General features: G+C 73.1%; 90 protein-coding genes (1 of these 90 only partly in view). 69 read left to right on the top strand and 21 right to left on the bottom strand.

Features of this window, described 5'->3' with window-relative positions; all coding sequences use genetic code 11:
• Window positions 1-551: the 5' portion of a phage tail tube protein gene (locus RND61_RS06455; RefSeq protein ID WP_315876809.1), read on the bottom strand. 34 nt of this gene lie to the left of the window's left edge; 551 of the gene's 585 nt are visible here — the first part of the coding sequence; the start codon lies at window positions 549-551; the stop codon falls past the left edge of the window.
• Between the two features lie 127 nt (window positions 552-678).
• Window positions 679-1,080 (bottom strand): hypothetical protein, encoded by a 402-nt coding sequence (locus tag RND61_RS06460; RefSeq protein WP_315876810.1) that lies wholly within the window; start codon window positions 1,078-1,080, stop codon window positions 679-681.
• A 332-nt stretch (window positions 1,081-1,412) separates the two neighbouring features.
• Here RND61_RS06460 and RND61_RS06465 point away from each other — a divergent pair, with 332 nt between their 5' ends.
• The gene (locus tag RND61_RS06465; protein WP_315876811.1) at window positions 1,413-1,694 is read left to right on the top strand and encodes a hypothetical protein; all 282 of its coding nucleotides are present in this window, start codon (window positions 1,413-1,415) and stop codon (window positions 1,692-1,694) included.
• A gap of 284 nt (window positions 1,695-1,978) precedes the next feature.
• Here RND61_RS06465 and RND61_RS06470 read toward each other — a convergent pair whose 3' ends face one another.
• Genes RND61_RS06470 through RND61_RS06480 form a run of 3 tightly spaced genes read right to left on the bottom strand, consistent with a single transcriptional unit; the run spans window position 1,979 to window position 3,353 of the window.
• A complete protein-coding gene (locus tag RND61_RS06470; RefSeq protein WP_315876812.1) occupies window positions 1,979-2,179 on the bottom strand; it encodes a hypothetical protein in 201 nt (66 codons plus the stop codon).
• Window positions 2,176-3,000, bottom strand: coding sequence for a hypothetical protein (locus RND61_RS06475; protein ID WP_391652959.1), 825 nt, complete (start codon window positions 2,998-3,000; stop codon window positions 2,176-2,178). Before RND61_RS06475 ends, RND61_RS06470 begins: the two co-directional genes overlap by 4 nt.
• 35 nt (window positions 3,001-3,035) lie before the next feature.
• A complete protein-coding gene (locus RND61_RS06480; RefSeq protein ID WP_315876813.1) occupies window positions 3,036-3,353 on the bottom strand; it encodes a WhiB family transcriptional regulator in 318 nt (105 codons plus the stop codon).
• A 211-nt stretch (window positions 3,354-3,564) separates the two neighbouring features.
• On the opposite strand from RND61_RS06480, the gene RND61_RS06485 reads away from it, so the two are divergent.
• The 6 genes from RND61_RS06485 to tuf all read left to right on the top strand — a co-directional run bounded on the left by RND61_RS06485 (window position 3,565) and on the right by tuf (window position 9,825).
• Window positions 3,565-4,041, top strand: coding sequence for a helix-turn-helix transcriptional regulator (locus tag RND61_RS06485; RefSeq protein ID WP_315876814.1), 477 nt, complete (start codon window positions 3,565-3,567; stop codon window positions 4,039-4,041).
• A gap of 115 nt (window positions 4,042-4,156) precedes the next feature.
• The gene (locus tag RND61_RS06490; RefSeq protein WP_315876815.1) at window positions 4,157-5,161 is read left to right on the top strand and encodes a hypothetical protein; all 1,005 of its coding nucleotides are present in this window, start codon (window positions 4,157-4,159) and stop codon (window positions 5,159-5,161) included.
• 299 nt (window positions 5,162-5,460) lie between these two features.
• Complete coding sequence (rpsL, locus tag RND61_RS06495; protein ID WP_003948652.1) at window positions 5,461-5,832, top strand: 30S ribosomal protein S12; 372 nt, start codon at window positions 5,461-5,463, stop codon at window positions 5,830-5,832.
• A 2-nt stretch (window positions 5,833-5,834) separates the two neighbouring features.
• Window positions 5,835-6,305 carry a 30S ribosomal protein S7 gene (gene rpsG, locus RND61_RS06500; RefSeq protein ID WP_023587042.1) on the top strand — a complete coding sequence of 157 codons (471 nt, stop codon included), beginning with the start codon at window positions 5,835-5,837 and terminating at the stop codon, window positions 6,303-6,305.
• A gap of 38 nt (window positions 6,306-6,343) precedes the next feature.
• Window positions 6,344-8,470 carry an elongation factor G gene (gene fusA / locus RND61_RS06505; RefSeq protein WP_315876816.1) on the top strand — a complete coding sequence of 709 codons (2,127 nt, stop codon included), beginning with the start codon at window positions 6,344-6,346 and terminating at the stop codon, window positions 8,468-8,470.
• A gap of 161 nt (window positions 8,471-8,631) precedes the next feature.
• Window positions 8,632-9,825: an elongation factor Tu gene (gene tuf, locus RND61_RS06510; RefSeq protein WP_010474158.1), complete on the top strand. Its 1,194-nt coding sequence runs from the start codon at window positions 8,632-8,634 to the stop codon at window positions 9,823-9,825.
• A 222-nt stretch (window positions 9,826-10,047) separates the two neighbouring features.
• On the opposite strand, the gene RND61_RS06515 is transcribed toward tuf, so the two are convergent.
• Entirely contained in the window at window positions 10,048-12,195 is a 2,148-nt protein-coding gene (locus tag RND61_RS06515; protein ID WP_315876817.1) for a PIG-L family deacetylase, read from the bottom strand.
• 182 nt (window positions 12,196-12,377) lie between these two features.
• Here RND61_RS06515 and RND61_RS06520 point away from each other — a divergent pair, with 182 nt between their 5' ends.
• Complete coding sequence (locus tag RND61_RS06520) at window positions 12,378-12,866, top strand: MarR family transcriptional regulator (RefSeq protein WP_315876818.1); 489 nt, start codon at window positions 12,378-12,380, stop codon at window positions 12,864-12,866.
• Between the two features lie 3 nt (window positions 12,867-12,869).
• Here the strand turns inward: RND61_RS06520 and RND61_RS06525 are convergent, their stop codons facing one another.
• The 5 genes from RND61_RS06525 to RND61_RS06545 form a co-directional block, all read right to left on the bottom strand.
• Window positions 12,870-15,920, bottom strand: coding sequence for a poly(A) polymerase (locus RND61_RS06525; protein WP_315876819.1), 3,051 nt, complete (start codon window positions 15,918-15,920; stop codon window positions 12,870-12,872).
• Complete coding sequence (locus RND61_RS06530) at window positions 15,921-17,591, bottom strand: RNA ligase family protein (RefSeq protein ID WP_315876821.1); 1,671 nt, start codon at window positions 17,589-17,591, stop codon at window positions 15,921-15,923.
• Between the two features lie 479 nt (window positions 17,592-18,070).
• Window positions 18,071-18,988 (bottom strand): YncE family protein, encoded by a 918-nt coding sequence (locus RND61_RS06535; protein WP_315876822.1) that lies wholly within the window; start codon window positions 18,986-18,988, stop codon window positions 18,071-18,073.
• 767 nt (window positions 18,989-19,755) lie between these two features.
• Window positions 19,756-20,616: a hypothetical protein gene (locus RND61_RS06540; RefSeq protein ID WP_315876823.1), complete on the bottom strand. Its 861-nt coding sequence runs from the start codon at window positions 20,614-20,616 to the stop codon at window positions 19,756-19,758.
• Window positions 20,597-21,499 carry a helix-turn-helix domain-containing protein gene (locus RND61_RS06545; RefSeq protein WP_315876885.1) on the bottom strand — a complete coding sequence of 301 codons (903 nt, stop codon included), beginning with the start codon at window positions 21,497-21,499 and terminating at the stop codon, window positions 20,597-20,599. Before RND61_RS06545 ends, RND61_RS06540 begins: the two co-directional genes overlap by 20 nt.
• An 886-nt stretch (window positions 21,500-22,385) precedes the next feature.
• On the opposite strand from RND61_RS06545, the gene rpsJ reads away from it, so the two are divergent.
• From rpsJ to truA, 31 genes are all read left to right on the top strand, one after another.
• Window positions 22,386-22,694 (top strand): 30S ribosomal protein S10, encoded by a 309-nt coding sequence (rpsJ, locus tag RND61_RS06550; RefSeq protein WP_003948644.1) that lies wholly within the window; start codon window positions 22,386-22,388, stop codon window positions 22,692-22,694.
• A 13-nt stretch (window positions 22,695-22,707) separates the two neighbouring features.
• On the top strand, window positions 22,708-23,352 hold the full coding sequence (gene rplC / locus RND61_RS06555) for a 50S ribosomal protein L3 (protein WP_315876824.1): 645 nt from the start codon (window positions 22,708-22,710) through the stop codon (window positions 23,350-23,352).
• 8 nt (window positions 23,353-23,360) lie between these two features.
• On the top strand, window positions 23,361-24,011 hold the full coding sequence (gene rplD / locus RND61_RS06560; protein WP_315876825.1) for a 50S ribosomal protein L4: 651 nt from the start codon (window positions 23,361-23,363) through the stop codon (window positions 24,009-24,011).
• Complete coding sequence (gene rplW / locus RND61_RS06565; RefSeq protein ID WP_315876826.1) at window positions 24,011-24,334, top strand: 50S ribosomal protein L23; 324 nt, start codon at window positions 24,011-24,013, stop codon at window positions 24,332-24,334. The genes rplD and rplW overlap by 1 nt, the downstream gene beginning before the upstream one ends.
• A 41-nt stretch (window positions 24,335-24,375) precedes the next feature.
• A complete protein-coding gene (rplB, locus tag RND61_RS06570; RefSeq protein WP_010473951.1) occupies window positions 24,376-25,212 on the top strand; it encodes a 50S ribosomal protein L2 in 837 nt (278 codons plus the stop codon).
• A 12-nt stretch (window positions 25,213-25,224) separates the two neighbouring features.
• Window positions 25,225-25,506, top strand: coding sequence for a 30S ribosomal protein S19 (rpsS, locus tag RND61_RS06575; protein WP_004984529.1), 282 nt, complete (start codon window positions 25,225-25,227; stop codon window positions 25,504-25,506).
• 51 nt (window positions 25,507-25,557) lie between these two features.
• Window positions 25,558-25,905 (top strand): 50S ribosomal protein L22, encoded by a 348-nt coding sequence (rplV, locus tag RND61_RS06580; RefSeq protein ID WP_028963907.1) that lies wholly within the window; start codon window positions 25,558-25,560, stop codon window positions 25,903-25,905.
• Window positions 25,905-26,732, top strand: coding sequence for a 30S ribosomal protein S3 (rpsC, locus tag RND61_RS06585; RefSeq protein ID WP_023587025.1), 828 nt, complete (start codon window positions 25,905-25,907; stop codon window positions 26,730-26,732). The genes rplV and rpsC overlap by 1 nt, the downstream gene beginning before the upstream one ends.
• 5 nt (window positions 26,733-26,737) lie before the next feature.
• Window positions 26,738-27,157 carry a 50S ribosomal protein L16 gene (gene rplP, locus RND61_RS06590; RefSeq protein WP_017949658.1) on the top strand — a complete coding sequence of 140 codons (420 nt, stop codon included), beginning with the start codon at window positions 26,738-26,740 and terminating at the stop codon, window positions 27,155-27,157.
• A complete protein-coding gene (gene rpmC, locus RND61_RS06595) occupies window positions 27,157-27,381 on the top strand; it encodes a 50S ribosomal protein L29 (protein WP_010473947.1) in 225 nt (74 codons plus the stop codon). The genes rplP and rpmC overlap by 1 nt, the downstream gene beginning before the upstream one ends.
• Entirely contained in the window at window positions 27,381-27,665 is a 285-nt protein-coding gene (gene rpsQ, locus RND61_RS06600) for a 30S ribosomal protein S17 (protein WP_031129706.1), read from the top strand. Before rpmC ends, rpsQ begins: the two co-directional genes overlap by 1 nt.
• A 100-nt stretch (window positions 27,666-27,765) precedes the next feature.
• Window positions 27,766-28,134 (top strand): 50S ribosomal protein L14, encoded by a 369-nt coding sequence (gene rplN / locus RND61_RS06605; protein ID WP_003956455.1) that lies wholly within the window; start codon window positions 27,766-27,768, stop codon window positions 28,132-28,134.
• Window positions 28,135-28,136: 2 nt separating this feature from the next.
• Window positions 28,137-28,460, top strand: a complete 324-nt coding sequence (rplX, locus tag RND61_RS06610) for a 50S ribosomal protein L24 (protein WP_023587023.1) — start codon at window positions 28,137-28,139, stop codon at window positions 28,458-28,460.
• Entirely contained in the window at window positions 28,460-29,017 is a 558-nt protein-coding gene (gene rplE / locus RND61_RS06615; RefSeq protein WP_010473944.1) for a 50S ribosomal protein L5, read from the top strand. The genes rplX and rplE overlap by 1 nt, the downstream gene beginning before the upstream one ends.
• A 2-nt stretch (window positions 29,018-29,019) precedes the next feature.
• Window positions 29,020-29,205, top strand: a complete 186-nt coding sequence (locus tag RND61_RS06620; RefSeq protein WP_003956452.1) for a type Z 30S ribosomal protein S14 — start codon at window positions 29,020-29,022, stop codon at window positions 29,203-29,205.
• 209 nt (window positions 29,206-29,414) lie between these two features.
• On the top strand, window positions 29,415-29,813 hold the full coding sequence (rpsH, locus tag RND61_RS06625; protein WP_010473942.1) for a 30S ribosomal protein S8: 399 nt from the start codon (window positions 29,415-29,417) through the stop codon (window positions 29,811-29,813).
• Between the two features lie 21 nt (window positions 29,814-29,834).
• On the top strand, window positions 29,835-30,374 hold the full coding sequence (gene rplF / locus RND61_RS06630) for a 50S ribosomal protein L6 (RefSeq protein ID WP_315876829.1): 540 nt from the start codon (window positions 29,835-29,837) through the stop codon (window positions 30,372-30,374).
• A 3-nt stretch (window positions 30,375-30,377) separates the two neighbouring features.
• On the top strand, window positions 30,378-30,761 hold the full coding sequence (gene rplR, locus RND61_RS06635) for a 50S ribosomal protein L18 (protein WP_010473938.1): 384 nt from the start codon (window positions 30,378-30,380) through the stop codon (window positions 30,759-30,761).
• Between the two features lie 43 nt (window positions 30,762-30,804).
• Window positions 30,805-31,410, top strand: coding sequence for a 30S ribosomal protein S5 (gene rpsE / locus RND61_RS06640; protein ID WP_023587021.1), 606 nt, complete (start codon window positions 30,805-30,807; stop codon window positions 31,408-31,410).
• Window positions 31,410-31,592 (top strand): 50S ribosomal protein L30, encoded by a 183-nt coding sequence (gene rpmD / locus RND61_RS06645; RefSeq protein WP_010473936.1) that lies wholly within the window; start codon window positions 31,410-31,412, stop codon window positions 31,590-31,592. The genes rpsE and rpmD overlap by 1 nt, the downstream gene beginning before the upstream one ends.
• Before the next feature lie 2 nt (window positions 31,593-31,594).
• The gene (gene rplO / locus RND61_RS06650) at window positions 31,595-32,050 is read left to right on the top strand and encodes a 50S ribosomal protein L15 (RefSeq protein ID WP_315876830.1); all 456 of its coding nucleotides are present in this window, start codon (window positions 31,595-31,597) and stop codon (window positions 32,048-32,050) included.
• A gap of 456 nt (window positions 32,051-32,506) precedes the next feature.
• The gene (secY, locus tag RND61_RS06655; RefSeq protein WP_315876831.1) at window positions 32,507-33,826 is read left to right on the top strand and encodes a preprotein translocase subunit SecY; all 1,320 of its coding nucleotides are present in this window, start codon (window positions 32,507-32,509) and stop codon (window positions 33,824-33,826) included.
• Entirely contained in the window at window positions 33,826-34,485 is a 660-nt protein-coding gene (locus tag RND61_RS06660) for an adenylate kinase (RefSeq protein WP_315876832.1), read from the top strand. Before secY ends, RND61_RS06660 begins: the two co-directional genes overlap by 1 nt.
• Before the next feature lie 192 nt (window positions 34,486-34,677).
• Complete coding sequence (gene map / locus RND61_RS06665; protein WP_315876833.1) at window positions 34,678-35,514, top strand: type I methionyl aminopeptidase; 837 nt, start codon at window positions 34,678-34,680, stop codon at window positions 35,512-35,514.
• 209 nt (window positions 35,515-35,723) lie between these two features.
• Entirely contained in the window at window positions 35,724-35,945 is a 222-nt protein-coding gene (gene infA, locus RND61_RS06670; RefSeq protein ID WP_003956442.1) for a translation initiation factor IF-1, read from the top strand.
• 58 nt (window positions 35,946-36,003) lie between these two features.
• Complete coding sequence (gene rpmJ, locus RND61_RS06675) at window positions 36,004-36,117, top strand: 50S ribosomal protein L36 (RefSeq protein ID WP_003956441.1); 114 nt, start codon at window positions 36,004-36,006, stop codon at window positions 36,115-36,117.
• A 190-nt stretch (window positions 36,118-36,307) separates the two neighbouring features.
• On the top strand, window positions 36,308-36,688 hold the full coding sequence (gene rpsM, locus RND61_RS06680; protein WP_315876834.1) for a 30S ribosomal protein S13: 381 nt from the start codon (window positions 36,308-36,310) through the stop codon (window positions 36,686-36,688).
• 65 nt (window positions 36,689-36,753) lie between these two features.
• Window positions 36,754-37,158, top strand: coding sequence for a 30S ribosomal protein S11 (gene rpsK / locus RND61_RS06685; protein ID WP_003956432.1), 405 nt, complete (start codon window positions 36,754-36,756; stop codon window positions 37,156-37,158).
• Between the two features lie 131 nt (window positions 37,159-37,289).
• Entirely contained in the window at window positions 37,290-38,312 is a 1,023-nt protein-coding gene (locus RND61_RS06690) for a DNA-directed RNA polymerase subunit alpha (protein ID WP_003956430.1), read from the top strand.
• Between the two features lie 80 nt (window positions 38,313-38,392).
• Window positions 38,393-38,887, top strand: a complete 495-nt coding sequence (rplQ, locus tag RND61_RS06695; RefSeq protein ID WP_315876836.1) for a 50S ribosomal protein L17 — start codon at window positions 38,393-38,395, stop codon at window positions 38,885-38,887.
• 91 nt (window positions 38,888-38,978) lie between these two features.
• Window positions 38,979-39,842, top strand: a complete 864-nt coding sequence (gene truA / locus RND61_RS06700) for a tRNA pseudouridine(38-40) synthase TruA (RefSeq protein WP_315876837.1) — start codon at window positions 38,979-38,981, stop codon at window positions 39,840-39,842.
• Here the strand turns inward: truA and RND61_RS06705 are convergent.
• Window positions 39,807-40,844, bottom strand: a complete 1,038-nt coding sequence (locus RND61_RS06705; RefSeq protein ID WP_315876838.1) for a proline-rich domain-containing protein — start codon at window positions 40,842-40,844, stop codon at window positions 39,807-39,809. The two genes, truA and RND61_RS06705, sit on opposite strands and share 36 nt — an antisense overlap.
• Window positions 40,845-40,900: 56 nt before the next feature.
• Between RND61_RS06705 and RND61_RS06710 the strand changes: the two genes are divergently transcribed.
• The 4 genes from RND61_RS06710 (at window position 40,901) to glmM (ending at window position 45,266) form a co-directional block, all read left to right on the top strand.
• On the top strand, window positions 40,901-42,523 hold the full coding sequence (locus tag RND61_RS06710) for an ABC-F family ATP-binding cassette domain-containing protein (RefSeq protein ID WP_315876839.1): 1,623 nt from the start codon (window positions 40,901-40,903) through the stop codon (window positions 42,521-42,523).
• 273 nt (window positions 42,524-42,796) lie between these two features.
• On the top strand, window positions 42,797-43,240 hold the full coding sequence (rplM, locus tag RND61_RS06715) for a 50S ribosomal protein L13 (RefSeq protein ID WP_315876841.1): 444 nt from the start codon (window positions 42,797-42,799) through the stop codon (window positions 43,238-43,240).
• Window positions 43,241-43,281: 41 nt separating this feature from the next.
• Window positions 43,282-43,800 (top strand): 30S ribosomal protein S9, encoded by a 519-nt coding sequence (gene rpsI, locus RND61_RS06720; RefSeq protein ID WP_175407566.1) that lies wholly within the window; start codon window positions 43,282-43,284, stop codon window positions 43,798-43,800.
• 107 nt (window positions 43,801-43,907) lie between these two features.
• Window positions 43,908-45,266 carry a phosphoglucosamine mutase gene (glmM, locus tag RND61_RS06725; RefSeq protein WP_315876843.1) on the top strand — a complete coding sequence of 453 codons (1,359 nt, stop codon included), beginning with the start codon at window positions 43,908-43,910 and terminating at the stop codon, window positions 45,264-45,266.
• 67 nt (window positions 45,267-45,333) lie between these two features.
• Here the strand turns inward: glmM and coaA are convergent, their stop codons facing one another.
• A complete protein-coding gene (gene coaA, locus RND61_RS06730) occupies window positions 45,334-46,341 on the bottom strand; it encodes a type I pantothenate kinase (protein WP_391652971.1) in 1,008 nt (335 codons plus the stop codon).
• Between the two features lie 184 nt (window positions 46,342-46,525).
• Between coaA and glmS the strand changes: the two genes are divergently transcribed.
• The 8 genes from glmS to RND61_RS06770 all read left to right on the top strand — a co-directional run bounded on the left by glmS (window position 46,526) and on the right by RND61_RS06770 (window position 54,609).
• Complete coding sequence (glmS, locus tag RND61_RS06735; protein ID WP_315876845.1) at window positions 46,526-48,373, top strand: glutamine--fructose-6-phosphate transaminase (isomerizing); 1,848 nt, start codon at window positions 46,526-46,528, stop codon at window positions 48,371-48,373.
• The gene (locus tag RND61_RS06740; protein ID WP_315876846.1) at window positions 48,370-48,738 is read left to right on the top strand and encodes a holo-ACP synthase; all 369 of its coding nucleotides are present in this window, start codon (window positions 48,370-48,372) and stop codon (window positions 48,736-48,738) included. Before glmS ends, RND61_RS06740 begins: the two co-directional genes overlap by 4 nt.
• A 4-nt stretch (window positions 48,739-48,742) precedes the next feature.
• Complete coding sequence (locus RND61_RS06745; RefSeq protein WP_315876847.1) at window positions 48,743-50,182, top strand: NAD(P)H-hydrate dehydratase; 1,440 nt, start codon at window positions 48,743-48,745, stop codon at window positions 50,180-50,182.
• Between the two features lie 97 nt (window positions 50,183-50,279).
• Complete coding sequence (locus tag RND61_RS06750) at window positions 50,280-50,912, top strand: SMI1/KNR4 family protein (RefSeq protein ID WP_315876848.1); 633 nt, start codon at window positions 50,280-50,282, stop codon at window positions 50,910-50,912.
• A gap of 209 nt (window positions 50,913-51,121) precedes the next feature.
• Window positions 51,122-52,309, top strand: a complete 1,188-nt coding sequence (gene alr, locus RND61_RS06755; RefSeq protein ID WP_315876849.1) for an alanine racemase — start codon at window positions 51,122-51,124, stop codon at window positions 52,307-52,309.
• A gap of 184 nt (window positions 52,310-52,493) precedes the next feature.
• Window positions 52,494-53,669, top strand: coding sequence for an alpha/beta fold hydrolase (locus RND61_RS06760; protein WP_391652986.1), 1,176 nt, complete (start codon window positions 52,494-52,496; stop codon window positions 53,667-53,669).
• Between the two features lie 10 nt (window positions 53,670-53,679).
• A complete protein-coding gene (gene tsaE / locus RND61_RS06765) occupies window positions 53,680-54,204 on the top strand; it encodes a tRNA (adenosine(37)-N6)-threonylcarbamoyltransferase complex ATPase subunit type 1 TsaE (RefSeq protein ID WP_315876850.1) in 525 nt (174 codons plus the stop codon).
• A 150-nt stretch (window positions 54,205-54,354) separates the two neighbouring features.
• Window positions 54,355-54,609, top strand: a complete 255-nt coding sequence (locus RND61_RS06770; RefSeq protein WP_315876851.1) for a hypothetical protein — start codon at window positions 54,355-54,357, stop codon at window positions 54,607-54,609.
• A gap of 60 nt (window positions 54,610-54,669) precedes the next feature.
• Here RND61_RS06770 and RND61_RS06775 read toward each other — a convergent pair whose 3' ends face one another.
• Entirely contained in the window at window positions 54,670-55,248 is a 579-nt protein-coding gene (locus RND61_RS06775; protein WP_315876852.1) for a L,D-transpeptidase, read from the bottom strand.
• A 101-nt stretch (window positions 55,249-55,349) separates the two neighbouring features.
• On the opposite strand from RND61_RS06775, the gene tsaB reads away from it, so the two are divergent.
• The 5 genes from tsaB (at window position 55,350) to RND61_RS06800 (ending at window position 59,055) form a co-directional block, all read left to right on the top strand.
• Complete coding sequence (gene tsaB, locus RND61_RS06780; protein ID WP_315876853.1) at window positions 55,350-56,003, top strand: tRNA (adenosine(37)-N6)-threonylcarbamoyltransferase complex dimerization subunit type 1 TsaB; 654 nt, start codon at window positions 55,350-55,352, stop codon at window positions 56,001-56,003.
• A 20-nt stretch (window positions 56,004-56,023) separates the two neighbouring features.
• On the top strand, window positions 56,024-56,668 hold the full coding sequence (gene rimI, locus RND61_RS06785; RefSeq protein WP_315876887.1) for a ribosomal protein S18-alanine N-acetyltransferase: 645 nt from the start codon (window positions 56,024-56,026) through the stop codon (window positions 56,666-56,668).
• Window positions 56,661-57,755 carry a tRNA (adenosine(37)-N6)-threonylcarbamoyltransferase complex transferase subunit TsaD gene (gene tsaD / locus RND61_RS06790; RefSeq protein ID WP_315876854.1) on the top strand — a complete coding sequence of 365 codons (1,095 nt, stop codon included), beginning with the start codon at window positions 56,661-56,663 and terminating at the stop codon, window positions 57,753-57,755. Before rimI ends, tsaD begins: the two co-directional genes overlap by 8 nt.
• Window positions 57,752-58,078, top strand: a complete 327-nt coding sequence (locus RND61_RS06795) for a hypothetical protein (RefSeq protein WP_315876855.1) — start codon at window positions 57,752-57,754, stop codon at window positions 58,076-58,078. The genes tsaD and RND61_RS06795 overlap by 4 nt, the downstream gene beginning before the upstream one ends.
• Window positions 58,079-58,374: 296 nt before the next feature.
• Window positions 58,375-59,055 carry a hypothetical protein gene (locus tag RND61_RS06800; RefSeq protein ID WP_315876856.1) on the top strand — a complete coding sequence of 227 codons (681 nt, stop codon included), beginning with the start codon at window positions 58,375-58,377 and terminating at the stop codon, window positions 59,053-59,055.
• On the opposite strand, the gene RND61_RS06805 is transcribed toward RND61_RS06800, so the two are convergent.
• Window positions 58,985-60,187 (bottom strand): class I SAM-dependent methyltransferase, encoded by a 1,203-nt coding sequence (locus tag RND61_RS06805; protein ID WP_315876858.1) that lies wholly within the window; start codon window positions 60,185-60,187, stop codon window positions 58,985-58,987. The genes RND61_RS06800 and RND61_RS06805 overlap by 71 nt on opposite strands.
• Window positions 60,188-60,328: 141 nt before the next feature.
• Here RND61_RS06805 and RND61_RS06810 point away from each other — a divergent pair, with 141 nt between their 5' ends.
• The 3 genes from RND61_RS06810 to groL all read left to right on the top strand — a co-directional run bounded on the left by RND61_RS06810 (window position 60,329) and on the right by groL (window position 63,594).
• The gene (locus tag RND61_RS06810; RefSeq protein WP_315876859.1) at window positions 60,329-61,285 is read left to right on the top strand and encodes a polysaccharide deacetylase family protein; all 957 of its coding nucleotides are present in this window, start codon (window positions 60,329-60,331) and stop codon (window positions 61,283-61,285) included.
• A 253-nt stretch (window positions 61,286-61,538) separates the two neighbouring features.
• Window positions 61,539-61,847, top strand: a complete 309-nt coding sequence (gene groES / locus RND61_RS06815) for a co-chaperone GroES (RefSeq protein WP_010471835.1) — start codon at window positions 61,539-61,541, stop codon at window positions 61,845-61,847.
• 118 nt (window positions 61,848-61,965) lie between these two features.
• The gene (gene groL / locus RND61_RS06820) at window positions 61,966-63,594 is read left to right on the top strand and encodes a chaperonin GroEL (protein ID WP_315876860.1); all 1,629 of its coding nucleotides are present in this window, start codon (window positions 61,966-61,968) and stop codon (window positions 63,592-63,594) included.
• 255 nt (window positions 63,595-63,849) lie between these two features.
• Here the strand turns inward: groL and RND61_RS06825 are convergent, their stop codons facing one another.
• Entirely contained in the window at window positions 63,850-64,623 is a 774-nt protein-coding gene (locus RND61_RS06825) for an SDR family NAD(P)-dependent oxidoreductase (protein ID WP_315876861.1), read from the bottom strand.
• Window positions 64,624-64,713: 90 nt separating this feature from the next.
• Window positions 64,714-65,394 (bottom strand): MOSC domain-containing protein, encoded by a 681-nt coding sequence (locus tag RND61_RS06830; protein WP_315876888.1) that lies wholly within the window; start codon window positions 65,392-65,394, stop codon window positions 64,714-64,716.
• 99 nt (window positions 65,395-65,493) lie between these two features.
• On the opposite strand from RND61_RS06830, the gene RND61_RS06835 reads away from it, so the two are divergent.
• Window positions 65,494-66,387, top strand: coding sequence for a LysR family transcriptional regulator (locus RND61_RS06835; protein WP_315876862.1), 894 nt, complete (start codon window positions 65,494-65,496; stop codon window positions 66,385-66,387).
• Window positions 66,388-66,513: 126 nt separating this feature from the next.
• On the opposite strand, the gene RND61_RS06840 is transcribed toward RND61_RS06835, so the two are convergent.
• The gene (locus RND61_RS06840; protein WP_315876863.1) at window positions 66,514-66,834 is read right to left on the bottom strand and encodes a WhiB family transcriptional regulator; all 321 of its coding nucleotides are present in this window, start codon (window positions 66,832-66,834) and stop codon (window positions 66,514-66,516) included.
• 368 nt (window positions 66,835-67,202) lie between these two features.
• On the opposite strand from RND61_RS06840, the gene RND61_RS06845 reads away from it, so the two are divergent.
• The 4 genes from RND61_RS06845 (at window position 67,203) to RND61_RS06860 (ending at window position 71,613) form a co-directional block, all read left to right on the top strand.
• Entirely contained in the window at window positions 67,203-67,814 is a 612-nt protein-coding gene (locus RND61_RS06845) for a response regulator transcription factor (protein ID WP_003948568.1), read from the top strand.
• A gap of 248 nt (window positions 67,815-68,062) precedes the next feature.
• Complete coding sequence (locus RND61_RS06850; protein ID WP_315876864.1) at window positions 68,063-68,668, top strand: sigma-70 family RNA polymerase sigma factor; 606 nt, start codon at window positions 68,063-68,065, stop codon at window positions 68,666-68,668.
• Window positions 68,669-68,868: 200 nt separating this feature from the next.
• Window positions 68,869-70,374 (top strand): IMP dehydrogenase, encoded by a 1,506-nt coding sequence (gene guaB, locus RND61_RS06855; protein ID WP_315876865.1) that lies wholly within the window; start codon window positions 68,869-68,871, stop codon window positions 70,372-70,374.
• A gap of 114 nt (window positions 70,375-70,488) precedes the next feature.
• Window positions 70,489-71,613 carry a GuaB3 family IMP dehydrogenase-related protein gene (locus RND61_RS06860; protein ID WP_315876866.1) on the top strand — a complete coding sequence of 375 codons (1,125 nt, stop codon included), beginning with the start codon at window positions 70,489-70,491 and terminating at the stop codon, window positions 71,611-71,613.
• 81 nt (window positions 71,614-71,694) lie between these two features.
• Here RND61_RS06860 and RND61_RS06865 read toward each other — a convergent pair whose 3' ends face one another.
• Complete coding sequence (locus RND61_RS06865) at window positions 71,695-72,204, bottom strand: hypothetical protein (RefSeq protein WP_315876867.1); 510 nt, start codon at window positions 72,202-72,204, stop codon at window positions 71,695-71,697.
• Window positions 72,205-72,416: 212 nt separating this feature from the next.
• Window positions 72,417-73,661, bottom strand: a complete 1,245-nt coding sequence (locus RND61_RS06870) for a nucleotide sugar dehydrogenase (protein ID WP_315876868.1) — start codon at window positions 73,659-73,661, stop codon at window positions 72,417-72,419.
• Window positions 73,662-73,899: 238 nt separating this feature from the next.
• Here RND61_RS06870 and RND61_RS06875 point away from each other — a divergent pair, with 238 nt between their 5' ends.
• Window positions 73,900-75,606 carry a glycerol-3-phosphate dehydrogenase/oxidase gene (locus RND61_RS06875; protein ID WP_315876869.1) on the top strand — a complete coding sequence of 569 codons (1,707 nt, stop codon included), beginning with the start codon at window positions 73,900-73,902 and terminating at the stop codon, window positions 75,604-75,606.
• Here the strand turns inward: RND61_RS06875 and RND61_RS06880 are convergent.
• Window positions 75,543-76,661 carry a serine hydrolase domain-containing protein gene (locus tag RND61_RS06880; RefSeq protein ID WP_315876870.1) on the bottom strand — a complete coding sequence of 373 codons (1,119 nt, stop codon included), beginning with the start codon at window positions 76,659-76,661 and terminating at the stop codon, window positions 75,543-75,545. The two genes, RND61_RS06875 and RND61_RS06880, sit on opposite strands and share 64 nt — an antisense overlap.
• Before the next feature lie 157 nt (window positions 76,662-76,818).
• On the opposite strand from RND61_RS06880, the gene RND61_RS06885 reads away from it, so the two are divergent.
• The 4 genes from RND61_RS06885 to RND61_RS06900 form a co-directional block, all read left to right on the top strand.
• A complete protein-coding gene (locus RND61_RS06885; RefSeq protein WP_315876871.1) occupies window positions 76,819-79,095 on the top strand; it encodes a serine/threonine-protein kinase in 2,277 nt (758 codons plus the stop codon).
• A 147-nt stretch (window positions 79,096-79,242) separates the two neighbouring features.
• A complete protein-coding gene (locus RND61_RS06890; protein ID WP_315876872.1) occupies window positions 79,243-81,954 on the top strand; it encodes a protein kinase in 2,712 nt (903 codons plus the stop codon).
• 163 nt (window positions 81,955-82,117) lie between these two features.
• Window positions 82,118-83,767, top strand: a complete 1,650-nt coding sequence (locus RND61_RS06895; RefSeq protein ID WP_315876873.1) for a serine/threonine-protein kinase — start codon at window positions 82,118-82,120, stop codon at window positions 83,765-83,767.
• 156 nt (window positions 83,768-83,923) lie between these two features.
• Window positions 83,924-85,368 (top strand): protein kinase domain-containing protein (locus RND61_RS06900; protein WP_315876889.1); only part of this gene is annotated, 1,445 nt, incomplete at its 3' end.

An 85,368-nucleotide genomic window follows, 5' to 3' on the forward strand; every position in this document is an offset into this window, starting at 1 on the left:
GCCAGCGTGGAGCTGCCCTCGCCGGCCAGCGCGGTGAACGTGACGCCGAGCTTCAGCGCGCCCGTGCGGGTCAGCGAGATCTCCTCGGTCTCGGTCACCTGGCCGCGCGGGATGATGAAGCGGTACGTGACGTCCGCGCCGTCCTTGAACTCGATGCCCAGCTGGCGCTCGTCCTTCTGCGGCTCGGCGCCCATCGCGTACGTGTACGTGTCGACCGCGCCGGTGGCGGTCACCGCGCCGACCGTGCCGCCGCCCATGAAGAACGGCAGCGTGTCCTTGTTGAACTGCAGGAGCTGGAACTTCACGGTCAGGTCGCGGTCGGAGTAGATGAACCGCGCCGGGCTCACCGACTGCCAGGTGTCGACCGGGTCGATCTTGTCCTTCTTGTTGAACTTGATGCCGTCCGTGCTGGTGTAGCCGAGCTCGGTCCAGCCGGTCGGCCACTCGTCGGCGGTGTGCTTCGGGGCGGCCGGGCCGGTGGCGCCGGCGGTGGCGACGAGGATGCGGCCGGTGCCGGCGACGCGGATCTGGTTGCCGTTGTTGGCGGGCATGGGGACTCCTTCGGAGAGTGGTGAGGGCGTTGCGGGGTGCCGCGGACGCGGCGAAGGCCCCGTCGCGGGTGCGGCGGGGCCTGTTCGGGGGCGCGGGTGAACCGCGCGTGAGGGGTGCGGAGGGGATCTACGCGGGCCGGATCGACAACCGGACCGTGGAGAGGTAGCGGTTGCCGGCGGGCCGGTTGTAGTCGGGCAGCCAGCGCGGTCCGTCCGCCTCGACCACCTCGGTGACGGCGGCGCCGCCGTACACCGTGCCGGCGGCTTCGAGCAGTGCGGCGCGGGCGGCCAGGGCGACCGTGTGGGCGGCCGTCTTGTCCGGCCCGTAGACCTCCAGGTCGAGCAGCGGCCGGTCGAGGTGGAGGTCGTCCACCCAGGCGCCGCCGACGCGGGAGACGAGGACCGCCTTCTGGGTGCCGTCGAAGCCGGCGGGTGGCCGGTTGTCGACCACGACCCCGGTCAGTTCCGGCCGGTTCCTGAGGTGGTCGACCACGAGTCGTTCCACGTCGGGGAAGGCGAGAGGGCTCACATGGACGCTCCCTTCGAGAGGCGTTCGGCTGACGTGCGGAAAACACGAAGCGGCAGGACCGCCGCCCTGGTCGAGGGCGCAGCTCTGCCGCTGCTCCAAGTGTGATCGGGGCGCCCGCCGCCCGCAACCAACTTCGGTGCGCCCCGGCGTCGTCGTACCCGTCCTCGATCGCCCGTCTGCGCTACGCTCCCTAATCCGAACATCTATTCGAATCATCGGGGCGGGTCTTCGAGGCGCGGCGCGGAAGGTACGGACACACCCAACGGGGCGAAGGAGTGGTGGGGCGTGGAGACGAGCACGAGGAGCGGACGGACCGCGGGCGGTGAGGGCCGATGACGATCAGTCCGCAGGAGCGACTGGCCGATGTCGCGGCCGCCGCGGTCGAGGTGGCGGCGGAGAGCGCCGAGGCCGGGACGTACACCGGAGGGGTGGGGCGCGCGCTCAGCGCCGTCATCGCCAAGGTCGGTGCCCGCCTCACCGTCGACGCCGAGTCGCGCGGCTTCTCCATCGGCTGGCAGGAGGCCGTGGCCGCGCTGACCGGGGAGCACCCCGCTCCGGCCCCCGCCCCCGTCCGCCACCTGCCCGTCCGGCCCGACCCGGCGGAGCGCGCCTGACGGACGCACCGACGCGCCGGGGCGGCCACTCCTCGTACGGGAGTGGCCGCCCCGGCGCGTGCGTGCGTCGTGCTGTCGACTTGTCCGGCGGAGCGGTCCGGCCGGGTCGTCCAGTGGAGTCGCCTGGTCGGGTCGCCCGGCCGGGTCGTCCGGTGGAGTCGCCTGGTCGGGTCGCCCGGCCGAGCCGTCCGGCGGAGTCGCCTGGTCGGGTCGCCTGGCGGAGTCGCCTGGCCGGGCCGTTCGGCGGAGCCGTCCTTCGTGGTGGGGCGGCCCGCCTCGCGGCGTCAGCCCCCGCGGCGCGCCGAGCGTTCCGCCGCGAACACGTCCTCCAGCCGGAAGAGCTGGGCGCGGCCCTGCCGCCCCGCCGGTGCCAGCCGTCCGAGCTGCACCCACTTGCGGATGGTGGCGGGCAGGACACCGGCCTCCTGCGCGGCCAGCCGCCCGGTGACGAGCGCCGGGCCCACGGGGACGCGCGCGGGGGTCATCGGGCCCCCTCCTCGTCCTGCCGGACGGACGCGCCCGCCGGCGCCCGCTCCTCCATCCGGACGGCGATCTCCGCCTGCCCCACGCCGACGGACTGTGCCAGCTCCTGCCAGGCGTCCTCCGCCCACAGGTGCCGGAAGGCCGGGTCGGTCGCGCAGTCGCAGCCCGGCACCCCGCAGCGGCAGCCCGGGTTGACGCACACGACGGTCCGGCTCGCCGGGAAGGCCCGCAGCGACACCGAGTCGCAGCACGGGCAGCGCCCGGGCAGCCGCACCATCGTCTCCACTTCGCCCAGCGCCCGCGCGCACCGCCGCGCCATGCGCCGCACCTCGTCCCGTACGTGCCGGGCCAGGGTCGCGTCGGCGGCCACGCGGTCGAGCAGCCCGGTGAGGCGGACCAGCCGCCGGGGCACGTCGGCCCGGCGCGGCCGGCCGAGGCCGAGGCGGTCGTACACCGCCTCCTCCAGCTCGCTCACGCCGTCGGTGATGTCCCGGATCGCGTCGGATACGTGCAGGCGGATGGGGGCGGCGGTGTGACCGGGGACGGACAAGCCGTGTCGCTGTTCGTTGAGCAGCGCCTCCTCGCGCTCGGCGCGCAGGCGGGCCGCGCGCTCGGCGCGCTCCGCCGGGCCCGGGGCGGGGGAGGTCCGGTCGGCGGACCGGGGGGCGGCGCCGGCGGCCGGGGCGAGCTCGGTGAGCAGTTCGGGGAACTGGCGGATCAGCATGGCGGTCCACAGCGCGGCGTCGCGCACGGCCCCGAGGGCGTCGGGGGCGGCGGAGGCGTCGGGGGTGTGGGAGGTGCCGGGGGACTGGGTGGCGGACATGGGGTGCTCCCCTCCGGTGCGGTGTGCGGGACGGTTCAGGCGGCCGGGCGGGACGGGGCTCCGGCCAGGCCCTCGCGGGCCCCGCGGTTCCCGGCGCGGCGCCGCCGGCCCCGGTCGAGGTCGACCGGCCGGCCGTTGCGCCACAGCCGCCCGGCGCTGACGCCGTCGAACCAGGTGTGCGCCGGGTCCACGACCTCCTCGCACCGGCGGATCACGGGGCACCGGGCGCAGGCCCGCAGGGCCGGTGCCGCGTCGGCGGCCCTGCGGGCGAACACGACGTGGGGCGGCAGCCCGGCGCAGGCGGGGGTTCCGGTCGTGGCGGCGGAAGCGGTGTCGGCGGACGGTGCGGTCATGGTGGCCCCCTGGTACGCGTGCGAACGAATGAGCGACACGAGTGTTGCGAGCTCGCACACTTACATGTTGCGAGTGTGCACGCAACTAGAATCGGGGCTGCCTGTGAGCGTTCTGTGGGGCAATCTTCACTGTTTGGGGCCAGGGGAACGGGTAATTCCGTGCGTGCGAGCGCGATAGTCTGGTGCCCGCCTCGGAGGGAGAGTGCTGCCGATGTCCGCCAGCGAGTTGGAACAGTTCACCGCCTGGATCGAGGGGGTGATCCGGCGGCAGGGATACGACATCGACAGCCCCCGCGGCGGGGGGAAGTCCCGGCTCGCCGACGAGGCCGGCGTCCACCGGGCGGCCATCACCCGGCTCCTCCAGGGCCAGAGCACGCCGGACCTGGAGACCATGCGCCGGCTCGCCCACGTGCTCCGCGTCCCGGTGCGGGACATGCTGATCAAGTCCGGCCGGCTGACCGAGGACGACCTGCCGCTGCCCGGCCTGCCGGACGACGTCCCGGCCGCCGAGGAGGCGCCCGCACCCCGGCTCACGCTGGAGGAGGCCGCGGCCGGCCTCGGCATCCCGTCCGACCAGCGGGACATGTTCATCCGCGTCGCCGGGCAGTTCCTCCCCGGGGGACCGCCGGCGCGCGCCGGCCGCGAGGGCGCGGCGGAGACCGAGGCGAAGAGTGCCCGCCGGGGCTGAACTGCTCTTTCTCGTAAGCTGTTGTGGCCTGTTGCCCCCACGCAGGCCGAACGCCCCGCCGATCGTGGTGTCACCGGCGGAAACGACAGCGTCTGGTTGGGAAAGAGAGCGGGTCATGGGAGAGGGCGAGGAGTGCTCCCGGCCGCCACGCGCCCCGCGCGACGACGCGCGGCCACCCCGGGCGCGGGGCCCCGTCCCGGGGCTCCCCGAGCCGGCGGACGGCCTCCCGGACCTCCTCTCCACCCTCGGGCGCTACCTGGAGACCCACCTGCCCGGGGACGTCGTGGTCGTGCTGCGCGAGGAGATGGCGCGCCGCGAGTTCCAGGCGTACGCCAACGGCTGGCGCGACGCCGCCGACCAGTACGAACCCGTGCTGGAGGAGGCCCGCCGCATAGCCCAGACCCGGCGGCTGCGCCTGGTCGGCCGCACGCCGGGCCAGGCCGCGGTCATCCCGTTCCCCCGCGACGACGCCCGCGGCCCGGGCGGCCCCGACGCCGAAGGGGCGGCCACCCGCGACCGTACGCGCCGCCCCGCCCCCCGGCGCCCCCCGGCGGACCGGCCGGCCCCCGCGCGCCGGGTCGAGCCGGGCGGCGCCGACCGCGCCCCCGCCGACCGGGGCCGTGCCGGCGGGGATCCCACCGGCCGGAGCGCTGACGACCGGGGCCCCGCAGACCGGGGCCCGGCCGACCGGGACCCCATGGGTCAGGACCCCGCAGGCCAGGACCCGGCCGACCAGGGCCGCGACGGCCGTACGCGCCGGCAGGGCCGTACCGCGCGGACCGGCGGGGCGGACCGGCACGACCGCGCCGACCCGCGGGACCCCGCCGCCCCGGAGGGCCGCGCCGCCCCGGAGGGCCGCGCCGACCCGCCCCCGCCCGCCGACCGGCCCGCCCCCGCCGCCCCGGAGGGTGGCGACGGGCACCGCGGCGCGAACGGCGACGGCGCCGGAACGGGGAGTGGGGGCGCGCCGCCCGGACTGGTCGCGAAGTCCCGCGGCTCCAGGGTCCCGACCATCCCGCGCCTGACCACCCGCCGCCGGGACCCCGCCGATCGGCCGGCCGACCGATCGGCCGACCGGCCGTCGGAGCCCCCCGGGGACCACCCCGGGGACCGCGGCTGAGGGGGCCGCCGTTCCCGCGCCGCCCGCCCGTTCGGGGACCGGTGCGCCGGCCCGTCCGGGGCGAGGGCATTTGTTTTGACCCAGGTCCGTACGGTAGGTACGCTCAGACCTTGTGCCTGGGGTGTGCCTGGGCTCCTGTGCGTGTCCTCAACCGCACGGCGAGTCGTCGACGGCCACCGCAATCTGCGCCCGTTTCCGCCCCCCGGTGGAAGCGCGCAGTATTCGACACACCCGACCGCGTGGGTCGGGCGGTGTTCCAGGTTAGCTTCACTACACGGCACACAGAAACCGGAGAAGTAGTGCCTACGATCCAGCAGCTGGTCCGGAAGGGCCGGCAGGACAAGGTCGAGAAGAACAAGACGCCCGCACTCGAGGGTTCCCCTCAGCGCCGCGGCGTCTGCACGCGTGTGTTCACGACCACCCCGAAGAAGCCGAACTCGGCCCTCCGCAAGGTCGCGCGTGTGCGTCTGACCTCCGGGATCGAGGTCACGGCTTACATTCCGGGTGAGGGACACAACCTGCAGGAGCACTCCATCGTGCTCGTGCGTGGTGGCCGTGTGAAGGACCTGCCGGGTGTTCGCTACAAGATCATCCGCGGCTCGCTCGACACCCAGGGTGTCAAGAACCGCAAGCAGGCCCGCAGCCGCTACGGCGCCAAGAAGGAGAAGTAAGAATGCCTCGTAAGGGCCCCGCCCCGAAGCGCCCGGTCATCATCGACCCGGTTTACGGTTCTCCTCTGGTGACCTCGCTCATCAACAAGATTCTGCTCAACGGCAAGCGTTCCACCGCCGAGCGCATCGTCTACGGCGCGATGGAGGGTCTTCGCGAGAAGACCGGCCAGGACCCGGTCATCACGCTGAAGCGCGCCCTCGAGAACGTCAAGCCGGCCCTCGAGGTGAAGTCCCGCCGCGTCGGTGGTGCCACCTACCAGGTGCCGATCGAGGTCAAGCCCGGTCGCGCCTCCACCCTCGCTCTCCGCTGGCTCGTGGGCTACTCGCGCGCCCGTCGTGAGAAGACCATGACCGAGCGCCTGATGAACGAGCTGCTGGACGCCTCGAACGGCCTCGGCGCCTCGGTCAAGAAGCGCGAGGACACGCACAAGATGGCCGAGTCCAACAAGGCCTTCGCGCACTACCGCTGGTAGTCGCACCCACATCGAGACCGAGAGAAGACTGAAGCCTTATGGCTACCACTTCGCTTGACCTGGCCAAGGTCCGCAACATCGGGATCATGGCCCACATCGACGCGGGCAAGACGACCACCACCGAGCGCATCCTCTTCTACACCGGTGTTTCGTACAAGATCGGTGAGGTCCACGACGGCGCTGCCACGATGGACTGGATGGAGCAGGAGCAGGAGCGCGGCATCACGATCACGTCCGCCGCGACGACCTGTCACTGGTCGCTCGAGGACGTCGATCACACCATCAACATCATCGACACCCCCGGTCACGTCGACTTCACCGTCGAGGTGGAGCGTTCGCTCCGCGTCCTCGACGGCGCCGTGACCGTGTTCGACGGTGTGGCCGGTGTGGAGCCGCAGTCCGAGACCGTGTGGCGTCAGGCGGACCGCTACGGCGTTCCGCGTATCTGCTTCGTGAACAAGCTCGACCGTACGGGCGCCGAGTTCCACCGCTGCGTGGACATGATCTCGGACCGCCTGGGCGCGCAGCCGCTCGTCATGCAGCTGCCGATCGGTGCCGAGGCGGACTTCAAGGGCGTCGTCGACCTGGTCCGCATGAAGGCCCTGGTCTGGTCCGCCGAGGCGGCCAAGGGCGAGATGTACGACATCGTCGACATCCCGGACACCCACGCCGAGGCTGCCGAGGAGTACCGCAACAAGCTCGTCGAGGCCGTCGCGGAGAACGACGAAGAGATCATGGAGCTGTACCTGGAGGGCCAGGAGCCCACCGAGGAGCAGCTGTACGCCGCGATCCGTCGTATCACCATCGCCTCCGGCAAGGGCACGGGCACCACGGTCACCCCGGTGTTCTGCGGTACCGCGTTCAAGAACAAGGGCGTCCAGCCCCTGCTCGACGCCGTCGTGCGCTACCTGCCGTCGCCGGTCGACATCGAGGCGATCGAGGGCCAGGACCCCAAGGACGCCGAGGCCGTCGTCAAGCGCAAGCCGTCCGACAACGAGCCGCTGTCGGCGCTGGCGTTCAAGATCATGAGCGACCCGCACCTGGGCAAGCTCACCTTCGTCCGGATCTACTCCGGTCGCCTGGAGTCCGGCACCTCGGTGCTGAACTCCGTCAAGGGCAAGAAGGAGCGCATCGGCAAGATCTACCGCATGCACGCGAACAAGCGTGAGGAGATCGAGTCGGTGGGCGCCGGCGACATCATCGCCGTCATGGGTCTGAAGCAGACCACGACCGGTGAGACGCTGTGCGACGAGAAGGCCCCGGTGATCCTGGAGTCCATGGACTTCCCGGCGCCGGTCATCGAGGTCGCCATCGAGCCCAAGTCCAAGGGTGACCAGGAGAAGCTGGGTGTCGCCATCCAGCGTCTCGCGGAGGAGGACCCCTCCTTCCAGGTGCACACCAACGAGGAGACCGGCCAGACCGTCATCGGCGGTATGGGCGAGCTTCACCTCGAGGTGCTCGTCGACCGCATGAAGCGCGAGTTCAAGGTCGAGGCCAACGTCGGCAAGCCGCAGGTCGCGTACCGTGAGACGATCCGCAAGGCCGTCGAGCGCGTGGACTACACCCACAAGAAGCAGACCGGTGGTACCGGTCAGTTCGCCAAGGTGCAGATCGCGATCGAGCCGATCGAGGGCGGCGACGCCTCGTACGAGTTCGTCAACAAGGTCACCGGTGGCCGCATCCCGAAGGAATACATTCCTTCCGTGGACGCCGGCTGCCAGGAGGCCATGCAGTTCGGCATCCTCGCGGGCTACGAGATGACGGGCGTGCGCATCACCCTGCTCGACGGTGCCTACCACGAGGTCGACTCCTCCGAGCTCGCCTTCAAGATCGCCGGCTCGCAGGCCTTCAAGGAGGCCGCGCGCAAGGCGTCCCCCGTGCTCCTCGAGCCGATGATGGCCGTTGAGGTCACCACGCCCGAGGACTACATGGGCGATGTCATCGGTGACATCAACTCCCGCCGTGGCCAGATCCAGGCCATGGAGGAGCGCGCCGGTGCCCGCGTCGTCAAGGGCCTGGTGCCGCTGTCGGAGATGTTCGGCTACGTCGGCGACCTCCGCAGCAAGACCTCGGGTCGCGCAAGCTACTCGATGCAGTTCGACTCCTACGCCGAGGTTCCGCGGAACGTCGCCGAGGAGATCATCGCGAAGGCCAAGGGCGAGTAACTCAACCGAGTTCACGCCTTAGGCTTGTCACCGGATACACGGGGCGTTTCGGCGCAGACCGCGCGAGCGGAGGCACGGAACGCCCCGGGGCCGGCATCCCAGCAAAGATCACCTGGCGCCGATGAGTAAGGCGTACAGAACCACTCCACAGGAGGACCCCAGTGGCGAAGGCGAAGTTCGAGCGGACTAAGCCGCACGTCAACATCGGCACCATCGGTCACATCGACCACGGTAAGACGACCCTCACGGCCGCCATTACCAAGGTGCTGCACGACAAGTACCCGGACCTGAACGAGGCTTCGGCCTTCGACCAGATCGACAAGGCTCCTGAGGAGCGTCAGCGCGGTATCACCATCTCCATCGCGCACGTCGAGTACCAGACGGAGTCGCGTCACTACGCGCACGTCGACTGCCCGGGTCACGCGGACTACATCAAGAACATGATCACGGGTGCGGCGCAGATGGACGGCGCCATCCTCGTGGTCGCCGCCACCGACGGCCCGATGCCGCAGACCAAGGAGCACGTGCTCCTGGCCCGCCAGGTCGGCGTTCCGTACATCGTCGTCGCCCTGAACAAGGCCGACATGGTGGACGACGAGGAGATCCTGGAGCTCGTCGAGCTCGAGGTCCGTGAGCTCCTCTCCGAGTACGAGTTCCCGGGCGACGACGTTCCGGTCGTCAAGGTCTCCGCTCTGAAGGCGCTCGAGGGCGACCCGGAGTGGGCCGAGTCGGTCATGAACCTCATGAACGCCGTCGACGAGGCCATCCCGCAGCCGGAGCGCGACGTCGACAAGCCGTTCCTGATGCCGATCGAGGACGTCTTCACGATCACCGGTCGTGGCACGGTCGTCACCGGTCGTATCGAGCGCGGTGTCCTGAAGGTCAACGAGACCGTCGACATCATCGGCATCAAGACCGAGAAGACCACCACCACGGTCACCGGCATCGAGATGTTCCGCAAGCTGCTCGACGAGGGCCAGGCCGGTGAGAACGTCGGTCTGCTGCTCCGCGGCATCAAGCGCGAGGACGTCGAGCGCGGCCAGGTCATCATCAAGCCGGGCTCGGTCACCCCGCACACCGAGTTCGAGGCGCAGGCCTACATCCTCTCCAAGGACGAGGGTGGCCGCCACACGCCGTTCTTCAACAACTACCGCCCGCAGTTCTACTTCCGTACCACGGACGTGACCGGCGTCGTGACCCTCCCCGAGGGCACCGAGATGGTCATGCCGGGCGACAACACCACCATGTCCGTCCAGCTGATCCAGCCGGTCGCCATGGAGGAGGGCCTGAAGTTCGCCATCCGTGAGGGTGGCCGGACCGTCGGCGCCGGCCAGGTCACCAAGATCGTCAAGTAAGTTCCGCTTCTTGACGGCCTGAACGGCTGACCTGGTTGCTCTCAGGAGCACCTGGAGCAACAGAGGGGCCCCGCACCGAGAGGTGCGGGGCCCTTCGTCGTGTGCGCCCTCCGCGCGGGCGCCTTCGTCGTGCGCGCCGCGCGGAGCCGTCCGCCCGGCGGTCGGGGGGAGGTCCGCCGCCCAGGGCGGTGCGCGCCCCGCGCGGGGACGTCCGCAGGGGCGTCAGGCCGCGTCCGTGTGGGACGCCCACGACCACGGGCACGCGTCCGCGCCGATGCCCACCGCCAGCGCGCCCTGCGGCCCCAGGTGCGGGGTCGCGGGGCCCAGCGCGACCGCGCCCCGGGCGCGCACCGCGCGGCGCCCGCCGACGTGGAGCTGGACGCGCCCGCGCAGGTCGCGGCCGAGGAGGACCGGGCCCTTGGGCGTACCGGCCGCGCTGACCGCGCCGTACCCGTCGAAGGCGGGTGCCGGGAGCCGGGTGCCGTCGATCCGTACCGCCGTCAGCTCCTTCGCGGTCGGCCGTCGGTAGTACAGGGCCAGGCCGCCGTCCGGGGTGGCCGCCACGCCGACGGGCCCGCCGGGCGCCGGCAGCGCGCCGCCCGCGCGGAAGGCGACCGGACCGCCCGGCGCGTCCTGCGCCCAGTGGTGCACGCGCTCCCGCCCCGCGGCGAACAGGTGGACGCGCCCGCGCCCGTCGACCGCCGCCGACAGCCCGTCCTGCACCTCGGCGCCGCCCAGGTCCCGCCAGGGCCCCCAGGTGCCGTCGGCCTCCCGGACGCGCGAGCTGACGCCCTTGTCGGCGTTGCGCGTGAACAGGTGGACGCGGCCGTCCGGGGCGGCCACCGCCACGGGCACGCCGATCCGCCGCCCCCGGTCCTCGTCCCGCTCCGGGTTCCCGAGGCCCGCCCAGGCCAGGAACGGGCCGCCGGGGGAGCGCTGCTCCAGCACCACGATCTCGCGCTCGTTGGCGCCGCCGTGCCCGCCGAGCGCCGCGAACCGCAGGCCGAACAGGAGCTGCCGCCCGTCGAGCAGCGCCGCCGCGCCCAGGCCGGGGGCGAGGGGGCCGCCGCCGAGGTCGTCCGGTTCGGCCCACTGGCCGCTGCCCGCCTCGGTCTCCCGCCAGCGCACCGCGCGCAGGCCCAGCACCCCGTACGCGCAGAGCCGCCCGTCGGGGCCGGTCGTGACGACCGGGCCGGGGCCGGGGTAGCGGTGGTGGGTGGCGCGGACCCAGCCCTTCTTGTTGGTCAGGGGGCGGCTGCCGCCGACCATGTAGTCGCCGCAGCCGGCGCTGTTGCCGCACTGCCAGGACGGGTCGCCGCCGTACGGGACGAGGTGGGCGGCCTTCTCCCGCAGGACCGGCTCGGGGAGGTTCTTGGGCCAGTGGCGGTTGTAGTAGCCGCGGAACGAGGTGGTGACGAAGCCCGGTATCGCACCGCCGTCCGCGGTGGCCTCGGCGACCCAGCGGACCATCGCCGCCCAGCTGAAGGAGGCGACGGCGGTGTGGTCGCCGTGGTCCGAGTAGCCGGGCTGCTCGGAGTCCTTCCTGCGGGTCGCCTCGTCGCTGTGCTGGATGTCCGGGTCGGGGTCGAGGGTGTGGACGACGGTGGGCCGGTAGCGCTCCATCAGCCCCACGAGGACGTCGACCAGCCCGTCGTAGTCGTAGTCCGAGGCGCGGCGGACGGGGGAGTCGGTCGCGACGACGGTCCGCAGGCCGAGCCCGCGGTCCTCCCACAGGCTGGGGAGCGCCGTCCAGCGGCGGGGCGCGTGCATGGCGAGGTTGAGGAAGACCAGCTCGACGCGGCGGTTGCCGTTCGCGAGCGTGTTGATCTCGGCCTGGCGGTCGCCGCGGAGGGTGGCGACGCCCTTCTGCCAGGGGGTGAACTCGTCCAGGCCGATCATCCGCGCGTACGCCTGGCGCAGGCCCTGGTGGCGGGCGGAGGAGTACGCGGCCTTGTCGGCGATCGTCTCGCCGGTCCGGCCCGGGACGTGGTTCTTGCCGGTGTGCTCGCCGGCGGTGACGTACACGCAGACCAGGGGGACACCGGCGTCCACCATGCGCTGGCAGTCCGGGTTCATGAAGTACAGGTCGTCGTCCGGGTGCGCCATGATCTGCATCAACTGCGCGCGGCGCGAGCTGGTGATCGGCATGCCCGGCGCCGGGTCGGCGGTGGGGTCGCCGCGGCGCGGGGCGGGGACGGAGCAGCCGGTGAGACCGGTGAGGCCGGTGGTCCCGGCGAGGGCGAGGGCGGCGGCGAGGGTGCGGCGACGGGTGGGGCGCGGGGCGCCGCGGACGCCGGGGGCCGGGTCCCCGTCGCGTGCTCCGGTGCGGAGAACGGCAGCGCGAGGCCGGCCCCCCGGTATGTCGTTCACTTGTGCCCCCGTACTGGTGCTGCTGCGAGTGGTCCTGCTGACGGCGGCGGAAGCGCTGGTCGGCGCGGTTCCCGCGGTCATCTAGACGGATTATCGACACCTCGGGTTGCCCGGGACGCGGCGGGGTGTTCAAGGACGGACGGCCTTGACCTCAATTCGACTTTAGGTTTTAGCGTCGTGTCATGACGCCACCCCCGCTCGCCCCCGCCCCCGCCGACCCGAACGCCGCCGACGAGGACCTCGCCGCACAGCCCATCGGCTACTGGAGCGGCCTCGTCCACAGGGCCGCCCTCCGGCACCTCCGCGACGCCATGGCGACCGCCGACCTCACCCAGCCCCTGTGGTGGACCCTCAACCGCCTGGTCACCGCCGGGCCGGACGGCGCGACCCGCGAGGCCCTCGCCGTCGCTCTGGCCCCGCTGGCCGACGACGCCGACGAGATCCCGCGCGTACCGGACCGGATGCTGTACCGCGGCTGGGCCGTCGAGGACGGCGCCGGTGTCCTGCGCGTGACCGACGCCGGCCTGGCCGCCCACGCCCGGGTGAGGCACCTGCTCACCGAGGTGCGGACGCGACTGCACGAGGGCGTGCCGGACGAGGAGTACGCGGCGGCGCTGCGCGTGCTGCGACGGATCGCGCGGAACGCCGACGCGGCGGCGACCGCGCGCTGACGCTCACCGCAGCGTCGGTACGTCCCCGCCGTCCGCCCAGGTCAGCGTCGTGCCCGGCAGGCCGCGCAGCCAGGGGCCGGCCACGACCGCGAGGGCGGCGCGGTCCGGTGGCGCGGCGCCGAGGCCGACGGCGTACGACAGCGTGTCCGGCGCCGTCCAAAACGGGCGCGGCCAGGCGTGGGCGTCCGGCGCGCCGGCCTCCGCGAGGGCGGTGAGCAGGGCGCGCATACGGCCCCGGACGCGCCCCTCCGCCGGGCCCCGGGGGACGGTCACGACCGCCCACGCGGCGTGCCGCCGGTGCAGCGGCGGCGGGTCGAGGAGCCGTCCGCCCGCATCCGGGCCCGCCTCCAGGAGCTCCCACGCCCGGTACAGCTCCTGGACCAGCAGGTCCCGGCCGCCCGGGGTGACCTGGCCGGTGCAGGGGCGCCGCGGGTACGTGGGGGTGGTCACCGTCACCGGGAGGGTGCCGGGCGCGTCCGGGTCGGCCGTGCCCGCGCCGGGGGTGTCCGGGTCGGCCGTGCCCGCGCTGGAGGTGTCCGGGTCGGTCGTGCCCGCGCCGGGGGTGTCCGGGTCGGCCGTGTCCGCGTCCACCGGGATCCGCCAGTCCCAGGCGGCCCAGGTCGCGAAGAACCGCACCAGGAGCTGCCGGGGGCGTGCGTCGCCGGTCCCGCGCGCCTCGCGTACGGTACGGGCGGCCAGCAGCGCCCACGCCAGGCCCGGAAGCCCGCCGAGCGGCGCCGCGTCCAGGCCGCGCGCCCGCGCCCACGCCTTCACGCCCCGTGCGAGCCGGGCGAACTCGGCCCGGCGGTCGCCGACGAGAGCCAGTACGGCGTCCGCGTCGGTGACCGCGCTGAGCGCGACGGCGGCCGCCTCGCCCAGTTCGGCACGGCGGGCCACGGCGTCGCCGGGCGGCACCGCGCCGGTCGGGACGACGACCAGGTCGACGCCGAGGCCGTACGCCTCGAACCGCAGGCCCGGCACGCGCGCCCCGGTGACCTCCCGCACCCGCGCCGCCCCGGGCAGCGCGGCGACGACACGGGCCCGTACGTCCGCGAGGTCCGCGTCGCCGGGGACGGCCGCCACGAGGTCCAGGTCGGCGTCGGGCAGCGCGCATCCCATGCGCCTCGACCCGACGACGTGCACCTCGGCGCCGGGGAGCGCCCGGGCAACCTGCCGGACGACGCGTCTGACGGCGACCGCGTCGTCCGGGGCGGCCGGGTCCACAGCGATCGGGTCCGCAGCGGCCGGGTCCGCAGCGGGCGGGTCCGCAGCGGCCGGGGCCTGGGCGGTCGGGTCCGCAGTGGCCGGATCTCCAGCGATCGGGTCCGGAGCGGCCGGGACCTCGGCGGGCGGCGGGCCCTGCGGACCGTCGTACCAGCGGACCTCGCCCGTGCCGAGGTCCACCGCCGCCCGTACGCGCATCGGTTCGCCGCCGCGGCGGGACAGGAGCGTCACCTCGGACACCCGGGCCGTGAGCGGGCCGCCCAGCCGGGCCTCCGCCTCGCGGGCCACGGCCCGCGGGTCCGTCGTCCGCCCGAGGCTCAAGTGCGGGGTGAAGCCGCCGTGGCGGCCCCGGCAGCGGGGGAAGCGCCGCTCCAGGGCGCGCCGCAGCTCCCGCCACGGCGCTTCGCCGCCCGCCGCCGGGTCCAGCCACACCGTCGCGTCGTCGCGGTGACGGAAGTCGTGGACGCCCTGGAGCCGGGCCTCGAACGGGGCGACGCCGCGCACGGCCGCCGCGACCAGTTCCGCGGCCCGCTCGAAACGCGCCTCCGGTACGAACCCGAACAGCAGGTTCACGTGCGGCGGCCACCGGCCGACCTGCGGGTCGTGGTCCCGGCGGACGTCCTGGAGCGGCGGCCACAGCCCGTCGGGCGGCAGCCACGCCACCGCCGTCCTGGCCGTCGGCCGCACGTCGAGCGCGCCCGGCGCGCCCGCCCCGTCGAGGCCCAGGTCCACCAGCACGCCGTAGTGGTCGGAGACGTACAGCCCGTCCGGCGCCGGCTCGCGGCCGGTCAGCTCCGCCGCGTCCACCCGTACCCGCTCGGCGCGCAGCAGCACCCGGTCGAGCCGTGCCGCCCGCCCGGACAGGGACGACATCGCCGCCAGCGGGTTCGCGCCCGGGTCGAAGGTCGGCGTCCGGTCGGCCGGCCCGTGCGCCTCCGTCCAGGCGTCGCGCATGCCCAGGGTGGTCTCCGGCAGGTCGCCGCCGTCGTTGAAGTCGCCGGCCAGCACCACGTCGCCGTCGATCCCGGCGAACCCCTCGGCGAGCCGGGCCAGTTCGGCGCCGCGCCGCCCGGCGCCGTCCCGCGAGTGGTCGCTGCTGAGGTGCGTCGCCGCGATGACCAGGGGCCGCCCCGTCCCGGTCTCCACGGCCACCGCCGCCACCGCCTTGTGCGGCCCCAGCGCGTGCACCGCCGCCTCGCGCACCGGCACCCGGCTGAGCAGCAGCAGCCCGTACTCGGCGACGTCCGGCCCGTCCGGGTCGGTACCGAGCGCGTACGCGTCGCGCACCCAGCGCTCCGCCAGCAGCGTGCGCAGCAGCTCCGGCTCGGCCTCCTGGAGGGCGATCACGTCCGCGTCGGCGTCGCGCAGGGCGTCCAGCAGCAGCGGACGGCGGCGGACCGTGTCGATGCGGTCGCCGTCGTACCGGTCCCACAGCGTGTTCCACGTCAGGACGCGCAGCCCGGCGACCGGAGCCCCGCCGCCCCCGGCCCCGCCGCCCGGCACCCCGCCCGGTGCCCACCGCCCCGCCGCGTCCCACGCGTACGGCCGCCGCGCCGTGAAGAACGGCGCCCGCAGCAGCCTCGGGTCCCGCACCCGCCCGGCGCCGGTCGCGTCGATCCGGTCGACGCCGGACGCCCGGTCCCAGACCACCTCGCCGTCCGCCTCGAAGAACAGCACCCGGTGCCACGGGATGTCCCCGCCCGGCACGAACGCGGGCAGCGGCACCCGCTTCGGCTCCGCCCCGCGCTGCATGACCCCGACCACGAAGCGCGCCGGGTCGAACCGGGAGTCCCACCGGACCCGGTGGTAGATCTCGTCGCTCGTACGCACCTACGCCTCCTCCTCCACGGTGCCACCCGCGCCGATGTACCAGGTGCGGTGCGCCTGGCCCGGGTACGGCGGCACGAACCGGCGCAACTGCGCGCCGAGCACGTCCGCCGGTACGGGGTGTTCGCGCACGGCGTTGCGCCGTACCAGCTCGGCGTCGTCGACCAGCACCACCGCGTGCGTGACCAGCGCGTCACGGCGCCGGGCGACGGCGTGCACGAGGGACCGCTGGTGCGGGTTGAGGGACGTGGCGTCCCAGACGACCGTGCCGCCCGCCGCGAGCGCCGCGTCGAGCCGCTCCAGGCCGGAGCGCAGGACGTCGCCGCCCGCCCGCTGGTCGGCGCGGTCGCCGCGCTCCTCGCGCACGGCGTCCAGGGACACGTACGCGCCGACACCGGGCAGGGCGCGCGCGAAGGTGCTCTTGCCGCTGCCGGAGGGCCCCACCATGTGCACCAGCCGGGGGAAACCGCCGTCGCGCAGCCGCCAGGTGGCGGCGACGGCCTCCTCGGCGGTGGTGATCCGCCCCAGCGCGTACAGCTCGCGGGCCTCGGCGCGGCACCGGGCGGCGGCATCCGCGCCGAGCCCGCCGAACGCCCCGTCGATCGGGCCCGCGCCCCCCGCGCCCTCGGCGTGCAGGGCGGACCACTCCACCTGCTCGCGCGCCTCCGCGTCCGGCGCGGTGGCGGCGGCGACCGCGTGCAGGACGTCCAGGTCGACGGCGTACGACATCCGTACGAGCCCGGTCCTGCGCTCCTCGTCCGGGTACGGGCGGTGCAGCCCGGCGTGCAGCCCCACCAGGTCCGCGACGCGCCGCGCGAGGGGCAGCCCCAGGGCGGGCGCGAGCCGCCCGGCCAGCACGCCGCGGCGCTCCCGGCGCAGCAGCGCGGCCAGCACCCCGGCGAGCCTCCCGTCCCCGAGGCCCCCCAGCCGCCCGGCGACGTCGCGGGCAGCCGCGTGGTCACCGGCCGCCACGCCCACCGCGGCCAGCAGCGCCACCGGGTCGGGCGCCGCCCCGGACCGCACGTCCCAGAGCGCTGCGGCCGGCCCCCGCCCGTTCGGGACGACGGCGGCGTGCATCCAGTGCGTGCCGGTCCGCACGTGCCCGGGGCGCACCCACTTCGCGACGCGCCGCCCGAACTCCCCGGCCGGGAAGCCCTCGGCGGTCCGCACGACGTACCCCTCCTGGCGCCCCGCGTCGACCCGCAGCCGGCGCAGCGCCCGCTCGTCGAACACCCCGCGCCACAGGACGCGCGGGGTGGGGATCCCCAGGTCGCGCAGGAAGGCGACGGTCCGGTCCCAGTCCTGGCACCGTCCGCGTCCGTCCCACACGGAGAAGCCGTAGAAGTAGCTCTCCAGCGCGTCGTACGGGAGGGAGTGCTGGGCGTAGACGTTCTCGCCGCACACCCGCCACCCCTCCGGTACGGCGTGCGCGATCCGGCCCTGCAGCGCCTTGACCCAGGCCCGCGACGGGTGGTGCGCCGAGTCCGGCGACCGGGCGTGCAGCCCGTCCGCGTACAGGGTCGTGTTCTCGCCGTCGAGCTTCTCGGTGACGACGACCTCCCGCCCGGCGAACCCGCCGAGGTCCACCGCCCGCACGTCGTCCCGCCCGACCCCCGGTGACCAGGGCAGGTGCGGGGTGCGCGGATAGTGGGTCCGCGGCTGGTCCGTGCGCATGGTGGATCGGCCCCCCGGTCGAGCGGTGACGTGCCCGGTCACTGTAGGAGCCGGGGGAGGGCCGTTCGACCGATTAACCGGCCGGCCGGCGCGGACCGTCGAGCGGCAGGGCGTCCCCGGCCCGCGCCGCGGACCCCTCCGCCGGGCCGCCGGGTTCTCGGCCGCCCGGGTTTCCGGCCGCCGGGGCCTGGTCGGCCCGGCGAACGGCCGCGCGGGCCCCGCACGCGGCGGGGGCGACCGCGTGGCCCCCGCCCCGCCATCCGCCGGGGACGTGTGCCCCGGCCGGGGCGAGGCCGGTCCCGCGCCCGCGCACGCACCCGGAGGTGGGGCGCGGGACCCCGCGTCGCCCCGGCGGCGCGACCCGGCCCCACGACCAGCGGCCCACGCGGCTCCGCTCCATCGCGTCGCAGAACCGAGCGGGGAACCGGACGAGCGGGCCATCGGGCGGGCCGCCGGACGGGACGGCTCCCCGCCGCCGGTCAACCGCCGGTGGGGGCGATCGCCGATACGGTGCCGTCGCCGCTGTTGGCGACGTAGACGCGACCGCTGTGGGGCTCGAAGGCCAGGCCCTCCGGCCGGGAGCCCACCGGGACGGCGGCGCTGACGCCGTGGGACGCGGCACCGATCACCGCCACCGTGCCGTCGGACCGGGTGACGTAGGCGTCGCCCCGGGAGTCGACCGCCACGTCGACGGGGCCCGCGGCGACATCGGTGTCGGTGACGCCACCGGTGGCGGTGTCGATCACGGACACCGCGGTGGAGCCCGAGTCGGCGACGTGGACCCGGTGCCTCGGGGCGTCGACCGCGATCCCGGTGGGCCGCGGCCCCACCGGGACGGTCGCGATGACCCTGTCGGTCGCGGGGTCGACCACCGACACCGTGTTGAAGCCGGGTTGCGTGACGTAGACGCGGTGACTCGTCGGATCGACCGCCACGTCGAGGGGGTCGGGGACTTCGACGAACTCGTGGGCGAAGGGGGGCAGCGCACCGCTGATGCGGATGATCCACACGCGGTGGCTGCCGCGGTTGGCCACGTAGGCGCGACTCAGGAAGTGATCGACCGCCACCCCCTTCATGCGGGGGGAGGGGGCGAGCGGGACGTCGATGCGGACGGTGGCGACGAGGACGTTGGACTTGTTGATCATCGACACGGTGTTGGCGCCGCTGTTGGCCACGTAGACGCCGAATTGAGGATCGGTCGCCACGCCCTCCGGGTGCGGTCCGACCGTGAGGGTGGTGCTCACCGTGTTGGTCCTGGAATCGATCACCGACACGGTGCCGGCACCGCTGTTGGTGACGAAGACGCGGTCGTGGACGTCCACCGCCACACCGACCGGCCTCGCCCCCACCGGGACGGTGGCTACGACACGCGGCTGCTTGGTGTTGGACACGTTCATCACTGCACGACCTTCGTGATCGAGCGGCGTACGGAGAAGTCGTCGCGGCCGGCTCGTCCGAGGGGGCGCCGCTCCGAAGGACCCGGGGTGGCGCTCGACGGTGCTGCCACCGGCCGGCCGCAGGCCGGGTCCGGCCGCGCCCCGGTGGGCGGTACCGGGAGGAGCGGTGCGCCACCGGGTGCGCCGGATCCCTCGGACCCGGGTGGTGCCGCGGCGTGTTCCGGGAAGGGGCGCCGGGCGTCCGGGGAGGATCCGCCCGCGTCGGTGTCGGCGCCTGCCGGGGTCTCCAAGACCCCGGGACCCCGCCGCGGGCGCGCTCGCCGTGTGTGACAGTGGCTCCGGCATCGCTGGACCTGGCCTTCGGAAGCCCCGCTTCTCCGGCGGACTTCGAGGCCCCCGTGTCGCCGCCGACGGCCTGCCGCGCGGCCTGCTTCCGCCGCGCCACCCCGCTCCCAAGAGCGCGGGGACCCGACCACACCTGCTGCCGGTGGCCGACGTCGGACCCTGGTTCCCAGTATGGGCGCGGGCCTCGCGCCCTGCCAGCCGGACCACCGCGAGGCCCTTGCCCCTGGCCACGGGCCTCGACCCGTCCCCCCTCTTCGACCTGGGCCCCACCGCCCCCCTGGACGGCCCGGCCCTGATGGAGGCGGTACGCGCCTGACCGGCCGCGTGTCCCGCCGTACGTTCCGCTGTACGTACCGCCCGTACGTCCCGCGCCGGGCACGGGCCCCGCGTACGGGCCCGGCCCCGGGGGGCGGTGGCGACGGCTACGCGTCGCCGAAGATCTCCTCGGCGGTGGCGGCGGTGAGGGCGCGGGCGAGCCAGGAACGCATGATCTCCGGGTCCTCGCAGTGGACGGCGCGCTCGCGCTCTTCCTCCGTGACCGGGATACCCCGCTGCTCCAGGATGATCAACAGAGCCTCGGCTCGGCCCTCGTTGCGGATTTCCTCCGAGAGGGGCGACGTGTAGAAGGAGAGATCCACGGCCACCAGGTTCCTCCAGATGCTCGCGGCCGGGCGGTTGCCCAGGCCCTGTGCGGTGAATTCGACGACAGGATTGACGAGGTCTTCGGGCATGTCCCGCAGCGCGGTGGACAGTGCCTTCAGTATCACACCGACCTCCGGGTCGCACGCGTGCGTGATCGCGGACAGCGTGGCGAGAGCGAGGTCCTTCCGCACCTCGACCGGGTCACTGATCACGGGCATGTTGTGCGGTCCGGCCACGAGGGGGCGCAGCGTGAGGGTCGGCCACCCGTTCGGACCGATTCGTACGGGCCGCGAGGCCCACTCGGCCGTCGCCCGGTCCTGGCAGACGACGAGCAGCAGGGGCGGCAGCCCGTACTTCTCGTGCAGGTACGCGCAGTAGTACGCCCAGCTGCCGGGTTTCGCCGGGTCCTTCCTGCCCTGCGCCTCCACGGCGACGAGGAAGCCGCCGTCCGCCGCGGTCTCGAAGCGCAGCAGGGTGTCGACGCGGCGTTCGACGGGCCGGGCCTCGGTGAGGTCGGTGGGCAGGGCTTCTACCGAAGTGGGGTGGGGGAGGTCGACGCCGAGCACCTCGGAGACCCGGGAGAAGAGTTCCGGGTACTCCTGGAAGATGCGGTGCATCGCCTCATGGGGTGAGCTGACCACAGGTCTCCTGTTCGGATGGGGAGGAGGTGCGGCAGCCACCGCACACTCCTGGCTCGGATGCGCGGAACGCGCGGTCGCAGCGGTCGCAGTTCCGGAGCGGGTGCGCCGTACGGACGGGGCCCGCGGCGGGTGGTGGGAGCTCGGCGGTGAGCCGGTGGGCCAGGAGCGCGGCCGGGCGGCGCAGGGGCTCCGGCGGGAGCTGCGCGGTCAGGGCGTGCCGTACGCCCTCGGGGGTGGCGTCCCGTTCCAGCCAGGCGGCGACGCCGGGAGCGAGCCGTTCGGCGTCGCGGGCGGAGAGCAGCAGGCGCGGGTCGTGGCGGTGCAGCCCGGCGAGCAGTTCGGTCGCGGCCCGGAGGAGGGCCGGGGCGGGGTGGGCGGGCTGCGGTACGCGCAGTGGCGCGGGCGGCCGGCGGGGTGGCCGGGTGGGCTTCGTACCGCACTGCGGAGTGGGTGACGGCGGTGCCGGAGCATTGGCTTTCGGGGCGTCGGCCGTCGGCGCCCGGCCGCCGGTGGAAGGCTGGTTGCAGGAGAACGTCCGCGTGGTGATCCGGCCGTCGGGGGTGCGCTCCCGTACGCGCCGCAGGTAGCCGTGGGCCTCCAGTTCGCGCAGCGCGCCCGCGATCCGCTGGGCGCCCTCGGGGAAGCGGGCGGCGAGGGTCTTGATGTCGACGCGGGACCCGGTCGGCAGCGACTGGATGTGCACGGCGAGCCCGATGGCGAGGAGAGATAACTCCTCGTGCTGGGTGAGGTGGTTGCCGATGACGGTGAAGCGGCTGGTGTGCCGGGTGTTGACGTGGACGACCCCGGACGAGTGGTGTGCGGGCCGCTTTCCGGCGATCCGGAGCGGGGCGTGCGGGGACGCGCTAGGGTGCTGGACATCCATCAGGAAGGTCTTCGCTTCCTCGTTGGTCAGGCCCTCGTCCGGGAGTGCGAGTCCCGGCGGGGGCCGACGCATGTGTGCGGTGGTCTCGCGGTGAGCGTAGGACGCACGCCCCTGCTGTTGACCAGCCGGTTTGACCAGGTTCACCCGACGGGGTGAGGCCGCGTACGGGGCGGGTGGGGTGGGGCTGGGAGAGGTCCTTTCCCCTTCGTCCGTTCCTTGGGAAGGACCACCGGCCCCACCGGGGCGAGGCCGCCCGTGCTCCGGTACGGGGTCCGGTTCGGCCCGCGCGGCCCTACGCGGCACCGGCCCCCGCCGACGCCCTCACCGCCCGACCCCGCCGGCCTCGGGCGCAGGTGCTCGGCGCACGCCCGCCGTCCCGCCCCGGCCCTGCCCGCCGGCCTCGGGCGCACGTGCTCGACGTACGGCGCCGTCCCGTCCCGCCCCGGCCGGGTGCACCGGCGGCAGCACCGGGCCCCGCGGGCGCCCGTCCGCGAGCCCCGGTTTGATCGATACGGCCTCCGGGGTATTCTCTTCGGCTCGATTGGCGCGCGCCCCGCCGCGTGTGGCAGACTGTCCGGGTTGCTCGGTTGAGTGCCGATGCTGCGCGCCTCCCGCCGGGAGGACCGGAAGCGAGTCCCACAGTACTCGTCGTCCCTGCGTGGGGCGGAAGTACGGGAATCTTCCGGGAAGCGTCAGCGGGGCGCCGACCAGGCACCCGGTGGGTGTCTTCCCCCGGACCGCGGTCCCAGGCCCGCACCCCCTTGGTTGGGAAATCCTTCGGGAGATCTTCGTAGAGGGAGTGCGACACGCCCGACCGCGTGGGTCGGAGAAGACGTGAGCCCACCAGGTTCCAGAGCGTTACGAGAGACAGGACTACTGAGTAGCCATGGCGGGACAGAAGATCCGCATCCGGCTCAAGGCCTACGACCACGAGGTCATCGACTCCTCGGCGAAGAAGATCGTCGAGACGGTGACCCGCACGGGTGCGTCGGTCGCGGGCCCGGTGCCGCTGCCCACTGAGAAGAACGTGTACTGCGTCATCAAGTCGCCGCACAAGTACAAGGACTCGCGCGAGCACTTCGAGATGCGGACGCACAAGCGCCTCATCGACATCCTCGACCCCACGCCGAAGACGGTTGACTCGCTCATGCGCCTCGACCTGCCGGCCGGCGTCGACATCGAGATCAAGCTCTGAGGTGACGCGCGAGATGGCTAAGAACATTAAGGGCGTCCTGGGCGAGAAGCTCGGCATGACCCAGGTCTGGGACGAGAACAACCGGGTCGTCCCGGTGACCGTCGTCAAGGCCGGTCCCTGCGTCGTCACCCAGGTCCGCACCAACGACACCGACGGCTACGAGTCGGTCCAGATCGCCTTCGGCGAGATCGACCCGCGCAAGGTGAACAAGCCCCTCAAGGGCCACTTCGCCAAGGCCGACGTCACCCCGCGCCGCCACCTGGTGGAGATCCGCACCGCTGACGCCTCCGAGTACACCCTCGGCCAGGAGATCACCGCTGAGGTCTTCGAGGCGGGCGTCAAGGTCGACGTCACCGGCAAGAGCAAGGGCAAGGGCTTCGCCGGTGTCATGAAGCGCCACAACTTCCGTGGTCTGGGCGCCGGTCACGGTACCCAGCGCAAGCACCGCTCGCCCGGTTCCATCGGTGGCTGCGCCACCCCGGGCCGCGTGTTCAAGGGCCTCCGCATGGCGGGCCGCATGGGCAACGAGCGGGTCACCACCCAGAACCTGACCGTCCACGCCGTTGACGCGGAGAAGGGCCTGCTGCTCATCAAGGGCGCGGTTCCTGGTCCGAACGGCGGCCTCGTCCTGGTCCGTACCGCGGCCAAGGGGGCCTGAGGTAACCGATGAGCACCATTGACATCCTTTCGCCGGCAGGCGACAAGGCCGGGACCGTCGAGCTCCCCTCGGAGATCTTCGACGCGAAGACCAGCGTTCCGCTGATCCACCAGGTCGTCGTCGCGCAGCTGGCCGCTGCCCGCCAGGGCACGCACAAGACCAAGTCCCGCGGTGAAGTCCGCGGCGGTGGCAAGAAGCCGTACCGCCAGAAGGGCACCGGCCGCGCCCGTCAGGGTTCGACCCGCGCCCCGCAGTTCGCCGGTGGTGGCGTCGTCCACGGCCCCGTGCCGCGTGACTACTCCCAGCGGACCCCGAAGAAGATGAAGGCCGCCGCCCTGCGCGGTGCCCTCTCCGACCGGGCCCGCCACTCCCGCATCCACGTCGTCACCGGCGTGGTCGAGGGTGAGATCTCCACCAAGGCCGCCAAGACGCTGTTCGGCAAGATCTCGGAGCGCAAGAACCTGCTCCTGGTCGCCGAGCGCTCCGACGAGGCCGCGTGGCTCTCCGCCCGTAACCTGCCCCAGGTGCACATCCTGGAGCCGGGCCAGCTGAACACGTACGACGTGCTCGTCTCCGACGACGTGGTCTTCACCAAGGCCGCCTTCGAGTCCTTCGTGTCTGGCCCCAAGGCCGTTGAGACCGAAGGGAGCGACGCCTGATGACTGAGGCCGTCGTCACCAGCAAGACCTTCACGGACCCGCGCGACATTCTCGTCAAGCCGGTTGTCTCCGAGAAGAGCTACGCGCTGCTGGACGAGAACAAGTACACGTTCGTCGTCGACCCGCGCGCCAACAAGACCCAGATCAAGCAGGCCGTCGAGGCGGTCTTCTCGGTCAAGGTCACCGCGGTCAACACGATCAACCGGCAGGGCAAGCGCAAGCGCACCCGCACCGGTTACGGCAAGCGCGCCAACACGAAGCGCGCCATCGTGACCCTTGCCGAGGGCAACCGTATCGACATCTTCGGCGGTCCGACCGCCTAAGGGCGGTCTGGATCGTCCGAATATCGGACGAGGACTGAGAAATGGGTATCCGCAAGTACAAGCCGACGACTCCGGGCCGTCGTGGCTCCAGCGTCGCCGACTTTGTCGAGATCACGCGGTCCACGCCGGAGAAGTCGCTGGTCCGCCCCCTGCACAGCAAGGGCGGCCGTAACAACACCGGTCGTGTGACCGTCCGCCACCAGGGCGGTGGCCACAAGCGCGCCTACCGAGTGATCGACTTCCGTCGTCACGACAAGGACGGCGTGCCGGCGAAGGTCGCTCACATCGAGTACGACCCGAACCGCACCGCGCGCATCGCGCTCCTGCACTACGCGGACGGCGAGAAGCGCTACATCATCGCCCCCCGTGGCCTGAGCCAGGGCGACCGGATCGAGAACGGTCCCGGCGCCGACATCAAGCCCGGCAACAACCTGGCGCTGCGCAACATCCCGGTCGGTACCACGATCCACGCGATCGAGCTCCGTCCGGGCGGCGGCGCCAAGTTCGCCCGTTCCGCCGGCGCCTCCGTGCAGCTGCTCGCGAAGGAGGGCTCGATGGCCCACCTCCGCATGCCGTCCGGTGAGATCCGCCTGGTCGACGTCCGCTGCCGCGCCACCATTGGCGAGGTCGGCAACGCCGAGCAGTCGAACATCAACTGGGGCAAGGCCGGCCGCAAGCGCTGGCTGGGCGTCCGCCCGACCGTCCGCGGTGTGGCGATGAACCCGGTTGACCACCCGCACGGTGGTGGTGAGGGCAAGACCTCCGGTGGTCGCCACCCGGTCTCCCCGTGGGGTCAGAAGGAAGGTCGTACTCGTTCTCCCAAGAAGGCGAGCAACAAGTACATCGTCCGCCGCCGCAAGACGAACAAGAAGCGCTAGGAGCGGGTTTAGATGCCGCGCAGTCTCAAGAAGGGGCCCTTCGTCGACGACCACCTGATCAAGAAGGTGGACGCCCAGAACGAAGCCGGCACCAAGAACGTCATCAAGACCTGGTCCCGTCGCTCGATGATCGTCCCGGCCATGCTCGGCCACACGATCGCGGTGCACAACGGCAAGACCCACATCCCGGTGTTCGTCACCGAGTCGATGGTCGGCCACAAGCTCGGCGAGTTCTCGCCGACGCGCACCTTCCGGGGTCACGTCAAGGAAGACCGGAAGTCGAAGCGCCGCTAACCAGCGGGGTGAAAGACCATGACGAACGTGTCAGACACTGAAGGGACAACCATGGAAGCCAGGGCCCAGGCGCGGTACATCCGCGTCACGCCCATGAAGGCCCGCCGCGTGGTGGACCTCATCCGTGGCATGGACGCCACGGAGGCTCAGGCGGTCCTGCGTTTCGCCCCGCAGGCCGCGAGCGTGCCGGTCAAGAAGGTGCTGGACAGCGCCATCGCGAACGCCGCGCACAACTACGACCACACGGACGCCTCGTCGCTGTTCATCAGCGAGGCGTACGTGGACGAGGGCCCGACCCTGAAGCGGTTCCGGCCGCGCGCCCAGGGCCGCGCCTACCGGATCCGTAAGCGGACCAGCCACATCACCGTGGTCGTCAGCAGCAAGGAAGGAACCCGGTAATGGGCCAGAAGGTAAACCCGCACGGGTTCCGGCTCGGCATCACCACCGACTTCAAGTCGCGCTGGTACGCCGACAAGCTGTACAAGGACTACGTCAAGGAAGACGTCGCCATCCGTCGGATGATGACGTCCGGCATGGAGCGCGCCGGCATCTCCAAGGTCGAGATCGAGCGCACCCGTGACCGCGTCCGCGTGGACATCCACACCGCGCGCCCGGGCATCGTCATCGGCCGCCGCGGCGCCGAGGCCGACCGCATCCGCGGCGACCTGGAGAAGCTCACCGGCAAGCAGGTCCAGCTGAACATCCTCGAGGTCAAGAACCCCGAGGTCGACGCTCAGCTCGTGGCCCAGGCCGTTGCCGAGCAGCTGTCCTCCCGCGTCTCCTTCCGCCGCGCCATGCGCAAGAGCATGCAGTCGGCGATGAAGGCGGGCGCCAAGGGCATCAAGATCCAGTGTGGTGGCCGTCTCGGCGGCGCCGAGATGTCCCGCTCGGAGTTCTACCGCGAGGGCCGTGTGCCGCTGCACACGCTCCGCGCGAACGTCGAGTACGGCTTCTTCGAGGCCAAGACCACCTTCGGCCGCATCGGCGTGAAGGTCTGGATCTACAAGGGCGACGTCAAGAACATCGCCGAGGTTCGCGCCGAGAACGCCGCTGCCCGCGCCGGCAACCGCCCGGCCCGTGGCGGTGCCGACCGCCCGGCCCGCGGTGGCCGTGGTGGCGAGCGTGGCGGTCGCGGCCGCAAGCCGCAGCAGAACGCCGCTGCCGAGGCCCCCAAGGCCGAGGCCGCTGCCGCTGCTCCGGCTGAGAGCACCGGAACGGAGGCCTGACCGAAATGCTGATCCCCCGTAGGGTCAAGCACCGCAAGCAGCACCACCCGAAGCGCAGCGGTATGTCCAAGGGTGGTACGCAGGTTGCGTTCGGCGAGTACGGCATCCAGGCCCTGACTCCGGCGTACGTGACCAACCGCCAGATCGAGGCGGCTCGTATCGCGATGACCCGCCACATCAAGCGTGGCGGCAAGGTCTGGATCAACATCTACCCGGACCGCCCGCTGACCAAGAAGCCCGCCGAGACCCGCATGGGTTCCGGTAAGGGTTCCCCGGAGTGGTGGGTCGCGAACGTCAAGCCCGGTCGGGTGATGTTCGAGCTGTCCTACCCGAACGAGAAGATTGCGCGTGAGGCGCTTACCCGCGCTGCTCACAAGCTTCCGATGAAGTGCCGGATCGTTCGGCGCGAGGCAGGTGAGGCGTGATGTCGGCCGGTACCAAGGCGTCCGAGCTGCGCGAGCTGAGCAACGAGGAGCTTGTCGGCAAGCTCCGCGAGGCCAAGGAAGAGCTGTTCAACCTCCGCTTCCAGGCGGCGACCGGGCAGCTCGAGAACCACGGCCGGCTGAAGGCCGTCCGCAAGGACATCGCCCGGATCTACACCCTCATGCGTGAGCGTGAGCTCGGCATCGAGACGGTGGAGAGCGCCTGATGAGCGAGAACAACGTGACTGAGAAGACTGAAGCGCGCGGCTTCCGCAAGACCCGCGAGGGTTACGTCGTCAGCGACAAGATGGACAAGACCGTCGTCGTCGCCGTCGAGGACCGCGTCAAGCACGCCCTGTACGGCAAGGTCATCCGCCGTACGAACAAGCTCAAGGCGCACGACGAGCAGAACGCCGCGGGTGTCGGCGACCGCGTCCTCCTCATGGAGACCCGGCCGCTGTCCGCGACGAAGCGCTGGCGCGTCGTCGAGATCCTCGAGAAGGCCAAGTAATCACTTGAAGGGGTAACCCTTCAGGTTCGTTCCGCCAGGCTCGGCGTCCCGTGGGTTCGCCCACGGGCGCCGGGAACCGGCAGACAATCAGGAGATAGACGTGATCCAGCAGGAGTCGCGACTGCGTGTCGCCGACAACACTGGTGCGAAGGAGATCCTTTGCATCCGTGTGCTCGGTGGCTCCGGTCGCCGCTACGCGGGCATCGGTGACGTCATCGTCGCCACCGTCAAGGACGCGATCCCCGGTGGCAACGTGAAGAAGGGTGACGTCGTCAAGGCGGTCATCGTTCGCACCGTCAAGGAGCGCCGCCGCCAGGACGGCTCGTACATCCGCTTCGACGAGAACGCCGCCGTCATTCTGAAGAACGACGGCGACCCTCGCGGCACCCGTATCTTCGGCCCGGTCGGCCGTGAGCTGCGCGAGAAGAAGTTCATGAAGATCATCTCGCTCGCGCCGGAGGTGCTGTAAGCATGAAGATCAAGAAGGGTGACCTGGTCCAGGTCATCACCGGCAAGGACAAGGGCAAGCAGGGCAAGGTCATCGCGGCCTTCCCCCGTGAGGACCGCGTCCTGGTCGAGGGTGTCAACCGGGTCAAGAAGCACACCAAGGCGAACCAGCCGGGCCGCGCCTCGCAGGCCGGCGGCATCGTCACGGTCGAAGCCCCCATCCACGTGAGCAACGTTCAGCTCGTCGTGGAGAAGGACGGCAAGAAGGTCGTGACCCGCGTCGGTTACCGCTTCGACGAGAACGGCAACAAGATCCGCGTTGCCAAGCGGACGGGTGAGGACATCTGATGGCTACCACCACGACCCCGCGTCTCAAGACGAAGTACCGCGAGGAGATCGTCGGCAAGCTGCGTGACGAGTTCAAGTACGAGAACGTCATGCAGGTTCCGGGCCTCGTCAAGATCGTGGTCAACATGGGTGTGGGCGACGCCGCCCGCGACTCCAAGCTGATCGAGGGCGCCATCCGCGACCTCACCACGATCACCGGTCAGAAGCCGGCCGTCACCAAGGCCCGCAAGTCCATCGCGCAGTTCAAGCTGCGCGAGGGCCAGCCGATCGGTGCCCACGTCACGCTCCGTGGCGACCGCATGTGGGAGTTCCTGGACCGCACCCTGTCGCTCGCGCTGCCGCGCATCCGCGACTTCCGCGGTCTGTCCCCGAAGCAGTTCGACGGCCGTGGCAACTACACCTTCGGTCTCACGGAGCAGGTCATGTTCCACGAGATCGACCAGGACAAGATCGACCGGGTCCGGGGCATGGACATCACCGTGGTCACCACGGCGACCAACGACGACGAGGGTCGTGCCCTCCTCCGTCACCTCGGCTTCCCGTTCAAGGAGAACTGACCGTGGCGAAGAAGGCTCTGATCGCTAAGGCCGCCCGCAAGCCGAAGTTCGGTGTGCGCGCGTACACCCGCTGCCAGCGCTGCGGCCGGCCCCACTCCGTCTACCGCAAGTTCGGTCTGTGCCGCGTGTGCCTCCGTGAGATGGCTCACCGTGGCGAGCTGCCGGGCGTGACCAAGAGCTCCTGGTAATCAACCCAGTTGGGTTGATGCCAGGCTCTCGGTAAGCACCTGGTCGGCAGGGGCCCTTCTCCACATGTCGTAGGCTTGTGGGGTTGGGCGCCTGCCGCCCGTACGACTTACTACGCCGTAGGTCCCCGCACCGCACCCGTCCCGCCCATGAGCGGGGAGAGGGATGGCGCATACAGGAAACCCCGGCGAGAGAGGCCGAAGGCCAATTCATGACCATGACTGATCCGATCGCAGACATGCTTACGCGTCTGCGGAACGCGAACTCGGCGTACCACGACACCGTGACGATGCCGCACAGCAAGATCAAGTCTCACATCGCGGAGATCCTCAAGCAGGAGGGCTTCATCACGGGCTGGAAGGTCGAGGACGCCGAGGTCGGCAAGAACCTCGTCCTCGAGCTGAAGTTCGGCCCGAACCGTGAGCGCTCCATCGCGGGCATCAAGCGGATCTCGAAGCCCGGTCTCCGGGTCTACGCGAAGTCCACCAATCTGCCGAAGGTCCTCGGTGGTCTCGGCGTGGCGATCATCTCCACGTCGCACGGCCTCCTGACCGGCCAGCAGGCGCAGAAGAAGGGCGTGGGTGGGGAAGTCCTCGCCTACGTCTGGTAGTCGGGAACGGAGGAAAAGCCAATGTCGCGTATCGGCAAGCTCCCCATCACGGTTCCCGCCGGCGTGGACGTCACCATCGATGGCCGTACGGTCCAGGTGAAGGGCCCCAAGGGCACCCTGACCCACACCGTCGCCGCGCCGATCGAGATCGTCAAGGGTGAGGACGGCGTTCTGAACGTCACCCGCCCCAACGATGAGCGTCAGAACAAGGCCCTGCACGGCCTGTCCCGCACGCTGGTGGCCAACATGATCACCGGTGTGACCCAGGGGTACACGAAGGCGCTCGAGATCAGCGGTGTCGGTTACCGCGTTGCCGCGAAGGGCTCCGACCTGGAGTTCCAGCTCGGCTACAGCCACCCGATCCTCGTCGAGGCGCCCGAGGGCATCTCGTTCAAGGTCGAGTCGCCGACCAAGTTCTCGGTCGAGGGCATCGACAAGCAGAAGGTCGGCGAGGTCGCCGCGAACATCCGCAAGCTGCGCAAGCCCGACCCGTACAAGGCCAAGGGCGTGAAGTACGCGGGCGAGGTCATCCGCCGCAAGGTCGGAAAGGCTGGTAAGTAAGCCATGGCATACGGCGTGAAGATTGCCAAGGGCAAGGCCTACAAGGGCGCTGCTCTGAAGCGTCGCCACATCCGCATCCGCAAGAAGGTCTCGGGTACCGCTGAGCGTCCGCGCCTGGTCGTGACCCGGTCCAACCGTGGGATCACCGCCCAGGTCATCGACGACATCGCGGGTCACACCGTGGCGTCGGCGTCGACCCTGGACGCGTCCATCCGCGGCGGCGAAGGCGACAAGTCGGCCAAGGCCCAGCAGGTCGGCAAGCTCGTCGCCGAGCGCGCCAAGGCCGCCGGTGTCGAGGCTGTCGTGTTCGACCGTGGCGGCAACAGGTACGCCGGGCGCATCGCCGCCCTGGCGGACGCCGCCCGCGAAGCCGGCCTGAAGTTCTGAGCCGGTTCCGTAGCTCAGCGGAAAACGAAGAGAGGTAATTCCAATGGCTGGACCCCAGCGCCGCGGAAGCGGTGCCGGTGGCGGCGAGCGGCGGGACCGGAAGGGCCGTGACGGCGGCGCTGCTGCCGCCGAGAAGACCGCGTACGTTGAGCGCGTCGTCGCGATCAACCGCGTCGCCAAGGTTGTGAAGGGTGGTCGTCGCTTCAGCTTCACCGCGCTGGTCGTGGTGGGCGACGGTGACGGCACCGTGGGTGTCGGTTACGGCAAGGCCAAGGAGGTGCCGGCCGCCATCGCCAAGGGTGTGGAGGAGGCCAAGAAGCACTTCTTCAAGGTCCCCCGCATCCAGGGCACCATCCCGCACCCGATCCAGGGTGAGAAGGCCGCGGGCGTCGTCCTGCTCAAGCCGGCTTCCCCCGGTACCGGCGTCATCGCCGGTGGCCCGGTGCGTGCCGTGCTCGAGTGCGCCGGCGTTCACGACATCCTGTCGAAGTCGCTCGGCTCCGACAACGCGATCAACATCGTGCACGCGACCGTGGAGGCCCTGAAGGGCCTGCAGCGCCCCGAGGAGATCGCGGCCCGCCGCGGTCTGCCGCTCGAGGACGTCGCCCCCGCGGCCCTGCTGCGTGCGCGTGCCGGGGTGGGTGCGTAATGGCTCGCCTCAAGATCACGCAGACGAAGTCGTACATCGGCAGCAAGCAGAACCACCGCGACACCCTGCGTTCCCTTGGCCTCAAGGGCATCAACACGCAGGTCGTCAAGGAGGACCGCCCCGAGTTCCGCGGCATGGTGCACACCGTCCGCCACCTCGTGACGGTCGAGGAGGTCGACTGATCATGGCGGAGCAGAACCCGCTGAAGATCCACAACCTCCGTCCCGCCCCGGGCGCCAAGACCGCCAAGACCCGTGTGGGTCGTGGTGAGGCGTCGAAGGGTAAGACGGCCGGTCGTGGTACCAAGGGCACGAAGGCCCGCTACCAGGTTCCGGAGCGCTTCGAGGGCGGCCAGATGCCGCTCCACATGCGCCTCCCGAAGCTGCGGGGCTTCAAGAACCCGTTCAAGACCGAGTACCAGGTCGTGAACCTGGACAAGCTCGCCGCCCTCTACCCCGAGGGTGGCGAGGTGACGGTCGCCGACCTGGTCGCCAAGGGCGCGGTTCGCAAGAACCAGCTCGTCAAGGTGCTGGGTCAGGGCGAGGTCTCCGTGGCGCTGCAGGTGACGGTCGACGCCGTCTCCGGCTCCGCCAAGGAGAAGATCACCGCCGCTGGCGGGACGGTCACCGAGCTCGTCTGAGCCTCGGACTGACGTCATGGCCTGGTGAGGCGCCGCAGGGCGCTTCACCAGGCCATTCCCATGTTCCGGGCCCGGAGCCCGAGTTGGGGCCCCAGAAGCCCCGTACGGCCCGGTACGGGGGCTTCCGCACCCATACCGGCCCCCGTGCGCCGACCAGGGGCGCGCACGGGGCCGGGAGGCCGTCCGCGGGGCCCGCCGCGGCCGGTTCCGGCCGTCGCGCCGGGGCGGGGGAGCCGTCCCGCTTGCGGGTGAACGTGGGGGTGGGGGCGGAGGGCTGGCCGCCGGGTTCGGGCCGCGGGAGGTCACAGATGTTTCCCGTGTGCCGCATGGCCGGGTAGGGTGGCGCCATTAATCTTCGGGCGGCCTGTGCCAGCACAGTGCCGCCCTGCCAAGTAACCGCTGATTCTTCAAACCCGTCGCCTCTGACGCGCTAGCTCGGGGGTCGCAGGAGGCACCGTGCTCACCGCGTTCGCCCGGGCGTTCAAGACGCCCGACCTGCGTAAGAAGCTGCTCTTCACGTTCGGCATCATCGTGCTCTACCGGCTCGGTGCGCACATCCCCGTTCCCGGTGTGGACTACGAGAACGTCCAGCAATGTGTCAAGCAGGCCCAGCAGGGGAACAACAACCTGCTCGGCCTGATGGACATGTTCAGCGGTGGTGCCCTGCTGCAGATCACCATCTTCGCGCTCGGCATCATGCCGTACATCACGGCGAGCATCATCCTTCAGCTGCTGACCGTGGTCATCCCGCGGCTCGAGGCCCTGAAGAAGGAGGGCCAGTCCGGGCAGACGAAGATCACGCAGTACACGCGTTACCTGACCGTCGCCCTGGCCATCCTGCAGGGCACCGGCCTGGTGGCCACCGCCAAGAGCGGTGCGCTGTTCAGCGGCTGCAGCGTCGCCAGCCAGATCGTCCCCAACCAGTCGATCTTCACCATCGTCGTCATGGTGATCACCATGACCGCCGGCACGGCCCTCGTCATGTGGCTCGGTGAGCTGATCACCGACCGCGGCGTCGGCAACGGCATGTCGATCCTGATGTTCATCTCGATCGCCGCCGGCTTCCCCGGCTCCCTGTGGGCCATCAAGGAGAGCGGCAAGCTCGCCAAGGGCTGGATCGAGTTCGGCACGGTCATCCTGATCGGCTTCGTGATGGTCGCCCTGGTGGTCTTCGTCGAGCAGGCCCAGCGCCGGATCCCGGTCCAGTACGCGAAGCGCATGATCGGTCGCCGCTCGTACGGCGGCACCTCGACGTACATCCCTCTCAAGGTGAACCAGGCGGGTGTGATTCCCGTCATCTTCGCCTCGTCGCTGCTCTACATCCCGATCCTGATCGTCCAGTTCGCCGGCAACAGCACGTCGGGATGGTCTGCGTGGATTCAGCAGCATTTGGTGGACGGCAAGCCCATCCACACGGTGATCTACTTCTTCCTCATCGTGTTCTTCGCCTTCTTCTATGTGGCCATCTCCTTCAACCCCGAGGAAGTGGCCGACAACATGAAGAAGTATGGTGGCTTCATCCCGGGCATCCGGGCTGGTCGACCTACTGCTGAGTACTTGAGCTACGTGCTCAACCGGATCACTTGGCCCGGCTCGCTGTACCTGGGTCTGATCGCTCTTGTGCCGACGATGGCGTTGGCGGGCTTCGGCGGTGCGAACGCCAACTTCCCGTTCGGCGGGACGAGCATCCTCATCATCGTGGGTGTGGGGCTGGAGACCGTGAAGCAGATCGAGAGCCAGCTCCAGCAGCGCAATTACGAAGGGTTCCTCCGCTGATGCGAATCGTCCTCGTCGGACCACCCGGAGCCGGCAAGGGTACGCAGGCCGCGTTCCTTGCCAGGAATCTCTCGATTCCGCACATCTCCACGGGTGACCTGTTCCGGGCAAACATCAGTCAGGGCACGGAGCTGGGCAAGCAGGCCAAGGCGTACATGGACGCCGGCAACCTGGTGCCCGACGAGGTCACGATCGGGATGGCCAAGGACCGCATGGAGCAGCCGGACGCCGAGAGCGGCTTCCTGCTCGACGGCTTCCCGCGCAACGTCGCCCAGGCCAAGGCGCTCGACGCGACGCTCGAGGCCGCGGACATGAAGCTGGACGCCGTCCTGGACCTGGAGGTCCCCGAGGACGAGGTCGTGAAGCGGATCGCCGGCCGCCGCATCTGCCGCAACGACAGCGCGCACGTCTTCCACGTGACGTACTCCCCGCCGAAGCAGGAGGGCGTCTGCGACGTCTGCGGCGGCGAGCTGTACCAGCGCGACGACGACTCGGAGGAGACGGTCCGCACGCGGCTGGAGGTCTACCACACGCAGACCGAGCCGATCATCGACCACTACCGGGCCCAGGGCCTGGTGGTCACGATCTCCGCGCTCGGCAAGGTCGACGAGGTGACCGACCGGGCCATGGCGGCGCTGCGCGGCGAGCACGCCGCGTAGGCCCCGCCGGCCTGCGGTACGTCCCCGAGGTTCCGGCTCCGCCCGGACGGGGCACCCGCGCACGTTCCGCGCTTCGGCCGCGGTGCCCTCCCCGGGTGCCGCGGCCGAAGCCGTTGGCGCGGGCCCGCCCGTATCGTGGTACCGAGAGCTTCCGCTCGACCGTCGAGAAGTCCGAGAAAGGCGTTTGCCGTCATGGTGCAGATCAAGACCCCGGAGCAGATCGCGAAGATGCGCGAGGCGGGGCTGGTCGTCGCGGCCATCCACGCGGCGACGCGCGAGGTGGCCGTGCCCGGCGCCACCACCAGGGACCTGGACGAGGCGGCGCGGAAGGTCCTCGCCGAGCACGGGGCGAAGTCGAACTTCCTGGGGTACGGCGGGTTCCCGGCGACGATCTGCACCTCGGTGAACGAGGTCGTGGTCCACGGCATCCCGAGCGAGGACGTCGTCCTGAAGGACGGCGACATCATCTCGATCGACGCGGGCGCCATCGTCGACGGCTGGCACGGCGACGCGGCGTACACGGCGTTCGTCGGGTCCGGGCACGCGCCGGAGCTGCTGGAGCTGTCGAGGGTGACCGAGGCGTCGATGTGGGCCGGCATCGCCGCGATGAAGAACGGCAACCGGCTGGTGGACATCTCCCGCGCCATCGAGACGTACATCCGCCGGCAGCCGAGGCCGGGCGGCGGCAAGTACGGGATCATCGAGGACTACGGCGGCCACGGCATCGGCAGCGAGATGCACATGGACCCGCACCTGCTGAACTACGTGTCGCGCAAGCGCGGCAAGGGCCCGAAGCTGGTGCCCGGCTTCTGCCTGGCGATCGAGCCGATGGTGTCCCTCGGCACGCCGCGCACGGAGGTCCTGGAGGACGACTGGACCGTCATCACGACGGACGGCACGTGGTCCTCCCACTGGGAGCACTCGGTGGCCCTGACGGAGGACGGCCCCCTGGTGCTCACGGCCCCGGACGGCGGCAGGGCGAAGCTCGCGGAGCTGGGCGTCACGGCCGCCCCGGACCCCCTGGCCTGACGGCCTCCGGCCCGCCCGGTCCGTCCCCGCCCGAGCCGTCCCGGGACCGCCCGGGCGGGGTCGGGCTTAGCGATCTCGGAAGCTGGGGAGGCTGGGGGATTCGTCTTTTCGTAGGGGCTCGCGTAGACTGATGCGTCGGCTCTCGTATACCAGCGTGCCCGCACGCGGCAGCGAAAGTCGATCAAGGTAGCCGATTCGAAGGGCGAAGCGTGGCCAAGAAGCAAGGTGCCATCGAGATTGAGGGCACCGTGATCGAGTCCCTGCCGAACGCCATGTTCAAGGTGGAGCTCCAGAACGGTCACAAGGTCCTCGCGCACATCAGCGGCAAGATGCGGATGCACTACATCCGTATCCTCCCGGATGACCGGGTCGTCGTGGAGCTGTCTCCGTACGACCTGACGCGTGGCCGGATCGTCTACCGCTACAAGTAGATCTTGTCCGCGCCCCTCCCACGGGGTGCTGGCACTGACCCGGAGAACCTCACATCCCATGAAGGTCAAGCCGAGCGTCAAGAAGATCTGCGACAAGTGCAAGGTGATCCGCCGCCACGGCCGGGTCATGGTCATCTGCGACAACCTGCGCCACAAGCAGCGCCAGGGCTGACGCACGCCGACCTACACCTACCTGCACCTCGCAGCTCACGCGCGACGCAAGTAACCCGTACATACGCAGTGCCCGCCGGGCCATTCCGGCTGGCGACACCTCCGGCGGGGGCCGGGGACCTGGTCCGTACCTCGTACGGCGGCCAGAGAACGGCATTGCGGAAGACCCCCGAACACACAGGAGCCAGTGAATGGCACGCGTTTCCGGTGTTGACATCCCGCGCGACAAGCGCGTGGAGGTCGCACTCACCTACGTCTTCGGCATCGGCCGCACCCTGGCGAAGGAGACCCTCGCCGCCACCGGTGTGAACCCGAACACCCGCGTTCGTGACCTGTCCGAGGAGGACCTGGTCAAGATCCGCGAGTACGTGGACAACAACATCAAGACCGAGGGTGACCTCCGTCGCGAGGTCCAGGCCGACATCCGCCGCAAGGTCGAGATCGGCACGTACCAGGGTCTGCGCCACCGCCGTGGTCTGCCGGTCCGCGGTCAGCGCACCAGCACGAACGCCCGTACCCGCAAGGGCCCGCGTCGCGCCATCGCCGGCAAGAAGAAGCCGGGCAAGAAGTAGTCCGCAGCGGACGACTGTCCACGGTCTTCGCTGTAGGACCGACCACCTCCCGTAGGAGTTAAGAGATGCCCCCCAAGGGACGTCAGGGCGCTGCCAAGAAGGTGCGCCGCAAGGAAAAGAAGAACGTCGCTCACGGCCACGCGCACATCAAGAGCACGTTCAACAACACGATCGTTTCGATCACGGACCCGTCCGGCAACGTGATCTCCTGGGCCTCCGCCGGCCACGTCGGCTTCAAGGGCTCCCGCAAGTCGACTCCGTTCGCCGCGCAGATGGCCGCCGAGTCGGCCGCCCGCCGCGCGCAGGAGCACGGCATGCGCAAGGTCGACGTCTTCGTCAAGGGCCCGGGCTCCGGTCGTGAGACCGCGATCCGCTCCCTGCAGGCGACCGGCCTGGAGGTCGGCTCCATCCAGGACGTCACGCCGACCCCGCACAACGGCTGCCGCCCCCCGAAGCGGAGGCGCGTCTGACCCCAGGTGCGTCACGCACCTGCGGCTGATGTGAGGTTCGGGCGGAAAGACCCTTCCGGGACTTTCCGCCCGTACCCTTGCTGTATCCGAGGACGTCAAATAGCGGGCGTCCACGACTGAAGGAAAAGACCATGCTGATCGCTCAGCGTCCCTCGCTGACCGAAGAGGTTGTCGACGAGTACCGCTCGCGGTTCGTCATCGAGCCGCTGGAGCCGGGCTTCGGCTACACGCTCGGCAACAGCCTCCGCCGTACGCTCCTCTCCTCGATCCCGGGTGCGGCCGTCACGTCCATCCGCATCGACGGCGTCCTGCACGAGTTCACCACCGTGCCGGGTGTCAAGGAGGACGTCACCGACCTCATCCTCAACATCAAGCAGCTGGTCGTGTCCAGCGAGCACGACGAGCCCGTCGTCATGTACCTGCGCAAGCAGGGCCCGGGCCTCGTGACCGCCGCCGACATCGCCCCGCCGGCCGGTGTCGAGGTCCACAACCCCGACCTGGTGCTCGCCACGCTCAACGGCAAGGGCAAGCTGGAGATGGAGCTGACCGTCGAGCGCGGTCGCGGCTACGTCTCCGCCGTGCAGAACAAGCAGGTCGGCCAGGAGATCGGCCGCATCCCGGTCGACTCCATCTACTCGCCGGTCCTCAAGGTCACCTACAAGGTCGAGGCGACCCGAGTCGAGCAGCGCACCGACTTCGACAAGCTCATCGTCGACGTCGAGACCAAGCAGGCCATGCGCCCGCGCGACGCCATGGCGTCCGCCGGCAAGACCCTGGTCGAGCTGTTCGGTCTCGCCCGCGAGCTGAACATCGACGCCGAGGGCATCGACATGGGCCCGTCCCCGACGGACGCCGCCCTCGCCGCCGACCTCGCGCTGCCGATCGAGGAGCTGGAGCTCACGGTCCGCTCCTACAACTGCCTCAAGCGCGAGGGCATCCACTCCGTGGGTGAGCTCGTCGCCCGCTCCGAGGCCGACCTGCTCGACATCCGCAACTTCGGTGCGAAGTCGATCGACGAGGTCAAGGCGAAGCTGGCCGGCATGGGCCTGGCCCTGAAGGACAGCCCGCCCGGATTCGACCCGACCGCCGCCGCCGACGCCTTCGGCGCCGACGACGACGCGGACGCGGGCTTCGTCGAGACCGAGCAGTACTGATACCTGCCCGCGGGCGTCCGCCCGCGGGGCCCTGACACCGGTACCTGATACGGCCGGTGCAGATCACAAGGAGAAACACCATGCCGAAGCCCGCCAAGGGTGCCCGTCTGGGCGGCAGCGCCGCGCACGAGAAGCTGCTCCTCGCGAACCTCGCGAAGTCGCTCTTCGAGCACGGCCGCATCACCACGACCGAGGCCAAGGCCCGCCGCCTGCGTCCGGTCGCCGAGCGCCTGATCACCAAGGCGAAGAAGGGCGACATCCACAACCGTCGCCTGGTGCTGCAGACGATCACGGACAAGGGCATCGTCCACACGCTCTTCACCGAGATCGCCCCGCGCTACGCCGAGCGCCCGGGTGGCTACACCCGTATCACCAAGATCGGCAACCGTCGTGGCGACAACGCCCCGATGGCGGTCATCGAGCTGGTCGAGGGCGAGATCGCCAAGAAGGCGACCGTCGCCGAGGCCGAGGCCGCGACCAAGCGCGCGGTGAAGGAGGCCGAGGAGACCAAGGTCGAGGAGACCAAGGCCGACGACGCCGCCGAGGCCCCGGCCGAGGAGTCGAAGGACGCCTGAGCGTTCTGACGGCCACGGCTGACGGACGGGTCCGTCCCCTTGCGGGGGCGGGCCCGTCCCGTGTTGTTCCAGGTTTGAGAGGATCCTTCGCGTGAGCGATGAGGTGGAGCCCGGGTTCGTACGGGTGCGGTTGGACCTGTCGTACGACGGCAAGGACTTCCACGGGTGGGCCAAGCAGGCCGGCGGGCGGCGCACCGTGCAGGGCGAGATCGAGGACGCCCTGCGCACCGTCACGCGGTCCACGCGCACGTACGAGCTGACCGTCGCCGGCCGCACCGACGCCGGGGTGCACGCCCGCGGCCAGGTCGCCCACGTCGACCTGCCCGGGGAGGTGTGGGCCGAGCACCGGGACAAGCTGCTGCGGCGGCTGGCCGGGCGGCTCGCGCACGACGTGCGGATCTGGCGCGTCGAGGAGGCGCCGCCCGGTTTCAACGCGCGGTTCTCCGCGATCTGGCGCCGCTACGCGTACCGCGTCACCGACAACCCCGGCGGAGTCGACCCGCTGCTGCGCGGACACGTCCTGTGGCACGACTGGCCGCTGGACCTGGACGCCATGAACGCGGCCGCCGAGCGGCTGCTGGGCGAGCACGACTTCGCCGCGTACTGCAAGAAGCGCGACGGGGCCACCACCATCCGCACCCTCCAGGAGCTGCGCTGGGAGCGGCTGCCCGGCGGCGTGCTGGAGGCGACCGTGCGGGCCGACGCGTTCTGCCACAACATGGTGCGCTCGCTCGTCGGCGCGATGCTGTTCGTCGGCGACGGGCACCGGCCCGTGGACTGGCCGGCGAAGGTGCTGGCCGCCGGGGTGCGGGACTCGGCCGTGCACGTCGTACGGCCCCACGGGCTCACCCTGGAGGAGGTCGGCTACCCGGCGGACGAGCTGCTGGCCGCCCGCAACCGGGAGGCCCGCAACAGGCGGTCACTGCCCCCCGGCGGGCGCGGTGGCTGCTGCTGACGCCTGGGCACGACCGCGGGCGTAGATCTGGTTGAAGGTGAAACGGGCCAGGTCGTCGCTGGTCTTGAAGACGGCCGTGTCGGACGTGGTGACCTTCCGGCCGCTGGTGAAGCCGGCCTGGGTGAAGTACGCGTAGCGGCCCAGCGCGTTCGAGCGGCGCAGGCAGACCGTGGCGCGGCAGAAGTCCCCGACGCCGCCGCCGGCGAGCGGGGTGACGCCGCCGCGGGCGTCCTGCTTCGCCCCGAGGGCCTGGGACCGGTCGGCGAAGAGGGCGACGCCGACGGTGACGGCGACGCCGTCCCTCGTGTACGTGGCGCGGATGACGCGGGTGCAGCCGTGCCGCTGGAGGACCGCGCCGAGGCCGTCCTTGCCGGCGGACGCGCAGTTCGTCGTGGAGCTGGTGGCGCCCTTGGCGTAGACGCGGTCGCCGAAGGTGAGCTTCTTGCCGGGGAACAGGCTCTCCGCGCTGAGCGGGGCCCGGTCCTTGCCGGCCGAGGAGATGAAGTCCATCGGGTCCGGCGGGGGCGGCGGGGCGACGGAGGAGAACGACGGCTGCGGGCCGGCCCCGCCGGTCGGCAGTTCGGCGCCGCCGGGGAGCGTGGTGGCGGTGCCGCCGGTCCGGACGTCCGGGGCGTCGCCGTCGGTGGTGACGACCGCGACGGCGACGACGGTGGCGACGGCGGCCGTGGCGAGGACGCCGCCGCCCGCGACGAGCCAGCGCTTACGGCGCTGCCGTGCCTCGGACGCCTCGGCCAGGGCGCCCCAGTCCGGGGTGCCGTCGTTCCGGGCGCCGAACGGGGAGGCGGGCTGCTGCTGCCCGTACGGGGGCCGGCCCTGCCCGTAGGACGCCTGGTTCTGGCCGTACGGGGGCTGGCCCTGGCCGTACGGCGCCTGGTCCTGGCCGTAGGGCGGGTTCTGCGGCCCGCCCCCGTACGGGACGTGGCCGGAGCCGCCGTCCGGCTGGTGCGGCTCCTGCGGCCACTGCGGTCCCCCAAAGCTCATGCCGCGCATCCTAATCGGGTTGGGCGCGGGCCCGGTCGGCGGTCAGAATGCGGCCCATGGGACATCTGGAGGTCGCGCACCTGGAGTACTACCTGCCGGACGGGCGGGCGCTGCTCGGTGATGTGTCGTTCCGGGTCGGGGAGGGCGCCGTGGTCGCCCTCGTCGGTCCGAACGGCGCGGGCAAGACGACGCTGCTGAGGCTGGTCGCGGGGGAGGCGCAGCCGCACGGCGGGACGGTCGCGGTGAGCGGCGGGCTCGGGGTGATGCCGCAGTTCGTGGGGTCCGTGCGGGACGACCGCACGGTGCGCGACCTGCTCGTGTCGGTGGCGCCGCCGCGGATCAGGCAGGCGGCGGCCGCGGTCGACGAGGCCGAGCACCTGATCATGACGGTCGACGACGAGGCCGCGCAGATGCGGTACGCGCAGGCGCTCAGCGACTGGGCGGAGGCGCGCGGCTACGAGGCGGAGACCCTGTGGGACGTGTGCACCACGGCGGCGCTGGGCGTCCCGTACGAGCGGGCCCAGTTCCGCGAGGTGCGCACGCTCAGCGGCGGCGAGCAGAAGCGGCTGGTGCTGGAGGCGCTGCTGCGCGGCTCCGACGAGGTGCTGCTGCTCGACGAGCCGGACAACTACCTCGACGTCCCGGGCAAGCGGTGGCTGGAGGAGCGGCTCGGCGAGACGCGCAAGACCGTGCTGTTCGTGTCGCACGACCGGGAGCTGCTGGCGCGGGCCGCGCAGAAGATCGTCGCGGTGGAGCCGGGCCCGGCCGGGTCGGACGTGTGGGTGCACGGCGGCGGCTTCGCGACGTTCCACGAGGCGCGGCGGGAGCGGTTCGCGCGGTTCGAGGAGCTGCAGCGGCGCTGGGCGGAGAAGCACGCGCAGCTCAAGCAGCTGGTCCACACGTTGAAGAACAAGGCGGCGTACAACGACGGGCTGGCCTCCCGCTACCAGGCCGCGCAGACGCGGCTGCGGAAGTTCGAGGAGGCGGGGCCGCCGCCGGAGCCGCCGCGCGAGCAGGACATCCGGATGCGGCTGCGGGGCGGCCGGACCGGGGTGCGGGCGGTGGAGTGCCGGGGGCTGGAGCTCACCGGGCTGATGAAGCCGTTCGACCTGGAGGTCTTCTACGGGGAGCGGGTCGCCGTCCTGGGGTCGAACGGGTCGGGGAAGTCGCACTTCCTGCGGCTCCTGGCGGGCGATCCGTCGGTGGCGCACACCGGTGCGTGGAAGCTGGGCGCGCGGGTCGTGCCCGGCCACTTCGCGCAGACCCACGCCCATCCCGAGCTGGAGGGCCGGACGCTCGTCGACATCCTGTGGACCGAGCACTCCAAGGACCGGGGCGGCGCGATGTCGGCGCTGCGGCGGTACGAGCTGGAGCGGCAGGGCGACCAGCCGTTCGGGCGGCTGTCGGGCGGGCAGCAGGCGCGGTTCCAGATCCTGCTCCTGGAGCTGTCGGGGGCCACGGCGCTGCTGCTGGACGAACCGACGGACAACCTGGACCTGGAGTCGGCGGAGGCCCTCCAGGCGGGGCTGGAGGCGTACGAGGGGACGGTGCTGGCCGTGACGCACGACCGGTGGTTCGCGCGCTCCTTCGACCGGTACCTGGTCTTCGGGTCGGACGGCGTCGTGCGGGAGACGGCGGAGCCGGTGTGGGACGAGCGGCGGGTGGAGCGGAAGCGGTAGGCGGGGCGGGGGGTGGTACGGGCCGGTCCGGGGGCGGCCGGGGCAGGTCCGGGGGCGTCGTTTTGACCCGCGCGGGGGACGCCGCGTATCCTTCTGGTTCGTTATGCGTATTGGCTTGCTCGATCTCACGTGAGAGGCCGTTACGCCGGTCCACCGGGCCGATGACCAGCGACCTGCACTCGGTTTGCGTCACCGACGTGTGGTCATGGCTGTCGTGATCGTCCGTGGTGGCCTTGACAGGACCCACTCACTGAAGAAGCGAAGGCTACGACCGTGCGTACGTACAGCCCCAAGCCCGGCGATGTCACCCGCCAGTGGCACGTCATTGACGCCCAGGACGTCGTCCTGGGTCGCCTGGCCTCCACCGCTGCCACCCTTCTCCGGGGCAAGCACAAGCCGATCTACGCGCCGCACGTCGACGCTGGTGACTTCGTCATCATCATCAACGCCGACAAGGTGCACCTGTCCGGCAACAAGCGGACCCAGAAGATGGCGTACCGCCACTCCGGCTACCCGGGTGGTCTGCGTTCCGTCCGCTACGACGAGCTCCTCGCCAAGAACCCCGAGAAGGCCATCGAGAAGGCCGTCAAGGGGATGCTCCCGAAGAACTCCCTGGGCCGTCAGATGCTCTCGAAGCTGAAGGTCTACGCGGGTGAGAACCACCCCCACGCTGCTCAGCAGCCGGTCCCGTTCGAGATCACCCAGGTCGCGCAGTAAGTCCGGCCACCCCCTAAGACGAAGAGAATCTGAGGAGCATCGTGGCCGAGACCACTGTTGAGAACCCCATCGAGGGCGAGGAGACCTACGCCGAGGTCACCACCTTCGAGTCCGAGGCCCCCGTCGAGGGCGAGTACACCTCGGAGTCCCTGGCCTCCCGCTTCGGCGAGCCGCAGCCGGCCGCCGGCCTGGGCCGCCGCAAGAACGCCATCGCCCGCGTCCGGATCGTCCCGGGCACCGGCAAGTGGAAGATCAACGGTCGCACCCTCGAGGACTACTTCCCGAACAAGGTGCACCAGCAGGAAGTCAACGAGCCCTTCAAGGTGCTCGAGCTCGAGGGCCGCTACGACGTCATCGCCCGCATCGCGGGTGGCGGCGTCTCCGGCCAGGCCGGCGCCCTGCGCCTCGGCGTGGCCCGTGCCCTGAACGAGGCGGACGTGGACAACAACCGCGGCCCGCTGAAGAAGGCCGGCTTCCTGAGCCGCGACGACCGCGCGGTCGAGCGGAAGAAGGCCGGTCTGAAGAAGGCCCGCAAGGCGCCGCAGTACAGCAAGCGCTAATCACCGCGCCTGCTCGGTCTGCTCGTACGTACGCCCCGGCGGCACTCCCGTGCCGCCGGGGCGTACGTTTCTCCTTGGTCCATCAGTAAGTCTTTCGGAGGACGGTTGTGGGACGACTCTTCGGCACGGACGGCGTGCGCGGTGTCGCCAATGCGGATCTGACGGCGGAGCTCGCGCTCGGCCTGTCCGTGGCGGCGGCCCACGTACTCGCCGAAGCGGGGACCTTCGAGGGGCACCGGCCCACCGCGGTGGTCGGGCGGGATCCGCGCGCGTCGGGAGAGTTCCTGGAGGCCGCCGTCGTGGCGGGCCTCGCCAGCGCCGGCGTCGACGTGCTCCGCGTGGGCGTCCTGCCGACACCGGCCGTCGCGTACCTGACCGGCTCCCTCGGCGCCGACCTCGGCGTGATGCTCTCCGCCTCCCACAACGCCATGCCGGACAACGGTGTCAAGTTCTTCGCGCGCGGCGGCCACAAGCTCGCCGACGAGCTGGAGGACCGCATCGAGGCGGTGTACCAGCAGCACCGCACCGGCGAGCCGTGGGACCGGCCGACCGGCGCCGGAGTGGGCCGCGTCAAGGACTACGGGCAGGGCGCCGACGACTACGTCGCCCACCTGCTGTCCGTCCTCCCCAACCGGCTCGACGGCCTGAAGGTCGTCCTCGACGAGGCGCACGGCGCCGCGTCCCGCGTGTCGCCCGACGCGTTCGCGCGGGCCGGGGCCGAGGTCGTCACCATCGGCGCCGCCCCCGACGGCCTCAACATCAACGACGGCTGCGGCTCCACGCACCTCGACATGCTGAAGGCCGCCGTCGTCGAGCACGGCGCCGACCTGGGCATCGCCCACGACGGCGACGCCGACCGCTGCCTGGCCGTGGACCACACCGGCACCGAGGTCGACGGCGACCAGATCCTCGCCGTCCTCGCCCTCGCCATGCGCGAGGCGGGCACGCTGCGCGGCGACGCGGTCGTCGCGACGGTCATGTCCAACCTGGGCTTCAAGCTCGCCATGGAGCGCGAGGGACTGCGCCTCGTCCAGACCGCGGTCGGCGACCGCTACGTGCTGGAGGAGATGAAGGAGCGGGGCTACGCGCTGGGCGGCGAGCAGTCCGGGCACGTCATCGTCCTGGACCACGCCACGACCGGCGACGGCACCCTGACGGGGCTGCTGCTGGCGGCGCGCGTCGCGGCGACCGGGCGGCGGCTGGCCGAGCTGGCCGGCGTCATGGAGCGGCTCCCGCAGGTCCTCATCAACGTCAAGAACGTCGACAAGAGCCGCGTGAACACCTCCGCGGAGCTGGGCATCGCCGTCGCGGACGCCGAGCGGGCGCTGGGCTCCACCGGCCGCGTCCTGCTGCGCCCGTCCGGTACGGAGCCCCTCGTACGGGTGATGGTGGAGGCCGCGGACATCGAGCAGGCCCGGTCCGTGGCGGGCCAGCTGGCGGACGCGGTGAAGGCGACGCTGGGCTGAACGGGTGAAGGGAGGCGCCCCGCACGGTTCCGGCCGCGCGGGGCGCCTTTCCGCGTCCGTACCGGACTCAGAGCTTGCGCAGGGAGAGCCGCTGGACCTTGTGGTCGGGGCCCTTGCGCACGACGAGGTTGGCGCGGCCACGGGTGGGGGCGACGTTCTCCAGGAGGTTCACCTTGTTGATCGTGCGCCACATGGTGCGGGCGTAGTCCAGCGCCTCTTCCTCGCTGACCTGCGTGTACTTGCGGAAGTACGAGGACGGGTCCTGGAACGCGGTCTCGCGCAGCCTGCGGAAGCGGTTCAGGTACCAGCGCTCGATGTCCTCGGGCCGGGCGTCCACGTACACGGAGAAGTCGAAGTAGTCGGCGAGGCCCACGCGGGTGCGGCCGTCCTTGCCGGGCAGGGCCGGCTGGAGGACGTTGAGGCCCTCGACGATGAGGATGTCCGGGCGGCGCACCGTGAGGCGCCGGCCGGGCACGATGTCGTAGATCAGGTGGGAGTAGACGGGCGCGGTGACCTCGTCCTTGCCGGCCTTGATGTCCGCGACGAACCGGGTGAGCGCGCGCCGGTCGTACGACTCGGGGAAGCCCTTGCGGGACATCAGGCCGCGCGCCTGGAGCTCCTTCATCGGCAGCAGGAACCCGTCCGTCGTGACCAGCTCGACGCGCGGGTGCTCGGGCCAGCGGGCCAGGAGCGCCTGGAGGAGGCGGGCGACGGTCGACTTGCCGACGGCGACGGACCCGGCGACGCCTATGACGAACGGGGTGCCGCGCTGGGCGCCCTTCTCGCCGAGGAACGTGTTGAGCGCCCCGCGCAGGTTCGCGGTGGCGCCCACGTAGAGGTTGAGGAGCCGGGAGAGCGGCAGGTAGATGTCGCGGACCTCGTCCAGGTCGATGACGTCGCCGAGACCGCGGAGCCGTTCCACCTCGTCGGCGGTGAGCGGCAGCGGCGTCTTGTCCCGCAGCGCGCTCCACTGCTCCCGGGTCAGGTCGACGTACGGCGTCGACTCGGCACGCCGGGACACGCCCGGAGGGGTGCCGGGCGGGGGTGTGCTGCTTCGTGGCGGCGAAGTGATCACACGGCCATTGTCGGTCGTGCGGGGCGGCCGTGGGGGGTGTGCTCGGTCACGTGGGTGGTACCGGCCACCGGGACGGCGCGGTGCCCTTGCACTGGGGCGGCGGGTGCGCGGCGCGCCGGGGCGGGGTTTTGCCGGGTGGGCTGATGTGCGGGGTTCCGCCGGGGTGGGGTCGTAGGCTGCCGCCATGTGCGGAATCGTGGGATACGTCGGCGGACAGTCGGCGCTTGATGTCGTCATCGCGGGGCTGAGGCGGCTGGAGTACCGGGGCTACGACTCGGCCGGGGTCGCCGTGCTCGCCGACGGGGGGCTCGCCGCCGCCAAGAAGGCGGGCAAGCTCGTCAACCTGGACAAGGAACTGATCTCCCGGCCCCTGCCGAGCGGGTCCACCGGGATCGGGCACACGAGGTGGGCCACGCACGGCGGCCCGACCGACGCCAACGCGCACCCCCACCTCGACAACGCGGGCCGCGTCGCCGTCGTCCACAACGGCATCATCGAGAACTTCGCCGCCCTGCGCGCCGAGCTCGCCGAACGCGGCCACGCCCTCGGCTCCGAGACCGACACGGAGGTCGTCGCGCACCTCCTCGCGGAGGCCCACTCGTCCACCGCCGACCTCGCCGAGGCGATGCGGCAGGTGTGCCGGCGCCTCGAAGGGGCGTTCACGCTCGTCGCCGTCCACGCCGACGAGCCGGACGTCGTCGTCGGCGCCCGCCGCAACTCGCCGCTGGTCGTCGGCGTCGGGGAGGGCGAGGCGTTCCTCGCGTCCGACGTCGCCGCGTTCATCGACCACACCCGCTCCGCGATCGAGCTGGGCCAGGACCAGGTCGTCGAGCTGCGCCGGGACGGCGCCGTCATCACCGACTTCGACGGCGCGCCCGCCGAGGTGCGCTCGTACCACGTGGACTGGGACGCGTCCGCCGCCGAGAAGGGCGGCTACGACTACTTCATGCTCAAGGAGATCGCCGAGCAGCCGAAGGCCGTCGCGGACACGCTGCTCGGCCGGATCGACGCCGAGGGGTCGCTGACGCTCGACGAGGTGCGCATCCCCGCCGCCGCGCTGCGGGAGGCCACGAAGGTGGTCATCGTCGCGTGCGGCACGGCCTTCCACGCGGGGCTCATCGCCAAGTACGCCATCGAGCACTGGACCCGCATCCCCTGCGAGGTCGAGCTGGCCAGCGAGTTCCGCTACCGGGACCCGATCCTCGACCAGCGGACCCTGGTCGTCGCGATCTCCCAGTCCGGCGAGACCATGGACACCCTCATGGCGCTGCGGCACGCCCGCGAGCAGGGCGCCCGCGTCCTGGCCATCTGCAACACCAACGGCTCCACCATCCCCCGCGAGTCCGACGCCGTGCTCTACACGCACGCCGGGCCCGAGGTCGCCGTCGCGTCCACCAAGGCGTTCCTGACCCAGCTCGTCGCCTGCTACCTCGTCGCGCTGTACCTGGGGCAGGTGCGCGGCACCAAGTGGGGCGACGAGGTCCGCGCCGTCATCCGGGACCTCGCCCGGATCGCGGAGGACGTGGAGCGGGTCCTGGAGACCATGGAGCCCGTGCGGGAGCTGGCCCGGTCCCTCGCCGGCCACGACACCGTGCTGTTCCTCGGGCGGCACGTCGGCTACCCCGTGGCGCTGGAGGGCGCGCTGAAGCTCAAGGAGCTGGCGTACATGCACGCCGAGGGGTTCGCCGCGGGCGAGTTGAAGCACGGGCCGATCGCGCTCATCGAGGAGGGGCTGCCCGTCGTCGTGGTCGTGCCCTCGCCGCGCGGGCGGTCCGTCCTGCACGGCAAGATCGTGTCGAACATCCAGGAGATCCGGGCCCGCGGCGCCCGCACCATCGTCATCGCGGAGGAGGGCGACGAGGCGGTCGTCCCGTACGCGGACCACCTGATCCGCGTCCCCGCCACGCCGACGCTGCTCCAGCCGCTGGTCTCCACCGTCCCCCTCCAGGTCTTCGCCTGCGAGCTGGCCACCGCCCGCGGCAACGAGGTCGACCAGCCGCGCAACCTCGCCAAGTCGGTCACCGTCGAATGATCATCGGGGTGGGGATCGACGTCGCCGAGATCGACCGGTTCGCCGAGGCGCTGGAACGCACCCCGCAACTGGCGCGGCGGCTGTTCCTGGAGCGGGAGCTGTGCCTCCCGAGCGGCGAGCGGCGGGGGGTCGCCTCGCTCGCCGCGCGGTTCGCCGCGAAGGAGGCCGTCGCCAAGGCGCTCGGCGCGCCGTCGGGGCTGCACTGGACGGACGCCGAGGTGTACGTGGAGGAGAGCGGGCAGCCGCGCCTGCGGGTGCGCGGCACGGTCGCCGCGCGCGCCGCGGAGCTCGGCGTGCGGCACTGGCACGTGTCGCTCAGCCACGACGCGGGGGTGGCGTCCGCCGTGGTGATCGCCGAAGGTTGAGCACATGCGTACTGCGTATCGCGTTCAGGACGTGCGGGCCGCCGAGGCCGCGCTGATGGCCCGGCTCCCGGAGGGGGCGCTGATGCAGCGGGCGGCGGCCGGTCTGGCCGGCGCCTGCGCGGGGCTGCTGGGGCGGGTGTACGGGGCGCGGGTCGTCCTCCTCGTCGGCAGCGGCGCCAACGGCGGTGACGCCCTGTACGCCGGGGCGCGGCTCGCCCGGCGCGGGGCCGGGGTGACGGCGGTGCCGCTCGGCGCGCGGGTCCACGAGGGCGGACTCGACGCGCTGGTACGGGCCGGGGGGCGGGTCGCCGACGACCCGTTCGCCGCGTTGGCGCGCGCCGACCTGGTCCTGGACGGGATCACCGGGATCGGCGGGCGCGGCGGGCTGCGCCCGGACGCCGTGCCGGTCGTCCGGGCCGCGCGCGACTCCGGCGCGGTGGTGGTCGCCGTGGACCTGCCGAGCGGCGTCGACGCGGACACGGGCGCCGTGGACGGGGAGGCGGTGCGGGCCGACGCGACGGTGACGTTCGGGGCGTACAAGCCGGGGCTGCTCGTCGACCCGGCGCGGGAGTACGCGGGCGCCGTGCGGCTCGTCGACATCGGCATCGGGGACCTGCTGCCGTCGCCGCCGGAGCTGGAGGCGCTCCAGCACGCCGACGTGGCGCGGCTGCTGCCGGTGCCGGCGGCGGAGAGCGACAAGTACCGGCGCGGGGTCGTCGGGGTCGTCGCCGGGTCGGCGCGCTACCCGGGCGCCGCCGTGCTGGCGGTCGCGGGCGCGCTGCGCGGCGGCGCCGGGGCCGTGCGGTACGTGGGGCCGGCGGGCGCCGCCGTGCTGGCCCGGTACCCGGAGACGCTGGTGCACCCGGGGCCGCCGGGGGAGGCGGGGCGGGTCCAGGCGTGGGTGATCGGCCCGGGGCTCGCGGACACGCCGGGCGCGGAGGACGTCCTGGCCTCGGACGTGCCGGTGCTGGTCGACGCGGACGGGCTGCGGCTGCTGGACCCGGCGGCGGTACGGGCCCGTCCCGCGCCGACCGTGCTCACCCCGCACGCGGGCGAGGCGGCGGCCCTGCTGGGGACCGGCCGCGAGGACGTGGAGGCGCGGCGGTTGGACGCGGTGCGGGAGCTGGCGGGCCGGTACGGGGCGACGGTGCTGCTGAAGGGCTCCACGACGCTGGTCGCGGACCCGGAGCCGGGGGTCCCGGTGCGGGTGAACGCGACGGGGACGCCGTGGCTGGCCACGGCCGGCAGCGGTGACGTCCTGTCGGGCCTGGCGGGTTCGCTGCTGGCGGCCGGCCTGGCCCCGCGCGACGCGGCGTCGACGGCGGCGTACCTCCACGGCCTGGCGGCCCGCCGCGCGGCCCGGGGCGCCCCGCTGACGGCCCACGAGGTGGCCCGGGCGCTGCCGGACGCCTGGCGGGACGCGGCGGGGAGCGCCGCGGACTGACGGGGCGCACGGGTGCGGGCGTCCCGCGCGGGGGCGGGCCGGGCGGCGGTCGCCGGGCTGCGTAGGATTTGCTCGTTTTCCAGGGGTGGGAGAGATCGTGGGTGAGAACCCGCACGTCGCCGCGTTGGCGCGGCTCATGCCGCCGGTGCACGGGGCGGACGAACAGGTCGACTGGGTAGCCGCCGAGGCCCGGTGGGGGGTCGCCTTCCCCTCCGACTACCGGGACTTCATGGCCCGGTACGGCGGCGGTTCCATCAACGGCGAGGCCGTCGTCCTGCTCCCGCTGCCGAGGGAGGGCCTCCAGTGGCCGCCGGCCGACCTCGCGGAGGAGACCGCGAACGTGCGGCACGCCTGGCGGGCGGAGGGCGGCCGGGACGCGCTGGACGTGGACCCGGAGGACCTCCTCGCGTGGGGCGTCACGGCCGGGCCGGACATCCTGTGCTGGCTGACCTCCGACGCGGACCCCGACCGGTGGCCGGTCGTGGTGTGCGGGCGGCACACGTCGCCGACGTTCACCGTCCACCCGTACGGGATGGCGGAGTTCCTCCACCGGCTGCTGGCGGACGAGTTCGACGACCCGCCGGTCAGCCTCGTCTTCTGGGACGGAGCCCCGGCCCGCTTCGTGCACTGGCGGGAGGAGCAGCGCCGCTTCCTGGCGGGCCTCGACCCGGTCACCGGCGACCCCGACCCGTACGCCCAGCCCCGCCCGGACCGCCCGGACGGCGCCTGACCCCGCCCGGCGCGGCGGCCGGGCCGGGGCCGCCGGGCCGGAGGCGGAGCCGGTGGACGGGCCGGAGGCGGAGCCGGTGGACGGGCCGGCGCGCGGAGCCGGGTCGGGGCCGGCGGGCGGGCGCGGTGGACGTGCGGTGGACGTGAGGTGGACGACAGGGCGGGGCGGGGCGCCGGGGGTCCGGGGGCGTACCTGAGACACTGGGCGCGATGAGTGAGACACCGCAGCACCTCCGCGCCGCCCACGAGCCCGAGCACCCCGGCACCCGCGCCCGCGCCGAGGTCGACCTCGCCGCGCTCCGCGCCAACGTCCGCGCGCTACGGGCCCGGGTCGAGCCGAGCGGCGCCCGGGTCATGGGGATCGTGAAAGCCGACGCGTACGGGCACGGCGCCGTGCCGTGCGCCCGCGCCGCACTCGAAGCGGGGGCCGCCTGGCTGGGCACGGCCACGCCGTACGAGGCGCTCGCGCTGCGCGCCGCCGGGATCGACGCCCCGCTCCTGTGCTGGCTCTGGACGCCCGGCGGGCCGTTCCGCGCCGCCGTCGAAGCGGACGTCGACATCGCCGTCAGCGGGCTGTGGGCGCTCGACGAGGTCGTCGAGGCCGCCCGCGCCGCCGGCCGCCCCGCCCGCGTCCAGCTCAAGGCCGACACGGGCCTCGGCCGCAACGGCTGCCTGGCCGGCGACTGGCCCCGCCTCGTCGGCGAGGCCCTGAAGGCCCAGGCCGACGACCACGTACGGGTGACCGGCCTGTGGTCCCACTTCGCCTGTGCCGACGAGCCGGGCCACCCCTCGATCGGCGCCCAGCTGGCGCGCTTCCACGACATGCTGGAGTACGCGGAGAAGGCCGGCGTCGAGCCCGAGGTGCGGCACATGGCCAACTCGCCCGCCACCCTCACCCTCCCCGAGACGCACTTCGACCTCGTCCGCACCGGCGTGGCGATGTACGGCATCTCGCCCAGCCCCGAGCTGGGCGTCCCCGCCGACTTCGGGCTGCGGCCCGTGATGCGGTTGACCGCCAGTGTGGCGTCGGTGAAGCAGGCGCCGCCGGGCCTCGGCGTCAGCTACGGCCACCACTACGTCACCGACCGCGAGACGAACCTCGCCCTCGTCCCGCTCGGCTACGCGGACGGCGTCCCCCGCCACGCCTCGGGCAGCGGCCCCGTGTTGCTGGGCGGTGCCGTCCGGACCGTGGCCGGCCGGATCGCGATGGACCAGTTCGTCCTGGACCTGGGCGACGACACGGTGGAGCCGGGCGCCCGCGCGGTGCTGTTCGGGCCGGGCGACGACGGCGAGCCCACGGCCGAGGACTGGGCGCGGGCGGCCGGAACCATCGCGTACGAGATCGTCACGCGCGTCGGCGCGCGCGTGCCGCGCGTCCACCTCCACGAACGGGGGTAGTGGGGGAGCCGTGACACGGACCGGTACGGATACGGGGGCGGGCGCGGCGGCCTCGGCCGCCTCGGCGGTCGGCGCGGCCGTCGTGGAGGCCGCCGCGGTGGCGGGTGAGGCGGCGGTGGTGGCCGGTGAGGTGGCGGCCGGGGGCTGGCGGCGGCGGGCCGGGTTCGCGGGCGCGGCCATCGGCGTGGTCGCGGCGGGCGCGGCCGCGGGGGTCGCCCTGGAGCGGCTCACCATGGGCCGGGGCGTCCGCCGGAAGGCCCGCCTCGCCCTGGACGCCTCCGCCCCGTACGGCGCCCTGCGCGGCACCCCCGGCACGGCGCGCGCGGACGACGGCACGGCCCTCCACTACGAGACCGAGGACCTCGGGGGCCCCGACGGTCCCGAGGGCTCCGGTGGTCCCGGTGGTCCTGGTGGTCCCGAGGAGCCCGGCGGCCCCGAAGGCCCCGACGGTCTCGTGGACCCCGGCGGCCCCGGCCGCGCGGGTGCGCCCGGCGCCGCGCGCGCCACCGTCGTCTTCAGCCACGGCTACTGCCTCAGCCAGGACTCCTGGCACTTCCAGCGCGCCGCCCTGCGGGGCCTGGTGCGCGGCGTGTACTGGGACCAGCGCAGCCACGGGCGGTCCGGCCGGGGCGCCGGGCCCGTCTCCATCGACCGGCTCGGGCGCGATCTGAAGGCCGTCATCGACGCGGCGGCGCCGGAGGGCCCCCTGGTGCTGGTCGGGCACTCCATGGGCGGGATGACCGTCATGGCGCTGGTGGACCAGTACCCGGAGCTCGTGAGGGACCGCGTCGTCGGCGTCGCCTTCGTCGGTACCTCCTCGGGGCGGCTCGCGGAGATCACCTACGGCCTGCCCACGGTGCCCGCCCAGGCCGTGCGGCGCGCGCTGCCCGGCGTCCTGCGGGCGCTCGGGGCGCGCGCGGAGCTGGTGGAGCGGGGGCGGCGGGCCACCGCCGACCTGTTCGCCGGGCTGGTCAAGCGGTACAGCTTCGGGTCGCGGGACGTGGACCCGGTCGTCGCCCGGTTCGCGGAGCGGATGATCGAGGCGACGCCGATCGACGTGGTCGCGGAGTTCTACCCGGCGTTCGCCGAGCACGACAAGGCCGACGCGCTGGCGGTCCTCGCCGACGCGGGCGTCCCCGTGCTGGCCCTGGCCGGGGAGAGGGACATGGTCACGCCCCTGTCCCACACGGAGGCCATCGCCGCGCTCCTGCCGGGCGCGGAGCTCGCCGTCGTCCCCGGCGGAGGGCACCTGGTGATGCTGGAGCACCCCGGGGCGGTCACCGCGCGGCTGGTGGACCTGCTGGTGCGGGCCGGCGCACTGGCCCCGGACGACGCGGGGGCGGCCACCGGCAGCGGTTAGGTTGGCAGGTATGGAAGCAGCGCACACCGACACGACGGGGGCCGCCGGGACCCCCGCCGCCACCGCCCGCCTCACCGTCCACTCGCCCGAGGAGATGCAGGAGCTCGGCCGCGGCCTCGCCGGGCTGCTGCGCCCCGGCGACCTCGTGATGCTCACCGGCGAACTGGGCGCCGGCAAGACGACCCTGACGCGCGGCCTCGGCGAGGGCCTCGGCGTGCGCGGCGCGGTCACCTCCCCGACGTTCGTCATCGCCCGCGTCCACCCGTCCCTGGTCGGCGGCCCCGCGCTGGTGCACGTCGACGCGTACCGGCTCGGCGGCGGCCTCGACGAGATGGAGGACCTCGACCTGGACGTCTCGCTGCCCGAGTCGGTGGTCGTGGTCGAGTGGGGCGAGGGCAAGGTCGAGGAGCTGACCGACGACCGGCTGCACGTGGTGATCGACCGGGTCGTCGGCTCCACGGACGACGACCGGCGCGAGGTGACGCTGACCGGCGTGGGGGCGCGCTGGGAGGGCGTGGACCTCGTTCCGCGCTGATCGCGCGCCGTGAGCCGGCGACGCACGTACTTTCCGACAAGACGTCGGTACATTGTTGCGCCGTACCTCCGAGGCGTGGTCACATGGATACCAGACGCTGGTTAGGTCTACCTAACTCACCCGTCCCGCCAGCGGAGCCAGGAGGCAACCATGCCGCAGCAGCAGCCGGAGCGGCAGCAGCCGTCGGAGGTGTCCATGCGTGACCTGCTGGCCTCCTGCGCGGCCGCGAACGCCGTGTCCACCCCGCCGCGCCCGGAACCCGTCCAGGACCGGGAACCGGCCCGGACCGTCGAAGAACCGGACGAGCCCGGCGAGCCGGACGGGCCCAGCGAGCCCGGTGCGCCCGGCGGCGCGGCGGCCGGCGCCGACCGGCCGGAGGAACGCGAGGCGCCCCGGGCCGCGTGACCGCGGCCCGGGGCGCACCCGGGGCTACAGAGGGACGGGAGGCGCACGGCGCCGCGCCCGTCAGGGGACGACGACGACCTTCGAGGCGACCGTCGCGAACGACCACAGCGCGTCGCCGTCCGCCCGCGCCATCCGCACCCCGCCCGTACGGCGGGACGGGTCCGGGCTGGACATGGAGCCGTCGACGGCCGCGCTGAAGCCGATCGTGATCCCGTCCACCGTCGCGAACCGCACCACGTGCTCGACCTGCACCCCGTCGGAGCCGCGGACCGTGCCCGAGCGGGACGTCACGGCGTACGTGCCGGGCGCGGGGCCGACCGTGCTCGGCATGACGGGGAACGTGCGGACGACCTCGCCGCTCTCGTCGACCAGCCAGACCCGCCGGTCGGCCAGCGCGTACACGACCCGCTCGCCCGAACCCGACCGGGGCGGCAGGGCCGGGGCGTCCTCGGAGGGCTTCCCCGGCGCGCCCGACGCGGAAGGGGTGGCCGACGCGGACGGCGCCGCGGAGCCGGTCGCCTTCGTCCCGGACCGGAGGTCGGCGGGGGCGGTGGCCGACGCCTGGTAGGCGAGGAAGCCGACCGCCGCGAGCGCCGCCGCCGTGAGCCCGGCCACGAATCCCGAGCTGCTCCTTGCCACGCTGCTCCACCTCTCATACGACGTATCGATGTGACCGTAGCACCAGCGCCCGGCCGGGACGGGGCGCCGTGCCCGCCCCGCGGGCGCCGTAGGCTGTTCGCGTGCTGCTGCTCGCCATGGATACCGCCACCCCCGCCGTCACCGTCGCCCTCCACGACGGGCGGTCCGTCGTCGCCCAGTCGAGCCAGGTCGACGCGAGGCGGCACGGGGAACTGCTGCTGCCCGCCGTCCACCGCGTCCTCGGCGAGGCGGGCCTGAAGCTCGACGCCGTCACGGGCGTCGTCGTGGGCGTCGGCCCCGGCCCGTACACGGGGCTGCGGGTCGGCCTGGTCACGGCGGCCACGTTCGCCTCCGCGCTCGGCGTCCCCGTCCACGGGCTGTGCACGCTCGACGGGCTCGCGTACGCCTCGGGCATCGACGAGCCGTTCGTCGTGGCGACCGACGCGCGGCGCAAGGAGGTCTACTGGGCGCGGTACGACGACCACCGCACCCGTACGACCGAACCGTCCGTCGACCGGCCCGCCGACATCGCGGACCGGGTGGCCGGCCTCCCGGCGGTCGGCGCCGGGGCGCGGCTGTACGGCGAGGTCTTCCCGGACGCCCGCGACCCCGAGCACCAGTCGGCCGCCGCGCTCGCCGCGCTCGCCGCCGAACGGCTCGCGGCCGGCGAGGAGCTGCTGGAGCCGCGGCCGATGTACCTGCGCCGTCCCGACGCGCAGGTGCCGAAGAACTACAAGGTGGTCACGCCGAAGTGACCGGGCCCGTGCTGCGCGAGATGCGCTGGTGGGACATCGCGCCGGTGCTGGACCTCGAACGGGAGCTGTTCCCGGAGGACGCCTGGTCGGAGGGGATGTTCTGGTCCGAGCTGGCCCATGCGCGCGGCCCGCGGTCGACCCGGCGGTACGTCGTCGCCGAGGAGTCCGGGGCCGGCGGGGCAGGTGCGGACAGCGGGACCGGCGGGGGTGGCGGGACCGGCGCGCGGATCGTCGGGTACGCGGGGCTCGCGGCGGTCGGCGGGCTCGGCGACGTCCAGACCATCGCCGTCGCCCGCGACCACTGGGGCACCGGGCTCGGCGCCCGGCTGCTGACGGAGCTGCTCCACCACGCCACCGCCTTCGAGTGCGAGGAGGTGCTCCTGGAGGTACGGGTGGACAACACCCGGGCCCAGAAGCTGTACGAGCGCTTCGGCTTCGAACCGATCGGCTTCCGCCGCGGCTACTACCAGCCGGGGAACGTCGACGCGCTCGTGATGCGGCTGACCGTCCAGGACGCGACCGGGACCCCCGGCCCCGCCGGCCTCCCCGGGACCGCCACCGAGCCCGCCGAGCTCCCCGAGCCTGCTGAGCTCTCCGAGCCCGCCGAGCTCCCCCAATCCACCGAGCCCACCGAGACCACTGAGAGCGCTGAGACCCATGGCTGACGAACCCCTCGTCCTCGGCATCGAGACCTCCTGCGACGAGACCGGCGTCGGCATCGTCCGCGGCACCACCCTGCTCGCGAACGCCGTCGCGTCGAGCGTGGACGCGCACGCCCGGTTCGGCGGCGTCGTCCCCGAGATCGCCTCCCGCGCCCACCTGGAGGCCATGGTCCCGACCATCGAACGCGCCCTGAGCGACGCCGGGGTCTCCGCGCGCGACCTCGACGGCATCGCGGTCACCGCCGGCCCCGGCCTCGCGGGCGCGCTGCTCGTCGGCGTCTCCGCGGCGAAGGCGTACGCGTACGCCCTGGACAAGCCGCTGTACGGGGTGAACCACCTGGCGTCGCACATCTGCGTCGACCAACTGGAGCACGGCCCGCTGCCCGAGCCGACGATGGCGCTGCTGGTCAGCGGCGGCCACTCGTCGCTGCTCCTGGCCCCCGACATCACCTCCGACGTCCGCCCCATGGGCGCCACGATCGACGACGCGGCGGGCGAGGCCTTCGACAAGATCGCGCGCGTGCTGAACCTGGGCTTCCCCGGCGGCCCGGTCATCGACCGGCTGGCCAAGGAGGGCGACCCCGACGCCATCGCGTTCCCGCGCGGGTTGACCGGGCCGCGCGACCCCGCGTACGACTTCTCCTTCTCCGGCCTCAAGACCGCCGTCGCCCGCTGGGTCGAGGCCCGGAGGAACGCCGGTGAGGACGTGCCCGTGCGGGACGTGGCCGCGTCGTTCCAGGAGGCGGTCGTCGACGTGCTGACCCGCAAGGCCGTCCGGGCCTGCAAGGACCAGGGCGTGGACCACCTGATGATCGGCGGCGGCGTCGCCGCCAACTCCCGGCTGCGCGCCCTCGCGGAGGAGCGCTGCGAACGCGCCGGCATCCGGCTGCGGGTGCCGCGCCCCGGCCTGTGCACCGACAACGGCGCGATGGTCGCCGCGCTCGGCGCCGAGATGGTCGCCCGCAACCGGCCGGCCTCCGACCTGGAGCTGTCGGCGGACTCGTCGTTGCCGGTCACGGACCCCCACGTCCCGGGGAACCACGACCACGACCACCTGCACGAGATCAGCAAGGAGAACCTGTACTCGTGACGGTCACGTTGATGTGGGAGGCCCGCGCCGTCCCCGGCCGCGGTGCCGACCTCCTGGAGTGGGCCCGCGCGCAGCGGCTGCCCGCCGCACCGCTGCGCCGCGAGACGTTCACGGCGGCGCAGGACCGGGTCCTGGTCCTGACCTGGTGGGACGCCCCGGAAGGCGCCGAGGTCCCGGAGCTCCCGGAACCCCCCGTCGACCTGCTCACCCGCCCGGTCCACCGCTGGCGCTTCGTCTCGCACGGCGTCGCCGACGGGCCCGGGGAAGGGGTTCCGGAGGGTCCGCGCGGCCGGATGGACCAGGGCGCGGCCCGTCCCTCGTAGGGACGCGGGAAGCGGGGACGGGGTGCCGCAGGGGCGAAAGGCGGGAGCCGGCCCCGCCGCCCGGTCGAAGGACCCTGCCGTCCCGCCGCCTGGCCGAAGGGCGGATGAGCCGCTCGGCGGTCCGCTCGTGGAGGAGCGGGGGGAGGCCGTCGGCGGCTGTTCCCCGACCCGTCCCGTCCCGTCCCGACCCGACCCGTCCCGACCCGACCCGGACCCGGGGGCGGAGGTCGGACGAAGCCGAGGGGACCGCGCCCCCGGAGGAGGGCGGCCCGCCGGCGGGCGTCTAGCCTCTCCCCGTGTCCTCCCGCCTCCGCGCCCTGCCGCCGCCTCCGCCGCCCCCGCACCTGCGCACCTGGCCCGACCGGGAGGCGTTGCTCGCCGACCGGGACCGGGCGATGGGCGAGCTGGGCGGACGGTTGCTCGGCGGCGCCCGGCTGGTGGTGTTCCTGGTGTGGCTGTTGCTGCTGGAGATCGGCTGGGGGCTGGTCGGCGCCGCGCTCGTCACGTTCGACGAGGCCCTGGACCCGTTCGGCGCCGCCGTGTCCCTCGTCCTGGCCGGGCTGGGCGCCGGGGCGCTCGTCCCCGCCGCGTACTTCCAGGTCGCGGGCGTGCGCCGGGACCTGGCGGCGCGCCGGCTGTTCGTCCGGTGGGCCGCCCTGGACCACGCCCCCGCGCGCGACGCCCGGCACCGGGCGCCCGGGCTGAGCCTGGCGTGGCTGCTCGTGTCGTTCGCGCTGTGCGCGGCCGGGCTGTGGCTCTGCGTCGTGGTGCCCGTGTCGGCGCGGCCGGGCGCCACCACGTACGCCGAGGTCGTGTACGGGGTCGGCGCCGGGTTCCTGCTGTGGCTCACCGGGCTCGCCGGAGCGGCGAAGGCCGTGGCCCACTACCGGCTGGCCGTACGGCTGCTCAGCCCCGCTCCGCCGGCGCCGCGGCCGGACGCCCGATCAGCATCGTCGGAGCGCCCGCCACACGCGTGAGGAACACCGTCGCCGCGTGCGGGCCCTTCGGCTTCACCCGGCGGCGCACCTCCTCCGGCTCCACCGCCGAACCGCGCTTCTTCACCGTCAGGACGCCCACCTCGCGCTCCCGCAGCAGCGCCTTCAGCCGCTTCAGGTTGAACGGCAACTCGTCGGTGATCTCGTACGCGGCGGCGTACGGCGTCGGGCGCAGCTCGTCCGCCGTGACGTACGCGATCGTCTCGTCGACCAGCCCGCCGTCCAGTCGCGCGGCGACCGCCGCGACCAGGTGCGCCCGGATGACGGCGCCGTCCGGCTCGTACAGGTAGCGGCCGACCTTCCGGACCGGCGGGGCGGGCAGCGGTGCGGACGTGGCCAGGGTGGCGCCGGACGGCAGCAGCGTCGCCCGTACGGAGCCCGGGGCCGTGCCGAACCACAGCACGGCCTCCTTCACGTCCCCGCCGTCCGAGATCCACTCCGCCTCGGCCTCCGGCGGCACCGCCTCGTGCGGGATGCCCGGCGCGACCTTCAGCGCCGCGTGCGGGGCCCGGCGGGCCGCGTCCACCGCCCACGACAGGGGCGGCGAGTACGCCTCCGGGTCGAAGATCCGGCCCCGCCCGCCCCTGCGCGCCGGGTCCACGAACACGGCGTCGTACGCGGCCGTGTCGACCTCCGTGACATCGGCGCAGCGCACCTCGATCAGGTCGGCGAGCCCCAGCGCCCCGGCGTTGGCGCGGGCGACGGCCGCCGTGAGCGGGTCGCGGTCGACGGCGAGGACGGCGATGCCCGCGCGGGCCAGCGCGACCGCGTCGCCCCCGATGCCGCAGCACAGGTCCGCGACGCGCCGCACGCCGAGCCGGGCGAAGGCCGCCGCCCGGTGCCGGGCGACCGACGCGCGCGTGGACTGCTCGACGCCGTTGGGGGTGAAGAACATCCGGTACGCGTCGTCGGCGCCGAACTTCGCCACCGCCCGCTGGCGCAGCCGCGCCTGCCCGAGCGCCGCCGACACGAGCTCCGCGGGGTGGCTCCGGCGCAGCCGGGAGGCGACGGCCAGCTCCTGGGCGGGGTCGTAGTGGCGCAGGTCGGCGAGGAGGTCCCGGCCCTCGTCGGTGAGGAGCGCGGAGAAGGCGGCGAGATCGGTCACCCGTCCCATTCTGGTCCAGTGTGGGCCGGCCGGGGGACGGTGCCCGGCCCGGCGGCGGTGTCGTCCGCGTGCCGGGGTGCCGCGCTGACAGGATGCGGCGCCATGCAGCTAGTACGACAAAAGCGTCCATCATCGGTAAATCGGACTGGCATGAGGATGGCTGCGGTCCTGCTCGTCGCCGCCCTGGGGACGGCCTGCGCGACGGAGGGCGCCGGCCCGACCGGAACCGGACCGTCTGGAACCGGACCGTCCGGAACCGGTGCGGCGGGCCACCACGGCCGCCAGGGTCAGGGCCAGCAGGCCCAGGGCGGGCAGGGGCAGCAGGCCCCGCAGGCGCGGCCCCGGACCGCGTCCGGAGCGCTGACCGCGTACGTCGAGCGGTACCGGCGGGCGCACGCGGCCCGCACGGCCCTGGCCCGGAAGTGGGGCCTGAGACAGGTGCCGCTCCTCCCGCCGGACCCGCCGAAGGCGAAACCCGAGATCACCTTCCGCGAGGGCTTCGAGGTCGGCGACCCCGACCTCCCACCGGTCTTCACCACCGTCCCCACCCGCGACCGCGTCGTCTTCCTGACCATCGACGACGGCGCGGAGAAGGACCCCGAGCTGCTGCGGATGATGTCCGAACTGAACATCCCGTACAGCGCCTTCCTCAGCGACTACCTGGTCAAGGAGGACTACGGCTACTTCAAGCGCATGCAGGACCTCGGCGTCGCCCTGCACAACCACACCCTCACCCACCCCTACATGCCCGCGCTGTCGTACGAGGAGCAGAAGCACGAGATCTGCGGCCAGCAGGACGTCATCGAGCGCCGCTACGGCAAGCGGCCCACGCTGTTCCGCCCGCCGTACGGCAACTACGACGCCGACACGCTGCGCGCCGCGCGGGACTGCGGGATCAAGGCCGTGCCGCTGTGGTCCGCCGAGGCGTTCCCGGACCGCATGGAGTGGCGCGAGTGGGACCGCGACCTGCACCCCGGCGACATCGTCCTCACCCACTTCCGCGGCCGCGGCGACTGGGAGGGGTCGATGGCCGACATGGTCCGCCAGGCCATGGACACCATCACCGAGCGCGGGTACGCGGTCGCCCGGCTGGAGGACTACGTCTGAGCCGCGGCGCGCCCGCGACGCGGTCCGGCCGCCTTTCGTCGCACGTCAGTACGGGTGCGGACGCGGCGCGCGGCGGGTAACTGGCACTCCGCTTGACCGAGTGCTAATCGCGGTCATAGTCTCGGCTCTGGCACTCCCCACCGGAGAGTGCCAACACAGCGACGGGCAGGTCCGGCACCCGCGACGACGGATCCACCTGGTCGCCACCTCAGACAGTTGACCCCGTGAGATCTCCGAAGGGGGAGGTCGGATCGTGACGACCACCAGCTCCAAGGTTGCCATCAAGCCGCTCGAGGACCGCATCGTGGTCCAGCCGCTCGACGCCGAGCAGACCACGGCCTCTGGCCTGGTCATTCCGGACACCGCCAAGGAGAAGCCCCAGGAGGGCGTCGTCCTGGCCGTCGGCCCGGGCCGCTTCGAGAACGGCGAGCGCCTGCCGCTCGACGTCAAGACCGGCGACATCGTGCTCTACAGCAAGTACGGCGGCACCGAGGTGAAGTACAGCGGCGAGGAGTACCTCGTCCTCTCGGCCCGCGACGTGCTCGCGATCGTCGAGAAGTAATCCACCACGTGCCGTGAACCGCGCCCCTGGCCCCCGCTGCTGTGCTGCCGCACGTGCGTCGGGCGGCGAGGGGCGCCGTTCCTTCTCCATCCAGTACCGAGAGGGCTGAATCGCTCCCATGGCGAAGATCCTGAAGTTCGACGAGGACGCCCGTCGCGCCCTTGAGCGCGGCGTCAACAAGCTTGCCGACACCGTCAAGGTGACGATCGGCCCCAAGGGTCGCAACGTCGTCATCGACAAGAAGTTCGGTGCGCCGACCATCACCAACGACGGTGTCACCATCGCCCGCGAGATCGAGGTCGAGGACCCGTACGAGAACCTCGGTGCCCAGCTGGTGAAGGAGGTGGCGACCAAGACCAACGACATCGCCGGCGACGGCACCACCACCGCCACCGTCCTGGCCCAGGCGCTGGTCCGCGAGGGTCTGCGCAACGTTGCCGCGGGCGCCTCCCCGGCCGCCCTGAAGAAGGGCATCGACGCCGCGGTCAAGGCCGTCTCCGACGAGCTGCTCGCCACGGCCCGCCCGATCGACGAGAAGTCCGACATCGCCGCGGTCGCCGCGCTGTCCGCCCAGGACCAGCAGGTCGGCGAGCTGATCGCCGAGGCCATGGACAAGGTCGGCAAGGACGGCGTCATCACCGTCGAGGAGTCCAACACCTTCGGCCTGGAGCTCGACTTCACCGAGGGCATGGCCTTCGACAAGGGCTACCTGTCGCCGTACATGGTCACCGACCAGGAGCGCATGGAGGCCGTCCTCGACGACCCGTACATCCTGATCCACCAGGGCAAGATCTCCGCCATCGCGGACCTGCTGCCCCTCCTGGAGAAGGTCATCCAGACCGGTGGCTCCAAGCCGCTGCTGATCGTCGCCGAGGACGTCGAGGGCGAGGCCCTGTCGACCCTCGTCGTGAACAAGATCCGCGGCACGTTCAACGCCGTCGCGGTCAAGGCCCCCGGCTTCGGCGACCGCCGCAAGGCGATGCTCGGCGACATGGCCGCCCTCACCGGCGCCACCGTGGTCGCCGAGGAGGTCGGCCTCAAGCTCGACCAGGTCGGCCTGGACGTGCTGGGCACCGCCCGCCGCGTGACCGTCACCAAGGACGACACCACCATCGTCGACGGCGGTGGCAACTCCGGGGACGTCGCGGGCCGCATCGCCCAGATCAAGTCCGAGATCGAGACGACCGACTCCGACTGGGACCGCGAGAAGCTCCAGGAGCGCCTCGCGAAGCTCGCCGGCGGCGTGTGCGTGATCAAGGTCGGCGCCGCCACCGAGGTGGAGCTGAAGGAGAAGAAGCACCGTCTGGAGGACGCCATCTCCGCGACCCGCGCCGCGGTCGAGGAGGGCATCGTCTCCGGTGGTGGTTCCGCGCTGGTCCACGCCGTGAAGGTGCTGGATGACAACCTCGGCAAGGACGGCGACGAGGCCACCGGTGTCGCGGTCGTCCGCCGCGCCGCCGTCGAGCCGCTGCGCTGGATCGCCGAGAACGCCGGCCTCGAGGGCTACGTCATCACCTCGAAGGTCGCCGAGCTCGACAAGGGCCAGGGCTTCAACGCCGCCACCGGCGAGTACGGCGACCTGGTCAAGGCCGGCGTCATCGACCCGGTGAAGGTCACCCGCTCCGCGCTGGAGAACGCCGCGTCGATCGCCTCCCTCCTCCTCACCACCGAGACCCTCGTGGTGGAGAAGAAGGAAGAGGAGCCGGCGGACGCGGGCCACGGCCACAGCCACGGCCACTCCCACTGACGCTCCGTCAGCGGACGCGCGCCCCGGCCCCGCGCCGGGGCCGCGCGCCGGACACGACGAGGCCCGGTGCCCCCTCGGGGGCACCGGGCCTCGCCCGTACCGGCGTCGTCCCTCCTGCCGCGGGCGTGGTGGCGCCCCGCCCGTGCGGGGCTCGTCCGCCCTCCTGCGGGCCGTACTCGCGCCCCGCCCGTGCGGGAGCCGTTCGTCCTGCCGCGGGCCGTGGGGCGCGCCTCGCCCGTGCCGGCGCCGTCCGCCCTACTGCGGGCCGTACTTGCGGCCCGCCCGCGAGCTCACCCCGCCCAGCAGCCCGCGCGGCACCAGCTTCACCACCCCCATCAGCGCCTTGTACCGCGGGTCCGGCACCGACAGCGTCCGCCCGCGCGCCAGGTCCGCGAGCGCGTCCGCCACGACCTTGTCGGCGTCCAGCCACATCCACCCCGGGATGTTGTCCGTGCCCATCCCGGCCCGCTGGTGGAACTCCGTCCGTACGAAACCGGGGCACAGCGCCATCAGCCGCACCCCGCTCCCCGCGAGGTCCCGCGCCGCGCCCTGCGTGAACTGCACGACCCACGCCTTCGACGCCCCGTACGTGCCGCGCGGCACGAAGGCGGCGACGGACGCGACGTTCACCACGCCGCCCCGCCGCCGCTCCCGCATCGCGGCCGTCGCCGCCGCCGTCAGTCGCAGCACCGCCTCGCAGTGCACCTTCAGCATCCGCAGTTCGTCGTCCATCGCCACGTCGAGGAAGCGGCCCTTGTTGCCGAAGCCCGCGTTGTTGACCAGCAGGTCCACCGGCCGCTTCACGTCGGCGAGCCGCGCCTCCACGGCGGCGATGCCCGCGTCCTGAGCGAGGTCGGCGGGCAGCACCTCCGCCTCGACGCCGTGCCGGTCGTGCAGTTCGGTCGCCTGCTCCCGGAGCCTTTCCACATCGCGGGCGACCAGGACCACGTCGTGGCCGTCGGCCGCCAGCCGCCGCGCGAAGGCGGCCCCGATACCCGCCGTCGCGCCAGTAATCAGTGCCCTCGTCATACGCGGCACGTTAGTGCCCCGCCCGGGCGCGCCGGCGCCCCGCCCGCCGGACCCGGCGCGCGTCCGGCGCGGCTCCGGCGCGGACCCGGCTCAGGAGACCGGCGCTCCGGACGTCCGCTCCGCGTACGTCCGCGCCGCCTCCCGCAGTTCCGGGTGCGGGGCGTCGCCCGCCGCCAGGACCCGCGGCAGCAGTTCGCGCCGCGTGGTCTGCGCGCGGAACGCCAGCGCCACGGTCACGTCGTGGTCCGGCCGGTGCACGACCTCGATCGGATCGCCCGCCCGGACCTCGCCCGGCACGACCACCCGCAGGTACGCCCCCGGCGCCCCGTGCTCGGTGAACCGCCTGACCCACCCCTGCTCGCCCAGCCAGCCCGCGAACGTACGGCACGGCACGCGCGCGTCCGTCACCTCCAGCACCAGCGACGCGCCGATCCGCCACCGCTCCCCGAGCAGCGCCCCGTCCACGTCGATCCCCTCCGTGGTCAGGTTCTCCCCGAACGAGCCGTTCGGCAGCGGACGGCCCAGCTCCCGCTGCCAGCGGTCCAGCTCCTCGCGCGCGAAGGCGTACACCGCCTGGTCCGAACCGCCGTGGTGGCGCAGGTCGCACACCGCGTCCCCGGCCAGGCCCCCGCCGCCGACCCCCTTGGGGCCCGGGTCCGCCACCCGTACGGGCCCGTCCACCGGGACCTTCTCGATCCCGGTCTCGCCGCTCGGCGCGCTCGTGTACCCCACCTTCTTCCGGCGCCCCGTGTTGACCGTCAGCACCCGCATCGCCGTGAACTCACTCATGACCGCACGCTAGCGCCGAAGCACTCAAAGGTTCCACGAGATATTTCGCGCCACCCTAAAGAGTCCCTTATATTCGGGACGGTGATCGAAGCTCGTCACCTCCGAGTCCTCCGCGCCGTGGCCGCCACCGGCTCCTTCTCCGCCGCGGCCCGCGAGCTGGGCTGCACCCAGCCGGCCGTCAGCCAGCAGATGAAGGCGCTGGAGTCCTCCGCCGGCACGCCGCTGCTCATCCGCACCGGCCGCGAGATGCGCCTCACCCAGGCGGGCGAGGCCCTGGTCCGGCACGCCGCGGGCATCCTCGCCGGGCTGACCGCCGCCGAGGAGGAGGTCGCCGCCATCGCGGGCCTGCGCGCCGGCCGCGTCCGGCTCGTCTCCTTCCCGAGCGGCAGCTCCACGCTCGTCCCCACCGCCCTCGCCGCCCTGCGCGCCGCGCACCCCGGCACGCGCGTCTCCCTCGTCGAGGCGGAGCCGCCCCGCTCGGTCGAGATGCTCCGGGAGGGCGACTGCGACATCGCCCTGGCCTTCCGGTACGCGGGCGGCGCCGCCGAGTGGGACGACCTGGTCGTGCGGCCCCTGCTCACCGACCGGCTCGTCGGCCTCGTCCCCGAGGGGCACCGGCTGGCCGGCGCGGACGCCGTGGCGATCGGGGAGCTGGCCGGGGAGCCCTGGATCGCGGGCTGCCCCCGGTGCCGCCGCCAGTTGGTCGAGGTGTGCGAGGACGCCGGGTTCACGCCCCGCATCGACTTCGCGACCGACGACTACCCGGCGGTCGTGGGGCTCGTCGGCGCGGGCCTCGGCGTGGCCGTCCTGCCGGAGCTGGCCGTCGAGTCCGTACGTCCCCGGGGCGCCCGTACGGTCGCGGTGGAGCCGCCGGTGGAGCGGGAGATCGTCGCCCTCACCCTGCCGGACCTGGCACAGGTCCCGGCCGTCGCGGCCACGCTGGACCGGCTGGCGCAGGCGGCTTCGCGCGCGTAGGAGGGGAACCGCGCAGCGGACCGGGAGGACACCGACCGGGCAGGCGGCTTCGCGCGCGTAGGAGGGGGACGTGCCGTACGCGCCGCCGCTGAAACGTTCCTTCTGGTATCGGGTCCCGGTCTGCCGTCAGCCGTTTCCCGCCGGTGCCGTCGACGTGGTGACCAGCCGGGTGCGCGCCCGGCCCATCAGCTCCTCGCGCTCGTCCTCGGTGAGGCCGCCCCATACGCCGTAGGGCTCGCGCACGGCCAGTGCGTGGGCGGCGCACTCGGCGCGCACCGGGCAGCGCATGCACACCTCCTTCGCCGAGTTCTCACGCGCGCTCCGTGCCGCGCCACGCTCTCCCTCGGGGTGGAAGAACAGCGAACTGTCGACCCCCCGGCAGGCCGCGAGCAGCTGCCAGTCCCACAGGTCGGCGTTGGGTCCGGGAAGGCGGGAGAAATCTGCCATGGCGCATGTCCCCTTGGTGCCGGTACTGAGCTTACTGAGCGGACTACTTGTCGCAGTAGATGTAAATATGACTCATTGCGAATCTAGCCACAGACACCGCCGAAGGGAAGGAAAAGCCGCTAAATGGGGCATAACCCTGAGTGGAGCGGTGATGACCTGCGGTGCTCTGCTCCGTGTGCACCTCCTCACGCTGCGTATGGAAGGGGTGCGCGGACCCGTAACTCTTTCGAGTGACCGTCGTTGAGAGTGCGGAGGCGGTTGAAAGAAGAAGCGCTCGGGCGGGTGTCCGAGGGCGTCAACCGCACAGGTGACGATTCGTAACCAGCCTGGAGGCACAAGGTGACGCGCATCAGCTGCGGAGGACGGCCATGACATCCGTCCTCGTCTGCGACGACTCCCCGCTTGCCCGAGAAGCGCTCCGCCGCGCCGTCGCGACCGTGCCCGGCGTCGAGCGCGTGACGACCGCGGCCAACGGCGAGGAAGTCCTCCGCCGCTGGGGCGCCGACCGCTCGGACCTGATTCTGATGGACGTGCGCATGCCCGGTCTGGGCGGCGTGGAGACCGTCCGCCGGCTGCTCTCCGCGGATCCCGGCGCCCGCATCATCATGCTCACGGTCGCCGAGGACCTCGACGGCGTCGCCCTCGCCGTCGCCGCCGGCGCCCGCGGGTACCTGCACAAGGACGCCTCGCGCGCGGAGCTGCGGGCCACCGTCACGCAGGCGCTGGCCGACCCGACCTGGCGGCTCGCCCCGCGCCGGCTGCGCTCCGCCGAGATGGGCGCCGCGCCGACGCTCACGGCCCGCGAGATCCAGGTGCTGGAGGGCATGAGCCACGGCCGGTCGAACGCCGAGATCGGCCGCGAGCTGTTCCTCTCCGAGGACACGGTCAAGACCCACGCCCGGCGGCTGTTCAAGAAGCTGGGCGCCTCGGACCGCGCCCACGCCGTCGCGCTCGGCTTCCGCTGGGGCCTGGTCCGGTAGCGCGACCCGGTCCCTGAAGTGGCCGTTCTGGACCCCGTCCGCCGCGCGGCGGACGGGGCGGCGCAGGCCCGATGTCTGTTTCCTGCGCGATGCCGCATCCTTGAGGGGTGGAGTTCCTCGGGGACGAGTCGATCGAGCGGGAGGGGAGGGCGCAGGGGATGACTTCCGGCGCACCTGCTCATAACGCTTCGGTGCACAAGGCTGGACGCGGTGCCTCGGAGCGGACGCGGTCAAGGCACCATGGACCGATGCGCGACGACCAGACGCCGGCCACCCCGACGCCCCCCGCCGGGCCGGGGTCGATCGGAGCACTCGTGCACCGCGCGGTGGAGGGTGACGAACAGGCCACGCACGACCTCCTGGCCCACGTCCACCCGCTGGCCCTGCGCTACTGCCGCACGCGGCTGAGCCGGTTGCCCGGCGACGCCCGTCACTTCGTCGAGGACCTGGCGCAGGAGGTCTGCGTCGCCGTCCTCATGGCCCTGCCCCGCTACAAGGACACGGGCCGCCCCTTCGAGGCGTTCGTCTTCGCCATCGCCGGGCACAAGGTCGCCGATCTCCAGCGGGCCGCCATGCGGCACCCCGGCTCGACCGCCGTGCCCTCCGACGAGATGCCCGAGCGGCCCGACGACTCGCTGGGCCCCGAGGAGCGGGCCCTCCTCAGCGACGACGCCGAATGGGCCAGGCGCCTCCTCGCCAACCTCCCGGAGAACCAGCGGGAGCTGCTCGTCCTGCGCGTCGCCGTCGGCCTCACCGCCGAGGAGACCGGCCAGATGCTCGGGATGTCCCCCGGGGCCGTACGGGTCGCCCAGCACCGCGCGCTCAGCCGCCTGCGGGCCCTGGCCGGCCAGTAGGGCCCGCGGGCCCGGGCGCCACCGGGCCGGGTCGTCGCGGAGTCGCGCCGTCGTGGAGCCGCGCCGTCGCGGAGCCGTATGGCGGATGTCATACGTGTGAACGCACAAAGCTGCCGGGTGATCTTGCTCGTGGAATGAGACACGCGCGCAGCCCGTTAGCATGGACATCCGCACCGATCAAGGCCATTGGGGAAGGTGTCATGACTGCCAACGTCGACGGAGTGCCGGAGAAATTCGCGGCACTCGGGCTGACCTACGACGACGTGCTGCTGCTTCCGGGCGCGTCGGACATGGCTCCCGACCAGATCGACACCTCCTCGCGCCTGTCGCGGAACGTGCGGGTCAACATCCCGCTGCTCTCGGCCGCGATGGACAAGGTGACCGAATCCCGCATGGCCATCGCCATGGCCCGGCAGGGCGGCGTCGGCGTCCTCCACCGGAACCTGTCGATCGCCGACCAGGCGAACCAGGTCGACCTGGTGAAGCGCTCCGAGTCCGGCATGGTCACGGACCCGATCACGATCCACCCCGACGCCACGCTCGCCGAGGCCGACGCGATCTGCGCCAAGTTCCGCATCAGCGGCGTGCCCGTCACGGACCCGGCCGGCAGGCTCCTGGGCATCGTCACCAACCGCGACATGGCCTTCGAGACCGACCGCGCCCGGCGGGTGCGCGAGGTCATGACCCCGATGCCGCTGGTCACGGGCAAGGTCGGCATCTCCGGCGTCGACGCCGTGGAGCTGCTGCGCCGCCACAAGATCGAGAAGCTGCCGCTCGTCGACGACGAGGGCATCCTCAAGGGCCTGATCACCGTCAAGGACTTCGTCAAGGCGGAGAAGTACCCGAACGCCGCGAAGGACAAGGAGGGCCGCCTCCTCGTCGGCGCCGCCGTCGGTGTCGCGGGCGACGCGTACGAGCGGGCGCAGGCGCTGATCGAGGCGGGCGTCGACTTCATCGTCGTCGACACGGCCCACGGCCACTCCAAGCTGGTCGGCGACATGGTCGCCAAGATCAAGTCCAACTCCTCCGTCGACGTCATCGGCGGCAACGTCGCCACCCGCGACGGCGCCCAGGCGCTCGTCGACGCGGGCGTCGACGCGATCAAGGTCGGGGTCGGCCCCGGCTCCATCTGCACGACCCGCGTCGTCGCCGGCATCGGCGTCCCGCAGGTCACGGCGATCTACGAGGCGTCGCTCGCCGCCAAGGCGGCCGGTGTCCCGGTCATCGGCGACGGCGGCCTGCAGTACTCCGGCGACATCGCCAAGGCCCTGGTCGCCGGCGCCGACACGGTGATGCTCGGCTCGCTCCTGGCGGGCTGCGAGGAGTCGCCGGGCGAGCTGCTGTTCATCAACGGCAAGCAGTTCAAGTCGTACCGCGGCATGGGCTCCCTGGGCGCCATGCAGTCCCGCGGCGACCAGCGCTCCTTCTCCAAGGACCGGTACTTCCAGGAGGGCGTCGCCTCCGACGAGAAGCTGGTCCCCGAGGGCATCGAGGGCCAGGTGCCCTACCGCGGCCCGCTCTCCGCGGTCGTCCACCAGCTCGTCGGCGGCCTGCGCCAGTCGATGTTCTACGTCGGCGGCCGGACCGTCCCCGAGCTCCAGGAGCGCGGCCGGTTCGTCCGCATCACGTCGGCGGGGCTCAAGGAGAGCCACCCGCACGACATCCAGATGACCGTCGAGGCGCCGAACTACAGCAGCAAGCGCTGAGCGGGCGTCCGCCCGACACCGCCGGAGGGGCGGCCCGGTACCGGCCGGGCCGCCCCTCCGCGCGCGCGTCGGGGATACTGGTAGGCGCAGACGCAGAGGGAAAGGCCACACATCGTGACTGAGATCGAGATCGGGCGCGGCAAGCGCGGCCGCAGGGCGTACGCCTTCGACGACATCGCCGTCGTACCGAGCCGGCGCACCCGGGACCCGAAAGAGGTCTCGATCGCGTGGCAGATCGACGCCTACCGCTTCGAGCTGCCCTTCCTGGCCGCCCCCATGGACTCCGTGGTGTCGCCGCAGACCGCGATCCGCATCGGTCGCCTCGGTGGCCTCGGCGTCCTCAACCTCGAGGGCCTGTGGACCCGCTACGAGGACCCGCAGCCGCTCCTCGACGAGATCACCGAACTCGACGGGGAGTCCGCGACCCGCCGTCTGCAGGAGATCTACGCCGCCCCGATCAAGGAGGAGCTGATCGGGCAGCGCCTGAAGGAGGTGCGCGACGCCGGCGTCGTCACCGCCGCGGCGCTCTCCCCGCAGCGCACGGCCCAGTTCTCCAAGGCCGTCGTCGACGCGGGCGTGGACATCTTCGTCATCCGCGGCACGACGGTCTCCGCCGAGCACGTCTCCGGCGCCGCCGAGCCGCTGAACCTGAAGCAGTTCATCTACGAGCTGGACGTGCCGGTCATCGTCGGCGGCTGCGCCACCTACACGGCGGCCCTGCACCTGATGCGCACGGGCGCGGCGGGCGTGCTCGTCGGCTTCGGCGGCGGCGCGGCGCACACCACCCGCAACGTCCTGGGCATCCAGGTCCCGATGGCGACCGCGGTCGCCGACGTGGCCGCCGCCCGGCGCGACTACATGGACGAGTCCGGCGGCCGGTACGTGCACGTCATCGCCGACGGCGGCGTGGGCTGGTCCGGCGACCTGCCGAAGGCCGTCGCGTGCGGTGCCGACGCGGTGATGATGGGCTCCCCGCTGGCCCGGGCCACGGACGCGCCCGGCAAGGGCCACCACTGGGGCATGGAGGCCGTCCACGAGGACGTGCCGCGCGGCAAGCTCGTCGACCTGGGCGTCGCCGGGACGACCGAGGAGATCCTCACCGGTCCGTCGCACTCGCCGGACGGGTCGATGAACTTCTTCGGCGCGCTGCGCCGGGCGATGGCGACGACGGGCTACAGCGAGCTGAAGGAGTTCCAGCGCGTCGAGGTGACGGTCGCGGACTCGCAGCACCGCCGCTGACCCGGCCCGGACACCGACACGGGGAGGGGCCCGCACCACGCCGGTGCGGGCCCCTCCCCGTGCCGTACGGGCGGCGGGCCGCTACGCGGAGCCCTTCTTGGCGCCGGCGAAGGCGGTCACCGCGCCGATGACGAGGAAGACGTACGTCATGCCGTCCGCGGCGGTCCTCCACAGGTCGGCCAGCTCGGCGAAGTTCTCGAAGAAGATCTCCGTGAATGAGGCCTGGCCGAGCTTGCTGAAGACGACCGCGATCGCGACGAGCTGACCCAGGTAGACCGCCCCGGCCGAGAAGAGCGCCGCGCCGACCGCGAGGACCGGGTTGCGTCCGCCGACCTTGCCGGCGACGAAGCCGACGAGCAGGCCGACCCCCACCGCCGCGTAGCCGATCTCCCGCTCGATCGCGCCGCCGATGCCGCCGTACGCGCCCGCGGCGACCAGGGCGGCGCCCAGCGCGGCGAGCAGCCCGAGGGCGAGGTTGTTCCGCGCGGGCGCCGGGGCCTGCACCGGGTGCTGCGGGTACGGGTGCGGCTGCGCGCCCGGGCCGCCGGCGAACGGGTTGCCGGACTGCGGCGGCGGAACGGACTGGCTCATGCTGGGAATCCCCCCTGGAAGGAACGGCGGCCGGCACCTGACGTGTGCACGGCCGCGCGCGAAGTCAGAGGCGGACACTAGCAGCCCCCTCTGGCGGCGAGCGGCGCGATGTACGACCGTGACCGGCCCGGAAGCAAGCCGAGATCCGGGGGCTTCGGCGGGGGCCACGCCCCGTCGCCGCCGGCTCTCGCCGGGCCGGCCGCCGCCGGGCATCAGAGGCGGTGCGCCGCGCCGACCGGGGTGGCGCCGCGCGTGTCGAGCAGGAGCTGCGCCTTCACGGCCAGGCCCTGGAGGTCGTACGTGCGGTGGTGCTGGAGCAGGATCGTCAGGTCGGCGCCGGCGGCCGTCTCGTACAGGGAGTCCGCGCGCGGGACCGGCAGGTCGCGCACCCGCCAGACCGGCACGTACGGGTCGTGGTAGCTGACCGCCGCGCCCATGTCCATCAGCCGCTGCGCGATCTCGGGCGCGGGGGAGCCCTCGCGGTCGGCGAGGTCGGGCTTGTACGTGATGCCCAGGAGCAGGACGCGGGCGCCGCGCACGGACTTGCCGTGCTCGTTGAGGAGCGTGGCGCAGCGCTGGGTCACGTACTGGGGCATCCGCTCGTTGATCTGGCTCGCCGTCTCCACCAGGCGCAGCGGGCGGTAGGAGCCGATCGTGTCGACGGGGGTGCCGTGGCCGCCGACGCCGGGGCCGGGGCGGAACGCCTGGAAGCCGAACGGCTTGGTCTCGGCGCACCGGATGACGTCCCACAGGTCGACGCCCAGGTCGTGGCAGAGCACCGCCATCTCGTTGACGAGGGCGATGTTGACGTGCCGGAAGTTGGTCTCCAGCAGCTTGACCGTCTCGGCCTCGCGGGGGCCGCGCGCGCGGACGACCTTGTCGGTGAGGCGTCCGTAGAAGGCGGCGGCGGACTCGGTGCAGGCGGGGGTGAGACCGCCGATGACCTTGGGGGTGTGGGCGTAGCCGTGGTCGCGGTTGCCGGGGTCGAGGCGGGCGGGGGAGTACGCGAGGTGGAAGTCGCGGCCGGCGCGCAGCCCGGAGCCCTCTTCGAGGATCGGGCGGAGGACGTCCTCGGTGGTGCCGGGCGGGACGGGCGATTCGAGCAGCACGGTGGTGTGGGGGCGCAGCCGGGCGGCGAGCGCGCGGGCGGCGTCCGTGACGGCGGTCAGGTCCAGGGTGCGGGGGGCGGCGCCGGGCGGGGTGGGCGCGCAGATGACGGCGGTGCGGACGCGGCCCAGCTCGGCGGGGTCCGTGCTGGGGCGGAAGCCGGACGACAGCATCCGGCGGATCTCGGACGGGGTGAGGGAGCCGTCGACCGGCGGCCGTCCGGCGGCCAGCTCGGCGACCGGCCGGGGGTCGGTGTCGTAGCCGACGGTGGCGATACCGGCGGCGGTGGCGGCCTGGGCGAGGGGCAGTCCGAGGTGGCCGAGGCCGATGACGACGAGGTCTGCGGGCATGGGCGTGAGCCGTCCTTCCCAGTAGCCGGAGGGGGCGGGTCGCGCAAGTCCTGTGGACAGAACGAGCGGACGCAATGTCAGACTAGGCTTAAATATGACCGTTATGCGGTATTGCGCGGTCGTGGTCGTCCGAGTGTTGTCCACAGGTCGCACGGGGCCGGTGGCCGATGCCGGTGAGCGGGGACAGAATCGAGTCGGTGAGCCCGGGCACACAGGGGGACGGCGACGGGAGGCAGCGGTGAGGACAGCGAGACTGGGACCCGCGGAGCGGACCGCGGCCCTGGCGGCCATGGCCGAGCGCGAACTCGACGTACTGGTCGTGGGCGGTGGTGTGGTCGGGGCCGGTACGGCGCTCGACGCGGCGACCCGCGGCCTCGCCACGGGCCTGGTGGAGGCCCGTGACTGGGCGTCGGGGACGTCGAGCCGGTCCAGCAAGCTCATCCACGGCGGCCTGCGCTACCTGGAGATGCTCGACTTCGCGCTGGTGCGGGAGGCGCTGAAGGAGCGCGGCCTGCTGCTGGAGCGGCTGGCGCCGCACCTGGTCAAGCCGGTGCCGTTCCTCTACCCGCTCCGGCACAAGGGCTGGGAGCGGCTGTATGCCGGGTCGGGCGTCGCCCTGTACGACGCGATGTCCGTCTCCTCGGGCCACGGCCGCGGCCTGCCCGTGCACCGCCACCTGTCGCGCCGGCGCGCCCTGCGGGTCGCCCCCGCCCTGCGCAGGGACGCCCTGGTGGGCGCCCTGCAGTACTACGACGCCCAGATGGACGACGCGCGCTACGTCGCCACGCTGGTGCGGACGGCCGCGGCGTACGGGGCGCACGTCGCCAGCCGCGCCCGGGTCGTCGGCTTCCTCCGCGAGGGCGAGCGGGTCGTCGGCGCCCGGGTGCGGGACGTGGAGGCGGGCGGCGACTACGAGATCCGCGCCAAGCAGATCGTCAACGCGACGGGCGTGTGGACGGACGACACGCAGGCGCTGATCGGGGAGCGCGGCCAGTTCCACGTCCGCGCCTCCAAGGGCATCCACCTGGTGGTCCCCAAGGACCGCATCCACTCGACGACGGGCCTCATCCTGCGCACGGAGAAGAGCGTCCTGTTCGTCATCCCGTGGGGCCGCCACTGGATCATCGGGACGACCGACACCGACTGGGACCTCGACAAGGCGCACCCCGCCGCGTCGAGCGCCGACATCGACTACCTCCTGGAACACGTCAACGGCGTCCTCGCCACGCCACTGACCAGGGACGACGTGGAGGGCGTCTACGCGGGCCTGCGCCCTTTGCTGGCAGGCGAGTCCGACGCGACCAGCAAGCTGTCCCGCGAGCACACGGTCGCCCACCCCGTGCCCGGGCTGGTCGTGGTCGCGGGCGGCAAGTACACGACGTACCGGGTGATGGCCAAGGACGCGGTGGACGAGGCGGTCCACGGCCTGGACGTGCGGGTCGCCCCCTGCGTCACGGAGGAGGTGCCGCTGCTGGGCGCCGAGGGGTACCGCGCGCTGTGGAACGCCCGGGCCCGCATCGCCGCCCGGACGGGCCTGCACGTCGCCCGCGTCGAGCACCTGCTGAACCGGTACGGGACCCTGACGGAGGAGCTGCTCGACCTCGTCGCCGCGGACCCGGCCCTCGGGGCGCCCGTCACCGGCGCCGACGACTACCTCCGCGCGGAGATCCTCTACGCCGCCTCCCACGAGGGCGCCCGGCACCTGGACGACGTGCTCACGCGCCGGACCCGGATCTCCATCGAGACCTTCGACCGGGGCACCGGCTGCGCCCGCGAGTGCGCCGAGCTGATGGCGCGGGTCCTCGGCTGGGGCGAGGACCAGGTCGCCAAGGAGGTGGAGCACTACGAGAAGAGGGTCGAGGCGGAGCGGGAGTCGCAGCGTCAGCCGGACGACCAGACCGCGGACGCGGCCCGGCTGGGCGCCCCGGACATCGTGCCGCTGTGACCCGCCGCCGCGTCGGAGGGCGGGCAGAACTCGGCCTCCAGGACGGAGCGTTCCAGGGGCGGCCCGGGAGCGGCGGCCAAGGTGTCCGTGTTCACGCGGAAGGTGACGACGCGTCGGCCGTCGACGGTCGCGGCGGAGCGGACGTAGCTGCCCGGGACGCGGCCGTTGTGGCCCCAGACGGTGACACCGCAGGGGAGCCGGGTGGGGAAGACGCCCATGCCGTAGCGGCCGTGGGCGGACGAGGTGTCCAGCAGGGCGTCCAACTGGGCCGGCGGGAGGAGCCGGCCGCCGAGGAGGGCGGAGTAGAAGCGGTTCAGGTCGGCGAGGGTGCTGACCAGTTCGCCGGCCGCGCCCGCGACGCGCGGGTCCAGGGAGGTGACGTCCCGCCCGGCGGAGTCGTACCCCCGACCGTGCGGTGCGGGGAGGGAGGTGCGGGAGCCGGGGAAGGACGTGCCGGTCAGTCCGAGGGGAATGATGATGCGGCGGCGGGCCTCGGCGGCGTAGGAGCGGCCGGTGACGCGTTCGACGATCCGGCCGAGGACGACGTAGTTGGTGTTGGAGTAGGCGAAGCCGCCGGGCGGCTTCGGGCCGCGGGACGCCAGCGCCGCGCGAAGCCCTTCGGGCGGGACGGTGGCGCCGGAGGGGCGTGCGAGGTCGGGGAGGCCGCTCGTGTGCGTGAGGAGGTGGCGCAGGGTGACGCGCCGGTCCAGCGGAGGGGGGAGGAGGGCGGGGGCGTGGGCGGCGACCGGGTCGTCGAGGGCGAGCCGCCCCTCCGAAGCGAGTTGGAGGACGACCGTGGCGACGAACGTCTTCGTGACGCTGCCCGCACGGAAGTGGTCGGGGCGGCCGATGGCCGGTCCCGTCGTCTCGAACCGGGTGGACCCCGGGGCTCCGGGTGTCCCGGAGGTCTCGGAGAGGAGCGCGGCGGCCGGGGCGCGGCCCGTCGTGACCAGTCCGGACAGGACGGAGGGCGGCGTGGCCGCGGGGTCACCCGCCATCAGTCCGCCGATGGCCAGAACCAAGGGCACCACGAGTCTCGTCCTGAACTTCGACATGGCGCGGCACCCTCCTTCACCGCCATCCTCGCGGACGCCGGACCCGGGAGAACCCCCGGTCCCGGAGTGAGGGACAATGAAGGTTCCACCAGGGCGGGTTACCGCATCGCGCGGACGCGGCAGGCGCGGGCGAGGAACAGGATCGCAGAGGGGACGCATGTCGGGAGCGGAGCAGTCGCGGGACGCGGCGCGGCAACCTCAGCGGGGCGCCGACGGCGAGGGCACGACCTCGAAGGGTGCGACGGTGAAGGGTGACGGGGCCGAGCAGGCCGCGACGTCGAAGGGCGACGCCGGCGCGGAGGGTGGTGCCCCGGAGAACGACGCCGTGACGGGCGCCCGTCCCGAGGGCGGGACCCCGGCCGCGGACACCCCAGGAAAGGACACCCCCGCGAAGGCCGCGCCCGCGAGCACGGCACCGAAGGACGGGACTCCGGCGGACCGGACCCTGGAGGACGAGGCCCCGGCGGGTGGGGCGGCTTCCGGTGCGGCCGGCGGCGCGGCTGCCGGCACGGCCGGGGCGGGCCTGGTGAAGAAGTCCGCGGGCGGCGCCCGCGTGACGACCGAGGGCCGCTTGTTGGCGGGGCGTTACCGGCTCGGCGCCGTCCTCGGGCGCGGCGGCATGGGCACGGTCTGGCGGGCCGTCGACGAAACCCTGGGCCGTACCGTCGCGGTCAAGGAGCTGCGCTTCCCCAACGCCATCGACGAGGACGAGAAGCGGCGCCTCATCACCCGCACCCTGCGCGAGGCCAAGGCCATCGCCCGGATCCGCAACAACAGCGCCGTCACGGTCTACGACGTGGTCGACGAGGACGACCGCCCCTGGATCGTCATGGAGCTCATCGAGGGCCGCTCCCTCGCCGACGTCGTCCGCGAGGACGGCACGCTCACGCCGCGGCGCGCCGCCGAGGTCGGCCTCGCCATCCTCGACGTGCTGCGGTCCGCGCACCGCCAGGGCATCCTCCACCGCGACGTGAAGCCGTCGAACGTCCTCATCGCGGACGACGGACGCGTCGTCCTCACCGACTTCGGCATCGCCCAGGTCGAGGGCGATCCGTCCATCACGTCCACCGGCATGCTCGTCGGCGCGCCCTCCTACATCTCGCCGGAGCGGGCCCGGGGCCAGCGCCCCGGCCCCGCCGCCGACATGTGGTCCCTCGGCGGGCTCCTCTACGCGTGCGTGGAGGGCCACCCGCCGTACGACAAGGGCTCCGCCATAGCGACGCTCACGGCCGTGATGACCGAGCAACTGGACCCGCCGAAGAACGCCGGCCCGCTCGACAAGGTCATCTACGGGCTGCTCGCCAAGGACCCGGCGCAGCGTCTCGACGACGCGGGCGCGCGGGCGTTGCTCAACGAGGTCCTCCGGGTGACCGCGGCCCCGGCCGCCCCGCCGCCGGCCGAGCCGTCCCCGGAGGCCACGCGCGTCGTCCCGCTCCCGCCCGTCCCCCCGGCGGCCACGGCTTCCACCGCCACCACCGCCGCGACGACCGGCGCCGCCCCGGCCGGCGACGCGACCGCCGAGCGGCTGCGCGGCGCCCTGCGCTCGGTGCGGAACGCCGCCGCGGCGGCCACCACCACCCGGCCGGCCAAGCCGGAACGTTCCGGCCCGCCCGTCCCCGTGCGGGCGCCGCTCACCGACGTGGTGCCCCGGCGCACGCTGGTCACCATCGCGGTCGTGGCCGTCCTCGCGGTCCTCGCCACCGTCCTCGCGTTCGCCCTCGGCGGCGGCGACGACACGACCGCCCAGGGCTCGGGCGGCACCCGGGGCGGCGACAAGGCCGCCTCGGAGGGCACCACCACCGGCGGCGACTCCACGGGCGGCGCCACCACCGGGGGCAACGGCGGCAGCCCGGACGGCGAGCCCGGACAGCAGCAGGACGGCGGCCGGTCCGGCACGACGGGCGGCGACTCCGGCACGACGGGCGGCACGGGCACCAAGCCGCCCGCTTCACCCGGCACCGGCTCCGGCCCCGCGCTCCCCGCCGGGTACAGGACGGTCACCAACGACCGCTTCCACTTCTCCATGGCCATGCCCTCCGGCTTCCGCATGACGGGCGTGGCGGGCCGCGGCTCCGGCGGGATATTCAGCGCCTCGGGAGGCTTCCCGCGCGTGCAGGTCGACTACACCGACAGCCCCGGCGGCGACGCCGCCGCCGCGTGGAACGCCGCCATGGGCGCCGTCGCCGCCAGCAGCAGCGGCTACCGGCACCACGGCATCAAGCCCGTCTCGTACAAGGGCTACCCGACCGTCGCCGACTGGCAGTTCGAGCGCGACCAGGGCGGCACGCGGGTACGGGTCCTCAACAGGGGCTTCAAGGTCGACGCCACGCACGGCTACGCGATCATGATCTCGTGCAAGTCCAGTGAGTGGAACGGGCCGGAGTGCACCACGCTCAGGAACACCGCGTTCGCGACGTTCCGGCCCACGGACTGACCCACGGCACGTATCGTGAGAGCGCGCGGACCGTGCGAAGCCGCATCAGGCGGGTAACTGCACAAGCAAGGACCAGGGACGACGGCTCCGTACGATTCCGTGCGAACGGCGGAGCCGGGGGGAACAGCGCGCTGCTGGGGAGGCGTCGTGGACGACTACGCGGGAAGGGTGCTCGCCGACCGCTATCGCCTGCCCCTCCTCCCCTCCGACGAGGACGGGTACGGGGACGCCGGGGCGTACGGGCTGGTCGAGACGCGCGCCTTTGACACGTACAGCGGCCAGGAGGTCGTGGTCCGGCAACTGCCCCTGCCGGAGACCGTGGACGCCGAGGTCGTCGACGCGGACGGCGCCTACCACCGCCCGTACGGGCACGCGCCGCAGCGCACGGCCGTCCGCGCGACCGCCGACCCGGCCGTCCAGCGGGCCGTCGAGGCCGTGCAGGCCGTGGCCCGGATCCCCGACCACCCGCGCCTCGACCAGGTCTTCGATGTCTTCACCGAGGGCGGATCGCTGTGGATCGTCAGCGAGCCGATCGCCGCCCGGCCGCTCGCCGCCCTCGTCCGCGAGGAGCCGCTCAGCCCGTACCGCGCCGCCGAGATCGCCTCCGACGTGCTCACGGCGCTGCGCGCGCTGCACGCCCACGGCTGGACGCACCGCAACATCACCGTGCGCACGGTCCTCGTCTGCGACGACGGCCGGGTCGTCCTCTCCGGGCTCGCCGCCGGCGCCGCGGAGGAGGCCCTGTGCGGTTACGCGCCGGTGCCGTTCCCGGACGACGCGGACCTCCCGTACCTGGACGCGGACGGCGACCCGCACGCGGACGGGCACGACGTCGGGGAGGCGGAGCCGTACGCGGACGAGCCCGGGGAGCAGGACGGCGACGCGTACGACGACGCGTACGACGACGGGGCCGAGGTCGTCACCGGGCGCGTGCAGGCGTACGACGAGGACGACCCGGACGAGGACGGCCCGTACGACGACGTGTACGAGGACCCGTACGGCGCCCCCCGCGCCATGGCCCCCGCGCCCCTCCCGCCCGGCCCGCCGGCCCTGCCCAGCGGGTACGAGCCCCAGTACGTCGCCCAGGCCGCGGACCGCATCGCCGACGACGGCGACGGGGACGACGACGGGGACGACGAGGCCGACGGCACCACCCAGTACGACGTCCACGACCTCCACGACCTCTACGACGCCCGCGACGCCCACGACCTCTACGGTGGCCACGACGCCTACGGCGGCCACGGCACCCACGACCCCTACGGCCCCGACGACGTCCACGGCGACGGGGACGTCGGGACCGAAGGGGACGACGAGGACGACGAGGACGGCGGGGTCCTTCCCCCGCGCGCGCTGCTCGCCGGTACGTGGCGGGACGGCCCGGTCCCCGCGGGCGGCGGCAGCTCCCCGTACGGGGACGTCGCCCCGTACGGCGGCGCCCGCGCCGCCCTGCGCGCCGACTCCCAGCGCCAGGCCCAGCAGGCCCGGCCCCAGCCCCCGCACCCCCGCCGCGAGCCCGGCACCGGCCGTGCCGCCGGAGCGGACGCGGAACCGGCGTCCGCCGCCGTCTACCGCGGCCCCACCACGCCGCTCGCCGCCGAGCGCGCCCGCCAGACCAGGATCGCCGTCGTCGGCGCCGTCACCGAACGGTGGGCGCCCGAGCAGGCCGGCCCCGTGCACGGCACCTGGCAGCTCGCCCCGCCCATCGGCCCCGCCACGGACCTGTGGGCGCTCGGCGCGCTGCTGTACCGGGTCCTCCAGGGCCACGCCCCGTACCCCGAGGACAACGCCGCCGAGCTCGTCCAGTTGGTGTGCTCCGAACCGCCCGCGTTCGCCGAGGAGTGCGGCCCGCTGCGCCCCGTCGTCGAGTCGTTGCTGCGTCAGGACCCCACCGAGCGGCCTGAGTTCGAGGAGCTGCGCGGCTGGCTGCGCTCCCTGGTCCGCTCGGCGCCCGAGCCCGACGCGGGCGCCTCCGTCGTCCCGATGCCGTCCGTCGACGCCGCCCGCCTGCCCATCGTCCGCCGCCGCGGCGACCTGGTCCGCAGGCGCCGCCCGCGCACGCGCACGCGTCCCCCCGCCTCCGCGGTCCACACGGCCCCGGCGCCCGCCCGGCACCGCCACAAGAAGGACAAGGAGCGGCACCCCAGGGGCGGTCCGCGCGCGCTGGGGCGCACGCTCCTGCTGCTGATACTGCTCGGCCTCGCCGCCGCCGTCGCGTACGCGGTGCTCTTCCTGCCCAAGGCCGAGCCGCAGGACCGGTCGCAGCGCCCCACCGGCACGGCCCGGCCGACCACGACCGCCCCGCACGGGCAGACCCCGCCCAGCCCGGAGGCGTCCGCGCCGCGGAGCCCGTCGCCCGGCGACCGGGCCCCCTCGACCAACGCCGGGACGCCCACCGCGCCCGCCCTGACGGAGGGGTACGTCGTCCGCGAGGACCCGGAGGGCTTCCGCGTCGGCGTCGACCGGACCTGGCGCCGCAGCCCCATCAACGACATCGGGCAGGTCCGCTACTCGGACGGCGACTACACGCTGATCGTCGTCCCCGGCCGCGACACCGTCCGCACGGCCGGCGCGGACCCGCTGGAGTACCAGCGCGCCACGGAGCGCGAGCTCCAGCCGTGGCGCGACTCGACCTGGGCGACGGCGACCGGTCTGCGCCGCGTCGACGTCGGCCGACAGGCCATGGCGGAGGGCCAGTTCACCTGGCAGGACGCCAACGGGCGCCAGGTGTACGTGCGGAACCTCGTGCTCCTCGTCGGCGACCGCTACCACGTCGTCCAGGCCATCGGCCCCGAGTCCGAGCGGGACAAGGTCACGGAGATCTACGAGCAGGCCGTCAAGGCGTACCGCGCGTCACGCTGACGCACCGTCGGTTAGCCCGTTCGAGGGATGAATGGTGGCGAATTCGCGCCAATCAGCGGGACCCGTGTCACGGTGTGATCTCCGTGGTCGCCCCGAGGTTCCCGTGTCGTACACCCTCCGTAACCTTGCTCCGAAGGGGCGGGGCGGGGCTGGGCGGAGGCACGTGGAACGGACTCAGGGCGTGGGCGGGGGGCTGGTGCTCGCGGGGCGCTACCGGCTGGGCGAGACCATCGGCCGGGGCGGGATGGGCAAGGTGTGGCGGGCCCACGACGAGGTGCTCCACCGCACGGTGGCGGTCAAGGAGCTGACGGCAGGTCAGTACGCCTCCGAGGCCGACCGGGCCGTCCTGCACGCCCGTACCCAGAAGGAGGCGCGGGCCGCCGCCAGGATCACGCACCCGGCCGTGGTCACCGTCCACGACGTGCTGGAGCACGACGACCGCCCGTGGATCGTCATGCAGTACGTCGACGGCCCCTCCCTCGCCGAAGCGGCCAAGTCCGCGCCGGATGGCCGGATCGCGCCGCGCGAGGCCGCCAGGATCGGCCTGCACGTGCTGGGCGCGCTGAGCGCCGCGCACGCCGCCGGGGTGCTGCACCGGGACGTCAAGCCCGGCAACGTGCTGCTGGCCCGCGACGGGCGCGTGCTGCTCACCGACTTCGGCATCGCCGCCATCGAGGGCGACACCACCATCACCCGCACCGGTGAAATCGTCGGCTCCGTCGACTACCTCGCCCCGGAGCGGGTCCGCGGCGCCGACCCGGGCCCGGCCTCCGACCTGTGGGGGCTGGGCGCCACCCTGTACACGGCGGTGCAGGGCGAGTCGCCGTTCCGCCGTTCGTCGGCGATCAGCACCATGCAGGCCGTGGTCACCGAGGAGGCCGGGGCGGCCGTGCACGCGGGCCCGCTCGCCCCGGTGATCACCGCGCTGCTCCGCAAGGACCCCGCCGACCGGCCCACCGCCGCGGAGGCGGAACGCATGCTGGCCGAGGCGGCAAAGGGCCGTACGCCGACCGCCGCGCCCGCGTCCGTACCGACCCGTCCCGTGTCCCCCGGCGAGGTGCGCCGGGAGGCGGGCGGTGCCGCCCGCGACCGGGCGGGCGACACGGCCACCGCCCCCGCCCCGCGTCCCGGCCGGGCCACCGCCCGGGCGGGGCTGGCCCGTTGGCGCAAGGCCGCCCTGGTCGTGCTCCTCGCGGCGGTGGTCGGCGCGGGCGCCGGGTTCGCCGCCATGCGGTACACCGACTCCGGCCGTGCCGCCGCCGTCGCCCCCGCCACCACCGCCCCCGCGCCGAGCGCGCCCCCGTCCGACCCGGGCGGACCGGGCGACCCGTCCGGCCCGTCCGACCCGGGCGGCGGCGTGCCGGAGGGGTGGGAGCGCGTCGAGGACCCGCTCGGCTTCGGCCTGCTCGTACCGGCCGGCTGGAAGCGGCGGACGGACGGCGGCCAGGTCGACTACACCCCGGACGACGGCAGGCACCGCATCCGCGTCAGCGTCGACGATGAGCCGGATTTCGCGAACCCGTACATGCACATGCTCGACGTGGAAAAGACCCTGCGGGAGAGGTTGCCGGAATACCGCCGGGTGAAGCTCGGCCAGAATACGTTCCGTGATCAGCTGGAATCCTGTCTCTGGGAGTTCACCTGGCACGAGAAAGGGACACACCCCGGTAAGCGCCACGCGATGGACCAGGTGTACTACACGGACGACGGAACCGAGTACGCGCTGTACATGTCGTCTCCCGAGGAAGACTGGGCGACCACACGGGAGCAGTTCGACATGGTGCTGCGCCACTGGCGACCCGCCGAGGGGTGACCTCCTCGGCGCGAGCGGAGGAGATGGGCCGTGTCGGTCGGAGGGTGGAGACCGGAGGAGCAGGGGGAGCCGCGGCAGCAGCCGCACGGGCAGGCGCGTGAGCAGCGGCGGATCGTCGGCCGCTACCGTCTGGAGGCCCGGCTGGGCCGCGGCGGGATGGGGACCGTGTGGCGCGCCCACGACGAGCTGCTGGGCCGTCAGGTCGCCGTGAAGGAGCTCCACGTCGACGCGGACGCCTCGGGCGGCGGCGACGAGGCCGTCGACGCCACGCTGCGCGAGGCGCGCGCCGTGGCCCGGGTGCACCACCCGCACATCGTCTGCGTCCACGACGTGGTGGAGGAGGACGGCGTCCCGTTCATCGTGATGGAGTTCGTCGAGGGCGTGTCGCTCGCCGAGCGGATCGCCGTACGGGGCCCGGTGGAGGCGCACGAGGCGGCCCGGATCGGCCTGGCGCTGCTGTCCGCGCTGCGCGCCGCGCACGCGATCGGGGTGCTGCACCGGGACCTGAAACCGGCCAACGTGCTGGTGGAGGAGGCCACCGGGCGGGTCGTCCTGACCGACTTCGGGATCGCCCAGTTGGCGGGGGCGAGCACGCTGACCGAGACGGGCATGTTCGTCGGCTCGCCCGAGTACACCGCGCCGGAGCGGATGCAGGGCCACCGGGCGGGCCCGGCGGCGGACCTGTGGTCGCTGGGGGCGCTGCTGTGCGCGGTGATGACGGGGCACTCGCCCTTCCACCGCGACTCGCTGGGCGGCATCCTGCACGCCGTGGTGGAGGCGGAGATCCGCCCGCCCGCCGCCGCGGGGCCGCTGCTGCCCGTCGTGCGGGGGCTGCTGGAGCGCGATCCGGCCCGCAGGATCGACGGGGCGGAGGCGGAGCGGCTGCTGCGGGCGTACGCGGTGGGCGGCCCCTCGGGCGTCGTGGGCGCGGCGGTGGCGGCGCCCGGCGGCGCGGGGCCGGCCGACGCGGGGCGGAGCGACGCGCCGGCGGCCCACGACCGGCCCGACGAGGGCCAGCCGGGCGGGCAGGGCGGGCAGGGGGGCGCGCCGCACGGGGCGCGTTCGCACGCCGTGCCGCCCGCGCGGGCCCGGGACCGGGTCCGGCACATGGTCAGGGCGCTGCCCGGCAGGTCCTCGCCCGCCGTCCCGGACGCGCCCGCGGCGCCCGCCGTCCCGGACGTTCCCGCGGCCCCGGAGGTGCCGGACGTACCGGAGGCGGCGGGCCTCCCGGGTGTCTCGCCCCTGGGGCAGGCGGTCGGCGTGCCGGACCGCGGCCCCGCCGCGCCCACCCTGCCCGCGCCGCCGCCCGTCGGCACCGAGCCCCAGGACGCCGTGCTCCCCGACGCCGTCCCCGGAGCCGGCCCCGACGGGGCCGGGACCCCGCCGGCGACCGGCGGGCCGGCGTCGTACGGGCCGCCGTCGTACGGGCCGCCCTCCGGCGCGCCGCCGTACGACTCCCCGCCCCCCTACGGCACGCCGCCCTCCGGCGCGCCCCCCTCCGACCTACCGCCGCCCTCCGGGGTCCCGCCGTACGACTCCCCTCCCTACGGCACCCCGCCGCCCACCGGCGCGGCTCCGGGCGGCACCCCCCGGGGGGGGGG

It is taken from the genome of Streptomyces tamarix (assembly GCF_032423885.1).
Taxonomy (GTDB): Bacteria; Actinomycetota; Actinomycetes; order Streptomycetales; family Streptomycetaceae; genus Streptomyces; species Streptomyces tamarix.

Bases quoted from the DNA above. Each gene is read 5' to 3' on its own strand.
- rpmJ (WP_003956441.1), top strand. From the start codon at position 36,004: ATGAAGGTCAAGCCGAGCGTCAAGAAGATCTGCGACAAGTGCAAGGTG.
- RND61_RS06545 (WP_315876885.1), bottom strand. From the start codon at position 21,499: ATGGATGTCCAGCACCCTAGCGCGTCCCCGCACGCCCCGCTCCGGATC.
- RND61_RS06845 (WP_003948568.1), top strand. From the start codon at position 67,203: ATGACATCCGTCCTCGTCTGCGACGACTCCCCGCTTGCCCGAGAAGCG.
- RND61_RS06885 (WP_315876871.1), top strand. From the start codon at position 76,819: ATGTCGGGAGCGGAGCAGTCGCGGGACGCGGCGCGGCAACCTCAGCGG.
- rpsK (WP_003956432.1), top strand. From the start codon at position 36,754: ATGCCCCCCAAGGGACGTCAGGGCGCTGCCAAGAAGGTGCGCCGCAAG.
- RND61_RS06490 (WP_315876815.1), top strand. From the start codon at position 4,157: ATGGGAGAGGGCGAGGAGTGCTCCCGGCCGCCACGCGCCCCGCGCGAC.
- rplO (WP_315876830.1), top strand. From the start codon at position 31,595: ATGGCGGAGCAGAACCCGCTGAAGATCCACAACCTCCGTCCCGCCCCG.
- rplR (WP_010473938.1), top strand. From the start codon at position 30,378: ATGGCATACGGCGTGAAGATTGCCAAGGGCAAGGCCTACAAGGGCGCT.
- map (WP_315876833.1), top strand. From the start codon at position 34,678: ATGGTGCAGATCAAGACCCCGGAGCAGATCGCGAAGATGCGCGAGGCG.
- RND61_RS06520 (WP_315876818.1), top strand. From the start codon at position 12,378: ATGACGCCACCCCCGCTCGCCCCCGCCCCCGCCGACCCGAACGCCGCC.
- RND61_RS06740 (WP_315876846.1), top strand. From the start codon at position 48,370: ATGATCATCGGGGTGGGGATCGACGTCGCCGAGATCGACCGGTTCGCC.
- RND61_RS06465 (WP_315876811.1), top strand. From the start codon at position 1,413: ATGACGATCAGTCCGCAGGAGCGACTGGCCGATGTCGCGGCCGCCGCG.
- guaB (WP_315876865.1), top strand. From the start codon at position 68,869: ATGACTGCCAACGTCGACGGAGTGCCGGAGAAATTCGCGGCACTCGGG.
- RND61_RS06825 (WP_315876861.1), bottom strand. From the start codon at position 64,623: ATGACGAGGGCACTGATTACTGGCGCGACGGCGGGTATCGGGGCCGCC.
- rplW (WP_315876826.1), top strand. From the start codon at position 24,011: ATGACTGAGGCCGTCGTCACCAGCAAGACCTTCACGGACCCGCGCGAC.
- RND61_RS06810 (WP_315876859.1), top strand. From the start codon at position 60,329: ATGAGGATGGCTGCGGTCCTGCTCGTCGCCGCCCTGGGGACGGCCTGC.
- rplX (WP_023587023.1), top strand. From the start codon at position 28,137: ATGAAGATCAAGAAGGGTGACCTGGTCCAGGTCATCACCGGCAAGGAC.
- RND61_RS06880 (WP_315876870.1), bottom strand. From the start codon at position 76,661: ATGTCGAAGTTCAGGACGAGACTCGTGGTGCCCTTGGTTCTGGCCATC.
- rpsC (WP_023587025.1), top strand. From the start codon at position 25,905: ATGGGCCAGAAGGTAAACCCGCACGGGTTCCGGCTCGGCATCACCACC.
- rplC (WP_315876824.1), top strand. From the start codon at position 22,708: ATGGCTAAGAACATTAAGGGCGTCCTGGGCGAGAAGCTCGGCATGACC.
- RND61_RS06475 (WP_391652959.1), bottom strand. From the start codon at position 3,000: ATGTCCGCCACCCAGTCCCCCGGCACCTCCCACACCCCCGACGCCTCC.
- RND61_RS06705 (WP_315876838.1), bottom strand. From the start codon at position 40,844: ATGAGCTTTGGGGGACCGCAGTGGCCGCAGGAGCCGCACCAGCCGGAC.
- rpsH (WP_010473942.1), top strand. From the start codon at position 29,415: ATGACCATGACTGATCCGATCGCAGACATGCTTACGCGTCTGCGGAAC.
- RND61_RS06770 (WP_315876851.1), top strand. From the start codon at position 54,355: ATGCCGCAGCAGCAGCCGGAGCGGCAGCAGCCGTCGGAGGTGTCCATG.
- rpsE (WP_023587021.1), top strand. From the start codon at position 30,805: ATGGCTGGACCCCAGCGCCGCGGAAGCGGTGCCGGTGGCGGCGAGCGG.
- rplB (WP_010473951.1), top strand. From the start codon at position 24,376: ATGGGTATCCGCAAGTACAAGCCGACGACTCCGGGCCGTCGTGGCTCC.
- rplP (WP_017949658.1), top strand. From the start codon at position 26,738: ATGCTGATCCCCCGTAGGGTCAAGCACCGCAAGCAGCACCACCCGAAG.
- rplV (WP_028963907.1), top strand. From the start codon at position 25,558: ATGGAAGCCAGGGCCCAGGCGCGGTACATCCGCGTCACGCCCATGAAG.
- RND61_RS06530 (WP_315876821.1), bottom strand. From the start codon at position 17,591: ATGCGCACGGACCAGCCGCGGACCCACTATCCGCGCACCCCGCACCTG.
- RND61_RS06480 (WP_315876813.1), bottom strand. From the start codon at position 3,353: ATGACCGCACCGTCCGCCGACACCGCTTCCGCCGCCACGACCGGAACC.
- RND61_RS06470 (WP_315876812.1), bottom strand. From the start codon at position 2,179: ATGACCCCCGCGCGCGTCCCCGTGGGCCCGGCGCTCGTCACCGGGCGG.
- alr (WP_315876849.1), top strand. From the start codon at position 51,122: ATGAGTGAGACACCGCAGCACCTCCGCGCCGCCCACGAGCCCGAGCAC.
- rpsJ (WP_003948644.1), top strand. From the start codon at position 22,386: ATGGCGGGACAGAAGATCCGCATCCGGCTCAAGGCCTACGACCACGAG.
- rplQ (WP_315876836.1), top strand. From the start codon at position 38,393: ATGCCGAAGCCCGCCAAGGGTGCCCGTCTGGGCGGCAGCGCCGCGCAC.
- RND61_RS06830 (WP_315876888.1), bottom strand. From the start codon at position 65,394: ATGCGGGTGCTGACGGTCAACACGGGGCGCCGGAAGAAGGTGGGGTAC.
- rpsS (WP_004984529.1), top strand. From the start codon at position 25,225: ATGCCGCGCAGTCTCAAGAAGGGGCCCTTCGTCGACGACCACCTGATC.
- RND61_RS06745 (WP_315876847.1), top strand. From the start codon at position 48,743: ATGCGTACTGCGTATCGCGTTCAGGACGTGCGGGCCGCCGAGGCCGCG.
- RND61_RS06865 (WP_315876867.1), bottom strand. From the start codon at position 72,204: ATGAGCCAGTCCGTTCCGCCGCCGCAGTCCGGCAACCCGTTCGCCGGC.
- rplD (WP_315876825.1), top strand. From the start codon at position 23,361: ATGAGCACCATTGACATCCTTTCGCCGGCAGGCGACAAGGCCGGGACC.
- rpmD (WP_010473936.1), top strand. From the start codon at position 31,410: ATGGCTCGCCTCAAGATCACGCAGACGAAGTCGTACATCGGCAGCAAG.
- RND61_RS06840 (WP_315876863.1), bottom strand. From the start codon at position 66,834: ATGGCAGATTTCTCCCGCCTTCCCGGACCCAACGCCGACCTGTGGGAC.
- RND61_RS06660 (WP_315876832.1), top strand. From the start codon at position 33,826: ATGCGAATCGTCCTCGTCGGACCACCCGGAGCCGGCAAGGGTACGCAG.
- RND61_RS06870 (WP_315876868.1), bottom strand. From the start codon at position 73,661: ATGCCCGCAGACCTCGTCGTCATCGGCCTCGGCCACCTCGGACTGCCC.
- RND61_RS06710 (WP_315876839.1), top strand. From the start codon at position 40,901: ATGGGACATCTGGAGGTCGCGCACCTGGAGTACTACCTGCCGGACGGG.
- RND61_RS06850 (WP_315876864.1), top strand. From the start codon at position 68,063: ATGCGCGACGACCAGACGCCGGCCACCCCGACGCCCCCCGCCGGGCCG.
- rpsG (WP_023587042.1), top strand. From the start codon at position 5,835: ATGCCTCGTAAGGGCCCCGCCCCGAAGCGCCCGGTCATCATCGACCCG.
- fusA (WP_315876816.1), top strand. From the start codon at position 6,344: ATGGCTACCACTTCGCTTGACCTGGCCAAGGTCCGCAACATCGGGATC.
- RND61_RS06805 (WP_315876858.1), bottom strand. From the start codon at position 60,187: ATGGGACGGGTGACCGATCTCGCCGCCTTCTCCGCGCTCCTCACCGAC.
- groL (WP_315876860.1), top strand. From the start codon at position 61,966: ATGGCGAAGATCCTGAAGTTCGACGAGGACGCCCGTCGCGCCCTTGAG.
- rpsM (WP_315876834.1), top strand. From the start codon at position 36,308: ATGGCACGCGTTTCCGGTGTTGACATCCCGCGCGACAAGCGCGTGGAG.
- RND61_RS06485 (WP_315876814.1), top strand. From the start codon at position 3,565: ATGTCCGCCAGCGAGTTGGAACAGTTCACCGCCTGGATCGAGGGGGTG.
- rpmC (WP_010473947.1), top strand. From the start codon at position 27,157: ATGTCGGCCGGTACCAAGGCGTCCGAGCTGCGCGAGCTGAGCAACGAG.
- rpsQ (WP_031129706.1), top strand. From the start codon at position 27,381: ATGAGCGAGAACAACGTGACTGAGAAGACTGAAGCGCGCGGCTTCCGC.
- RND61_RS06690 (WP_003956430.1), top strand. From the start codon at position 37,290: ATGCTGATCGCTCAGCGTCCCTCGCTGACCGAAGAGGTTGTCGACGAG.
- tsaD (WP_315876854.1), top strand. From the start codon at position 56,661: ATGGCTGACGAACCCCTCGTCCTCGGCATCGAGACCTCCTGCGACGAG.
- RND61_RS06535 (WP_315876822.1), bottom strand. From the start codon at position 18,988: ATGAACGTGTCCAACACCAAGCAGCCGCGTGTCGTAGCCACCGTCCCG.
- rimI (WP_315876887.1), top strand. From the start codon at position 56,024: ATGCGCTGGTGGGACATCGCGCCGGTGCTGGACCTCGAACGGGAGCTG.
- rplE (WP_010473944.1), top strand. From the start codon at position 28,460: ATGGCTACCACCACGACCCCGCGTCTCAAGACGAAGTACCGCGAGGAG.
- tsaE (WP_315876850.1), top strand. From the start codon at position 53,680: ATGGAAGCAGCGCACACCGACACGACGGGGGCCGCCGGGACCCCCGCC.
- rplF (WP_315876829.1), top strand. From the start codon at position 29,835: ATGTCGCGTATCGGCAAGCTCCCCATCACGGTTCCCGCCGGCGTGGAC.
- glmS (WP_315876845.1), top strand. From the start codon at position 46,526: ATGTGCGGAATCGTGGGATACGTCGGCGGACAGTCGGCGCTTGATGTC.